Raw genomic sequence first — 115,343 nt, 5'->3', positions numbered from 1 at the left:
AAATCGCAATTGAGGCCTTTGGCTTGATGCACGAAGAAGCGGAAGAGGGCGAAGATTGGTTTGAACCTTACATAGACTTTGTCCACAACAATAATATTTTTTCCAAATACAGTTATTTCCCCGATCAATCAGCACAGCGGGATGAAATGGCCTTCACCATTCACCAGATGCTCCGGATTTTTAGCGGGGTACAAGAGGTGTCCACCGAACGCAGTGCTGGCTCCGCGGGCTGCGGAAGCACTCCACCGGCGGAGGCCCCCACTTCCTTCACGGTAAACGGAGTGGAACGGTCTGCCATTGTGGTGATTCCGGAAAATTACAACAAAGACGAGCCCCTGCCTCTCCTCTTTGCTTTTCACGGACGAACGAACCCAAACACACAAGTAAGAAGTTATTACCGCTTGGAAAAAGCGGGCGAAGGCGAGGCTATTTTTGTCTACCCCGCGGGACTCAGCAACGGCTCCAGTTTCACTTGGTCCGATTCCGGAGACAGCGCGGATGAGCTGAGGGATTTTGAGTTTTTTGATCTTATGTATGAGGAGCTCACCAGCACTTATTGCGTGAACACAGATGAAGTCTATGCGGCGGGACACTCCCTGGGCGCCTGGTTCACCAACAGCCTGGCTTGCGCGCGCGGGGATGTTTTGCGCGGAGTCGTTACTTTGGGCGGCGCGCGCAGCACCGGAACTTGCAGCGGCCCTGTGGCCGTGATGCAGTGGCACAATCCCGCCGACAACTTAGCCCCTTTTTCCACCGGCGAAACCGCGCGCGACGATTACCTGGCCCAAAACCAATGTTCGGCGGCAAGCACCCCCGTGGAACCCACCTGGGGAAACTGCGTGGAATACCAAAACTGCTTGGAAGACGCCCCCACTCTCTGGTGTCCACACACCATCGATTACGACGAATACTCCGGCGAATACTACCCCCACACTTGGCCCAAAGAAGCCGGCTCCGAAATGTGGGACTTCTTACGGGGTTTGTAAGGAAGCAACTTACAAGAGAGTCCAACGCTATTGACTAAATATGAGATTTGTTTTAAAATAAATCTACTTATTTAAAATAAAATGGCCCCTACCCCCCTTGATGTTTCGCCAGAAAATGCAGGCCTCTTTGCTGAATTGGAAACGAATTTAGCTGAATTAGACCGAATTCTTCAAGAGCGCACTACAAATGTGATCCGTCAAAGCCCAGTAGGAGAAGCCGACAAAATGGCCACCGTACTCAAACGAATGTCCGATACTTTTATCCAATTACTGCGGGACGAAGCATTCCCCAAAGGATTGGATGCGGTAATACAAGTACGAAGGGCTGTCGAAAAATATTTGCGTGACATGCTTGAAACACAGGAAAAAAGACTGAACAGAGCTCGCTTGGGAGATACCCAGCTAGAGGAAGACATTATGCACATCCCTGCCCCTATGCCTCAGCGAGCCTTCGCAATCAAGATGCTCGCAGCCCTAAGTAAAGGTCAGGCCGTAGAGCAAGTGTTCCAAGGTTTATCGGCCACTCAATTCATTCAAGAAGTCTACCTTTCCCTCCTCTTCCCAGAATCTGAAGCTCCTGGAACAGAAATCGCTTATTCCAGAGATGATTTAGACCCTGAAGTTGATGCCTCCGCCAAAAGACTCACTGCTCTCATTCGAGAGCAGGACGAACGAGTCCATGCAGCTTATACTGAATATTCTCAGAGCCAAGGAGGGCAGGACTCTGACGTGGAACCCTCAACCCCTACAGTAAAGTATAGCATTGCAAGAGAGGACTACGATTTGGTGATACGAGAGGCAAAAAAACTGATTTTAACACGCATGCAGGAAGAGTTGGCTGGATTAAAAAATGCCGGTCAAGCCCGACAATTTCTCGGACTCTTGAGAGAACATGGGGTTCTTGCTCAAGAACTCCGAATCGGAAAAAACTCCCCGGTGAGTTTTTTTAGTTTTGATACAGAGATCCCGATCCTAGAGAATCTCGTCGTCGAACATTTTTCCCCTGCGCCAGAAGACAGCTTGATCCTTGAGATAGACGAAAAAACGGGGAAACTTCGAGAGGTTCTGGAGGCACCTACTGAACGACTAAAGAAGGGTATAGATGCAAGAGACATTTTCCCTTCCCTGGAAGCTTTTCTCGATTTTATGAAAACCGACCTCTATCCAAAACCCCTATTCCTTCAGGCTTGCGCCTTAACGCTTCCTGCGGCCGGAGAAAAATATCGGGGTTATATGGGTTCAAGCTACTGCGCCATTCGGGACATCGTCTTCCAAGCTTTGAAAGAAAACCAGACCCTCCAAGCCTGGTTCAACAATCGCCAAGGAAATGCCGGAGTCCCTTTGACGGTTCACATCGAAGAAGAAGTCGAAAGCTTACTGGAGGAGGATGAACGAGTAAAAGATTATAAAGCTCAGTTCGAAAGAACTTATAGGTATCTAAATGGCATAGGACGCCAAGCCGACTTCGTGAGGGAAATCGCCTCAATGGAGGAGAAGATCAAAGAAATAACCTTGAGCATCACCAGTGTAGTCGTTCATTTCCTTTCGGATCAGGCAAAGGGGGACAAAGGACTCGCTTTATTGTCTAATCCTTTTGCCATACAAGAACAGCGACAAAAAGATCCAAAGATAGAAGATGACCCAGAAAAAAATCCAGATTGGCCTGTATTCGATGTACGCAATCTTGCTCAAGATGAGAGGGACCAGATAGCTGCAGAGCGACAAGCGGAACATTTAAAAAACTCGTAGAATCCACCCTCACAAAGCCTTCACCACGCGGTATGCAAAGGAAAACGCCACGAGCACACCGGTGACCCAGTATGTGATTTGCATTGCTAAACTGCCTGTGTCAGAACCAAGAAAAACGCCATGAATAAAGAGTGCGACAAAAACGGGGAAAGTTAAGTAGTGCAAAAAGCGCCACGCCTTGTATTTGGTGACGATCATGAAGATGGAACTCAGCACGATGATCGCCAAAAGATAAAAACCAATGATGCCCAAACTCATGTATGTGGGGCTGAATTCAGAATAAAAAGGTACGAACAGATCGAGAATCGAAAAGTTCATGAAGTCATCGAGAAACAAGGCCACCAAGTGGATGAATACAAAAGCCATAAGCGTGATCCCCGTTGCCCTGTGAATGCGCCATGCAACAATGGGACCGACCAGCCGAAAGATGTAACCCGAAGATATGCCCACTCCTAAAATCATCAGAACAAAAAGGAGCAAGTAACTGGTGATTCCAGAAACTCGAGCAAGAACCCAAGACCATGCAATATCTTGATCCGGAAGTTCCGTTGTCGCCTGAGCAGGATCATTGGCATCTAAAGGATTTGTTTCATACAAAACCTCCGTCCCATCCCAATACCCATCCCCATCGGAATCAGTATTATTGGGATCCGTAAAAAAAAGCATAAGCTCGCCTTGATCGGTGAGGCCGTCTAAATCGGTATCTACAGGTGATGAATTTTGGTAGAGTGAACTGCTCATAATGTGGAGTGAATGTTTAAATTCTGATCGATGATCAAACCTTTTATGCTCGGGTCCGCAGCCAAGTATTCCATTCCCTTTTCAACGCCCAGGACAAGAACGACTTTCGCCATCACATCCGCCTGCATGGTGGAGTTTGCGAGAACAGTAACCGCCAGAATGGAGTTTTGAGTCGGTAAACCAGTTCTCGGATCTATGAGGTGATGCCAAGGTATTCCGTTTCTTATTCCCTGCCTTTTCGCGATACCGGAAGTGGCGATACCCTGACCTTCTTCCCGAATTTTCAAGCGGAGCAAATCTTCTTCCAAGCTCCTAGGATTTTGTACACCTATTTCCCAAAGATTGCCATCCTCCTGTTTCCCCTTCATATACATGTCCCCCCCTGCAGATATCCAAAAGTTTTGATGGGACTTCGCCAAGACTTTTGCCATCTTATCGACCCAATAGCCCTTTGCGATGCCGCCCAAATCAAGGCAAAAACCTTCAGGGGCTTGCAAGGTATTCTTGCCAATTTTCAGCGATTCCAGTCGAGGCCTTTCATTGAAATCTTGCTCGCCGTCCGAGCTATCATCGGGCTCCACACTAAAACTTTTATTGTAACCAATCAACTTGAGGGCGTTTAAAATCGTGGGATCAAAGAGACCCTTGCTCAGTTCATAAGCTTTTTTTGCTTGAGTGACAAGTTCGATCATTTCATCACTCACTTCAAGCTCTGCACCCATGGCAGTGTTCAACTGACTCACTTCACTTGTTGGGATAAAACGACTGAACTTTGCCTCAAACTTTTCCGCCTCTTTTTCACAATAGTGAATGAGTTTTTGCGCTTCGCTTTCGTCGGCACTAAACCCTAACACAACTGTGGTATCGAAAGCCTTGAATGAATGTGTGCGAAACATTTTTTTACTGATAAAAGAGCTCTTCCACCGCATCAACAATTCCATTTTCATTGTCATCGGTGACAACAATATCCGGAATAATAACTTGTTTGATGATCGTGGTTTGAGTGGGGACGGTTTCTTCAACTTGAACTTGCTCATCCTCCCCTTCTTCCTCGTCTTCATCTTCCTCCTCTTCCTCTTCATACTCATCTTCGTCCTCATCATCTTCAGCACTCACATTTTGCGAAACAAAAACACCACCCGTAAGCGTGAGCAAAAAAATCAAAAGTAAGCATAAAGTTTTTTTCATAAAATTGGATTAAGAAACAGTCGTTCGAGGAGGAACCGTGACTGGAGGTGTGGCGGGCGGTGTGGTCGGGGTTGTAACCGGAGGAGTGGTGGGCTCTATCACGGAAGGAGTTGTTTGAGTGGTGGTCGTGTAAATAGTTCGAGTATTCGCTTTTTGTTCAGTCAGCAAAGCATTTTTATTCTCTATGATTTCTTCATTCATCGAAGTCATTTCTTCAATTTGCATCTGAGTCAAAGCCTGGGTCTCTTGGTAGGCCAGTTGCTTTTCTGTCTCATAATCATAAACCGCATACAGGCTCGCCAGTATTACAACGGCAGAAGCTCCCGCCACCATTGGAAAGGCCCAAGTCCCTCGTTCAAAAAAAGACCGCGGTGAAAGCGTGAATCCTTCCGTTTTAATGTTCCGTTCTTTCACTCCCATTGCCCTCAAAATATCCACCATTGAATCGTGAAACAGCTGCGGCCCACAAATGAAAAATGTCTTTCCAGAAATATCGCCACTGATGGCTTTCGTAATTTCCTCTTGGTTGATCCGTCCAGCGGTAAATCCTTGAGGAGCGATTTCATCTTTGCTGGTAACATAAAAATCAGTTTTCAAATTGGGATTTGTGGCTTCAAGAGCTTTGAGCTCAGCATAGAATGGCGTCTCTTTGCTGGCCTTATTGCTGTAGAGAAGTCGCAATTTGTTAGGGAGTTTTTTCGCGCTTGCATAGCGGAAAATACTGACGAAGGGAGTGATGCCAATCCCCGCACTGAGAAACAGGGTGTCACTGTATTTGTTCTCATCAAAAGTGAAGGATCCAAAGGGCCCACGCACAAAAACGCGGTCCCCCTTCTTTAGATCTGCAAATTGCGATGTAAATTCTCCAAAAACCTTGAAGCCAAACTCTAGGGTTCCATCCTCAAGAGGTGAACTTAAAAAAGAAAACGGCCTTTCTTTAGACACCGAATCTCCATTAAAAAAAGAGATGAGGCCATACTGACCCGGCCGATAGAAAATTCTTTGAGCAGGATTTCTAGGAACCAGTTTTATATGCACCACATTAGCCCCAATGGGCTGAATCGAATCGATCTGGAATTCAATTTTTTTCATTTTTAAATTAAGTTTTTCTCGCAGAGCGCGCAGGGAGCATAGCACAAAAAACCTGCGGCGTAACTAATATCGTGCCTCCAACTCCTGAACTCTTTGTTGAATAAGAGGATAGTTTTGAGTGATCACGCTCCCGCTGATTCCACTGGCCACAAAAAAGAGCAACAAAAGGAAGATGAACAGATTCATCGAAATCAAGTTTTTATTCCTCACCAAGCTCAGCCCCCCCAAGAAAAAGAACAGCATGGGCACCAGTGTCACCACATAAGTTGCCGCGAGGAAAATCCAATACAAGACCCCCTCAACCGCAAGAAAATCATGGACCGTCAGGCCCGTTTGAGGAATCATGCCTCCGGAAAGTTGCCAGGTAAGTCCAAAACTGAGGCTGCAAACACCCGCAACTCCAATCAGGATAAACAAAAGACCAATGAGTCTTTGCAAAAAGGCCCCAAAGCTTTGCAAAAACTTCCCACTCCCACCAAAGACTTGTTCAAGAAAAACTTTAAGCTCACTGCCTGCTTTTTTTACGCCACTTAAGTCTTTTTTTTTAAGCATCTCCACTTCTCGTTTCACAGACTTTTCAATTTCATGCAAAGTGAGGCGCTCTCCACGCATTTCCATTTTTTGCGCCGTGCTCTCCGCCACCGGCATAACAGCCCAAAGCACTAAATAAATAAGAATTCCAAATCCGCCAAAGAAAATAGTGACGACAAAAATCAGCCTCATGAGCACCGTTTCAATCCCAAAATAAGCAGCCAGCCCACTGCACACTCCGGCAATAGTGGAATCATCGGGATCTCTATAAAGTTTTTTCTCACCGGAGCTTTTCACCTCCTCATTTTCATCCAAATCTTCCTCTTCCTCACTCATTTTTTTAAAGTCTTTCAGCGTACCGATTTCCTTCATAATATCCGCCACATCCTTCTCCATTATTGGCGCGGTTTTAACTTTTCTTTTTAAGAATTTTTCTGCAATGCTGGCCTCCAAATCCTCCACAATTTCATCCCCATCCTTGTCTTTGGAAAAATAGTTTTTAATGGAATTAAGGTAGTCAAAAAGCTGTTCGTAAGCGTCTTCCTCCACGCTCCAAACCATGCCACCTATGGTGATGTTAATAACTTTTTTCATGAATTGAGTGAGTTAATGGACATATAAAGGGATTTCCAAGTTCCTTTGAGGCTTTCCAAGGCCGTGCGCCCTTTTTGGGTTAGCTTGTAGTACTTTCTGGGCGGACCGCTCTTGGATTCTTTCCACGCATACTCCACCAACTCTTGACGCTTCAATCGACTCAGCAAAGGATACAGTGTTCCCTCCACCACAATAAGTTCCGTGCCCCGCAATTTTTTTAAAATATCCGAAGCATAAATTTCCGCCTCCTCAATCACAGCCAAAATGGCAAACTCCAAAATCCCCTTCCTCATTTGCGCCTGAATGTTTTCCAAGTAATCCATGCCTCCATGGTATCACTCAGTACTAGGCTATGCAAGGGCTAAGTGGCAGTCTCAACGGTTTAATCTATCTCCTCCTCAAGCTGCAGTCTGTCACTTTCCGAAGGATAATTGTAGAATTTTATTTCATCCCCCGTTATCACAAAGACTCCTTGCGGATGAAAGAGCCGGTGGTCTCCTTTTGGTGCAAACTGAAGTTCATCACGCCACAAAGATGTCCTATCCATAGACACAGGTCCGTCAGCCAAAGGCTTCGCCAGCTCAAAGGAAAACGATTTTGAGTCATAAAGCGATCGGTTCAGATACCAAGCTGCACCCCGGGACGGATACCCGGGAGCTAGGGGGAGTTGGACCATTACTCCCTCCGGCACAGGATACCATTCTAGTATCTGACCAAAAGTTTGGCCCTGAATACTGTCAGATCCATTCAGTAAAAAGTGTCCGCCATCATAGACAACAAAACCTTGAGGAGCGGGCATCCAATCCCGGTCCCTGGGTGCCCTAGACTGAAAGGTATACACATCCTTAACTTTGCCAGAGCGAGGCTCCACCCGTTTAAGCGTTCTATTCCTTAGCACATAAACTCCATCTACTCCAATTTTCCACCCACCACTATCTCCAGGCCCACGCCGGCTACATACATCTTTATCAACCTGAACTCCGGAGAAAAAAGGCCGCTCAGCGCCATCGAGATGCAAATCGGCCCCACGCCGTTCAACAATTCCAATAGGGCCCGCATCTTGTTCATCCGGCATTTTCCATGTAGTGGGAGTGATTCCATTCATAACCCACTCCGAAACGAGATCTCTTAAGGTCCTTCCATCTAAAATTCCCGTCCTACGGCGGGAAAGTACTCCTCTACCACCCGGCTCTAAAAAGAAGGGGCTGCGCCTTCCTTGTTTTAAATCATCATGCACTTCAAAACCCGCAACATTCCCCACCACTTCACCATCTTTCCACTGTCGAGGTTTTTGAAGTGCAACTTGAGCATCACCTAATTGTTGATGTAATTGCGCTAATTCCCCTATCAATGCTTGTACCCGTTGTCCTAATCCAGGATCAGCTTGACTCGCCCCAAGAACCCGTTCCACGAAGTCTGATAGTGATTGATACCCCATACGGCTTTGCTATGAAATAAATGTATTCCTTTTTAACAGCAATATTTGGCTTTGTCTAGCCCTATACCACGAAAGGACCCATAACTATGGGATACGAAAATACATTAATAAATCTCCTTCAAATAGCACTCTTCACAGTAAATCACCTCAAGCCGTGTGGGCGCGTAGGGAGTCTGAATGGATTTAGAACATTTTGCACAATTGCGTTGCCACAGCTGATAGGGCAACCGGATAGCAAGCCGTGCTTTATGTCGACAGTCGGGACACTTCCGAGGGATGGGGAAAGAAATCTTTTTATAGAATTCGAATTCGAGAGGAATCACTTTATAGTTTTTACCACACTCGATGCAGGCCAGAACTTCTTTGCTAAGAACATCAGTCGCCTCCAAAATAGAATCGGGAATCACACAAGTTTGCGTCCGGTACTCTTTGGGGTCAGGATCTTTCCACTTCCAAGCTTGTGCCAAAACCTCTTCTTTTTTCAAAGGAAAATATTCTTGAGCGATGCTCTCGTTGTAATCGAAGTAAGAAATGCGAGCTGGTGGAAATTCACCCCACTCACCACCTTTTTTCATGTGTTCAATGATCTTCGGAACCAAAGCCTCATACTCTTCCTTTGAGTACTGTTTATTGAGAATGCTGTATTTAGCTCGGTGAAGAGAAACACATCCAAAAAGATGTTCACTGCTGTGACAATTGATCCCATAAAGTACGAATTTATTTTTCCAAGAGAACCACGAAAAATGAGTCATAAACGAGTTGTCTGGGGTCATGCCTTCGTAACACCAGTTGGGCTGTCCACTATTAAAAATGTCGTAGCTGAACATGTTATTATCCCCTTGATGGCAGTACTTACAATTTTCCGCATCCAGAAGACTGAATCCCTGAGTGTTTTTACAATTGAACAAATCATTTCCCTCACAGTTCTCACAATTTTGTTGGCTCGTGCTTTTATGTGGGAACTGCACAATCCAGCCCAAAAACTGTTTCTTAATAAGTTCTAAATTTTTATAGGAGTCTAAAGCAAAAGCAGTGAGTTTTTTCTTGTACTCTGCTTCACTCAAGGGTTCATTAAAAAAATAAAACTCCTTCTGCCTCAGACCAAAACACCCAAAACAATTTCTGCATCCTTTGAGATCAAACCCGAAGATGCAGTCACTGCAATTTTGGGAATTTTGTAGAAAAGCACAGTTGTAGAGCGCTTGGGAATCCAGGCTTTCATACACGAGCTCCGATTTGGAAACATTGATGCAATCACAAATAGACCGATTGTGGGAAGCATTCACATTAGAGTAAAAAGAGTTTTCTGTATGCCACGAACCAACCACAAAATAACAATTTTTCCCATGAGCAAAATCCTGGCAGTATTGGCAATTTTCACTGCCATTTCCCTCATCATTTTGAATGGCCAACTGAGGCACCACTTCCATCACCTCTCTGAGTTGATCAAAAAACGGCCGTGAAAAATCGACCTCTCTTCCATAGTGGTGTCCATCCCATCCATCCCCCCACCAACACGCGTTGCAATAAACAGGATGAGGCTTACCCGGAGAGTAAACAGAGACAATATTTTTTTTGCACAAATCACAGGCTCGCATATAAAGTGCCCTTTCATTCCTCCAACTGATCCTCCTTTGCAAGCGACAGTCTGGACACAGCGCAGGTTCTGGAATCAGGTACCTCACATTATTAAAAACCGGTGAAATTTTGTGGAAAAATTCCAAATCTTCTTCAGGAATTTCGAATCTTATTTCGCAGTGATTACAGTTTTTTTCCATTTTAAAAAACAAATGCTTTCGAACTATATCACAAAGCCCTAAAAATGCTTATTGGCAGGCCAGCGTGGAACGAGTTCGACCTAATTATACGAGGGATCTAAATTTTCGTTTCGTACGATTAAAAGGGTTCCGGATTATGGGGATTTACGCGTAACTTCCATGCCATTTTGGCAAGTTCAGCACGAGTAATCGGATTATTAGGGAGAAATAGAGTAACTCCCTCAAAGTATCCATTCACCACACCATGAATGTCTGCAAAGTGAACATAGAAGCGCTGCCAATCCTCGGTGACATCGGCAAATCCAAGTGCAAGATTTTGTTCACTGGCCACACCGTATCCTTGTTCTAAGTAAGCCGCCCAAAACTCTCCATCATTTTCTACCGGATCACTCGAGTATCGATCATAGTTATCATACCAGTCATCAATGTCATAATAGTCACCACAGGCAAAGTAAGTTTCCAGAAGAATAGATAACGCTTCGGCACGGGTGACGGTTTGATCAGGCCTAAACGAACCATCGCCATAACCAGAAACCACACCAGCCTCGGTAGCTGCTTCAATATATGTAAACCCCCAGTGAGATGAATCAAGATCCGTGTAAGTGGCAGTGTAATCTTGTTCTAAGTCAAAATCATAAGCACAGGTGTCGTTTTCAGAAGAGGGATCAGCGATGGCTTTTAGCGCCATGACAAGCACCTCCGCACGAGAAGTCTGCTGATCCGGTTTATAGGTACCATCTGTATACCCTAAAACAACTTCATCAGTAGCCAAGGCATTGATGTAGTTCTCCGCCCAATGTCCATTCACATCAGTAAAAGGCTCGTCGAGTTCATCAAATTCGATGGTAAAATCTCCAACAACAGTCTCAAAATCCACGACTGCGGCCACCTCATCAATAGTGTAGAGGGTGAACTGATACCAATAATGAGCTCCGTCTTGAATGAAATCCTGCCCACCGAGTGAAATACCACCATTATAAGATTCCCCTTGGCTGATCAAGTAATCCCCTGATCCTAAGGACCTATCACATTCACTACCACCCTCATAAATCACTTCATAATCGTCGTTTTCTAAAGGATCTTCCTCGCTAAGAATAAGTTCGTAGCCACATGTGTAAGTCGCATTCCAATATACTTCATCTTCAGTATCAACGCTGATAATGTAAGTCCCCCTCAAAGAACCCGAGACACCCTCAGATAAATCTTCACTGTAAGACATGGAAAAGTTCATTTCGACATCGTAGTCAGCCAGAGAGTCAACATCTGCTGCCAAACTGATAGTGGGGAAAGCAAAAAAAAGGATGACGGAAAGCGCGAGGAAGCGAATCTTCATGGTAAAGTTTTTAAGCTAAAAACATAGTACTCCTAGAGGATGAAACTAAGAAACACTAAAATGGATACCACCAGAACCCCAACAGGAATCGAACTCTCACATCAGGTTACTTGGCAGGCCAGCGTGGAACCAGTCCGAACTAATTATAGAATCCATATGTCTAACTCTCGTACTCCTCAGGATCCCAAAATTTAGTCACAACCTGCTCTATACCTGGAGATGGATCTATCGGATTTAATTCAACTAACAGTAGTGGTCGGCACCCCTGTTGACCTATTTCTGTACTTCCTCTTAGTAGTGCAGCTTTGTCATCTGCATCAAAAACTCGCTCTAACGAGGCCAAACCTTCCTCTACAACACGGTACTCTTGACCAGCCTCAGACATAAAGAAGTATCCTCCATCTCGCTCAATAAGAATCCCTCTAGCTTCACCGATCTCAGCTTCTGGCGGAGTCGGAAATCTTCTCAATGCATCAGCTACTCGTATGCCAATGCTTGCAGGTAACCTGAAAGCCTGTGTTGGTAGAACAGTGGAGGGTTTAACCGATAAAGCATCAATCGCCAATCGAAATATTTCTTTAGTAACAGTAACACCAGCTGCAAACGCAATTTGACCTTGTGCATTTGGGTACGCGAGTGGGCTAAGTGGACGTGATACCCTTTGCCCTTCGACAGTTAACCTACTAACATCTAAACCATATTCATCTTCCAAACAGGAAAGAAAAGCCTCAACATCAGGGAATGTACGCCTACTAAGCTCCTCATAATCTATAGGTGTTTCTGGAGTGCTCATGTTTTGATTGTAGAGATTAAATTTGTTACTTCGTAAATATAGTACATATTTTTTACAATATGTCAAGAGGCCCTGCGGGAATCGACCCAAAGTCACAGGTTAATTTGGCAGGCCAGCATAGAACGAGTTCGAATGGATTTTTAACCTATAAAGAAATGACCTCTCCATCCGAAATAGTACCTGCAAACTCGACCATCCCTGAACCCTTATTCAAATAAATCTCGTGTTCATCCGTACCAGGAAGAGGTACCCCTGTAAAAATTCTTTCCACAGGGATATTCATCTCTGGGGTCTTTTTAGTTCAAACACCTTGACAAAACTGAGAAATACATATAAATTATACGACATGGGGGATACACCTTTATCTATAGAAGAACTAAGAACACTTGAACCAGGAACAAAAGTTCTGATTACTGATATGCGTTCAGGTTCAGCACACGAACGAGAAGCTGTTGTAAATTCAGGGCTCGGCATACCCGCAAATTTCTACGGTGCCGTCGAAGAGTATATGAAGCTGCAAACTAGTCTTGAAAGCGGCCGCAGCTTTGAGCAAGTGATCCAATTCTGTGACTTAAAACGAAAAGCTATTTGGCTGACCCTATTGGCTTAGCGACAGAGCCAACGGGAAACTAGTTCGAACATCCATTAAGCAAAAGCTAAGAAATGGCTCGCCGAGTCCTAATGTTCACTTCAATAGGTTTAACCAAGAACTCCACCACTCCCTTCACATCCAAAGGAAGACTCTTCGACTTCTCACGAAGAGCTGCGATGGTTTGAAGTCCATAGCGATCTTCTTCGGCAATCCACCTTTGAATGACTTCATTTTGCACGGCTGTTTCTGGATCGCCAGTCAACTCGTCCTGGCGCAGCCCACTCTCCTTCACCACCTCCAGCGGAATAAAAATAATCCCTTTGGAAAGTTCCGGAATCAAATCTCTAACGGCATACAAGCGCCCTTGAAGTTGAAAAAGATCAGCAATGGCCTCACCCGAACAACTTGACCCCAATGCTGCGAATGCGAGCATATGAGGTGGCCCAAAGGAGCCTCTATAAAGTGCCTCGAGCTTCTCACGAGTGAGAACCTCTCCCTCCACTCGTTTGTCATGTTCCACCTGCATGGCATCAAGAAAAAGGCCCATTTCTTTTCGTATATCGATAGTAGGCACCGGATGCTTGTCCAGTTTTTGAAGCGTGCGTTTTAACAAAAACTCTAGGTCGGTGTCTTCAGCAGACAGGGCAGAGCTTCCAGAAAGATGAACTTTAAGTGCGGCTACCAAAGCAGCAAAATCCTTATAAGACTCCGGCAATGGCAGATCCCCATCCGCAACATCATCCACCCAACGGCAAAGGTGGTAAGCCACTTCAATGGCTGGAGCATAACCCTCCGGCATAGTTCCTAAAAAGCGTGAAAGGGGGTTGAAAGTGGCCAGCACCTTAAAAACGGCCGTGATATTTTCATACTTTCCTGGAGCACGCGAATGCAACCGATCATTTTGTTCTTGAATCAAAAGATATTCTCTCATTTCAGGTCGAGCAGCCACCCACTCAGCCCACGCAGTGAATTCACCTCCCACCCACGCTCTCAACCGATTCACCATAAACAAATAAGAAGCGCCCAATCTATCAAAGAGGAGGCGGCTTGTCTAACTATTGCTTGGCAGGCCAACGGGGAACTGGTTCGAGCCATTAGATAGATAAAATCGGAGAAATAAGGTATAATTAACGGAACAAAAAACTCTTATGCCCAATGATCTCCTCAAGAACGCCGATAAACCCAAAGAGCCTCGCTTTGTAGCTATTGCGGGAGATCTGTATGAAATCGACGACATTATCGACGCTCTGCACGGACGGAGTTTCATGGCCACCTTGCATATATTTGATCTGCAAGAGCTGGGCCAAGGCGCGAGAGACCCTAATATAGTCAATATAGCTCAGCGACAAAAAACGGCAGCCCTGCAAAGAATCGTCGCGCAGTCCACGGATGGCCTAAGGGACAATCTCCCCAATCGCGCCGCTATTTTAATGGCTTTGGAAAAAAATAGCGCCTTGCGTTTTAACACCATCACCGAGTTCATTGCTCAATTTGCTCAGCTCACCCCGGCCGATGCAAGCAGTGTTGCCGCAGCCGCGAATGAGGTACATGGTGAAGGTCTGCGAGTACTGGATGGGACTCAACCCTTAGGAGGACGGTTTTCTCAGCCAACCGGCCACTCTTTCTTCAATGGTAGATTCATCCAAAGCGCTTTAGGAGAAGGATGGGTCGGAGGTGTCTGGGCCCAAGTGAACACTGCCATTGTTGAACGAGCACTGACCGGACAAAGTTTCACCGACGACGACTGGGTACAAATGTTTTCGGGAGATGACGCCCGTAATGAAATATCCCGTGGCAGTACTATGTCCTTAAAGGAGAGAACCAGCGAGTACGCTACAAGGGGATTCGTAGGAGGGGCGACTCTGACCGTGGCTTCACTTCCCGTCGTATTTGCAGTTGGTGAACCCATGGCAATAATCGCACCAGCCGGATTCATGGCTCTAACTGCTGTTAGTGCCGCTACGAGTGTAGTCATACAAGCCACTCCAGACTCTTGGCTCATGTGGATAGCGGATAAAGCGGCTGCGGTTAGGCGCTCTACGCGTTCCACCAGTGCAAGTTCTCGCCGTGCAGCAGAGTTTATACCTAGGTACAAAAAACTCTTTGAAATAACAAAAGCTCGTATAGAAGAGCTGAGGAAAACTCCGTCCGGACAAGTAAACCTCCTCCTCATACAAGAAATTCTGGGCCAGGAAGGGGGCGTGTTCACTAGAGATGAAGGGGTGCTGGAAATGCTGCGTAAGTGGGGCGACGCTCTACAAAGAAGCAAAGTACTTAGAGAGCGATTCGACGACTTATTTGAAGGGTACCCTCCCGAGGCTTTCAGTTCGGCTAAAGAAGCAAGACAGCGTTTTATAGAGTTCAACAGCGCTCAAAAGACTTCTTAATAAGTTGGCAGGCCAGCGTGGAACTAGTTCGAACTACTGCCCAAGGCTAAGGTGCGCACTGTAGACAAGCTCGTCCTCTTGAAAAAGCTGAGCAGTAAAACCTCCAAATATCCCCACAACTGAATTCTCAGTCCCTGAATCCAATGGGGAGGAAGCATACAAGTTCCCATCCGGACATTGCTTCACCTCAAGCTCTTCTTCGTACAAAAAAACATCCTCCTTCACCATCCCATGTTCGTTTCCTTTCACCACCCATTCCAAGCGAAGTGAGTCCCCTTCACTTGAGATGCCATCCACGCGTGCAAAAAAAACAGCTTGCTCACCCACATAGGAAAACCATCTATCAACATCAAAGTTCAAAACAGCGTTGGGCCTCCCACACTCGGACATGTCGGCTTCCAATGCAAAACCATAGTCAGGAATCTTGAGTCTCTCTGCCTCTTCCTGAACCTGAGTCGAACAGGTGCTCAGTAGGAATAAAAGAGGAAGAAAAAGAAATCTTATACGCATTGCAATCATTTTATCATGGCAGGCCCAGAAGGAATCGAACCCTCGCTAACGGTTTTGGAGACCGCTGTACTACCACTATACGATGGACCTATGGTAACGATGTGGCTTGCGCCACCTTGTTGCTTAGCCTCCGCTTCGCTTCGGCTTGGTGGGAGGATTGTAGCAAAAGCTCAGATTTTGGGAAGGGCTCGTCCAAAAAACTTTTTATAATACTTGAGGGCGTCCCACAAATGGATGCGGAGCGTGGGCTTGGTGAAAAAGGAAAGAAGTCCGCCGGAAGAGAGGCGGGCATCGTTGTGAAGGGCCTCAGTTTCCCCAACAAAATGGACTTCAAAGCCACGGGCCCACGCTTGTCTACAAATGTCCACATCAGACATAAAAAGGAAGTATCGTTCGTCGTTTGGCCCCACTTTGTTCCACGCCTTGCGTGTGAAAACCTGGAACGCGCCCGTGAGCCAATCCACCGCTTCAGACTTGCTAGGATCTTTGTTCCACATCAAGTAACGGCGCATGCGGGCCGTAAAAAAATGTCTCAAAAAAAGCCGCTTAATAAAATGGTCGATCAAACGAGGGAAAGACCGGTAATTATCTTGAATCGATCCATCCGGATAACGAAGCCGCGGGGCCGCGATGCCCACGCGGGGGTGAGCCTGCAGATACGAAAGCACGACTTCAAATGTATTTTTCTTAACCTCAATATCCGGATTCAAAATACAAAGGAATTTCCCTTTGGCCATGCGAAGCCCAAAGTTATTTCCCTGCGGATAACCCTGATTCTCAATCTCAAAATAACGGAGATCAAAAGAAAGATTGGAGTCAAAAGGAATCTTGGCATTGGCCCCCTTCTGCCCATTGTTGATCACAAAAACTTCGGTCTTCTTGGGGAGTCGCGCGGCCTTCAAAGCTTGCAAGTTGGCCGTGACCTCCTTGGGGCTTCCGTGATGCAAAATGACGATGGAAAGATCCATGAAAGAATATTAATCAAACAAACTGAGCACTGCTCTTGGACGAACGCGTCTTTTACTGCGGTCCGCGGGAACAAAAAACAAAGTCTTAAGTCCCTGCCATAAAATGCGTGGTGAGCGGAACAAAAGGTACACGGCTTTTAAAAATTCGTAAAAGAAAACGCGCGCAAAAACCACCGGCCCATAGCGCAAAGAAAAATTGTTTTTCAAAAGCAGAATATGATTTTTGTAGGAATGAAGTCGTCCATAGTCTCGCTTTTGAGCATCGGCTTTTCGGAGCGCGAGCAGGCTCCTCCCCTCTCTGTTGGCCACCGTGCGCGCGTGCCAAGCCCAAACTTCCGGAAATAAAGCGATTTTCTCTCCGAGCCAGCGGAGCCGATACGACAAATCAATATCCTCTTTATACATCCACATGCGTTCATCAAACAAAAGATGCGCCTTGCCATGCAGTTTGGGAATAACCGAAGTGCGCAGCAAAAAAACCGCGCCGGAAATCCCAAAAAACTGCCCAAGTTCATCATCATATTGGGCCCGGTCCACCTCCCCATGCCCACGGTCATAAAAATGATGCCGTTTTTCCGCCACAATTCCAAGCGAATCAATAATCGAAGTTTTTCGTCCAGCCTCAAGGTCCCAATGGTGATTTTTGCCGGCGCACAGGGCAATGGTGGAGTCTTCCTCCATCCGCTCAATAAATTCAAGAACCGTGGGGACGGAAAGCAAAACATCACTGGTGCTGAGCAAGAAAAATTCGTGACCGGGATGATTTTTTAAAATCGTATTGTAGCTCCGACCATATCCGGAATTTCCATCCGGATGCCGCTCATAAATAAAGTGTGGATATTCCTGGGCAAGAAAGTCTTTGAGTTCATCACTGCCCGCCGTATCCATCAAGACCACTTCCGCGGGAAGACTCAAGCGAAGCTCCTCCACCGCAGGCAAACTTTTTTGCAGCAACGGAAGGTCATTGTAAGAGGTGAGGCCAATGAGAACTTTCTTCATTTTTAGAAACGAACACTCAGTCCGCGAGCATTAAGAATCCGCCAAAACGACTCTCGTAAGCTTCTGTTTTGCTTTGAGCGATCATCCCCAAAAATCCTTCAAGGAAGTCTTCAAGCTGAGTCACTTCCTCCGTCAATTCACCGGTGAGCTCTTCCGTTTGAAGCGCACGGAAACCTCGAACCATTTCGGCAAGTTCCTGAGCGGAAACCAGAACCAATCCTTCATTTTGTTCCGTCACTTGTCCACTCAAATTTTTATAGAGTTCACTATCTTTCACAAACTCGCCGGTCTCATCCCAAGCAGTGAGCGTAGAGATAATAAGTCGCCCATCCGAAATTCCATAAACCAATTCCAAGGCCCCCGTGCCAAGAGCGGGCAACGGAGATTCCGCACTTTGTGGAAGGGCCGAAAGGTCTAAGTTGATGTGAGCAAATTCTTCTCCCGCCCAAGAAATGGTATCTTTGGTGATTGCTCCGGGAAGTGCTTGTTCCGCAATAAGCAGGAGCCCGCTGAGCTGCCCATCCAGCTTGTTCACAAAATCTTCAGCCTTGTCCGGATTGGAACTGATGTCCACAATGATACTCAAACCGGGTATCCAGGTGTTGGCATTTCGGTGTATTGCAAAAGAATAACCCTTATCCATAAAGCTCATGAGGTCTTCGAAATCCATTCCAAAATAATTGCGCGTAACTGTTTTGAGCTGCTCCAAACTTCCGGTGCTGTCTCCAAGCGCCTCCGCTTGAGCAAAAGTTTGTGCGAGTCCAAAAGATTCGAAGTAGCCCACAAGTCCGGCGGCAGGAATTTTTTCGAAAAGATAAGGTTCTGATCGAGGCACGCTATCAAAAGAAATTCCGGCCTCTTTCGCCTTCTCTTTATTGGCATCCATCCACGCTTCAAAACGAAGTCCTTCTTCCTCTGCCCTCACGACCACAACCTGTTGATCCACCACCGCGGGGATGCTGCCCACCGAGAATCCGGCAAGTGAAGACAGCTCCTCACCATAAGAAGCGGGAAACATCACTCCGTACAAAACAAAGTCACTGCCCACTCTTTCCACCGTATCTTGGTACAAATCACTTCCCCACAAACTTTCGGACTTTTTCTGCTCCGTCATTGCCACAAGATTTTCGCCCGTGTTGCTCACAAAAAGCAGATCCTCATGCACCGTCATAAAAAGCTTGTCTTCTTCTCGTACAAACGCATCGATTTCGCTGAGTTTTTTGTAAGAAAGCTCTTCAGTGGAAACAAAGGATTCCAGCAAGGCGGTCATTTTTTCTGAATCTTCCAGCGTCACCACGGTAAAGCTCTCCGCTTCCCCTCCTTCAACGGGACGAAGGCCATAAACCATATGAAATTGTTCTCCAAAAACCGGCTTCAAGTCTTCCTCAAAATCAAGACCCTCCCACCCGAGGCCCGTGTCCAAAGTCTGCGAAGCCGTTTCGGAAAGCCGTCCTTCATCTCCAAGCGCAACTTCTAAAGCTTGCACCGCCGCGTATTGCGCATCATCACGAGTCGAGTACGAAAGCAGCAAACCAATGTCCGCGGGAATATACGCTTCGGGGATAAAACCTTGTGTACTGAAATGAGCCTCTTGAGTGCCTCCCTTGGAGCAAGAAGCCAAAACGAGACTCAAGCTCAAAAGGACCAAAGAGAGACGGCGACGATTAATCATTGAGTGGAAGTTAAAAAGCCACCCCAACTTAGCACGAAAAGATCATCCGGTGAAGCCGTGTTTCGCCGGCAAGTTCAGGATGAAAGCTGCTGCCCCAAACCTGGCCATAACGAACCAAAACCGGACTCCCCTCATGAGTGACCAAAACTTCAAGCCCTTCACCCTGCTCCGTAATCTTTGGCGCTCGAATAAAATGCCCTTTAAGGGTTCCTCCTCCCTCCACTTTAAGCTCCGCCACAAAACTGGCGCTCTGCCGCCCATACGCATTGCGTGAAACCGTCGCCGGTAAAAGCCCATACCGCGCCAGCAAAATGAGCCCCGCGCAAGTTCCATAGATGGGAAAATCCGCCGGCCGGCCCAGGAGCCAGTCCTTAAGCCCATAGTTCGTCATAAACAAATCCATCACCGTGCTCTCTCCCCCGGGAATAATAAACCCCGTGAGCCCCTCAGTGTCTTCGAGCGAGCGAACCTCCTTCCACGCCAAACCAAGCTGATCCAAAACCTGCTCGTGTTCTGCTACGCCGCCTTGAAGTGCCAAAATTCCAATCATGTCAGCAGTGTAGTTTAGTTCCCCCTCTCCTGCATCCTCACTTCCAATCCCCCCACCTCCAGCCCCGGCATCGCTTCGCCAAGCCCCTTGGAAAGTTCCGCAATTTTCGCCGGATTTTCCCAGTGAATCACCGCCTCCACCACGGCTCGCGCCATCCGCGCAGGATCCGCCGCTTTAAAAATACCGCTGCCCACAAAAACCCCGTCACACCCCAAGTACATGCACAGCGCGGCATCCGCCGGAGTGGCCACCCCGCCCGCCGCGAAGTTCACCACGGGCAGTCGCCCCAAGTCTCGCACCCTTTCCACCAATTGCATCGAAACCCGCATCTCTTCCGCGGCGGCCATGAGTTCTGGAATCGTCATGCGTTTGAGGGCCGCAATTTCCGCCGCAATGGTTTTAATGTGCCGCACCGCCTCCACAATATTTCCGGTCCCCGCCTCACCCTTGGTTCGAATCATGCTTGCCCCCTCGGCAATGCGCCGGAGCGCTTCCCCAAGGTTCCGCGCCCCACACACAAAAGGCACTTTGAACTCACTTTTGTCCACATGCGCAAACGGATCTGCCTGAGTCAAAACCTCACTTTCATCAATAAAATCAACATCGAGGGCTTCCAAAACTTGCGCCTCCATCGTGTGCCCAATGCGAATTTTTGCCATCACCGGAATGGTCACCACCGCTTGAATTTCTTGAATCATGGCGGGGTCGCTCATGCGCGCCACACCCCCATCTCTTCGAATATCCGATGGCACGCGTTCAAGCGCCATCACCGCGCAGGCCCCCGCCGCTTCAGCAATTTTTGCTTGTTCGGCAGTGGTGACATCCATAATCACGCCGCCCTTAAGCATCTGAGCCAAATTTTGTCCCGTCTGATTCATTTTAGAAGCAAAGAAAGCGCCCACAGGGTAACGAAAAGCACCGGCGGATGCAACAAATAAATGGCCAAGGAATGCCGTCCCAAAGCCGCTAAACCGGGGATACCGGCCAAAGCTTCCAGCGCCGTGGGCTCGCGCTTCTTATAAACGGCCTCCCCAATCACAAGCCCCACCAAAGGAGCCGCAAGCCAGGGGAAAAGAGGGAAATAGTCGAGCGAAGTGAATCCGGAGTTCAAGAGTCCAAACGGGAACAGCCACTCGGATTCCACTCGAAAACTCAAAAAGAATTCTCCCAAAAGAAAACTCCCTGCCGCAGTCCACAGGGCCAAAGCAGGCCTCCCTTTAAACAAAGAAACCACTGGAATCGCCACCATCGCAAAGTGCAAAACGCCAAATCGTACAAATTCCTCCGGAAAAAACAGCGCTGTGCCCAAACTCACCAAAGCCGCCGCCCCCGCCAAAATTCCCGCCCGCTCAAGCTGCCCTCCAAATCCGCGTGAAGACAAATGCACCGAAACTCCCATCAGACCCAAAAACAAAAATTGCACCGCTCTCACCGGCACAATCAGTGGCCACCCATAAGGTTCAAACTCAATCAATCCAAAAATCAGCGCAATAAACGCCGCATGGAACAGCACCATCCCCACAATGGCCACTCCACGAAGCGCATCAATTTCCGGCAGCCGTTTAATCATCATTTTAAAAGAATCAGCGATTTAAAGCCTTCTGATACACGGCCCACATCTTCTGAAAAGGAGGATAGTGCTTGAGCAAGTCGTCAAAACTTCCCTCCGCCTTTAGTTCACCCTGTTCAAAGAGGTAGATTTTGTCGAATTCCGGAAGCAAGTGGAGCCGATGAATGGTGGAAATGATGCAGCGGTCTTTAAAATGCTCAAAGAGAGACTCGTAAATTTTCACCTCATTTTTGGTGTCCACACTGCTCGTGGGCTCGTCCAAGAGTACAAAACTGCTGTCTTTGGCGGCAAAAATCCCACGCGCCAAGGCGAGCCGCTGTTTCTCTCCTCCCGAAAGATTCACTCCTTTTTCTTTAATATTCGTGTCGAGACCACGCGGCAGGCGTTTCACCACCGTATCAAACCGCGCCAAACGAATCGCGTCCGAAATCTCGCTCGCTCGATGGGAGATGCCCGCCGTCACATTGTATTCAATGGTGTTTTCAAAAATCTCCGGGTCTTGCGGAATCAAAGTCATTTGGCCCGATAAAGCGCGCAGGCCAAGCTCCTTTCCGTCCACCACCACTTTGACATGATCCGGAACTTCCAGGCCACGAAGCAAGGCGAGCAAGGTGCTTTTCCCACTGCCACTCTCCCCCACCAAGGCGATTTTCTTGCCGCGCTCCAAAACCAAATGAACATCTTTTAAATTGTGGGTTCGATGCTTTTCATCCTCATAACGGAACGAAAGCTCGCGGATTTCCACTCGTTTCCACTTGGATGAAATGGGTTTCACTCCACTTCCACTGCCCAGCAGTTCCGCCGCCTCCCAAATGGGCCCCACCGATTTAAGATTTGTATTGTAACGAACCAACTGTTCGTACTTCCATGCCACATCAAAAAACACATTGGTGAATCGATGCGCGTATTCATAAAGCGCCACCGTAGTTCCAATCAAAATCACCGTCCCACTCGCCCACTGTTGGTACAAATAAATCAACATCACCAGCGAAGACAGGCCCGCCAAAACCATGCTGAGAAAAAACCACTTGAGCTCGTTCACCTTGGCGTTCTTTTTCCAGGTTGGGAAGAGCTGTAAAAACCGTTTAACCGTCTCCTTTTTCGCGAGTTTTTCCAGACGCAAAGTAATAACCGTTCTCATATTCACCACATAGTCATAGAAAGAAGCGTCATATTTATGCCAATCTTCGTTCATTTCCGTGTTGTAGCGAATCAGCTGTTTATCAAACCTAAAAATAACAAGCGCACAGACCAGGCCCAGAGCCAAAGCCACCAGGCCCGCATAAGTCGAAAGAAAAAAGAGAGCCACCGCCGAAGCAAAAAACCGCACCACGGTCTCGATGTACTGGAACCCTTCTTCCACAAAATTTCTCAGCGCTCCGGACCCCTTTTCAAGCCGACTCATGGTTCCCCCGGAATGGTTGTTTTTGTGCCACTTGAGGGGCAAGGATGAAAGCAAATCAAAAAGCTTTCTCCTGTAACTGTCCAGAATGTGGTACGCATTGATGCGCTCAATCACCCGCGCATTCCCATGGAAGAGCCAAAACAAAAGCTGAATGCCGGGGTACGCCAATAAATACAACAAAATCTTTTTCTCATTTTCAAGCCCATGCAGCTGCACTTCATTGAGGAACAAGCCCAAAATCAAAGGCTCCGCCATGGCCACAATGTTCGCCATCGTAAACATGCCATACGCCAACACAAACCACCCCCTTCGCCCCTCCGCAAAAGTCCACGCCGTCTTGATCAATTGAAAATACGCATTCTTCATGCCCCCATTAAAGCACAAAGAAAAACTCCCCACCATTTGACTAAAGTTTGGAATATGTCTAAACTATGCGCATGACTACGGACCGGCACCAAGAAGAGGAGAAGGAGGAGGAATTCCACCCTCGTAAAGGAGAGAGATTTGTTTCCGTCCAAAACCTCGCTGCCTTTCAACAATGGGCCGAAGAAAGCATGGGGAAAGAAGCGCTAAGCTTGTTCAGCAGAACGCTGAAACGAAGGATCCACGCTACAATGGCAAGTCAGGAAAATCGACAAAAAAACACGGCCGCCCACCAGTTCAGATTCATCCCAGAAAAAGAATTCTTTGAACTCGAAAGAAGAATGCAAGCCCTCGTCGATCAAATCAATAAAACCAGAGACCGGGGCACCACAAAATAGAACCTAGTGCTACACTCTAGCTGTGCCCAAGAAAATCCTCATCAACGATTCCTTCCAAAACGGCTACTACCTGCTGACTTGTCCAACGGGTAAAGATTTCGATCCTGAATTCAAACCGGAGCTCACCCCCAAAGAAATGCTCGAGCTCGGCGTCTTCAATGGAACTTACATCGCCGATGAACCCGACGAATTCCCCAAATCTTGGTTTCTTCATGTGAAAAAATCGAACTGCTTTGGCGTCGAAGCCTCCATGCCACTCGAATACTGGCAAAAGAAAGGCTGGATACACCCTCAAGATCCACGAGGCTGGTTCCAATGGTATTGTCGCTATTATCTCGGCCGTCGAACTCCCGAGGAAGACCAGAGGCAAATCAAGCGTTGGAAGGCCATGAAACGGCACATCGCACAAATTCAAAAGAACTGTGAACCTGGCCAGCAAAATTGCCGCCGCAAACAAAGACAAGCCCTCCTCCACTGGGCCTACGACTCACGGAAGATTTAGGAGCTTAACAGGTCTCTCTCATGTCCACAAAGCCACGAATCTAAAACTTGAGGAGAAAGCCCCGTCGGCATACCTGCCCGTTCTGTACCCTCAAGCTTCGACCATACGGACATAATATCACTCAACTCCTCTGGGGACTGAGCTCCCGACGGTGACTCCCCAACATAGTCCAATGCAGGCATTAAAAAGTCGAACAAAACCATCTTTGCCATGCCCCTTACCGCCTTGTTTGGATGATAGTGATTCAATCTATAAAACCGCATTAAAATGCCAGCCCGTTTATAGTGTTCCGCCAAGTCCAAAGCCACTTGAACTTTCGGGTAAAATTCCGCCAATAAATCAGCTCGATTCAAAGTAAGTTTATCGAATTCACTTAAAGCCTGAAAGATGCTGCGTTTTCGTTCAACCGTTTGAGGCTCTCCATTTGCGAGCAAGCTATCTGCCAATTGTTTCGAAAGACCAGCAACAGCCATACACACTGCCATTTCATCCTGATCAAACCCCCTGCGTGCATCCGAAGGGACACTCCTTATGACTAAATGTGCAAACCTCAACTGTTCCAACAAAACAAAGGCATCTCCATCGAGTCCTCGTTCAACACGGCCCAGCCTTGTATGGCTCAAAGCTATCTCTAAGTGACGATGCACAAACCCAATGTTTTCCGCATCACCTTGCACTGCGGGATCAAACACACGCCCTGCTTCCAATTCACTGTTAGTGATCATATCTAAAATACAAATCGACTGAAGTGACAATAGTACATGAGGTCTTCAGAAGCTACAAGCCTGGCACGCTAATACCGTTCCGGATACTTTTCCTTCAAGTCCCTTCGCTTTAAACCTCGAAGTTGATCATGAATTCTTTCTCCATAAAGTTTCGTGAGGTCGAGTGGACGAGAACCCCCAGACAACCTCCGTGCAAAATCTGCTTCAAGTACGGGCTTTCCCATTAACGACCCATCAACCGCACTTAGATATTCCTGATGCCATCTTTGAAAAAGACCATTTTCCCTCCTCGCAATATCGTCACCCATATCCACTCCATCTCCATACATACGGCTCACCTCAAAACGACCCACATCGCCCACAAAAAGCCGTTCAATCTCAAAGAGCGTGGGTATCTCCATAAAGCGACCCTCCGAAACACGAATATTCGCTTGAGACATCCCATCGTACCAAGACCCAACAAAACGGTTAACAACAGAGGTTTCAAACTGAACATCACCCAAATAAATATCACCACTAGAGGGGTCAAGCCCTCTTCCTCGATCGAGAACGCTCGGTTTATAGGCCTGCCCATCAAAAAGAAGAAATCCATCACGATACGCAAGCCCGTGCATACTCAAATCTCTCTCATCATCCAACGCGCCGGGCGCAAGTCGATCTTTCGTGAGAGTCGATGCGAGTTTTGCAGTCATAGCCATGCCCAGTGGATTTTATAGTTTGGCATTCAACCATGATTACTTATTTGATGCAACCTTATCCGCACATACGATGCCATCATCAGCCTTCAAGGTAAGCTCTCACACGCCAGGCCATCCTTATCATTGCCATCAAGGTCATGCACATCATAACCAGCTTGCATTAAGCAGCCCTCGTAAACGGTCTGTGCTTCGGCATGTGTGGAGAAATCGGAACAGTTATAAACATTCGAACTACAACTATACCATGAAGTAGGTGCAGGTGCGGGGGCAGGATCTGGCTCTTCATAAACCGGAGCAGGGGCCGCGCTCTCCGGTTCCACCACCGTGACAGATTCTTCTACATCTTCTCCGGAACTTGCTGTTTCTGGCTGCACCTCAACTTTTGTATTTTCTTCCAAGACTTTCCTCATGGCAGGCTCAGCTGCTTCAACCAATGGCACCTCCTCGGAAGACTCCACGCTTTGATCTTCAACTTCAAGATTTTTAACAGGAGTCGGAGCGGTTAAACCAATCCCAACAAAACTGACCAATGCGAGAGCAGAAAAACTCCCGGCAAGATTCTTACGAGTAGCGTCCTTCCCCAGTACTTTTTTAGTTACACCTTGAAACAAAGTCGGGTTTACTAAACCAACCGGCAGGGCTAAGAGCGAAATCAGCAGTACCAGTGCAAAGAAATTAGCCATGAGAATAAATTAGAAAACTTTCTTCAATTCAAGCACATCTATTCAGTCCTGGAAAGTTTTAACCACCAAAAATGGAGCCACGATCGGGAATCGAACCCGAGACCTCATCCTTACCATGAAATTGGTCTATAGAATGCACCACCTTTTTGGCTTAGCTTAGCCATCCGTAATAGAGCGGGCTCGATTTGTGAAGGAACTAAGTAAAGAGTACATTCAAGGACAAAGAGATTGCAGCAAGAGGCTCGAAAATGCCAGCTGATTAAGAAATGCAAGTGAGGTCAAATCGAAAGAATAAAAAACAAAACAAATGATTTAAACGAGTTATATTTGCAAAAAAACCTGGAACATGAAAATATCTTGATAAAACACAGCATGCGCAGAATCCTCAAAAAATGTTCCGACTGGGGTCTCACTACAATCACTTTCGTATTTAAAATACTTTTGAGGGTCTTAGAAGAGATTTCTACTATATCGCAACTGGCTCCTTTAGGGCTAAAAACTAATACCTATGGACAATGCTCTTGAAGTCGCCTTCCAGATTTTCATTTCAATAATACTGCCAGCAGTTGTTGCGTTTCTTACAGCAACTTATTTGAAAGAACATGAGGTAAAATTCACCAAACTCCATGAGTTACGGCTAGAAAAAATCTCACTGCTGTATTCCAAGATTTCGCGCGGACATAAAGCTATATATGGTGTCATACAGGCCCATAAACTCGACAAAGAGAACTATAATGAAATATCCACGAAGTTGGATAGTGCAATCGAAGCATTATTTGATTTGGATGACTTCTTTGACGAGAACGCAATTTTCTTTAGCGAGAAAATAGTTCAAAATATGTCTACGCTTTCCACTACCTTAACAGATATAGCTGCGGACTTTATCGTTTACACAGATCAGAAGGAAGCTACTGAAAATGAAAGTTATGCAAAAGAAGCATTAAAAGCCCTAAAAACAGCCGCAAAAACATTTAATAATGTAACCCCAAAAGTAGTTAAAATTTTGGAAGAAGAGTTCAGAGCTTTAATGGGTGTTGCGGCTTAGTTCAGACAGTGCATCTCTACTGCCTTCGTCATCTGCTGATTCGAACAAGAAAGATAAATCGCAGTAGTAGTGATTTTTGTATGTCCCATGGTTTTCGAGAGCGTATAAATGTCGCATCCACCCTCAAGCATCAAGCGAGCAGGGGCGTAGCATTTGCCACGCCCCTTTAAAACTAGCTCTTGAGAAAGTCCCAGCAAGGTTGCGGTAGCCATCCCCAACGATTGCGGTGAATTTCCATGACCAAAAGTTGGTCATTTTTGTCTATAAACTTTGCGAGTTTATTGTAAACAGTCTCAGCAGTAGGATCGCTGGTTTTTATAAACCACGCCGACTTCATCGGCTTGATGTGAGTATAGGTCTTGATCTGGTTAAGCAAACCAGTGTAATCCTGACCGACTTTATTCAGGTCGTAAGTAATAAGGTAATACATATTTTCAAAAAGAGTTATAGGGGATTGCCAAGTCTGGGAGAACCCACTAAAATCCTTGTGCAGAAAGATTTTTCTTGTGGGGAAGACGGATCAGCCTCGGCGAAGTTCGTCTTTTTCATTTTCGGAATGTCATGGACAAGGGGGTTGAAGTAAACGGAAAACACTTTACCATCTAGGTAATGTATTTTCAAGAAATTTTAAATAATCTACTTGAAAATGATTTACCGATCAGGTAAAGTGAACTTAGCCATTAGCCCCCTCCACCCATGACAAGCAATGCCCTGAACCTTCTCCCAATCAATCATGGAAATACACTTCCAAACAGAAAAACTTCGGAAAATAATTGAAGATGAGTCACTACTTACAAGAAAACACGGTGAGCTAGCGAGGAAAATCACTCAGCGCTATAAAGAGCTCCAAGCCGCTGATTGTTTGCAAGATATGCCGCCCGCAGCGGGAACGCACCCCCTCCATAATAACCGAGATGGACAGTACGGACTTACACTCAAACAACCCTATAGAATGATAATAAGGCCCGTCGGAGACTTCAACCCTCCAGACACGGCCAGCATAGTAGCCATAGAAATTATAGAAATAACTGATTATCACTAAAATGACCCCTCATACCACAATTCTCGTACACCCCGGAGAAACTCTAGCAGAGAACCTAGAGTTCCTAAAAATAAGCCAAAAAGATTTGGCTATACGGACAGATTTATCTGAGAAGCACATTAGTCAGATCATTAATGGATCGGCCTCAATTTCTCCAGAAACTGCCCTTCGCTTTGAAAGAGTCTTGGGGATCAAGGCAAGCTTTTGGAATAATTTAGAAAAGAACTACCAAGAATGTTTGGCAAGAATAGAACAAGAAAAACTTATAGATGCAGAAGAACAACATTTAAATCAGTTCCCCTGTTATAACGAACTTGTCTCATTAGGGTTCGTGAGAAAAACTCGAGTTAAACGCGAAAGAGTATTAGCTTTACTAGATTTTTTCAAAGTACAATCATTGTCCCTAGTTCCCTTGTCAACTGGGGTGAACTATCGAGAAACTGGCAAGAAATCGACAGAACAAAATATTTTCTGTTTGGCGGCATGGATAAGATGTGGCCAGATTACAGCAGAAAGAACACCTGTAAAAGAGTTTGATGAGAAGAAACTAAGAGTAAACCTTAGTAAGTTTAGAGAGCTTACCAAGGAGCCTAATTTTGAAGACAAGCTTAAAGAATTATGTGCAGAGATTGGTATAGTTACGGTGCTTATGCCAAAATTTGGGAAAACAAAAATAAATGGTGCTACTTTTTGGTTTAGAGATAACCCAATCGTGCAACTTAATGAAAAAGGTAAACGTAAAGATATAATTTGGTTCACTTTCTTTCATGAGCTTGGCCACATCCTCAAGCACGGAAAAAAGGATCTATTTATAGAGTTTGAGAAATCTTTAGATGAACGAGAGAAAGAAGCAGATGAATTCGCTGAAAATACACTGATACCTAAAGCTGACTACGAAAGTTGGGCCAAAGATATTAACTTTGAAGAGCTAAGTATGAGGGGTATAGCACAGGAAGTTACTAGTTTTGCAAAGAAAGTAGATATCGGGGTAGCAGTAGTAGCCGGGAGGTTAGCTCATACGGGAGACCTACATTGGTCTAAAGTAAATGGCCTGAGAGAACATATCTCTTTTTAAGGGAATCTAAAGTTCATTAATCTATGCCCACCCATCCCCCCCTCCACGGCCTCTTAATAAAGACTTCCTACGCAGTTGTAGGAGCATTGTTTTGAACGATGGACGGATAAAGTAAACCCTAGTTGCAATCTGTTGTTGGCATATTTAAAAAATGGAGCCACGATCGGGAATCGAACCCGAGACCTCATCCTTACCATGGATGCGCTCTACCAACTGAGCTACCGCGGCCCTTGGCGCAGCTAGTTAAGCAGATTCTATCCCTGCACGCCAGTCTTTTTTGGCTGCGGCAAAAATTTGGCCACAAATAACAAAGGGCGACTATATACCGTGGAGCCGGATGTATTTGGAGCGGTGGGACACACCGTGCGCCTTGCGGCGCCCAAAGTCCATCGTGATGGATCTCACAAGTTTTGTCGTCCTTTTGTCGTCAAGGAGTCTACCTACGAATTGTCTACTCGTCAAGACAAAGTGGACTCAAACCACAAGCAAAATAGCCGCTTTGAGCCAATAAGTGAGCTGGGAAACCGCAGTCCAAATGAAAGACATGCCAAAAATTCTTTCGAACAGGTACAAATCCACCAACATTAGAGCGATAAAATACGGTAAACCTTTGCTCAAAAACAGTTCGTATCCTCTATAAAATCGCTTGGGGATAAAGAGGCCGACAAATTTAGATCCGTCCAAAGGAGGGATGGGGAGCATATTGAAAAGAAAAAGCACCACGCTCAGATCCAAAACAGCACCTCCCAACTGGTAAAGAGGTGAAATGGAACTCAAGTAACTGTAAGGAATAGCACCAAAAAAGGCCAAAACGAGGTTGGCGAGTGGCCCCGCCAAGGCAGTGAGCGCTTGATCTCGCACAGGCTTTTCAAAGTGTTGAGGATTCACGGGAACCGGCTTCCCCCACCCAATTCCAACCAAAAAAAGCATCAGAGTCCCCAAAATGTCGATGTGCGCCAGTGGATTAAGCGTAAGCCGCCCTTCTCTTTTTGCAGTGGGATCGCCCAAACGGTTGGCCACCCAGGCATGACTGAATTCATGAAAGGTGAGAACCAAGACCAAGGCCACCAGATAATAGATGCTCAAAAACATAAATAGAGTGTAGCAGAAAAGAAATTCGCTTGCCAAACAGAGCTTCGCCCCTTAAAATGCCTTGGCTAAGAGCGTAAACCACATCAATCTTATGTCTAAAGTTTGTCAATTAACAGGTGCGAGACCCCGAAGTGGACACAAGGTGTCTCACTCCAACAAGAAGTCGAATCGACGATTTTTGCCCAACTTGGTGAAAAAAACCGTGATCGATGCTAAAACCGGAGAAAAGGTTTCTTTGAAGATTACAGCTCGCGCGCTCCGCACGCTCGCAAAGAATCCAAAGAAGTTTGCAGATCAAATTCATGCATTCGCAAAAAAAAGCTTGAAGAAAAAACTAAAATAAAATATAGTTTCGTTGCGTTCAGAATAAGCAACCAAAAAAAGCTCTCAAAACTTCGGGGCTTTTTTTGGTATTTGGCGCTTTCTCCTGCAGCTTTTTCCTCAAAAGGATTGCGCTTCTTCCTCTTTTCAGCTAAAAATATTGGGCTCTTGCAAAGGGCATCACGGAAGGGTCGCATAGTGGCCTAGTGCGCTCGCTTGGAAAGCGGGTAAACTCGAAAGGGTTTCGGGAGTTCGAATCTCCCCCCTTCCGCCAGTCATCATCTTTATGAACACTCTCGTCTTTTTAGGCGCACTGGTCTCCGTCTGTGCAACGCTGGCCTACACTCGGGACATGCTGCACGGCAAGACTCAACCCAATCGAGTGTCTTGGATCATGTGGGCCATTGGTCCACTCATTGGAACAGCAGCCGGTTTGGCAAATGGCGTGGGCTTAGCGGTTCTACCGGTATTCATGGCGGGCTTTACCTGCATTCTCGTCCTTTTAGTTTCCTTTACAAGTAAACAAGCTTCCTGGAAGCTCAGCTCCTTCGACTACGCTTGCGGCGCCCTCTCTGTTTTAGCGCTACTGTTATGGGCCATCACCGATCAGCCCGCCGTCGCCATTGTTTTTGCCATGATAAGTGACTCCATGGCCTACATCCCAACCATCATCAAAGCATGGAAAAATCCAGAAAGCGAATCGGGCCTCACCTATGCCGCCGGCACCTTCAGCGCACTGACCGCTTTCACCGTAATGGAGTTGTGGACTTTTTCAGAGCTGGCTTTTCCCATTTACTTAATAGTGGCAAACTCGATCCTCATCTTCTTCATCTGGAGGAAAAAGTTCTTGACCCTTCAGGTGTAAAGACATACTATTTAATAAATTATTAATTTATTAAATATGAATGTTGTCAAAGTCACCACCAGCGGACAAATCACCATCCCCATTCACTTGAGGAGAAAATTGAAGACCCAAATGTTTTTTTGCGATTTAACGGATGAGGGCTTACTTTTCCGCCCCATAGAAATACAGAAAACACATCAAAAGAAACCAAAATATACCTTAGAAGACTTCAAGAAATGGAAAATTAAAAAGAGCAAATGCCCCACCGAACACAACTTGGCTCAAAATATCGATAAAATTATCTACACTTTCTGATGGTTCTTCTGGATTCCAACATGATTATTGCCTATTTCCGCCCAGCGGAAGACCACCATGAATCTGCTTGCAAATTCATAGACCCCCTCGAGTCTTTTGCAATCCACGACTATGTTTTGTCTGAAGTGGCAACCGTGCTGCAACTGCGTGAGGGACATGCTGTCGCAAAGCAGGCCATAGACTTCCTCCAAAGCACAGAGGGCTTAAAGTTTCTCCGCCTCAGCCAAGAAGAACTCGAGATGACCTTAGATCTTTTTTTAAAACAAAACGAGAAAATCTCTTTTATAGATGCAAGTTTATTGATTTTAAGCAGAGAGCGGGATCTAACACTGGTAACCTTGGACCAAGATCTTGTGAAATGCGGGAAAAAACGCTTTCCTCCAAAGCACTAAAAAACCCCACCGAAGCAGGGCTCTCTAGTCTCAGGCGCGAGCCCGAGTGGGGGAGAAATTATTCCTCCTCAGCGCTGGTCGTATCCTCTTCTACCACTTCTCCTTCCTCTTCTACCACTTCTCCATCTTCTTCCGTGTCAACTTCTGTTGTGCTGCATCCTGCAAGCATCAAGGAGAGAACTCCGAAGCTAGCGAGAAGCATTTGCATGAAGCTTTTCATGTGCAAATTTGTTAAAGAATAAATACTGAGCAGCAGTGTAGGCCGCTCAAATCAACCTGTAAACAGATTAGCGTTGCCTAGAACTTAAAATTGACGGCTATTATACAATTCTTCTATGCTCTATTTATGGAAAAATCACTCATCAAAAATAAACGGGCATTCTTCGATTATGAAGTCCTGGAGCGCTTTACCGCGGGCATCGTGCTTTTGGGGCACGAAGTAAAGTCCCTCAAAAACGGCGGCGGTCATTTTACAGGCTCTTACATCACCGAAAAAGGCGGCGAACTCTTTTTGGAGCACTTCCACATTCCTCTCTACAAAAAAAGCACCCTGCTCCATTACGAGCCCGAAAGACCAAGAAAATTGCTGCTTCGTAAAGCGGAAATCACAAAAATAGCTAGTGAGCTGCACACGGCGGGTGTTACCATCGTGCCACTTGAATGCGGCCTCCAGAGCGGGAAAATCAAAATTGACTTCGCGCTGGCGAGAGGTAAAAAACAATACGACAAACGGGAGTCTCTAAAAAAGAAAGACACCACGCGACGCATCCAGAGTGCCCTGAAAGATTACTAATCCCCTTCCCATGCACGCCATCGCCTCCACGCTTATTCAAGAAGTACATGCTTTTGCTAAAAAATCCGGTTTCACTAAAGCCGTCATCGGGCTTTCCGGTGGCCTGGATAGCACCCTTGCACTCTGCATTGCCATTCGAGCTTTTGGTGCAAAAAATGTCACCGCCATCATCATGCCGGAGCTGGGAGTGAGCCCTTACGAAGAAACAGACCACGCCAAAATGATTGCGGAGCACTTTGAGTGCACTATGCATTACGAGCCCATCAACAACTTTTTGGTGGATTACCAATTTGTGGCTTGGGAAAGGGAGCCCGGAGCGCTGGAACACCTCAAAGCTCGTCTCCGTGCCATGCTTTTGCTCGATTATGCCGAGTGCACCGGAAGCATGATTATTGGAACCGCAAACAAAAGCGACCTGCAATTGGGCTTGGGCCTCAAAGACGGTGAATTCATCGGCTCCTTGCATATTTTGGGAGACCTCTATAAAACAGATCTCATTGAGCTGGCCCGGCACCTGAATCTGCCTTCCGAACTCATCACCGCTCCTTTCACCCGTGGCCTCTGGCCCAAACAAACGGACGAAGACGATTTGGGAAGCTCATGGGAAAACATCGATGGCATCCTTAGGCAAATGGCAGACAAAGTCGATCCCGACACCATGATTGAAAAAGGAATGGACGCCCTCCTGGTCCACAAAATCGTCCGCCTCACCCAAGAAAACGACTCTCTCGCCAAAAGCATCCCCGTCCTCCACATCGGCCGCATCCCCGAATCCATCAAAAAAGCCCAAAAAGCCGAAGCCGAAAGCATGCTTTAGGCCAGACCAAGGTAAGGAGTGGGGTCAACTTTTTCGCCATTCTTTTTAGCCTCAACATGCAAATGTGCAAATGTGGTTCGCTCACCAGTATTGCCAACTTTTGCGATAACGGCACCCACGGGAATGGTGTCACCATCCTTCCAAAGGAGAGATTCAATGTGTCGTAAAGGAAGGACGAGTGATCCTGTGGGACTGTTTGGATCCTCCACTTCAATAAAATTACCTCCCTTTGGCTCCGTCCCCGTACGAGAAACTCGTAAAGGACGCGTAGCAATAATAGGCCTTCCTATGTCTTCATTCCCAGCCGCCAAAGTGATATCTACCGCTGCATGATTCTGCCTCTCCCCCGAATCCTCCATAGGATCATCTCGATTCCCAAAAGGGGAAGTGATTTTGGGGGATTCTTCTTTAGAAAAGGTGAAAAATGGAGCATTGGGATTCAAAAGTTCCGGTAAGGAATAGATTTTCTCTCCAGCCGCAGCAACAGCTGGTTCGTCCTCTTTTTCAAGACCCAGTAAGCCTTTCAGCCAGTTCCCAAATTTTCCACCGGTTTCCATCAACCATTTGCTCACGGAGGTCCAGGTGGAAGAAAGTCCGCTCAACACACCGGTAATCCATTTGCCAAAACCTTCTCCACCCTCTTCTACCAGGTTTGTGGGAGTCGTGGATGGGGTTGATCCCATCGCAGCAATCGCAGCATCTGCATCAGCGTCCACTTGCCCCCCGGTAATCTCTGCACCAAGTTCAGTGAGCTCTTGTCTTTGCGCACTATGCGCTGCCGCTTCAACAGCTGCGGCCAGTTCTTCCGGGCTTGGCACATCCACCGCTTCAGGAGCAGTTCCAGGGGCCATACCGGCTTTTTCGGGACCGTTTATAGTAGACATCAGCTAAAGCTTAGACCATAAGGCTCAACGGCAGCAATGGCTCTGTTTATATAAGGGCCGCCAAGTGTGGCATACCCACCCTTAATCACTTCCTCCAAAAATCGTTTCGGCTGATCTTTAAATTTGAACGCTGCTTTGTAACGGCTAGTCGAAATCAAGCGAGCATACGCCCTAAAAGATTCACGAATATTGGAGTAGGAGCGGAACTTTGCGGGTCCTTTCACTGGAGCTCCATCTTTGATCTCCGTAGCTTCCATAGTGACAAAAGAGCCGGAGTAATGCTTGCCCGCTTTATACCCAAAACAGTTGAAGCCCTTGCGGCTCAGCCCACTTTTCCCAAAACCAGATTCCAAACAGGCTTGCGCAACCACCACTTGATACGGGATTCCAAATTCTTTCTCAATCTCCTTCCCAAACTCCACGGCCACCAAGAAAAAGTTCTTTTTTTCATCACCACTATCGGTGATGCCAAATTCTTGAAGCAGATTTTGAAGGTCTTCCAAAAAAGAGTTTTCAGGAATTTCTTCAGGTGCTTCTGCCACCGCAGGTGCTTCTACCTCGGCTTCCTCCTCTTCCCCACCAAAAACCCCCTTCACCCAATCCCAAATTTTGGTTTTACCGGAACTGAGGGCGAAACCGAGCGTGGAAAGAGCGGCCATAAAAGTACCCTTACCGCCCGTTTTAGCCTGCTCAAAATAAGTGGAAAGACTGGTCAAAAAGCCGGGTTCTTCTTGCGGAGCTTCTTCTTCCGGAGGAGTTTCGGCCGTTTCCGTTTCAGCGATCGCGACCGCAGGATCCGCTTGCTGATCACGCATTCGAGCATCCACATCAGCCAGTTTCAAATCGACAGCCCGGACTCCGCCTTCTTTAATATCCTCCGGGAGCACCTCTCCCACCAAGGGGTTGGTGCTCTCTCGAGGAGATTCCGGCAATTGGTCTAAAGCAGTCATTCGCGCATGTTAATCCTACTATTTTACCATTTTTGTGGTTTTTTTACCAGATCTTGAGCTAAGATGTGTCCATGGTGAATCCTCTCATTTTTCGGGCTTACGACATCCGCGGATTTGCACACAAACCTGTGAGCGAAAATCCACCCGACCTCACCCCGGAAACCATCCGGCTGATAGGAAAGGCCTCCGGCACTTATTTTAAGCGCCATTTTGGGACAAATTTAGCCGTGGGTTACGACTGCCGCATCAGCAACCCGGAGCTGGCGAATGCCTTTATTGATGGGGTGCTCAGTACAGGATGCACCGTCACGGTTTTGGGCATGGTCTTCACTCCCCTCCTTTATTTCAGCGTCTGCCATTTTGGCTTTGACGGAGGGGCCAGCATCACCGCAAGTCACAATCCCAAAGAATACAACGGAGTAAAGCTGGTGGGTAAAAACGCCCATTCCATTTGTGGAGACGAGTTGCAGGAAGTGCTCAAACTGATCCAAGCGGAAGATTTTGAAGTCGGCCAAGGGGAGCTCAAAACGCTCGATGCCTTCCCCGCTTACCTGGAAAAGCTGCAATCCATTGTAAAGATCGAACGACCACTCAAAGTGGTGGTGGACAGCGGAAACGGAGCCACGGGGCCTTTTGTAAAACAGTTTTTCGAAAGCTTGGGCTGTACGGTGATTCCACTCTTCACGGAACCGGACGGAAACTTTCCCAATCACGAGGCAAACCCGGAAGAAGTGGAAAACATGCAAGATTTAATCGCTGCCGTGAAGGCGGAGCATGCGGATTTGGGCTTGGGTTTTGATGGAGATGGAGACCGTGTGGGCGTGGTGGACGAAACCGGAAAGCACTACCAAGCGGACCTCTTGCTTTTACAGGTTGCCAGAGACCTGCTTTCTCGCAAACCGGGCTCAAAAGTTGTGTTTGATGTCAAAGTTTCCCAAGTGCTCATCGACGACATCAAAGCCCACGGAGGCATCCCGGTGATGGCTAAAACCGGACATTCTTTTATTGAAAAAACAATGTTGGAAGAGGGCGCGCCGCTCGGCGGCGAGATCAGCGGACACTTGTTTTTTGCTGAGAACTATTATGGTTTCGACGACGCCTTTCTTGGAGCGGCGCGCCTCCTGGAAATCCTTTCCCGCAGCCCAAATTCTTTCTCTTCACTATTTACAGAAGTCCCGCAAACCGCCTCCACTCCGGAGTTCAAATCTCCCTGCCCTGACGATAAAAAATTCGCCATCGTCGAAGAAATTGCCAAAAACCTCGGTGCCAAATATCCTTCCATCACCATCGATGGTATTCGCGTGAACTTCGATGCCCATTCTTGGGGCGCCGTGCGTTGCAGCAATACTTCGCCAAACCTCACTTTACGCTTTGAGGCCCCCACCCCGGAACACCTCAAAGAAATCATCCAAATCATGTTGGAAGAGCTCGAAAAATACCCGGAAATCGACCTCTGGTGGGCAAAACAATTTAAATAATCACATTATGCCTCAGCTTCTTGTCGGAATTGCCATCGCCATTTTCATTCTGGTTTATCTCTTTTATTCCAGCCTCACCATCAAACACGCGGCCCGATTCCGCTTTTTAAGCCAACGAACCGTTTACCTCACCATCTTTTTTGTGATATCCAGCGCAGTGCTCATTATCGCCCTGCTGTCGTTTTACGGAATGTTTTTGTTCTAGGCTCTACCGCACCGCTGTATCAATCAAAAAGGCCCGCTCCAACCTGAAACACCGGCAACTGATCCGCCGGTTCGTATTCTAAAATAAAGGAGTTGTAGACCACTTCCCCTCCATGCTCCGCCGCGTAATTGGAGAGCTGTTCGCCTTCTTCACACTCAAGCCATTCACCGGTATCCAAAACTCCATCCACCACCGGGTGACAACGGCGGAATTGACGGAGCAAATTGAGGTCATATTCTCGCGCAATGTCATAAGTCTCCGTGGTCGTGCCGTCTCCAAGCGTGTAGTACTCAATAGCGTCCACTCCACCAAGCACCCCAGTCGCAATGCTTCCGTTCACCGTGTTGAGCGAGACCAAAGATCCTCTCAAATAGAGCTGATGCATCAAGGCCTCCAATCGTTCTTCATCGCTATCCCAAGAGGGATACACTTGCCCCACGGGAGCCGTACCGGTGCTGCTGAAGAGGCTTCCATCCAAAAAGATATTGGCGTTCAAGTCCGTCACATCATTACGAATGTAGGCGTTGCCCCCCACTCCATCCTTTTTAAAAGCAATAATCCCCATTCTTCCATCCACAATATCTGAATTGATGAACACATCGCCTCCAATCACCACCAAAGTTTTGGGGTTTCCGTCAAAACCATTAATGCTCACATCTCCCTCGGCATAAACCAACCGTCCACCCATGAGCTGCTTGAGCCCGCCCGAAGCCCGGCCACTGGTATCAAAACTTCCCGAGCTGGCGCTTTGACCCAAAATATATCGCGCCACTTGCGCATACATTTGATTCCGCAAATCAATGGTTTCCGTGTTTCCCAAAACAGAAATCCCATCCCCGCCGGACATTTCTTCAAGCACCGCGTTGGCATCAATAGATGCATTGATGGCACCAATCACCAACATGCTTTCGGGATCCGCATGCCTGTCGATGTGAGGCAAGTAATCCGTGTAGTAACAGGAATCTGCTCCGTTTCCTCGCTGCGCCGCCGTGTCACACACCCACTGTTCAGCCGTGGGGTCGTCCACGGTATTCCGAGGTGCCACAACACAACGAATCATGGTTAACGCACAAGCCGCATCCGACTGCCCGTACTCAAGGACATAAGATCTAAAGTAATTGGTGTAGGCGGAATTTGGTGGCGTCAGGGTGTCCATTCGACGAGTCTCATCCGCATTGTCGGCATCAGCAGAACCCGGAGCGTCCACATCAATCAAAAGCCTCAAATCCCCAGCCACAAATTCAGCCGGATCCGAGTTCACATCCATTTGATAGTTCACAAAATAAGTGGGCTGTTCGCTGCCCGCCCCCCACTGAGCTTGGTACGCCGCTGAGGTATCAGAAACGGTGGCCCTCGTCCGCAACTGCATTTCTGCATCCTCATTTTCATTAAAAAGACTGCTGTACTCCACCCCATCCGAAACCATCACAAATTCGTTGAGCAAGAATCTCGGGCGATAAGAAAGTGTTCCCAAATCGGTGCCGGGGAAGTAATGCCAGGTGTTCTCATCCACCTGCACCAAAGAATCGCTCGTTCCAAGCACCACTTCTCGGTCAGCCCTAAATTCAAGGTCCAAGGCCAAGTGATCAATAATATATTGATTCCGGTCCACTTGTCGATTCTGAAAAACATCCGCCTTACTGAGACTCGTGTCTCCGGATCCATCCGGACAGTCAGCAACGCCTGGGCTAACAAGAGTTTCTTCTCCCTCTTCCTGGTCCGGGTAAATCCATCGGCATCCATCACGATCGGAATAATATTCAATCGCCGCATCCGTATCGTCATTGAGCCCAAGCATATTGGAGGTGGGCGAAGAGGAGTAAATAAAAGTATTGAAGCTCCAAGAATCGTCCTCAGTGTTCATAAGCCCATCGTCACCAGCCTCTTGAATGGTGCACACTGTGGAAGCCATCGCATCAAAAGCCGAAGAACAATCATAGGGATAAGTATTGCTATGGCTTTCCACAATGGCATCCCCGGTGTTCTCCACCTGATTGAGGTACACTCTGGAGTCATCGGTCTCCACCACTTCCATTCCAATGGAAGTGAGCTCATAAGGATCTATGAATTCCACTCGCGTGCTGTCCCAAAACTGCACTTGTACGCGCCAAAATTCCGCTCCATCCGCAAGAGGAGCATTCTCATAAGCCACGCTATCGGCATCCCAAGCACTGTCATTTGCATAAATGCTCACATAAGTTTCGATGTTCTGCGGAGCCAGTTCCTGTTGAAATCCATGGAAAGAAATAAATTTCTTAAGGTAAGGGCTCCAGGCGTATCCTCCAACTTCTCCCGTCGTAAGATTCGTGCGGACGAAATAGTTTGCAGGGTCCTCATTGCAGAGTGCACTGGGGTTCACGGGCGTACAGTTCCACTCAAATTCAATTCCACTTTGTGCAAAAGGAATTGTCGCCGTCGAGCTGAGCAACTTTGCCTTGCCGCTCCAAAGCCCCGTGACCGGGTCCACAAAAACGGAGGTGTTGGCGTCGTAATCAAAATCAAGCGTATACGAATTGGGGTCGGTCTCAGGATCCGCAGGATAGTAATACGCCAAAGATTCTCTACCGCTACCAGAATAAAAATATCCACTCTGCTCCACACATCCTTGATCCATATTGGAAACTTCGTCAAAAGAAAGGGTTCCATAGCCGGAAGCGGGCGTGGCGGCTCCATAAATAAATCCACACTCATCCCCCACGGCAAAACCATCACCCGGATTGTCATCAAATGAAAGTAAGCTTTGCGCCTGATTTACCAAAATAGGGCTCACCAACAAAGCAACAAGCAAGACATGGAACAGTTTTTTCATAGACGAGGTGTAGAGTGGCTCCACTTTAGCAAACCACAGGTCCCTTTCCAAGGCCTTTCCCTACTCCTCTTCTTTCTCCTTTTTCTTTTTCCCCTGCGCCGCTTTCAATTCAGCCGCGTGCTCGCTTGAGCTAGGCTTTTCCCAAACCGCGAACTTACATTTGGGGTATTTATTGCAACCGTAAAAAGGTTTGCCTCCCTTGCGAGTGTGCCTCTCCACCAAATCCCCCTTTCCACATTCCGGACACTTAATTCCAATGGTTTTCAAAATAGTTTCGCTGGTCTTACAAGCAGGATAATCCGTACACGCCAAGTACGAACCAAAGCGCCCGGTCTTCACCTCCATGGGCTTGCCGCACTTGGGACACTTTTTGCCTCCCAGTTTTTTCTGCAAATCCTCCATTTCCTTTTCCTTCACCTCGTCCACCCCTCCAGTCGCCTCATCCAGCGGCTTGGCATTTTTACATGCGGGGAAGTTGGTACAAGACAAGAATTTCCCATAGCGCCCAAATTTAATCATCATCGGTTTGCCACATTGGTCGCAAATTTCATCCGTCTTTTCGGTGATTACATCTTCCTTTTTAATGTTCTCCATTTTATCCTCCACCAATTTGTGGAAAGGCTCATAAAATTCGCGGATTTCCTCCTGCCATTGCTCTTTTCCGTCCTCCACCTCATCAAGCATTTCTTCCATTCGCGCCGTAAACTGGTAATCGAGCACTTTTGGAAAGTGTTCCACCAAAAAGTCATTCACCAAAAATCCAATGTCTGTGGGCTTGAGCTGCTTCGCATCCTTTTCTATGTACCCTCGCGTGAGCACCGTTGAAATGGTGGGCGCGTAAGTAGATGGTCGTCCAATGCCTTCCGCTTCCAACTTTTTAACCAAGCTCGCTTCCGTGTACCGTGCGGGTGGCTTGGTAAAATGCTGCTCGGGCAAAAGTTTTTTGAGTTTGGGGTGCTCGCCTTCGGTGAGTTCGGGCAAAATGCCCTCTTCTTCCTCATCCTCATCGTCCATGCCCTCCAAATACACCTGCATGAATCCTGCAAAACGAACGGTCTGTCCGGTGGCTCGAAAAGTATATCCGTTCGCCTCAATGTCCACGCCCACTTGATCCAAAATAGCCGGCGCCATTTGGCACGCCAGCGTTCGTTTCCAAATGAGTTCATAGAGTCGCAGTTCATCTTTTTCCAGATACTTTTTGATGGAATCCGGCGTCCGTGAAAGGTCCGAAGGTCGAATGGCCTCGTGCGCTTCCTGTGCACCCTTTTTACCTTTATAAAGCCGTGGTTCTTTGAGCCCATATTCTTTTCCAAATTCTTTAGCAATAACTTCCTGAGCTTGCTTGAGTGCAATTTGTGAAATATTCACGCTGTCGGTACGCATGTAGCTAATGAGACCTTCATGCCCCGTGTCCAGTTCCACACCTTCATACAATCGTTGCGCCACCATCATGGTTTTCTTCACGGAAAAGCCGAGTTTTCGCGCTGCTTCCTGTTGCAAAGTGGAAGTGGTGAAGGGCGGAGCCGGATTACGATTGCTTTCCTTTTTCTCCACGCTGGTGACTTCGTACGCCGCCCCGTCGAGATCCTTTAAAATGTCTGTGGATTGCTTTTCGTTCGTAACTTTTAAAGCCTCCCCTTTGAATTTTGTGAGCTTGGCGGTAAAGACATCCTTACTCTTTTCAGGAGTCATCTCCGCGGTAAGGCTCCAATATTCTTCCGGCTTAAAGGCCATGATTTCTCGTTCACGATCCGCCACCAATCGCACCGCCACACTTTGCACGCGTCCGGCACTAAGTCCGTATTTGATTTTTTTCCACAAAAGCGGCGAGAGTTCATATCCCACCAAACGGTCCAAAATGCGGCGCGCCTGCTGCGCGTCCACCAAATGTTTGTCGATGCTTCGTGGATTTGCAATCGCCTCCAAAATCGCGGGTTTGGTGATTTCATGGAACACAATGCGTTTCAAGTCTTTTTGCTTCGTGAGTTCCAGCGCCTCCACCAAATGCCATCCAATCGCCTCCCCTTCGCGGTCCTCGTCAGTCGCGATGTAAACGGTGGTGTCTTTCTTTATTTTGGCCTTCAGCCCACTGATGACTTTTTGCTTCTCTTTGGGAATAATGTACTTGGGCTCAAAATTGTGCTCGGTATCAATCCCCATTTTAGTCTTGGGAAGATCGCGAACATGGCCCATAGAAGCCATAACTAGATAATCGGACCCCAAATATTTGGAGATCGTTTTGATCTTTCCAGGCGATTCTACAATGACTAAATTTTTTGCTGGCATGCGGGCATACCATAGGGATGAAGCCGCATCTTTGTCAAATAAAGAAGATTTCTTTTTGCTTGTCTTAACGCGTTTGAGCTTTATAATAAGCCGTGATTTATCTCTAACTCCACCGCCATGACAAAAGGTGATCTTATCAACATTGCCGCACAAAGTGCAGGCATCACAAAGAAGGCAGCCACTCAAGCTCTTGAGTCTGTTCTCGAAGCTGTAACCAAGAGCCTTTCCAAAGGACAAAGCGTTACGCTGACCGGATTCGGAACTTTCCGAGTTTCAAAGCGCGCTTCTCGCACAGGTGTTAACCCTCGCAACCCAAGCCAAAAAATCAAGATCCCAGCAATGGTTCTTCCTGCTTTCAAGGCTGGAAAATCCCTCAAGGACGCCGTTCGATAGTCACTCGACTCTCACTTTGTGATTCAAAACCCCTCTTCGGAGGGGTTTTCTTGTAGTTTTTTCTCACACCAGCTAAACTCACGAACCATAATTTAACCAGCATCCGATGCCGCCCACTATAATTGGAACTACTGAGATACCTGTGGTCCTAAACTTGAATCCAGAGCGCGGCAGTACTCTAACCAAAGGGGTAATATTAGGCCCATCAGACTTCTTAATGTTGCTGGACGACGAATCGCGAGATAGCGTTCGTGCTTGGCTAGAAGCATACCTGCACAGCCCAGAAGAAAACTCCGCGGAGGTCATACGCTTCACTGAGACGCTCTTAACTCCACCCGAAGGACAGATTGCTGTAGCTTTAATCCGTCCATTTTACCCCGAATCGCTGGTCTATCTCACGATGGACCGAGAAACTCTTCCAGATCTAGCGGCCGGACAACGAGAATGGACATTCGAATGGGACGAAAATGGAAACACCGTGATTAGACCATGGACGCTTGAGGACCAAGAAAGGGCGGATGAGGAGCTGAGGGGCTTGGAAGAAAAATTCTTAGAAAGTGGGGGGCATTAGTACTCACCCAAACCGCGGGGTTTTTGTTAACTCGTTTCTATTTCGTAGCCCCCCAAGTTCACCTATCCTACACTCAATTTGCCATTAATGCAAATTTATGCTAAAATACAAACAATTAACCTTATCTTACTTAATATGCGAAATCAAGTACCAAAAGCTAGAGATACGGTAGAGGTCATCGGTGGCGAAACCCCAATGGGTGATATTGTTGACGAAGACCCACGTAGTGGCAAATTACAAGTAATAGTAGGCAATGTCCGTAAATGGTTCGATCCAGACCAGTTTACAGATCCACGTAGTGTTGCTAGCCGATCTGAAGCTGGCATAGACTTTTCCAGTTTGCCTCCTCGAATAACTCAACAAATAAAAAGTTCACGCAGTCAATGGGTTCTAATTTGGGATCAAGGAAAAGAAAATTTAGAAAGATAAGTGCATTTTGGGCTTTTTTCTTCATCACAGAACAGTGAATAACCGGCTCACTTCGTTCGCTCAAAGTTGCTAATGGTTCACCTTCGGCCTATTTTACCATTAGCAAACTTCAGTTATTCACAACCGTTAGCGGAAATGGCATTGCAATTATGATTTTTTTAAAGCTATGAAATTCATTCTTTTATTCGGTCCACCAGCTGTCGGAAAAATGAGTGTGGGCAGAGAATTAGAAAAGCTTACCGGACTTAAGTTATTTCATAATCACATGACGATCGAATTGGTAATCCCCTTTTTTGATTTCGGAACACAGGCTCACAATCGTTTGGTGGGTTTGTTTCGTAGATCAATTTTTAAAGAAGTGGCAAAGAGCAATTTAAAAGGCCTCATTTTTACATTCGTATGGGCTTTTGATCTTAAGTCGGAAGAAAAGTATGTTGATAAAATAGTAAAAATTTTCAAGGATGTCGGGGCAAAAATATATTATGTGGAACTTGAAGCAGATCTCAAAGAAAGGCTTCGACGAAATAAAACAGCAGAACGGTTAGAGCACAAACCCACCAAACGAGATATTGAAAGTTCTGAAAGAATCCTGCTCGAGCATGAAAGGGATTATCGTTTTAATACAAAAAAGAATGAATTTCATAGAAAGAACTATTTAAAAATCGATAACAACAACTTGAGTGCCAAGCAAGTAGCAGAGATAATTCAAAAGAAGTTTGGACTGTAAGGAATAAACTAATTATGAGATATATTGCACTGCTCAGGGGAATAAATGTTGGAGGAAATCGAAAGGTTGAAATGAAGAAGCTAAAGAGCCTTTTTGAATCTTTTGGATACACTAATGTTTCTACCTATATCAATTCAGGGAATGTTATTTTTGAGTCAGAAGATGGGCTGAAAAACGCTACTGAAAAAATCAATATCGGTTTGAAAAACTATTTCGGTTTTGAGATCCCCACTATTGTTAAGACAGAAAAAGAAATGAAAAAGATTGCAGAGGCCATACCTGAGAACTGGGTGAATGATTCAGAACAAAGAACCGACGTTGCGTACTTGTTCCCGGAAATAGATTCGATAAAAGTTATTGATGAACTGCCTGTCAAAAAAGAGTTCATTGATGTTCGTTATATCAAAGGCGCTATCTATTGGAACCTTAAAAGAGAAGATGTTTACAAAAGTCAGTTGGCCAAAATCATTAGCAATAAACTCTATAAGTCTATGACTGTAAGAAATATCAATACTGCAAGGCATTTAACTGCTCATCATTTTTTGCCCTGACCCCCGAGCATTTTCAACACATCTCTATTCAAGGCCTCGTGAGATGCTGCGGTCCAGGTTTTGGTGTTTCGTAAAAGCTCGTCGCAGAAACCAGCCACATCCTCACCCGTGATTTCCAGCACGCGCCTGCCGTCCGCAACGCCGGATTCAAACAGGTCAATCAATTCGTATTGAACCTTCAACATATCCATGCCATCACCTCCCGCACGACTAAACATATAATTCTGGATCTTTTTGAACACAAATTGATAATCCTTGGGCATAGCTTTGACCCGCGCCATCATCGATCTATATTCTTTCTTATCGCCGATTATTTTTCTGAAAAAATCTAACATATTAAGTTTTTTTAAGTTTATAAATCTTTGACGAAACGAAATCCCATTTTATCCAGAAGCTTTCCAATTCCTTACGGCCAGCTGCGTTGAGCGTGTAGAACTTGCGTGATGGGCCAATGGTGGACGGCCTTTTTTCGATGTTTACGAGACCATTTTTTTCGAGCCTCAGAAGAATGGTATAAATCGTACCTTCTACAACATCCGTGAAACCGAGCTGACGAAGCGACGAAGCAATTTCATATCCATAGGTTTCACCGCGGCTGATGATTTCAAGCACACAGCCTTCGAGAGCACCTTTCAACATTTCGGTAAGATTTTCCACTGCTATATCGTATCAACGAGTAGCCAGGCTGTCAATAGGCTTGGCATGAAAGGCGAGGGGTGGCCCTTGATCGCCATCAAAATCGTGTGTATAATGAGTGTGTAATAAACTTACACCAAACCATATGCCCACCGCAGTAGCTCAAAGAAAACGCGTAAACTTCATGCTCGATGTAAGTGTTCTGGAGCAATTAGAGGCACTCGTGCCCTCAGGTGACAGGAGTAGTCTTGTAAATACTCTTTTGGAAGAAAAAATGATCGACCTGAGCAGAGAAAAAGCTTTTGAGCTTATTGATACATTCAAAAAAACTCACCGTCACAAAAAAATGACTGATGAAGAATTATTAAAATCCATACATGAAGCAAGAAAAGATCTGCTCTAAATATGTTGCTGATGCTTCGGTGCTAATCAAATGGTTTGGCAAAGAAATCGAGGATTTGGAGCAAGCCCAGAAGTTCGAAGAGGATTTCAAGAAAAGGCACATAGAAATTCTGCTGCCTGCTTTTGCATTTTGGGAAGTGAGCAGTCACCTCGGGAGAAAGTACTCCGTATCGGAGGCGACTCACTTGTTTAGTGCCTTTAGTTTATACAGGTTCAAGCAGTTATTTCTCACACTAGGCTCAAACTTCCTAGCCTTTAAAATAATGAAAAAATATCCCAAAGTTTCTTTCTATGACGCCTCTTACCACTCTCTTGCAATGGAATACGGGGCTATTTTTCTAACGGCAGATCTAAAATACTACAATCAGGCGAAATCTTTCGGCAACATCATGCTCCTAAAAGACTACAAGTAGTTCACCTCTAGCCAGTCACGGCACTCCTTGCTAAACTACGCGCATGCAAGAAAAGCTTAAATCTCTTCGTACCGAGGCTTTAAAAGACCTCCAATCCGCCGAAACTCTCGAACAGCTCAAAGAAGTGGAGCGGAAAGTTTTGGGTAAAAATGGTGAGCTCACGGAGCTTCTTAAAGGAGTGAAGGATCTTTCTATTGAAGAGAAACAGAAAACCGGAAAGGCCATCAACGAGCTTAAAGTGGTGTTGGAAGCGGAGTTCAAGCAAGCCGCTCGCGTTCTTGAGCGAAAGCAAATCGACAAAGCGCTGGAAAGCGACTGGATAGATCTCAGTTTGCCGGGAGAAAAGTTCGCCATGGGCTCCGTGCATCCCGTTCCCCAGACGCAAGAAGAGGTGGAACGGATTTTTCAGCAAATGGGATTCACCGTGGTGGATGGACCTGAAATCGAAAGTGAATTTTATAATTTTGAGGGGCTCAATGTGCCCGCGCATCACCCCGCGCGCGATATGCAGGATACTTTCTTTTTGGACAAAGATACCGATCATGAAGAAGGAAAGCTGGTGCTGCGAACGCAAACATCGCCCAATCAAATCCGTGCCATGCGTAAATACGGCGCTCCGCTGCGAATCATCGTGCCGGGTCGCGTGTTCCGCAACGAAGCCACAGACGCTTCCCACGAGCACACTTTTGACCAAGTGGAGGGACTTCTGATTGATACCGATGTTTCCATTGCAAGTCTCAAGGCCGTGATGCGAGACTTCTTGAGTCGCCTCTTTAAAAAAGATATGAAAGTTCGGTTCCGCCCGGGGTACTTTCCTTTTGTGGAGCCCGGAATTGAGTTGGACATGTCCTGCGTGTTTTGTGACGGAAAAGGCTGCCGTGTGTGCAAAAGAACAGGTTGGATTGAGTTCATGGGCTGTGGAATGGTACACCCCAATGTACTCAAAGCCGGCGGCGTGGACAGCAAAAAATACCAGGGTTGGGCCTTTGGCTTTGGCCTCACCCGCCTCGTAATGATGCGTTACGGCATCGACGACATTCGCCATTTGCAAAGCGGCGATCTGCGTTTTAACAAACAGTTTTAATGAACATTTCACTCAATTGGATTCGGGAATTTGTGGACTTGCCCAAGCTGAGCGGCAAAGAGTTTGGCTGGGAACTCACCGTACACACGGCGGAAGTGGAAGGCGTGATTGACGAGGCCAAGAATTATGAAAACATGGTGATTGGGAAAGTGCTTTCCGTAAAAAAACATCCGGGGGCTGATCGTTTGAATTTGGCTCAAGTAGATATCGGCGACCGAACCGAACAAATTGTGTGTGGCGGGCAAAATTTATTTGAAGGAATGCTGGTGGCCGTGGCGAAACCGGGGGCTTGGGTCCGTTGGCATGGTGAAGGAGAACCTGCGGAGCTCACCGAAGCAAAAATTCGCGGCGAAAGCAGTTATGGAATGATTTGTGCAGGCGAAGAAATCGGCCTCGCGCCAGACAACACGGCAGAGACCAAGGAAGTGCGCATTCACGACCTCACAGCCACCAAAGCCAAGGTGGGCACGCCTCTGGCGGAAGCCTTGAATCGAAACGACACACTCCTGGAAGTGGACAACAAGTCCCTCACCCATCGTCCGGATTTATGGAGTCATTATGGTTTTGCACGAGAGTTCGGCGCCATCTTTGGAAAACCGCTTAAAAAACTCGACCCTTTCTTGAAAATAAAGCCTGCAAGCGGCAAAGAAAAAGTCTCCATTAAAATTGAAAACTCTACCCTGTGTCCGCGGTTTTCAGCGGCCATTATGACCGGAATTAAGATTGAAGAGTCACCCGAGTGGATGAAAGCCCGCCTACGAGCAGCCGGAATGAATCCCCACAACAACATAGTGGATGTCACCAACTTTGTGATGCTGGAACTTGGCCAACCCATGCACGCCTACGACCGCAAAGTGGTGGGCGATGATGGCTTCATCGTGCGCACTGCAAAAAAAGGTGAGAAATTAGTGACCCTGGATGAAACTGAGAAAAAACTACATGAGGAAGATCCACTGGTCTGCAATAAGTCTGGCGAAGCGCTGGGCTTGGCGGGAGTTCAGGGTGGACTAAAATCCGGGATCAGTGATGCGACGACCGAAATCATTTTGGAATCCGCCGCCTTCAACCCCGTGGTGGTCCGCAAAAGTTCCGCACGGCACGCCCTACGCACCGACGCCTCCCAACGATTTGAAAAAGGCCTGGACCCCGGTATGACAGAAGTGGCCATAAACCGCGCCATAAACTTGTTGCAAGAGCTTTGCCCATCGGCAAAACTGGCCGGTCCAATCGTAACAGAAGGCACTTGGAAGCCTAAGAAAATTGTGGTCACGGTGAGTCCGGAATCGGTGAATAGTAAGATCGGTGTAAAAATCCCGACCAAAGAGATGGTGAGCATTTTAAAGTCTCTCGAGTTTGAAGTGGCACTCATGGGAAAAAATCTAAAAGTCACCGTGCCGGCGCATCGCGCAACGGGAGATGTGAGCATTGAAGAAGATCTTGTGGAAGAAGTGGCGCGCATCTATGGCTACGACAATATCCCCGCCGTTCTCCCACACAAGCCCATGCAGCTCCCTCTCGAAAATCCGGAGCGGTTTTACAAACACGCCACCCGTAATATTTTTGCACTTGGGCTGGGCTTCACCGAGGTGGTGAATTATTCTTTCTACAGCAAGAATCATTTGGAAAACTGCGGACTTCAGGAAGAGGGGCACCTTAAGGTTTTGAATTACCTCTCCGAAGATCAAACTCACATGCGCCGCTCGCTCATCCCCAAAATGCTGGACAATATCGCCACGAACCAACGCAATTTTGAAAAGGTGCGAATCTTTGAACTTGGCCACACCTACGAGGAAGTCGGCGACTACATGCCTCGGGAAGAAAAACACTTGGCCGCCATGGTGGCGGAGCCCGGCGAACCTTTTTTCGTCATCAAAGGGGCCTTGGAAAACTACTTAAAAGCGTTTGGAGTCACTTCCTTCCAGCTGCACGAATCCAAAAAACCACTGGCCTATGCGCACCCCAAGAAATGCATGGACATCACCGTGCGAGGCAAAACCGTTGGGCACCTCTTCACGGTGCATCCGGGGGTGCTCAAGGCCTATGACTTGACTACAAACAGTGGCGCCTTCGAACTGAATTTCAGCGCTCTGGTCCAAAACGGCCGCGAAGAAAAACGGTTCAAGCCGCTGCCCAAATTCCCATCCATGAGCTTTGATATCTCCGTACTGGTTGATAAAAAAACAAAATCCTCAGAGCTGGAGAGGGCTATTCGCTCAGGAGATGAAGCTAAAATAATAGAGTCCGTCGAGCTTTTTGACTCCTACGAAGGCAAGAATATCCCGGAAGACAAAAAATCACTTTCTTATACGATTGTCCTCCGCCACCCCGAAAGGACTCTGACCGAAGAGGAGTTCCAAAAAATTCACGGCTCCGCCTTCCTTGCTATCGAGAGGTCCGGTGGTATAATCCGTGGGCGTCTATGAAAACCTGGACTAAAAAACACATTCGAGACGGCTGGGAAAAGCTAAAACCCCGCCCGCACATGTCTAAAAAAGAACGCGGTCTCCGTTTTGTGTTGATTGGAATACTCGGAGGAGGACTGTCCATCGCTTTTTTAACCTTCGTCTACGCCTTTTGGCTCCTCATCAGCTTCAATCCTAGTGAAGCACAGGCTAAAGATTCCACTCAAATCATGGATCGCGAGGGGAATCTCCTCTACACCATTCACGGTGAAGAAAACCGTGAGTCCCTCAAAACTCTTGAAGAGATTTCTCCTTACTTGATCGATGCCACACTGGCCATTGAAGACGATAAATTTTACAAACACATTGGGATTGATGTCCCCGCTCTTTTCAAAGCAGTTCTTTCACAATTTGGCATAGGCACCCCAAGAGGAGGTTCCACCATCACTCAACAGTTGGCAAGAAACGCCATGCTCAATTTGGAGCACAGCTACATTCGTAAATACCGTGAAATTCTCATCGCCTTGGTGATGGAAGTAAAATTCAGCAAAAATGAGATCCTTTTGATGTATCTCAATGAAATTCCATACGGAAACAACGCCTACGGAATTGAACTTGCTTCCAAGCGCTATTTTGAAAAAGATGCCAGTGAACTCACTTTAGGAGAGTCCGCTATTTTGGCGGGAATCCCGAACAAGCCCACGCGTTACTCCCCTTATGGAAACTACAAATATTCCGTCTTGGCCTTTGAGCTCACGGAAGAAAGTTTGAACGGACGAGTCATTAAGAGTGAAGAGGACTTGGGCTTGGACGAATTCACTCGAGGTCTTTTGGGGACGGCGTTCACCATGCCGGACGGAAGCACCTTTTATATAAGAGGCCGATCGGACTTGGTGCTGGAAAGAATGGTGGAACTGGACATGATTGCGCAGTCAGAAGCCGACGCCGCACTGGTAGAAATCGCAAGTATTGAGTTCAAAAATTACAACGAACTCGATACCGCCGAGCACTTTGTGCTGTGGGTGAAACAAGAATTGGAAGAGACCTATGGGGCGGATGTGGTGGAACAAGGAGGTTTACGCGTCTACACCACGCTCGATCCCGACTTCCAAAAAGCTGCGGAAGAAGCCATCGAAGAACGCAAAGACACGCTGCTGGACACTTATGGAGCGAGCAACGCCGCACTGGTCTCGGTGCAACCTCAAACCGGACAAATTCTTGCCATGGTGGGCTCCGTGGACTTCACAAATTCCGAAATAGATGGCCAAGTGAACATGGTCACCAGCGCTCGTCAACCGGGGTCTTCCTTCAAGCCCTTCGTGTACTCGCTGGCTCTGCTCAACCAATACACGGCCGCCACCGTATTTTATGATGTCAAAACTAATTTTGGAAACTGGAGTCCTAATAACTTTGATGGTGGTTTCAAAGGTCCAATGACCATGCGTTACGCCCTCGGCCAATCCAGAAATATCCCCGCCATCAAAGCCTACTTCCTTGCGGGAGAGGAGAAGGCCATCAAAGAATATGCTAAAAAATTCGGCCTCGACAGTCTGGTTTACGATCCGGAATATCCCTCCGGCCCAAGTTTGGCACTGGGAACTGCGGAAGTAACGCCGCTGGAAATGGCGGAGGCGTACAGTGTTTTTGCAAACAATGGCACCCACACCGAACTGAGCTCCATCTTAAAAATAGAAACCACGGATGGAAAAGTGCTGGACCAATGGGACGAAGCTAAAGTAGAAAAAACCAAAGTCGTGGACCCCCAGGTGGCCTACATCATCAATGATATTCTCTCAGACTCAAGCGCGGGCTTGGGCGCCAACATTTACCTCCCCGCCATCGACAATGCGGCAAAAACAGGGACCTCCAATGTACCCAACACTAATCTGCCCAACAACAACTGGATCGCCGCGTACACCCCAACGCTCGTCACCATTGGGTGGGCCGGGAATGCCGACGGAAGCGCCCTCAATTCCAATGGAGAGTCCTACAGCACCATTGCCCCCATTTGGAAAAGTTACATGGGCAAAGTTTTGAATCGTCTGGAGCCCACGGAATGGCAACGCCCCAGTGGAATTCGTGAAATAGCGGTGAGCAAGGCGAGCGGAAAACTGGCGGGAGAAAGCACTCCACCCGACATGGTGGGTACAGAAATTTTTGCGGACTTTGCGGTTCCCACCCAAGTGGATGATGCCTTCGTCACCGTTAAAGTGGAAACCATCACAAAGCGGCTTGCCACGGAATATTCCCCCGAAGATGCCGTGGAAGAACGAAGTTATCGCATCCATCGTGAGGCCTGGGGAAATTGGCAGGACGATATTGATGCCTGGGCCAAAACTCAGGAGGAAGATTCTCAGCCCCCCACCGAATACGCTTCCGATATTCACAACGCAGAGACCGCCTCCAATGTCCCTGAATTGGCCATCACAAGCCCTCAAAGCCTCTCTTCTGTTTCCAGAGAAGATCGACTCCACGATGTCACCGTAGAAATTTTAGATGAGGGAAATGGCATCGACCGCGTAGAGTATTTTGTCAACGAGGATCTTCGCTACACCTCTCTGGAATATCCTTACGACGGAATCATCGTGATCCCCATCACCTCCCGGTCGGGCAGCGTTTTGGAAATCACCGCAAAAGCGGTGGATCAGTATGGATACTCTTCAGAAAGCACCATTCAATTGCGAGTGAGCGACGACGGTGAGGACTCCAATAACTCCGGCAACTCCGCTGAGCCCAGCGACAACAGTACAAATATTTTAGACAGCATTCTTCCTAAACGACGCGGGCAATAAGCAGCCCATCTCCCACCGGAATCTCAACCACTTTGAGTCCGGCATGTTTGTGCGTGGCCTCAATAAAGCTCTGCATTTTTCCAAAACGATGAGACCGAACATTGTCCACCACAATCATGCCACCTGAAGGGATGCGTGGAAAAATAGCATCAAAATAAGACTGGTGCTCCTGCTTGGTGGCATCAAAAAAAGCAAGGTCGATGCGCTTTGGCAGGATGGGGTTTTCCGTAAAAATCTCCGGAGCATGTCCCCTCAATTGCAAAATGCGGTGCTCCAATCCCGCCGCTTCAATATTTCTTTGAGCCGTGTGGAACCGTTCCTCATGAGACTCAATGGTCCACAGCTGCCCCCTTTGATTTTTCTCGAGAGCGGAGGCCATCCATAGGGCGCTGTATCCAACCGAAGTACCAATTTCAAGCACCACTTCCGGCTCCAAAACGCGCACCAACCAGTGCAGCATTTTCCCGGTGGCAGGGCCAACAATCCATTGGTCTTGCGCCTCATTTTCGGTCTCTATTCTTTTCAAAACATCTTCAAGCATGAGAGCAGTTTGTTAAAGGCTTTTCCGCGGTGACTCACCGCATTTTTTTCGTCCAAAGAAAGTTCCGCATACACTTTACGGTATCCTTCGGGGTAAAAAATCGAAGAGAGCGGTATCCCCTGGCGAACCGGAACTTGTGGTGCCATTGCAAGGGTTCCCTTTGTGTCCCCCACAAAAACTCGCTCCCCTTCGGGCCCGGCATAAGCCGCCGCGCACACAAATTCGGCGTTCCGATTTTCTTCCGACTCCATTCGCTTTAAAAATTGTTCGAGCCACTCTTCATCACTCGCTCGTTCTCCCGCCCCCCATCGACGCGTCTTTACCCCAAGCTCACTTTCAAGCGCTTCCACAAAAATACCACTGTCGTCGGCCACGGCGGGTATCCCGGATTTCTCAAAATAAAACCTCGCCTTTCCAAGTGCATTTTCTTCAAAGCCATCCCCGCCCTCAAAAAAATCGTCACTAATCCCCACTTCCGCCAAAGACAAAAGCTCGGCACCAAGTGGAAGCAACATTTCTCGAATTTCCTCAAATTTTCCTGGATTTTTTGTGGCGACAAGCAGCTTCATAAAATCGAGTTGAAAAGGCCTGGTATAATGTACAATATCCCCAATGATTAAAAAAGCCTTCCCTTTCGGTTCCATTGGCATTGGACTTGCCCTCCTCCTCTCTTTGGTGGGTGAACTGAGTCGCTTCCACGGGTTTTTATGGATCGACCTCTTCGTCCCGCTGTTTGTTCTCACCTGGACCACAATCCAAGCCATACAAAAGCGCCCCATTCGCCTTCCCAAAACGGCCCTCCCCGTTCTTATCTTTCTCTTCTTTGGATTCGCTTCCCTGCTCCTTCATTCCGGCGACATGTCCGGGCAAGAAGTGCTGGAATCCACTTTTTACGGGGTCCGTTTCGCGGCCTTCTTTTTACTTTCCGTGGTCGTTTGGAATCAAAGTGCGGCTGAAAAAAAACACTCCCTCCTCGCCCTGCTCTTTTTCATTTTCCTTTTGTGCGTGGCGGGCTTCATCCAACTCAAAATCATGCCGGATTTCACCACCATGGAGCTCTTGGGCTGGGACCCACACCAAAACCGCCTGCTCTCCACTTGGTTTGACCCCAACTTCGTGGGCGGCTTCCTGGCTTTCATGCTCCCCATTGTGGTGGGGGTGGCCTGGGATGCTAAAAAACACCGCGCCGTGCTCGCCGCCCTGGCTCTCGTGATGCTTCTGGCTCTTGTACTCACCCTTTCTCGCAGCGCCTACCTGGCGCTCATGGCGGGACTTTTTGTTTTTGGACTGCTTCGCTCCATCAAATTGCTCTTTGTTTTTATGGCCATTCTTCTTGTGACCCTAAGTTTTTTACCCCCCGTTCAATCTCGATTTTTGAGCCTTGTGGAAAGCATCGAGTCCGCCTTTGTGGAAGATTATTTTCTCCCCGACGCCTCCGCCCGACTTCGTTATGATTCTTGGGGAGAGGCCTGGCAACTCTTTTTGAAGGAGCCCTGGATTGGGCATGGCTACAATCGATACAAACACGCCGCTCTGGAACTGGGAACGCTCAAAGATCTTGAAATTCACTCCGCCAGCGGTTCCGATTCCAGTCTACTCAACATTTTGGCCACCACCGGACTCCTCGGCTTCATTCCTTTTCTGGCGGCCTATCTCCTCCTCGCCAAACAAGCCTGGGTTCACAAAAAATCCGGCTTCGCCGCGGGCTTCCTGGCCGGTCTCTGCGGCCTCTTCATCCACGCCATTTTTGTAAACAGTCTCCTCTTCCCCCTTTTCATGGCTCCTTTTTGGATCACTGCGGGTCTCTTGCCTCATTCAAAGGAAGCCGAATAGTCCACTCCGCCCCAGCTGTCCACCCGGACTCTCCCCTAAGCGACCCACGGCTCAGGCTTCCTCCGGCCTTTTCACAAAGCGTCTTGCACTCATCAAGGCCATACCCATGCCCCGTCGCTGCATTGGGCCTACTGGCAAAAGGCTCGGCAGGAAACCCGGGTCCATTGTCGAGCAGGTGGATGACAAGGCTGTTCCCTTCAACATCAAAGCTAAACTGAACCTCAGTAGCTCCTGCCTTCTTAGCATTATCAATAAGGTTGATGAGAAGTCTGCTGAGGTTCATGGTGCTGAGCGGAATCTCCTTCCCCGTGAAATAAAAAGGGATCTTCGTGGGATCCCCGTACCGCAAATGCATGTCATCAAAGATCTGTGACAATTCTTCAAAGTGCATAAAGAGTGCGGCGGGAGCCCCCTCTTGACCGTCCAAAACACTTAAAATTTTCTGGACAATAACCCGCGAATGCTCCAAATCTGTACCGGTAGGATTTGGCCGTTCCAAGAGGCTTAAAAGTACAATAGTAAGGTTTCGAACATCATGGATGCGTCGTGCCAAATCAAGACGAGATCTTCTTTTCACCACCACCGGATCCGGCCGAAAAGTGGCTGCCAAAAATTCAAAAACTGCTTGGTCGGCGAAGCTCAAGTCTCCACCCGGCATCATCATGCTCAAAGACGCCTGCAATTCAGAAAGGCTTGTACGAACATTTAAAGGAATAAAAGGATCAAGCACCAAGTCCTTACAGGCTAAGTTCACCTCGTCCGCCACACGAGTCCACGCGGCAGGATCTAAGCGCGTAGGACTAAGTTCTTCTTCTACTCGAGCCTCACCGGACTCTAAAGAGTGTGACATAGAAGAAATTATACAACTCTTAATAGGGTTGTCAATATCTCTAGTGCCCGCTTCTGCTCAATAAAAAAGGGACTGGTGGCCACCGTGATGAGTGAAGCATTTTGGGCGTGCTTCAAAATAAAGCGCCGGGCCTTTTGAAAATCGATGTAATTCATTTCCGGCGCAAAAAAATCGAGATCGATATTGAGGATTTTGTTATCTCGAGCACAAAAGGACTCATCCTCAAGCGCTTGTTCGCTGGTCACAAACTGCACCTCCCCCACAAGCCCACCCCGCTGCGCCGGCACAATATAATTGCCCACATTCAAAACTTCGTTCGTGTAGGCAAAAACTTCCTCAAGGCTTGCTCCCGTAAAAGGCACACCGGGATCTCGCGCATCCTTGTGTTGATCAATATGAATCAGTGTCGCGCCCTCTCGTAAAAACCCACGGGCCCGCGCCTCATGCCAAAAGTAAAAAACATGATTGTGATTGTCCACAACAATAACGGGGATCCCATTAAAAGAAGTCCTCACAAAGTGCAAAAGTCCAACACAATTCTGCAAAACCCCGTACTCATCCCGATCGGAAAAAACAACTTCTGTACCCTCCCGAATATCCTCCAAAGATCCTTCCACAATGGCGGGTATAAAAAGTTGCGGCGCCTCCCCGCGGTCTTCATAAGAAAACACATTGTTCCCTCGCTTACCGGTTAAATAAAAAGCTTTTTCGTACATCATTCAACGGAAGGAGATTTATTAAAATTGAGGGGTTCGGCGATTTTCTTTGAGCTCGCCTCGGTGCTTTTTTTCATCCAAAACTTTTTCTTTCGCCTTGCGGCTTCGGCGTTTTTTTTGCTTGCGCAGCTTAAAAGCTTTTTGCATCAACTCGGATTTCTTCCCCAGTATCTTTTCTTCAATTTTTAGGATCAAAACCCTGTACGCCGCCATGCGATTAGCCTCCCGCTCCCTCTGATCCTGAACTTTCACTTCCATTGCGGTGGGTAAATGTTTGAGCCAAACCGTACTGGCGGTTTTATTCATTTTTTGTCCTCCGCTGCCGCTTCCTCTCACAAATTTCTCCTCAATATCTTCAGGGAAAATCCGCAGCCTCTCGGCCTTTTCAAGAAATTTCTGCTTCAGCGGAACGGGGAAATCACCCATAAGTACGGCTCGCGCCAATTTAATAGCCCTTATTCTCCACGAATTTCTCCAAAAGTTCCAGAGGATAAACCGATGGGCTTTCCGCAATGCCTTGGTGAAAGAGCACCGTGGAAGGAGTAAGCCCGGGAAGCGTATTCACTTCAATCAAAATCAGGTCCCCGGTGTCTACTTGAATAAAGGCATCGATCCGAGAGTACCCTTCGATTTTTAAAACTTGGGCCACTTTTTCTATGGATTTTTTAACTCGAGCCAAAACAGCAGGCTTCACATATTTCTCCGGAGGCGGGGTGAGATTGATTCCCGTCCCTCCTTGAAATTTTTCTTCCACCGAAAGCACCTCCCCTTCCGCAATGGTAAGGCTGGGGCTGAGCGCATGAATTTTACCCTCCATTTGAAGCACCCCAACCGTCACTTCAATCCACCCCCCTTTACGGTGCCATTTGAGACGATTCCCTTTTACCCGAACCGTGTCGGTTTCAATAAATTTTTCAAAAAGGAGGTGCGCAATGGGCTGCAGAGGCATTTCAATAGGGTCCTTTTGTTTACTAAAAGACCCGGCGGGAATTTGGGTTTCTCCACTCAAAACGAAGTGGATGTACTGCTGCAAATCATGCCAAGTGAAGAGGCGCACAATGCCGGAAGAGCACCCCTCATCACGAGGCTTAACAATGAGCGTTTTAGAGCCAAGATTCTTTTGGAGTTCCGTGAAGTATTTTTCAAAATCTTTATCATCCCATCCGTCAAAACCACTTGAAAGAGCGGTTTGCTTGGGCGCCACAAAAATCCCAGACTTCTCCAGGCCCATGAGCCGGTGTCCCGTTTCAGCCTTATCCGCGCACACCCTGGAAGTTTCCGCGCTGGGTCCATTGAATTTCACTCCGCTGTCCGCAAGCATCGCTTGAAGTGTCCCGTTCTCTCCAATTCCACCATGAAGGCCCAAAAACACAAATGAACTCTGCTCAATAAATTTCTGTAAGCTCATTTTTCGCGGGATGAAGAAGGGCTCGCTGGCCTCCCCCTCTCTAAGCGCTAAACGAAGCCTCACTTTTTCCTCCAAAAATCGGAGCCGTTTTTCCCCTTCCTCCGCTTTCTCGCAATTCTCTAAAATCTCTTCCACCGTGTGGTTGAGCGCGAAGGCATAAGGGATCTCCCACACCTCTCCATTGAGATCCAAGAGATAAGGCCTGGGGGTATATTTTTCGCTGCGCCGTAGTTTAAGCCATGCATTTGTCCCACTCATCAAAGACACCTGCCGCTCGGAAGTGCTGCCCCCAAAAAGGACATTCACCGGTTTCTTTTGCACCGCAGCGGAAACTTTTTTGGGCGGCATCGTCAAGCCGTAACGATCCGCGGCATGCTGCACAATGCTGTACAAAAGATCTCTGTGACTGAATCCAATGCGGGCCGTTTGTTGGAAAAGAAAACTATTTTGCTCCATTCCACTGATGGTATTGAAATCGGAAAACCAGATTTTCCCGTCCGGAAGCAGCCACCCATCGAAACGAGCAAAGTCACGATGTCCCATGATCTTAAAAATCTGTTCCGCTTGAAGTTGAATGCGCTCAATGGTCTCGTTATCAAATCGTGGTGGACAGTGGTATCGAACCTGGTGCGTGGGCAGGTACTTTTTCCGAAAATCAAAAATCTGATTCTTCGTGTAATCCGTCTCAATTTCCGTGGGCAAAATGGCCACCGGCATATTGAATCGATTTTCCAAAATAATCACCGTAAATTCCGTCCCCTCACAAAAAGGCTCCAAAACAAGCCGCGTGTCCATCCTTCGCCCAAAAAGCAATTTAGCCTTCTCCAGGGCTTCCTCCGGGCTGCTCACCGAGTAAACCCCAATGCTGGAGCCCCCGCTCGCGGGTTTCACCACCGCTCGCTTTATTTTATTTTTCCTAAAAAACTCCTCAATAATTTTCTTGTGATCCGTGTGATGAATTTTAAGCAAGGCCGAGGGCAGCGTAAAAAATCCATTTTTCCTCAAAAAGCCATTGGCCTCAAATTTGTCCCACAGTTTACACGCCTGGAGTCCCGCGCCCACAAAAGGAACCTTGAATCGCTCCAAAATTCGCTGAATTCCACCATCCTCCCCAAACTGTCCATGCATCACAGGAAAGGCCAAATCACAGGATTTTAAAAGATTTTTCAGGGCAGTGGCGCTCAAAAATTTGGCTGTTTCCCCTAATTTAAAATCAAAGTCGGAGGGCGTGTTGGAATACAATTGCGCCGGCGACAAATGATAGGCTCGTTTTTTGTGGTCAAAATAAACAGGGACGATTTCTACTCCATCTCCCTCAAGGTGGTTGAGCACACTCCGCGCGGAGTTGAGAGAAATTCCTCTTTCGAGCGAAGGCCCCCCACAAATCAGTGCAATTTTCATATATTTTTACAGTAAAATTTTATCACAAAGTAACCTTAAAATACAGACATTGCAAGCAAAATCTATATTTTAGGTACATTTTTTTACAAATTTTGCCAGCCTACGCCTTCTTCCCCCTCAAAAGTCGCAACCCCACATATAAAAGCGGTGAATAGAGGGCCCCCATTGCAACCTTATAAAGCCACCATGTCACAATAAGACTAATCATCATCTTGAGCTCATAAATTCCGTAGAAGGCGATGAACATAAAAATAACGGTGTCCAAAAGTTGAGACCATAAGTTGGAAAGCATAGATCGAAGCCAAAACAACTTCTTCCCAAACCGTTCTTTAAGAAAGAAAAAGGAGAATACATCCTGGTATTCCGCGATCAAAAAGGCGGCTAAAGAGGCCACGGCAATTCGAGTGGAGACCCCGAACATGAGTTCATATCCTTCCCTTGCCCAAAGGCCGTCATCAGACCACGGCATCCAAAGGGAGAGCAGGGAGTACGCCACAAAAAGTGCGGTGCTCACAAACCCTGCCAAAACAAAAGACCGCGCTACTTTTTTACCATACACTTCTCCAATAAGATCCGTCATCAAGAATACAATGGGGAACGAAAACACGCTCACGGAAAGGTGCCCTCCAAACAAAAAAGGCATCACTTTGAGGCCCAATGTATTTGCAGCAAACAAAGAAGTAAGGTAAATACTGAGCGCCAAAATGAGCTTTTTAAAAGCCCCATCGGCCAAACGGATTTCTTGCGTTTCAGACATGGTATAATGGTTAAGACCTCGGGGATTTTACCCTAAATCCCAAAATAAAATCTATAAGAAAATATGCTCGTCACCAAAGACCTCTCTTACGAAACTTCTGCCGGCCCCCTTTTCGAGGGAATCAGCGTGTCTTTGGACGGAGTTTCCAAAAAACGCGTGGCCATTGTGGGGAAAAACGGTTGTGGAAAGTCCACCCTCCTCAAGCTCCTCACGGGAGAGTTGGAGCCGGAGCAAGGGAGCGTCAATCGATCTCAGGAAGTCATTGCTTACCTCAAGCAGGACATCCTTTTCCCAAACGAAGAGGAGCTGGTGGGCACTTATTTGGAAAGCAAATTGGAAGAAGAATGGATGTCGTATCAAATCGACATGGTCCTGGAAGAAGTGGGCCTTGCGCAAGAAATTCTCCTTCAGCCCCTCAAAAGCCTGAGCGGGGGCCAACGCGTGCGCATCGCGCTCGCGGAGCTTCTACTCCTGGAACCCACCATCCTTCTTTTGGATGAACCCACCAATCACCTGGATCACGCGAGCATCGAGTGGCTCAAAACTTTTGTGAACGCTTTTCGTGGAACGGTGGCCTTTGTCTCGCACGATCGCAGTTTCATCAACGCCGTGGCGGACCAAATTTGGGAGATCACCGCGGAGCATGGAGTGGAAGTGTACAGCGGAACCTACGACCGATTTTTGGTGGAACGATTTGAACGCTACCAAAAACGACTCCAACTGCATGAGTTCAGTCAGCGAGAAGTCAATGAGCTCGAGGCCTGGCTCGCGGAAAATGCGAACCACCCCAAATACAAATTCACCGCCACGGTGGCTCAAAAAAAGAAAGCCCTGGAACGGATGGAGAAAAAAGCCCCACCCGCTCCCGTCCCCGACCCCCGCGTCAAAATGAAATCCTTGGTGGCTGGACAAGAGGGCTTGGTTTTAAACCTCCGCGTCAACAGCAAACACTTTGGGGACCACGAACTTTTAAAAGACACCGTGCTCAAAGTGGAGCAGGGCGACCGCGTGCTCATCGAAGGCCCCAACGGCTCCGGCAAAAGCACTTTGCTTGGCATTTTAAGTGGAACGGATGGAGATTTTGACGGCACCCTCAAGCTCCGCGCCAACCTCAAAATTGGTCACTTGGGGCAGTTTTCAAAGCTCGACCCCAACAAAACCGTGCTCGACGAATTTGGAGCCAACACGCACATTGAATACACTTCCGGCCGTAGCGTTCTCGCCAATTTTCTTTTCCCGGCGGAACTTGTGGACAGCAAAATTAAAACCCTGAGTTACGGCCAACAACGCCGTCTGGAGTTCGCCATTCTGCTCACCAATAAGCCCGACCTTCTTCTTTTGGATGAGCCCACCAACCACCTCGATATTTTCCTGCGTGAAGATTTGGAACGCTTTCTTTTGGATCAAGAAATCGCCATGGTGCTCATTTCCCACGACCAATATTTCATCAAAAAGGTGGGCATCACAAAAACGCTCAAGCTCCGTTAAACCCTAGCGATTGATCTGAATGATTCGCATCGGGCACGCCTCCGCCGCTCGCTCATTGGCCTCCAAGTCACAATCAAAAACTTCAGCCACAAAAACAGCCTTCTTCTTTTTTCCTCCCACCAGCACCGCCTTCCCCTCTTTTTCGTCCATCATCCAAGACTGGGGTGCAATATTCACACAAGAGTTGCATCCAATGCAGTCGTTCTGGAAATGGACAATCTTAAAGGGCATTGAGCGCTCGTTTTTTTAGAAGATAAATCTTGTCGTTCTTTCGCACCGTTTCGACCAAAGGGATGGTCGCCAAACCCTGTCTACCACACTCCTCCACCTCCGCCCCATCCTTCATCATGGACTCCACCCGACCAAAAACCGCTCCCGTTGTTTTTCCAATAACCACAAATTCATCTCCTTTTTTCAGTTCATGGGCGAGCAAGTTCAGCTCCGCAATTTTTGCTTTTGCAAAATAGTGGCTCACCTCTCCCGCATAGATTTTTTCATCCGTGGCCTTGCTGCCGGAAGATCCGCTCCACTCGGGGAGTTTTCGGCCCAAATAATACCCTTCGGAGAACCCGCGGTTGTATACACTTTTGAGTTCCGTCATCCATGCTTCAATCCTTTCTTTTGTGAAAGTCCCTTCCAAAATCGCATCTCGCGCTTCACGGTACACCTGCACCACCTTGCTCACATAATCCGCGCTTTTTCCCCGCCCTTCAATCTTAAAAACAGACACCCCTGTCTCCGCCAGTTTATCCAAAAAAGGAAGGCAACAGAGGTCCGTTGGGCTGAGCACAAATCCATCTTCAATCACCATTTCCGTGCCGGTCTCCTCGTCCGTCACCCGGTACTTTTTCCGGCATTCTTGCAAACACGCGCCTCGTTGCGCAGAAGTATTATTGGTGATCAAACTCATCTGGCAGCGTCCACTTTGGGCAATGCAAAGTGCCCCATGCACAAACACTTCAATACGAACCAAGGCTCCACCCGGACCTTTAAGCCATTCCTCTTCAATCTTTTTACAGATTTCTCTCATCATTTCCATATCCACTTCTCGTGCCAAAACAAGGGTGTCCGCAAACTGCGCATAAAACTTCACCGCTTCGTAATTGGAAATGGAAAGTTGCGTGGAGGCATGCAAGGAAAGTCCAATGGATCGTGCGTACTGAATGGCCGCGATGTCTTGAACAATAACCGCGGAAATCCCCGCCGCCTTTGCCGCATCCAAAATTTTACGCATCAAAACAAGGTCATGCTGATACAAAAGCGTATTCATGGTGAGGTAGGACCGAACCCCACTCTCCTCACAAAGCTTCACCACCTCCTTAAGTTCTTCCAAGGTGAAATTATGGGCCGCTCTCGCCCGCATATTGAGCTGCTCCACGCCAAAATAAATACTGTCGCAGCCGGCATTTATCGCAGCCGAAAGCGCTTCAAAGGAACCCACCGGGGCCATGATTTCAATTTTTTGCATAAATCTATTTTTAACGAAGCAGACCCGTTTTAATGAAAAATCACCTCTCTGTAAAGGCACAGACTCGAATTCAATCTCTTGCTATCTAAATGAAGTGTTGTATAATTCGCACCTAAACCCTTCCCCCAAATGAGCCTCGACTCCCATACCGACACATATGAACCCGATACTCCTCCCAACCTCGCTCGCATAGACGAGCTGCGGGGGGAAATTGAAGCGGTGGATGAGAGCCTCCTCGCACACTTGGCTCAGCTCCACAGCTACAGAAACGAGATGAAGGTCCTGGAGGCCAGGCTCAGCCCCTTGCGCGCCAGAAATGCTGCTGCCTTAGGCGTGCCCCTCCCCCTCGTTGAAGGGCTCTTTGCGCTTCTTGCAAAAGAATCTGTCGAGGAAGTTCCTGAGCCCAGCACCACAGAGATCCGTCAAAAAATGATCGAGGACGCAAGCTTCAGTCTCATTGCCCTGCTGGCTCAACGCCTGAATTGCATCAACCGAATCGGCGCAGTAAAAGCAGTTCTCGGTCTTTCGGTCTGCGACTCCACTCGTGAAGCAGAGCTCAAATCCTTACATGCCAGAACCGCAGTACCCCTAAACCTGCCCCTCCCCCTCGTTGAAACGGTTTTCACCCTCATCCTGGAAGACTCGAAGGCGTGTCAGAGGCGTTCCCGCTAAACTCTCGCCACCCCACGGAATCCCCTGGCGGCATAATAGGACTCCGCACCATTGTGGTACACAAAAACTTTGTCGTAGCGACGATCACAAAAGAGCGCCCCGCCCAGTTTCCGGACGGCCGCAGGTGTTTTAATCCAGCTTGATGTTTTTAAATCAAAATCTCCAAGTTCCTGCAACCCTCGGTACTCCTCCTCAGATAAGAGCTCAACGCCCATCTCCCCCGCCATATCCATGGCACTGTTTGCCGGCTTGTGTTCCTTCCTTCCATCCAAAGCTTCGCGATCATAACAAACACTTCTCCGCTCTTTTGGGCTTTCCTCGCTGCAATCATAAAAAAGATATTCTCCCGTTTTTTCATCCTGACCCACAAGGTCCGGCTCTCCACCCGTTCTTTCCATTTCATAAAGCGCCCCCACCTTTTCGCCATTACCCTCCAGCCTGGCCTGCACCTTAGCCCACTCAAAACCTTTATGCCGATTCATGTTTTTTTCAAAACGCGCCTTCAGTGCCCCAAGAAACTCTTTTTGTTCTGCTGTATTCATACAAATATCTTAGCTCATCACACCATGAAAAGCTCCTCTTTTTTCTTCCGCGTAAGCTTTTTAATCTCCACCTCTCTTTTCCGCGCCGCACTCAAGCTCTCACACTCTTCGCTGTACACCAATTCCACCGGCCTCCGCGCCCGCGTATATTTCGCCCCACTTTTTAAGTTATTGTGTTTATGCAGCCGCCCCTCAAGATCCCCGGTACTCCCCGTGTAAAGCGTCCCATCACTGCACCGCAGAATGTAAGTAAAAAATGGCATAATTGAATGGAAATCAATAGCACACACGCCTACATGGGTTTCGCCATCGCCCAGCAGAGTTCAAAAATCACATTCTGGTAAAAGTACGCGATGTCCTTGTTTTCGATGATCGTATTGGTGAGCTTGCCTTCCGTGTAAGACATGAGAGACATGGAGTCGTTCCAAGAAAAAATTCCGGATTTCCACTGGAGTTCCGGTGGCAAAAGTCTCACCTCAATATTGTACTCCTTGGCCTTTTTGTTCACTCGCGTGGCGAATGCGCAGGGTGGAAAAATCAGACGGGTATAAATGCCTTTCTTAGCACGGCGAACAAAATAATCTTCTAAATACTCGGGCCCAAGCAACTTAGAGAACAGGTCAACATAAGTGAAAACAAAGACCTTACCCCTCGCCGTCAAAGTCTCTTCGAGCATTTTCTTGAACCCGTCCAATCCTTCATAAAACTTCACCGTCGGAATACTTTTATCGACCGCCTGCACCGAATTCAATAGACCCGTTACATAGTCCAAATTCGACTTCAGTAGCTTCATTTCATTCTCGCGTTTTTGAAGCAAACGATGCAAAATGTCCGGCTCTTCCGCCCCAATCAACCGTCGATTTTCTTTTCGAGTTTCATACAGCAAGCCCTTTTCAACAAGTTGTTCCACCGCGCTGTGCACGGTGACGCGATTCCGCTTCATTTTCTTTGCCAACTCTTGCACGGTCGTGGGCCCCGTCTTAAGCGACTCCACATAAATTTTCGCCTCGCTTTCATTGCACTCAAACTGCTTGAGCAAGGCCACAATTCGACTTAAATCGGTAGCAGTAAGCATACTGTAGATTAACTTTCTACATCAATTATACCCTGTAATTAAACAAAATGACAGCTTGTTGTCGACATGATACCAAAAATGAGTCATAATACTCTCTTGGCTCTAAACAAATTAACCCACATCACCATGTCTGGAAAACACACCCCGATCGCACTTGTCTACAGAGACAATGACCTATATGCGACCAAACTCCCAGAGATAAGAGCCAGGCTTGAAGCTGAAGGCCATCCTACAACATTGGTGGCATTCCCGGTGGAAGCCACTAATGAGGAAATCCAAAATAAAATACTAGATGTACTAGGGAAAGATCTTTCAACACATGTGCATATACTTGACCGTACAACTTCAATTGCACTAGGAGAGGCTACTCCTAAAGGTCAGGAAAGGCTCATAGCCGGTGAGACTCTAGATATGGTGTTTGACGATGCTTTGAAATACGCTGACCAATTACCTGATGACGAAGGAAAACGTAGGCAAATGCTTTACTCAATCGATGGATTCTCAGACGAATTTTACAAACAAAAAATGGATGCATTTGGGGAAAGGTTGAAAGAGCTTATAGCGCCCCACATGGAAGCGAAAGGCCTCACAAAAGTTTGTATAGTAGGAAGCAACCTCGGCGATCATCCACCATTTTCAAGTATTAGAAACTCATTTTTTAACGGAAAAACACGAGCAGAACACATTAAGACATGGATGACCGAGCTAGGCATAGCGGAAGAAAATATCACAATAGTAAGTAATCTTCATGAATTACGGTCCCTTCATGGCTGTAATGTTGGAGGAGATACTGACACTTTATATATCTTGGATCGCCACGTATTAGGAGTTCATGGTGAAGCAAGGGGGGGAGGGGCGGACGGAAGAATAGCATTACTTCCTATGGAGAACCTGGTGGCTAGCGTAATTCCTCTTGAGGATTCACCGGAAAGAGAAGCCCTCAAGAAAAGAAAAGAATTAGATAATATTATCGCACGCATTAACCGGTTGGCGACATGGGCGTTAGACCCCCAAGAAGACCGCGAATAGAAAAAGGGTATATAACACTCCCTTGTGCTCTAACAACAACCATTATGCCTTTCATACAAGAATTCCAAAATCTTTTGCGGACGCAGCCCCGTTACAACCTCAAGCTCGTCATGGCCGAAAATTGTGGCTATTCGGACACCGCGGTGAAGTCTAAAAACTGCTATTACTGCTTCGGCGTTTTCTACTGCGAAGATGTGTACTACGGTCGTTATTCCCGCAAATGCAGTGACTGTAGCGGCGTGTCGTTTTGCGTGAATTGTCAGTGGTGCACCGAATGCGTCGATTGCGTCAATTGCTACAGCTGCGACTTCTGCCAGGACTGCCAAAACTGCGCCGAATGCCAATACAGCCAAGACTGTTACGGCTGCAAAAATTGTTTCGGCTGTGTGGGGCTCTATCAAAAACAATATCACCTCTTCAACCAGCCTCTCAGCAAAGAAGAATATGTGCAAAAAATCGCCCAATTCGATCTCTCCAATCCCGATCACCTCGCCTTCATCCAAACACAAGTGGAAGCGTTGAAACGCAAAACCCCTCTCCCCGCCTTCCATCAAACTATGACCGAAAATTGCACCGGCGATCACATTACGGAAAGTAAAAACTGCTTCAACTGCTACGACATTTTTGCCTCCGAAGACTGCCTCTACACCGTGGAAGCCAATGCCAACAAAGACTGTGTGGACCTCACCGTTTGTTTCGAAGCCGAGGCCCTCTACAGCTGTGTGCAGTCCCCACTCTGCTTCAACTGCAACTTCTGTCTCCACACCGACCGCTCCAGCGATTCCGAATTCTGCGCCTACTCCCGCAACCTCAAAAACTGCTTCGGCTGCGTCTACCTGGAAAACAAGGAATACCACATTTTAAATCAGCCCTACTCACCCGAAGACTACGCCAAAAAAGTCGCCGAAATCCACCAAGAGCTCATTGCAGGCGGCCACTACAATCTCACGCCCTACTTCATCTCCGACTACGAACACAACCGCCTCCAAACCGAAACCGATTCACCCTTAATCCTCTAAACACTATGAACGCCTCTCCTTCCCTTCAATGCAGCACTCCCAACTGCGGAAGAAACTTCCTGGTCATCAGCGCCGAAGCCGACTTTTATAAGCGCAAAAATTTGCCACCCCCCACTCATTGTCCAACTTGTCGTCACCGCCATCGCATGGCACTTCGAAGCGAACGGCAAATGTACAAACGCACCTGCGCCAAATGCCAACAAGACATGCTCTCCGTCTACCCGCCCGAAGCCCCCTACACTATTTACTGCCAAAAATGCTTCTGGGAGAACATTGGGTGAAGCTTTGGCCCCCACAAGATATTGACACAAGCAGCGTTTTGTGGCATCCTACCCACTTTAGCTTACTCTCCAAAGTATATGCGAGCACCGTCTTTATACACAGGGGCACGCCCAGCCCAAGGGTCTGGTCCTGTAGATGCACTTGATCGCTACAACGAGCGCATGAGGCCCATAGCAGATTTCTTAAAACTAGAGGAAGAGGCGGGCCTATTACTATCTCAAACGAGGCGAGCGCTCAGAGAGAAGCCACCATTGGGGATACCTACGGTAGAGGATTTTGGCTTGCGTTCACTCGTTGCTATCGATCCTCGCGATCTAAGGCCGGGCAATGTTATTTTAGTAGGGACTGTCGAAGAAAGAGACGTACAAACCCAGGTAGGATTTGCTTTTCATGTTTTGCGCACAGATGTCTACACCGGCAGCCCTATTAAGGGAGATCTTGATGTAGAGGTGGAGTGCCTCCGTCTCGGCCCCCTTATGAACTTGCTTGAGTACTGCCCCGACGGGATAGCTTACATTCAAGATCCTTTGATTTCCGTAGGCAGGTGTGCACATTTTTCCAACCGCAACAATACTCCTGCCACTGCTACGGTGAGGGCTTTGTACTGTGTGAGATCCGTCGAAAGCTTTGGCTCTACATATCCTCACCTAAATAGGCTGCTTGTTGGTTAGGCTTCCACATTTTTTACCCTCTCTTCATCATGACTACACTTCAAACTACAGAAACACCTTGGGGTCGACTCGAAAGTTTTTTACAGGAAACGCAGGGAGACCTGTCGGTGTCCGCTGCAATTGCAGCGCTTACAGTTTTCTTGGGGGAAAGTGATGGGGAGCTTACTTCACTACTTAAAGTGCTTTCGGAAAAGGGCAAACTAGTGACACCCAATAAAATAAGAATACTTGTTAGTAACTGGGGGCCTATGAGAGGAATATCGGTCATGTGTATTGAATCTGGAATGGCTGTTGCCCACCTTGGTGCACATGGGAACCCTACGGTGACCGCTAAAGACACCCTCATCCTTCTTGAGGATGGTGTGGTCAAACATCTTGACGATATGGAGTGACAAAGATTAGCGCTTGGAGTAATATTTGCGCTTAAGCCTCCTGCATTTGTTTTTTGCATTCAGGTATGCTTCAGTAAATTCATCCTATCCAATTTATGAAAAAACTTTTTCTCCTTTCATTGCTGACCCTTGGACTCACCGCTTGTGCAACAAGCCCTAACCCGGAACCTATTGTCGAAGACAGCCTGACTCTCACCGAAGACCTTCTGGTCTCGGGAGACTGGGGTCCTGTGGGGGTTCTCGGCGCTTATATCGAGTTCAACGAGGATGGCACTTACCTCGACTCCTTTGCGGGTGAAGGCGGTGCCCCCGTCGAAGGGGCCTATCAAATTGAAGGAGAAAAAATGATGCTGACCCCAAGAAACGGTGAAGCGCCTTGGAGCATGACCTTGGGCGAATCCGCAGACAGCCTCTACTACACCGTCTATCTGACCGCGGACGGGTCGCCAAAGTACTGGGACAGAAATACACCTGTCCCTGCAGGCAGCAAACGAATTGTGGACTCTTATTCCGTCATCATCGTGGACTCCGATGCCCAGGTGACCCCGGAGGCTACGCCAAAAGCAAAGCCAGAAATCGGCTCTCCGGTCTACGAATTCCGATTTTGTGCTGAAGGCTGCGAAGTGGGAGAAATCGAAAGCTTCGCCGGAAGTTTCACCGGCGTACTTGCACGGACAGAAACTAAAGAGACAGTGGCTGGCCTTGAAGATTATTGGTATCTCGTGGGCGTTGAACTCGGCTGGTATTCCGGTGCTCTCATCGACGGAGAGCCCGCCTATGGCACCAAAATTTCTTACGCCTGGGTCCACGGATCAGAGCTTCAGTAGAGTCCCGCCTTCCAACTTGTTTACTTGTTGGAGCGTTGAACTAACTTAAACGGTGAGATAATATCTGCACATGGGAACAGAGGTCTTAACGATCATCGGACTTAGTCTTACGGCAAGTGTGGTCTGTTTTTTCACAGCCATGACGGGGTCGGGCTCCGGTCTCATTCTGGTTCCACTCTTAATCCTTGCGGGGCTCAGCCCCGTTCAAGCCATTGCGGTGCACAAGTTTAAAGCGCTCTGGACGGTCGTAAGCGGGCTCCGTTATTGGAAAAACAGACAAGTCCTCACCTTAGATTTCCCTTGATACCTAGCCTTAGGTTCAATGGGCACCGATGAAGTTAACAGGTCGGTGCAGAGGGACCGTTTTGGATTTAATCTTGATTCTCCCCAACGACACCATTGTCTGCGTCTGTGGGAAGTCCTGCACCAAGAATAGTCCAGGCAGTCCAGTAGGCCTCCGTGGGAGAGACGGTCAAACCAGGGATAGCTGTATATCTAATGACATCGCCTCCGGGGTTTGCGGTTGAGCCTACCTTGGTTACAACAGTAGCTAATCCAAGCATTTCTGCTGCGTCTATAAACCGGAAGTATTTTGTCCATCTCTCAGGGGATGACTCCTTTGATGTTTCAATTGACACGCCACTTTCTCCTTCTTTTAAAACCCCTGCCTCTGCGAGAGCAGCCCGTACTTTCTCGACACCAAACCGCTCAACTAAATTCACTAAATTAGCGTAGGATACTTCTTCAACTTCACCCTCAACATCTCCTCTATCCACGGCCCCCGCTTCTAAGCCGTCAACCGGTACCGAATCACCCTCCTCAACAAGGCCATCGCAGTCGTCATTTGGTCTAGAAGTGCTCATATGCAAGGAAGGTTTAAAGAGTTAGAGTATGAACCTTATTTCTACTTTTGTCAAGTCCATTGCGCACGCAAAATCAATGGTGGAGATGGCGGGAAGACGCTCACTGCGTTCGCTAAACGGTCGCTTCGCTCCCTCACGAACCCATCCTTCGGAGGTTCTCCCTCGCCAGTCTGCTACGCAGACATCGTAAAAAGCGCCAGCCACAAGGGCCGTCGTTTTTCCGAATTCTCTGGTGGAGATGGCGGGAATCGAACCCGCGTCCAAAAAGGAAGTGCGAAACCGTTTACTTTCATAGTCCACTTTGTCTACGGCAGCGGTATAAAAGGTGGACAAAAGCACCGCTGTCGTGTCTTCAAAGTTTCAGTACGCCCCCGGAACACAAGCAGGAGTTTCCCTAAGCCTCGATTATTACACCCATTTCATCCACAAGGCGTCGATGAGTGAGCGGAACCGTACTTAATGACGGTTCAAGATCAACTACGCAGCGAGTGCCAAAGCACGGGCTGGTTGAAACGCAGAACGAGCAAGTCGTAGAGCGTCTTCGCGGATGATCTCTGCAGTGGTTTTAGCACTTAATTTGCTTGGACGGGTTAAGGTGGGACCAAGCAACCACCTGAAAGCAGGCAACGGACTTCTAATCTTTCTGTCAAAGCCTGTACATCCCCACAATTTCAAAGAGCTGGGTTATTATAACAGATTCCTTGCCCTGAACAAGCCCTTGCTGGGCACAAACTTTTGTGTTAAAATGTAAAGATTTCATAACACAAAAACACATGTCTATTGAATCCTCCCGCGACAACGGCCCCGAACAAAGCACTCCCGATAAAGCCAAAGCGCTCCTCGGTCGTCTTGAAAAAGGCGAGGCCGTCCAACTCTACAATGCTATGTCAAAACTAGGAGACGATCCTAGCTTTGTGGGGCGTATTAACTTCATAAAACGAAATCCTTCCTTCATTGATGGCTTTAATAAGAACAAGCCTGCGAACATGGCTGCGCTCAGCACTACTAAAGATGCCTACGGCTACAAAGGAACGGCTGAACAAAATGCAATTTTTTTCAAGACCTATCTGGAGCTTAAGGCTGCCGGGCTAGACAAAAAAGGTGAGGTAAAAGAAACTCAGCCAGCAGAAACCGAGACAGACCCGCATATGCCAGGGACTGACCCCGCAGATTTGGATGCTTACTTAGCCTTCCTACCTAAACCAGAGGACTTGAACACCGGTGAAGTATATTTTGGTGGGGCCCATCCCAACCAAAGCACACCCAAAAGCCCTGGTTTCTTCAGAACAGGCGGAAGAAGGGATGTGATCCAGAATGTGCGCAACGAATTTGGGACCAACACACAGGTTGAATACACTTCCGAACGAAGCGCACCCGATGCCAAAACTGTGTCTCAAGAGCTTCCTACGTCAGACGCCCCCAGGGGCGCCGTTGATCTTGCCTCAGTAGCCCCCAATGAAAGAGCCGCGACCGTCGCAAAAGAATTGGCTAGGGAGGCGGGTGACTTGAATTACCTTCTCGAGGCTTACCCTATGGCCCTGAGCGCTGCTTCCACAACTATCCTGGAAGGATTGGGCTCCAACCCCTACGACAAGCTGGCCCAAACTAAATCGGCAAGGCTGGAGAATGGAGCTGTCATCTTAACACAAGCAGACGGAACCCATCTCACCACCTCTCTCTTCACCGACGACGCCTTCCACCCCAAAGACATCCGTGGAACCGCGGAAGAAATTGCCGCCAAGGAAGAGGCCACGGCAAATGGTCTTATTGCCAGCGCGAACCGTCCCAAGGATGAGCTCAATCCCGACCTCTTCAACGATGACGAGGAATTCTTATTTGACGACTCAAAAAAGGCGTCCTAAGTCCATGCTTTTCACTGCTCGCCCTTTACCTCGTCACCACCTTGAAAGAAAGGCCGTTTTGTGGTAGAATTACGAGATAAAACAAACCCGTATGGCAACCTCCACCGACCGTGTCGAAGCGCTTGTGGTGAAAAACCTTCTCCTGAGCAAAGCACAAAAGGATCTGCTTCTGAGCGAGCTCAAAGGCATGGACGACTTTGAGAAAACGGCGCTGATTTTAGTTTTAGAAAAAAATGAGGCCTCACTTAAAGCCCATCTGAAAGAAGCGGCCAGCCCCTCTTCCATGAAAAGTGTGCTGAAAAAGTGGGGTGTTTTGAAACGAAAAACAACTCGTACCGTCCACGAGTCTTTACACAAACAAGAAGTCAACGAAGCAGAGTCAGATCTAACGAAAAGCCTCTCATGATAAATTCGGAAAACTCCATCAACAAGCAGCAGGAGCGGGTCCAAAAAACCATTGAGGCCTCAGACAAACCCATCCTGGATGATGCTCAAGAAAAAGACCGGGCTCTGACCCTATTTATTGAGGGGGTGGACCGTTTCCAAGAAACTCTCAAAAACCAAGTGGCAGAGCCTGCCCTACAAGAGGCGTTTTCACAAAACATTCTTGGTCTGCTCAAAGAGGCCTCCTCGCCAGAAGAGATTAGCCGGCTGCAAGCGGACCTCAGCCAAACCCTCGAAACCCTCTCTACCTCCATCGCCGCTTACCGTGAATGGAAAAAGGGAAAGTACCCTGTCGAAAATGGGGACAACCTGTCTCTGATTGTTGAACGAGAGCTTGGCATACCATGGAAAGAAGATCCAAGAAAACACTTCGCCATCATTCAGAAACTTCAGGCCGAGCGCACTCAAACGGGAACCACCCCTTTTATTGATGAAAATGGTGAGTTTTCTTTAAAAACAACCCAAGCACGGCCTGATCAACTGGAAATCGGCGAACACTTAAACCTCGCAGCGGCAGAAACTACCGCCATCCCAAGCGTAGAGGCAATCCGTTGGTATGCCGCGGTCGAACCTAAGTACGCAAAAGCCCTTAACGCTGTTGCCGAGGAGCTGGACACAGAGGTCGCCATGCAGACTGACGATCAGATCAAAGAAGATTTAAGCGATGCCTCTATTGCCAATGGAGAGCTAAGGGCAAGCTATATTCAGACCCTGGTTGAAAAAAGGCTCGCCACCGAACAAAACGAGGAGGCCGGCCGTAAGCTCGCCCTGGACGAAGACTTTGAAGACGGTTTTGTTCTGGATCCCACCGCCCACGGGACCGTCGCTTTTCTGGAAAAAGCGCTCACCGCGGCAAATGCAATGGATATGTGGGACGACCGAGAAAAAGAACAGCAAGCCTTGTCTCAAATCAGCGCAGCCTGCCAAGAAAACTTAGAGGGCCTATCCGCGAGCCTCACGGAGGCTCTGCCAAAAGAAAAAGCCACCGAAGAGTACAAAAAAACGCGCGACAGCTACCTCACAAACAGCAAGCGCTTTGTAGAGCTGAGCGCGAACATCGATGAAACCCTTGAGAATTCCGCCGCGAGAAATATTGAAGCCGCCATGCAAGTGACCCAAACCACTATGCCTCTCATGTCCATCGACGAAGCAATCGGGTGGACACTGGAACTCCATGAAAAAGTAGACAACAACGAGTTCCAAAGTGACGAGCTCAAGCTGGATTATCAAAAGCTCTTCACGGTAATCAAGCAACAACTGGCCGAGAAGCTCACCACCGAAAAAACCGGTGGGGACTACGCTTCCTACGCAAAAAGCTGTGTCGCCGTTGCCAAACTATTCAGTGGAAGGCTGGGCTCTATTGATGATGATCTCCGCGACCCAGGATGGGCGTCTGATTTGGCTCGTGAAGCCGCCAACAGCGAAAAAATCCTGCTGGAGCTCATCAACGAATCCGGCGAGCTGCTTCCTGATAAAGTGGATATCGCCCAAGTGCTTAGCGAAGAAAAAACGGCAGCTCTTACCTGGATTGAAGAGCAAAACAACCCAGACTTAAGCGCAGCAAAAGGGATCCTAACCGCTCCGGTGAACAGCATTGAAGAGCTAGGGGCTTCCACCGCCATTATTTTCCAAATTCAACATTTGCGGGATGGCCAAGCCCTTCCCTCGGATGAAGCCCTCACAAAAACCGTTCAGATTTTTCTCGGTCCATGTCTAGAGGGCGCTCAATCCCAGTTTGAAGAATACCTCGAAAAAAATGCTTCTTCTCCCGAAGAAATTCAAAACAACTTGGGCATTTCCCTGGAACCTTACCAGGTGGAAGGCGTCAACTTGCTCACGGACATCCAAGGCTTCGGTTCCTGGAATGCCAGTGACAAAAGTTGGGCCTACGCAAAAATGGGCACAAAAATAGCAGCGTCTATTGGTGTGGGCGTGGCGGTGGCCATTGGAACGGGTGGGCTGGGCGTAGTGGGTGCCGCCTTGGTGGGCGGAGCCGCCATGACGGCCTCCAACGCGGTGATCAATCAAAAGGGGTTTGAGGATGGCCCTGAAGGTTTCGTGGATGCTTATGGGAAAGAGATGGCCGTAAACACGGTGACCATGGGTGCAGCCCGATACATGGCTGCCGGTCGCGCCGTTTACCAACTTCAACGCTCCGGAGCCATTGGATCCGCAGTCGTACGAAATGGGCGCCTCATGGCCCTCTCTCCCGAAGCCAAACAAATCGTCCGCCTCGCCACGGAAAAAGGTGGCATGCGCGTGCTCTCCTCTCTGGATGACGGCATGGCCCTTGGAAACCGCTTGATTGGCGCAACCATGGAAGGGGGCGCAGATGTTGCCCTGGGCACCACTCTGGACACCATTTTCACCGGAGGAAGTTTTGCGGAAAATCTACAAAACAACGCCATGTTTTTCGGCCTTGGAGTCGGCTTTGAATTCGGAGGCCCAGCCCTTCGTCGTTTCACAAAAGGAGCCGTCGAAGCGGATGATGTCACTCTCAATAATGTCAGCCGCGTAAACAAGCGCGGTGTCCAGCTCCAAAAAGAAATGGCCGCCTTCTGTAAAGAAAACGGCCTAAAGCAAGAGGATTTCCTAAAAATGGTCCGAAATGAAATTCCTCTTCCCGATCATGTAGACGCAAACCGAGCGAAAGCCCTTGTCGACGAGTACGCCAAGCTCCAAGACGAGCTTAAAAAAACTGTAGGTACACTCCTGGAACGGGGCAAAACCGCCGAAGAAAAGGCGCCAACCGAAACAGAAACTCCCCCACTGGTCCTCCGCCCGAAAGAAATCTTGAAAGCCGTCGGTCAAGTTTGTGAAGGCGTCGCAACATGGTTAACAACCGTCGACGAGACCATGGAAAAGATCGTACAAAATTCCTACATTCTCCGCGTCCTGGGCGGGGGAGACATCCTAAGCGAAAAATGGGTTCTGGAGCTTCGTAGTCATATGGATAGTATCGCTTCCCAGCGGCGTCTTCTGCCAAGTATCTCCGACTTAGCTCTTCGTGCTGACCTTAGTGGCCGATTAGAATCAGCCTCCAAAGCGCTCTCAGAGCGCATCCGCAAAGATCACCAACTTTTTCTTCAAAATCAAGACCAGTGTGGACTCCGCTACCCCTGAGTCCGTGCAAAAAAAAGCAGCCGACTTAGACCTCCTCCATTTAAGGACAAAAATCAACGCGGAGGCGGCCCTCTTCAAAAAGCTCTATCCCCTCGGCATAGACTCTAACATTCGACAGGGTCAAATCGGCGTTTGCTACCTCTTGACCGCCATAAATGCCATTCGTAAAACATCGCCTGAAGTGTTCAAACAAATGGTCGCCCAAAATATCAAAGAAGTGGGTCCGGACTTGTGGGAAGTCACCATCCCGGGAGCCAAGCACCCAGGCCCCTATCGAGTAAAACGAACGGGGAGCGACGAATGGACCCCGGCGGGCGTGGTTAGAAGCGCTGAAGCATGGGAGAAATATCATTCAAAAACAAACGCTCCTTTGGGGGACATTATTTTGGAACTCGCTTACGCTTCCTCAAGAAGTATGGAAATACATGACGCACGAGGGGGCACCATATTGAAAGACAAGCAAGGGGGCTACCCTGTGGAAGGGGGCTATGGGGAAGAGGCTGTGGCACATCTACTTGGGAAAGGGCTTGCCTTAAAGCCCATAAGCATTTCGGCTAAGAGCGCTCTGAGTTCCCTGGAATATTCTGCCGACAACCCGGGAAGGCGTATATTGACCGCAGGTACTCCTAGAATACGCGGCGAAATTGTTGTTGAAGGTCACAAATTGGTTGGCCCTCACGCCTATGCGATAATTGCTTACGACAAGGTGCGCCAGTTGGTCACCCTGGAGAACCCCCATGACACATCAAAACCTTTTCAACTTTCAGTGGAGGCCTTTCAAAATAATTTTGAGGTACTCTCCTTTGTCATATTAGCCCCACAGGCCTCACCCCTAAGCCAAACCATTGCGCGTTTAAGAGAGATTCAAAGTGAAATCGTTATGAAGCAGGTTTTGACGGAAAGGCTTTCTGGCGGAGACCTTTTCGCCTTACTTGGGGTAAGAAACGGAGATGTGGCTGGGCTGGGAATGGCCATGCGTTCGCTCGTAGACCTAGAGACAAATCCAACCTTAAGTGCAGTGCTTCTTGATGAATTGCAGCGTTTAGCCCCTGGTTTCAATAGCCTGCTCCCGGCCAGTTTAGAGGCGCATGCTTCCCCTCTCGGCAAAGCGTTGGAAGGCTGGAGAAGTTTGTCCAATGAAACCGCAATAACGGATGCCATTCATCGCGAATTCGCCAATGCAAATGTTTATGACTTATTGGGCGTACAAAGAGGGGATAACCAACAATTAATAGTAGCGATGAGAACTCTCATTCGGTCGGAGGCCAACGATCGCATTAGAGCCGCTCTCTCCGAAGAATTTACCGCAATGGAGAAAAGCGTGGGACTAGTCCTCCGCCCAGCCGCATAACCCTCTTTTATGGATGCTACCTTACCCGAAGTACCGCAAATACTAGACCTCGACCCGTTGGTCTGTTTGTATCTTGACCTCCCTACTCATAACAACATGTCCACGAAAGATGTTTTGACACAAGCCGCAGCTCGTCTCTCGGGGTTCAGCCCTGAAGAAGTCTGGGAACTCCTCAAATACTTGTCAGAATCCGCACCAGCCATTCCGGAGCCGCTTCAAGAAGAGCTCTTAAAACTTCTGCGTACGCCAGACCACAAGATTCGTAGAACGCTGTATCGCATTATAGGGCGGGGGGGTCTCCAATTCAACGGGCTCATTTTAGCGGAGCAGCTGGATTGGGAGTCGGATCCTGTCGCAAAATCTTTGCTGATCGATGCCATTGCTTCCCTTGGACTTAAGGAGGTCCTGCCGCTTTTAAAGCACCATCTAGCTCAAACGCCCTCCCCAGAAGGCTCGGAGCCCTCCGCGATTGCAGTCGTCAGAGGCAGTCTTAAAAATGCCGTCGCCGCGCTCACTTCTCCACCTCGCTTCCGGGCACATTCTTAGCTTTTTTGCCCAGTGCGGCGAGGCTCTTTTTGAGTTCTTCCACCCAGCCCACGCCGAGGTCTTTGAAGCTGATTTTGAGTTTGGTGCCGGAGATGATCCACTTGGAGTTGCATTCCAGCATGGACAAAATGTTTTCCGGCTTCACAAAAGAAGACATGTGCAAAATGATTTGGCGGTCCTCGCTGCTGTGCACATTTTCGGCTTTCACATTAATAACGCGGGCTTTTTTGGCGAGCATCTTGATTTCAAGCACGCGGAACAAGTTGCCCACTTCTTCCGGCATTCTTCCATAATCTTCGGTAAGCTCCGTGCGCAGTTCCGTGAGGTATTCCAAAGTATCGGCGCCCGCCAACTTTTGGTAAACGGAAATCTTTTCTTTGGAGCTCACAATGTATTCATCCGGCACATAGGCGGGCAGCGGAATTTCTATGGTCACCTCGGGGATGCCATTTTCTTCGGCGACCTTTCGTCCCTTCTTGAGGTCATCCACGGCTTGATTGAGCATGCGAATAAAATGCGAAACTCCCACCACCTGAATGGCGCCGCTTTGATTTGCGCCCAAAATATCTCCCGCTCCACGGATCTCCAAATCTTTCATCGCAATTTGGAATCCGGCGCCGAGTTCATTGGCCTCCACAATGGCGCGGAGCCGTTTTTTTGCGTCCAGCGGTAGGCGCTTCATGTGGTACAAAAAGTACGCGTAGGCTTGTTTTCGGCTGCGCCCAACGCGCCCGCGGAGCTGGTACAATTGCGCCAGTCCAAAGCGCTCGGCACTGTTCACAATGAGGGTGTTGGCGTTGGGCAAGTCAATTCCATTTTCAATAATCGTGGAGCTCACTAAAATATCGTACTCCCCATTCTTAAATGCCAAAATTCGCTGCTCCAGGTCGTCTGGGCGGAGTTTTCCGTGCGTAACCACAATCCGAGCCTTTGGGAGCAAGGATCGCAGCTTAGCGGCCATGTCATCGATGGTTTGCACGCGGTTGTGCAAAAAGTAAATTTGCCCGCCCCGTTCAATTTCTTTTTCCACCGTACTTTTAATAAGCCCGAGTGAAAACCGCCGCACCTCGGTAACAATGGGGAGCCGTCCGGGAGGCGGCGTGGTGATGGTGGAAATGTCCCTCAGCCCATGCAAAGAAATGTTGAGCGTTCGTGGAATCGGCGTAGCGGTCATCGTGAGAATGTGCACCTCCTTGCGCAAGTCTTTAAGCGCCTCTTTTTGCTTCACTCCAAAGCGCTGTTCCTCATCAATAATCACGAGCCCGAGGTCTTTAAATTTGATGTCGCCTTGAAGCAATCGATGCGTCCCAATAATAATATCAATCTCTCCCTTCTCCAGCGCGCGGAGAATTTTCTTTTGTTCGGCGGGCGAGCGAAAGCGGCTCAACATCTCGATGCGGACATCAAATCCCTCCATTCGTTTCTTAAAGTTTTTGTAGTGCTGGTCCACAAGAATGGTGATCGGCGCCAAAACCGCAACCTGCTTCCCCCCTTCAACCGCCTTAAACGCGGCCCGCATAGAAACTTCCGTTTTCCCAAACCCAACATCCCCACACACCAGTCGATCCATGGGCTTCTTCCCTTCCATGTCTCGCTTCACATCCAAAATGGCACGCGTCTGTCCGGGCGTTTCCTCATACTCAAAATTCTTCTCGAACTGAATCATCCGTTGAGTGTCCCCACTAAAAACAAAGCCGCGAGCGCTTTCCCGTTCGGCGTAAAGTTCCAGCAGTTCTTGTGCGATTTTCTCGGTTTCTTTGCGTACTCGATTTTGGAGCGTACTCCATTCCGCGCTGCCAAGTCGTGTGAGTTTTGGCGGCCGGTCTCCGGACCCGATGAATTTGGAAACCTTGTCCGCCTGATCAATCGGCACAAAAAGCTTGTCGTTTTCGGCGTAGCCAATCTTCAAATACTCACGAGTCACTTGCTCAATGGTGCGCTTATCCAAGCCCAAAAACAGCCCAATTCCATGATCACTGTGCACCACAAAATCTCCGGTTTTGAGTCCGGTTAGAAAGTCGGTGTACACTTTTTGCCGCTCCGGCGCGCGCTTCTCCGTCTCCACAAAATTCCCAATATTTCGATCCGTAATCAGCGTGAGCTTGAGCGCCGGGTTTTGAAAAGCCTCGGGGAAAACATCCTCCTGGCCAATGGGGAAAAGCACCACTTCCGCCCCACCGCGGTAATCTCCATTACTGTAATTCCTGCACGCTATCCCCTTTTCTTCAAACAGCTTGTGGTACTGCTCGGGATGTTTGGTGAACAAAAAGACCGTCCACTCTTGCATGATTTTTTCTCGCAGATCGGCGATGAAGTCGAGCGGATTATAATATTTAAGAACCGAAAGATAATGAAGGTGGTGGTGGTACGGGGTCTCCTCCATAAAGGATCGGAACTCGATGTATCTGGATTCCGAATTCCTTTCCGCCATCGCCGCTTCAAAGGCCTCCGTTTCACTGTCCGGAAATTCCACTTCGTCGTCCAAAACCAAAGACCCCCGTCCAAAAGTGCTGAGCAGCTTGCTGCTGCCGTCCGGAATGTCGATGGGGTAAATTTCCACCGAAGAAATCTCAGAAATGGCTTCTTTTTTATTCTGGTCGAAGAGGGTTATTTTCTCCACCTCATCAAAGGCGAGCTCAATGCGCAGCGGCAGCTCACTGTTCACCGGCCAAATGGTGAGCAAATCTCCGTGCCGAAAATACTCCCCTTTTTCCACAAAAGAGTCATCGGCAACCTCATAACCAAGTTCTATCAAAGATTCAAAAAAGTCCATGCTGTCGATTTCATCTCGCTGAGAAAGTTTTAAAACGCTTTTCTCTATTTCATTAAGGTTGGGGTATGTGGGGAAAAGGTCCTTGTATTGAATGATGTAAAATCGGGCCGCCTCTTTTTGAAGAGTAAAACTCAAAAACTCCATTTTCTTGACCTTGTTCTTCCGTTCCACCTCTCTATTTCTTGTTGGATTTTCTTCGAGATTAAGGTCATAAACCGGAACCTCACTCCACAAAGAAAGGGCACGAATAATATTCTCTTTGTGGTTTTGATCACTGCAAATCCAAAGCACTTTATTGATGTCTTTGAGCTCTCTTAAAACATCCGAAACTAAAAAAGCCTTTGAGGAATAATTCCCGCTCCCTGAAAGTGAGGAATAACCCTGGTCTTTAAATTGCTCAATGACCTTCAGGTTTTGACCGGAAGGAAAAAGCTTGATCAAATGTCTACATTCTTTCACTGGACTCAAAAAGGTTGGCACCCGTTAAATTTTGAGGGGCATAATGATATGCAAATACCCGCTCGCTTGGGCAGGCGTCACCATAACAGGAGAAAGTCCGTCGTTCAAGCTGAAATGAACTTTTTCATCTTTTATGTGAGCCAAAACATCCAAGAGGTATTGAACATTGAGTGCGGTTTCAACGGTTTCTACGCTCCCACCCTGTACTGGAATTTCACAGGCCCCTTGTCCAACTTGAGTTTCATCACTAAACACGAGTAATTTATCTTTTTCGGTACGAATTTTAACATTGTTGTTGTTTTCTCGTACAATCACGGAAAGTTTTTTGAGGGCTAGAATAAAGTCTTCCTTGGAGAGTGTGAGTTCCGTTTTAATTTCTTTTGGAATGATTCGCTCATAATCTGGAAAAGTACCGTCGATCAACCTGGAAATGATTTCCACACCGCCCACTTTAAATAAAATCTGCCCCTTTCCTATTCGAACTTCAAAACTCTTTTCATTCGTGCTTTCCAAAATCTTTAAGAGTTCTTGCGCGGTCTTTGAGGGGATTATAAAAGAAAGTTCTTCGTCATTTTCAGGAACTTCCACTGTTTTTTCACCCAGTCGATAACTGTCTGTGGCCACTAGTTTTAAAACTTTTGCCTCGAGTTTCCAGTAAAGTCCGGTGAGTACGGGCCGAGAAACATTTGTGGATGCTGCGAAAACAACCTGTTCAATCGCTTCTTTAAGGGGTTCCACTAAAAGTGTAAATACTTTTGGGTTTTCGAGTTTGGGTAGTAAAGGAAATTCTTCGCTCGAGATTCCCTTCATCTTACTTTCGGATCCATCGGTACGAATAACCAGCGTATTTCCATTTAAAACGCCCATTTCCACGGTATTTTCCTCAAGTAAACTCGCGTACGCACTAAAAACTTTCGCAGGAACAGTCAGCGTTCCTTCGTTTTGAACATCTGCATCAAAAGATGCACTGATTGCAATTTCCAAATTGGTGGCACAAAGAAAAAGTTTTCGCCCCTCCGCTTTAATTAAAATATTATTAAGCACGGGAAGGGTGTTGTTTGGGCTCACCGCTCTATTCACCAAAGAAAGAGCAAGAGCAAGGTCGGCTTGGGAACAAGTGAGTTTCATATAGATTGGGAAATCGAACTCATACAATCAAATTTTATCCACTCTGTCCATAAGCAATTTTCTAAACAAAAGTAATATATATAAAATTGTAGTTATAAATAGTAAGGTATTGCCAAAACACCCAAAATTAAGGCCCAATACGCATATTTCTTGTCGTTTAGACAAAAAACCCTGAGGTTAAAAAAACAAGAAAGTGCAAAACTTTAACCTCAAAAGTAGTAAATTTGTGCAAAACTCGTGTAAAAAGAGTGGAAACAGTGGACAAGTTCGGCATAAAACAAGAAAAAGAACAAAAACACGAAAACAAAAAACCAAAACCCGCAAGCAAAAAACAATGTTTTGAACAACGGTTCGTTCAAAACCGCTCAAGCGGTATCAAACCACTTTTGAACAATTGCACAGTCTTTTACACAAAGACCACGACAGGGAGAATCAGGGGCCGCTTGTTGAACTTTTGCACAACAAACCCGGCCAAGTCACTCCGGATCACATTTTCATAGTCCCGGAGGCCAGGATTTTTATTCCTTTTCTGCAGTTTTAAAATACTGTCCCGCACCTTTTTATCCATTTCTTTGAGACTTTTATCCATATCTTTCCCGGCCAAAAACCCTCGTAGCAAGAGGAGTGGCGAACCCAGCACTCGTCCATGGCTCATCTTAACCGTAACGCTCACAACGCCATTTTCCGCCATGGTTTCCCGTTCTTTAAGAACCTGAGACCCCAGGTCTCCACGGCCAAGGCCGTCCACCACAACATAACGCACCTTAATATCTTCTTTTTTGAAGTCCACCTTGCCATCCTTAATTTCAATCACATTCCCGTTGTCGAGCATGTGGGTGTTGCCAATAGGGATACCCACCGCGGGGGCTAAATCTCCGTGAGCACGGCGCATGTAAAAGTTCCCATGGATCGGCACCAAATGTTCGGGCCTCGCAAGGCTCATCATCAGCTTCAAATCCTCCTGCTGGCCGTGTCCGGAGGCATGCACATCCGCAATTTGATTGTGAATCACCTTGGCCCCGAGTCGGGCCAAACGATCGATCAAAAACTGGATCTGGCGCTCATTCCCGGGGATGGGAGAAGAAGACATCACAACCGTATCTCCATCATGAATTTTCACCTGAGCGTGGGCATTGGTGGCCATGCGGGAGAGCGCGGCCATCGGCTCGCCCTGCCCACCGGTACTGAGGATCAAAACTTCGCGATCCCCGTAATGGGTCACCTCGCGAATACTGTGCACCAGTTTGTCATCAAACTTCAAAAAGCCGAGCTTCTTGGCAATCTCAAAGTTGGCCTCCAAACTTCCCCCGGACAAAAACACTTTTCGTCCATGCCGTTGGGCAAACTGCAAAATTTGTTGAATACGACCGATGAGGGAAGCAAAAGACGCGATCACAATGCGGCCCTTGGCGTTGACAATGGCGTGCTCCAAGCCCTCGGCAATCATCCGTTCCGAAATCGTGTGCCCCGGCTTCAAAGCCGCCGTGCTGTCGGAGAACAAAATATTCACGCCGCGCCGCCCAATTTCACCAATCTTTTTAATGTCCGCCTCAAGCCCGTCGGCAGGAGTGAAGTCAAACTTAAAGTCGCCCGTGTGCACAATATTCCCCGCCGGACTCTTAAGGTAAATCCCCATGGCATCTGGAATGGAGTGGTTCACGCGGAAAAACTCCGCCTGCATTTGGCCCAGTTGGTAGCTTTGCTTGTTGTCCACCACCTTAAAACGAGTGTGTTTGAGCAGCTTGTGCTCCTCCAGTTGTTTCTGCACCAAGCCCAAAGAGAGCGGAGACCCGTAAACCGTCGGAAAGCCCAGTTCAGGCAAAACATACGGCAGCGCCCCAATGTGATCCAAATGTCCGTGAGTGATCAAAATGCCGCGGATCCGGTCCTTCCTTTGCACCAAGTACTCGATGTCCGGAATAATGTAATCCACCCCAAAAAGTTCATCTTCGGGGAACTGAAAACCCATGTCCACCACCACAATGTCGTGCTCGTATTCAAAAATCATGGCATTTTTCCCCACCTCTTCCAGCCCCCCAATGGGGATGGCCCGCAGGACCTTGGGATGAGTCGAAGGACCGCGAGTCTTTTTAAGAACCGCCGGCGCAGGAGCTTGAGCGCTTGGCACATGCGAAACCAGCGGAGCTTTGGTCCCGCCTTGTACGGCATCCTTCAGCCATTCAGACAATTTGTCGAGTTTATTCATTCGGATTTTTTCAACAGAGATATTCTAGCAAGCCCACCCCCCAAAGTCCAAATGCAGCCCCTTGACATCTGCATGAAAGAGTGTTAAAGTAAACCCCAGTCTTAACATTGATACCATGAACAATCTCTTAAAAATTGGTCTGCCGGTGGCGGCACTGGGGCTCGGCGCCCTTACCCTCGAAGGCTGTGGACATGTCGATGTGACAGCGGAGAGAGGTGAAAACGCCGTTAGGGCAAAGGAACTTTATGAGGACGGTTTTGTGGATATCACCACTCCGTCCGGGAAAGCTCGTGCAACAGTCGACGAGTGTACAGATCGAGAAAAAAACGCAATTGAGCAAGCACTTCAGCTGGGGCGGGAGATGGGCTTTGTTGCCACCGATTCAGAGCAGGAGTTCCGCTGCGCGCGAGAAGCGGTAGGTACGGCCGGGAAGCCGGTTCTGGGCTACACGGACATTGGGACGCCGGAATCCAGCTGGTGGAAGTTTTGGGAGGAGCCCGAAGCGCCCGGGGACGCCGCCGTCGTGGCCCCAGCCTTTTTCCGGGAGGACCCCTGTGAGCAGGCCGCCGGCGCTTTCATCCTCACTGAATGTGCAAGGGGAATAAATGCCACCTGCTCCACCTACACCGGAAAAGATACAAGACCGAGCGGAGTCGTAGGCCTAGGCGCCAAGGACATCAAATCCGAATGCGAAGACAGGAGATAATCCAAATCTAAGCCAATTTCTCTGAAGCCTTCTTCTTAAACTCTTCAGGGATAGCCCCAAAGAGATAAAGGAGGCCGCCGTAGAGGGCGGCGCCGCCCACGGCGAGCACCAAAACATTGAGATTCTGAAGGCCCCACAGATTGTAAGTGGGGTCTTTGAGTGCATATACGGCGCCGCCCATAAGCAGCCCGGCGAGCGCAATTTTGAAGAGCCCCACAAGGTCGAAGCGGTAATGGATGTACCTTCGCGCCACCAGATACGAAAGCGCCAAAATAAAGAGCTCCACCCCCACGCTCGAAAGTGCCGCACCGCGGAAGCCAAGCCGCGGAATAAGGTAAAGATTCACCACAATGTTCAGGGCCGCGGCGCTCCCGTTGATCCACAACAAGTGGTTTTGCTTCCCCAACGAAATCAGGGAGTAGTTAAAGGTGCTGTTCAAAAAGGAAAAGAACATGGCCAGCGCCAAAATCCGCAGCGCGTAGTCGGACCCATAAATCCCCTTATCCAGCTGGCTCAAAAATTCCGGCTGAGTGATGAGAAAAATAATGGGATACGCCAACAGGTAAAGCCCCACAGCCATGGGAAATCCCGTCATAAATAAAAAGTTAAACGCCAGCTGCACAATCCGTTCCACCTTCGTGCCCCCTTCCCGCACCGCCTTGGAGAGCACCGGCAAAACACTGTTCATAAAGTAAACCGGAATCACATTCAAAATCTCCAAAATCCGCATGGCAGGCCCCAAGTACCCAAGCTCCTTTGGCCCTTCCATAAATAAAAGCATCAAACTGCTCACGCGAAAATACACCATGTTTAAAATAAGAGCGGTTCCGTACGGGGCCGCCGTAATGGCCACTTCTTTCCAGTATTCCCGCGTAAACTGCGGACGAATCCGCTGCACCTTGAGCGCAAAATAAAAAGTATATAAAAACGAAAGCAAATTCCCCACCACCCCCGCAATCATCAGTTGATTAAAAGCTGCTTGGCTTGGCTCATCTGCAAAAAAGTAAAAGATCACCGCCGCCATCCAAGCCAAAGAAACCGCCTTCCCCAACACCAGACCCCAAGTGGCGTGTTGCATGCGGAGCTCCACCTGCAGCACGCTGGAAACCGTACCGTGCATGATCGCCAGAAAAACCGACAAAGACGCCACAGCCACGCCCACCGGAATAAAAGTGTCCTGGTAGGCCGGAATCAGAAACGCCGCCACCGTCGCCAAGGACATCATCACCACGCCCAGCGTCATACGCATGCCCAAAATATTGTTGGCAATAAAGGTTTTGTCCCGCTCCCCCTTGCTCATCTCCCGCACCGCAATCGTGAACAACCCCAAATCCGCCGCAACCCCAAAAAACGCCAAAAACTCATAAACCGCCGTGTACTGCCCATACCCCTCCACACTCAAAAAGTGCGAAATAATCTTCAAAATCACAATGCTCAGCCCCGCCATAATAGCCCGTCCAAACACCTGAATCGCCGTATTGCTGAGAATTTTCTTTGCGGTAGACATCCCCGCCATTCTAATGCGCAAGCTTCGGTAAAACAACTAGCGCAGCACTAAGAAGCAGGCAGCGCTTGTGCGGAGGACTGGCCAGGTGCTAAAGTGCAGCACTATAAAAAATTTTTATGGAGATTCCCCACACCAAAGAATCACTCGAGAGCCCCAGAGCCAGATTGATAAAGGAAATAATGAAAGCTGAAGAGAATTGCCAAAGAGAAGGAAGTCATTACATATTCAGTCTTCCGTCTGGAGAAAGCTTAACGGCAGCTCAACTCAAGGCCGAGGTTGGAGGGGCCACTGACCTGGGAAACCAGGTTCTCCAGATGTTCTTGGACGCCGAGCAGCGACCAGGCTGTACTAACCTACGAGCCCAAGCCAACACCGTAAGACACGCCATTGCAGAGTCCATCGAACGAATCCGCGAAATATTGAAGGGGGTAGTACAGGGTGATCCAGAGTTCCCGCGCTGGGGAGGGTGCGACAATTGACGCATTTTGTACAAATTGTTACAATTGTACCAACCTACAATAAATCATGAGACATTACACGACCACAGAAGCGCGAAAGCATTTGAGCGAAATCGTCAGCCAGGTGAGATACCAAAAAATCATCATCTCCATCGGTCGCCGTGAAGAAGAAGAGGTGCTCGTGGTTCCGCGAATCACCCTCAACGAAGCACTCCCAATAACAGAGATGAACGCTCAGTCCACAAGCTTTCAGTTCCTTGAAGACGAGCCCGACATTTATTCCATGAAAGATCTCAAAAAACGATATGTTTAAATTCGGAGCCATCGTTCTGGTGCCATTCCCTTTTACAGATTTAACTTCGACCAAGGTTCGCCCCGCCCTAATCCTTTCCGATGCGGAAGCGGGGGCAAAAGATATCATTGTGGCCTTCGTCACTTCTCGAGGGAGTGAAGCGGACGCCAAGGGGCATTGGACGCTCAAAACCAACGAGAAATATTTTAAGGAAACAGGGCTGAAAGTGGACTCGACCATTCGTTTCGATAAGCTCGCAACCCTGAGCAAAGGAATTGTTTTGGGCGAATTAGGTCTTCTAAAAAAGGAGGTCCTAAAAAAAGCAAAACCAAAATTTCTTCAAGTATTCGGCTTCTAACTCCCCCATGCAAGAAATCAAAGATAGACTGCTACTGCTCCAAGATGAGGTGAAGAAATCCCTCAAACATTTGGATTTGCCTGCAAAGAAATCCGCGCTCTCCACTCTGGAAGCGGAAATGGCCGCACCCGATTTTTGGAGCGATCAAGCTCATGCGCAAAAAATATCCAAAGAGGCAGGGCTGATCCGTGAAACCATCGGGTCCTGGGAAAAATTGGAGCACGACGCTCAGAATCTTTTGGACCTCACCAGTATGGTGGAGGAGTCCGACAAAGAAACCGTGAATCAGATTGAAAAAGACACCGCTGAAGCCGAAAAGCTGCACGGACACCTGAGCATTGAGCTCTACCTCAGCGGCCCATACGATGCGGAAAACGCCATCCTCTCTTTTCACGCGGGAACCGGGGGCGTGGACGCGCAAGATTTTGCCGAAATGCTCATGCGAATGTATTTACGGTACTGCGAAGCCCGTGGCTGGAAAGCCACTCAACTGGACCTCTCTCCCGCCGAAGAAGCGGGAATCAAAAGCGCCTCTTTTCGAGTAGACGGCGCCTACGCCTACGGCTACCTCAAGCACGAACACGGGGTGCATCGCCTAGTTCGCCTCTCCCCTTTCAACGCCAAGCAAAGCCGCGAAACTTCTTTCGCCATGGTGGAAGTGGTGCCGGATCTGGATGAAGTGGAACTGGAAATAAAGGAAGACGACTTGGAATGGGACTTTTTCCGTGCCGGTGGCGCCGGAGGGCAGAATGTGAACAAAACCAGCACCGCCGCCCGCGTCACCCACCTTCCTTCAGGCCTCAGCGTAGCCTGCCAAACCGAACGCAGTCAGGTTCAAAACCGCGAAAACGCACTCAAAGTGCTCAAAACCAAACTGCTCGCACTGCAAGAACAAAACCATTTGAGCACCATTCAAGAAATCCGCGGCGATCATGTGCAGCATTCCTGGGGCAACCAAATCCGCTCCTATGTTTTGCAGCCGTACCAAATGGTAAAAGACCACCGTACCGATCACGAGACCAGCCAGGTGGACAAAGTTTTGAACGGAGAGCTGGACGAATTCATTGAAGCCAGTCTAAAATCACAGTAATCATGGCTATCCCCGTAGAAAAAGGAACAGACAATACCATTCTTCGCACGGTTTCCACCCCCATCCGCCAGATCACAGCGGACATCCGCAAGTTCGCGGATGAAATGACCAAAACCATGTGGAAAGAAAACGGAGTGGGCATCGCCGCGCCTCAATGCGGGCGCAACATTCGCATGGCCATCGTGCGCCTCAACCCCGGAGAGAAAAACGAAATCATCTTCCCCATCATCAATCCGGAAATTCTTGAGCGATCGGAGGAAACCGAAGAAGGGGAAGAGGGCTGCCTGAGCCTCCCCGGAGTGTGGGGCAAGGTGCTCCGCGCCTCCCGCCTGACCGTTTCCTACAAAAACCTCAAAAACCAAGAACAAACCCTGGTGCTCGAACACTTCAACGCTCGCATCATCCAACATGAGGTGGACCACCTCGACGGCGTCCTCTTCATCGACCGCGCCTTCGAGATTGAAGAGAAAAAACGCGGCAAAAAAAGCACAACAGAACAGATTTAGCGGCGCAAGGCCTTCGCCACACGATAAATCCACCACCAAAGCCGCCGATACACAAAGACCCTGGCCTCGGTGTACTGCACTCGCACCCCGCCAAAGCGAGTTTTAAATTGTGTGACGCCCGAAAGCACATGGCGCTCATCGCCCTCCGGCGCCACCCCCAGAAAATCATAAAGTTTAAGCTCCGCTTTTTTAGCCTCCCGCATCGCGAACCACTGCAACAAGTAGGGCGCCTTTTTTTCTCGATGCGTAGCCCCGGAAGCCCCATAATAATAAGTTGCCACCGAGCCAAAGTGCGTCACCAGCATCCCCGCAACAGCCTCCCCCTCTGCAAAGGCGAGGTAAAAATGAGCACGATCCCCCAAAACCCGTAAAAAATCGGCATAAAAAGCCTCTTCGTGCACAAAAAAAGCATCGCGTTCGGCCGTGCTCATCAACAACGCATAAAAAACAGAAACCTCTTCGGGCCGCCCCCGTCGCACCGTTACCCCCCGTTTCTCCGCCAACTTGATGTTGTAGCGCCCCTTCGGAGTCATTTGAGCGAGTAAATCCGCCTCAGACAGGCTCAAATCCAAAAGCAAAGAATCTTGGGGCAAATAATGCTCAGCAGAAGTCTTTCCCCCAAAAAAAGGCGCTCGCTCGGCGGGATACCCGGGCTCGATCCGCAAAAACACATCCCCATCGGCGCGGGCCAGCGCCTCGGCCGCCCCCTGCAGCAGTTCCCACGCCTCCTCGCTCCCCTCGGCAGGCAGCAAGGGCCCGCGCGGACACCACAGCCAAGTCTTCCCCATGCCCATCACCTGCCGCACCACCATCATGCCGCCGCGCAAATCGTCCCCTTCAAAAACTCCAAAAACAAAAAAAGCCGGGCGACCGGGGATTCGAGTCTGCAGCTCCCCCCACTCAAAGCTCTGCTCAACGGAGCCGTAAGGATGCGCCGCCACCATGGCATTGAACCGCTCTTTGTCCCCAATCTGGAGTTGCCTGATATTCATCCACATTAGTCTAGCAGAAAAAAACAAAGAACGGTAAGCTTGTCTCATTCTTAACTTCCACCCCATGAACGCAAAAATCTTATTTAGCTCATTGGCCGCCCTCTCCATCCTAACAACAGCCTGCTCAGGGCAAGACCTTCAGGGCCGTTGGGGAACAGATTTTTGGGGCATGACGCTCGGAAGTGGAAGCCCCAGTGGAGCTCACGCAGTCTCCACTCTGGATACCGTGATGGAGTTCACCATGGAATTTGAAGAAGACAGCACCATAGCCACAGGAGCGGTGTTTCGTGTGGACTTCATTACAGACGAAAGTTTGGATAGCGCAGGCGTGGGAACTCCGGTAACGCTAAACATGAAAGGACTGAGCGCCTCAGTTGGGACCGCAAAATTCGGCTTAATCGACACCACCCGTTTGAGCGAAGGAGTCGCCCTCATAAAGACAACCACACCACTATCTTTTGAGGCGGGGACCACCGAAATCTTCACAATCGTAGCCGACACAGCAGCGCTTTTGGACGAAGAGGCCGGCGTAGAAGACGCCCTTGTGGTGACTGTGGAGCACAACGGAAGAAAGATCACCGGAAGCACACTCACCTACTAAGCCGCACAAACTCCAAAAGATATTTTGTAATGAATGGTCGCCTCCCTCCGTTCTATACCGCGGAGTAAGCAACCGTAAAGAGAACCCCTAAACGCGGGTTCTTTTTATTTGCCCCCCCGTGGGGCTTGCCAAAGTAGGCTCAGTATGTTATAATAACACGAAGATTTTCATTTTTACCCTTAACAAAAACAAAAATGAAGTCAAAAACAAAAGTTTTCTCCATTGCCGCCCTCGGTCTCCTCGTGGTACTGGGGCTAAGCCTTTATGCATCGGGAGGGCTCGACAGCCTACAAGGTAAGTTCAGCACTGCTTCATCAGCGCTTGGTACCGTGAACTACGCACTGTCCACTTCAAGTCCAAGTGGATCCAGGACAGTGAGCAGTTCCGATGATGTTTTGGTGATGACGGCATCCACCACAAGGTCAGCCTCTATCCCAGCGGGAAGCACCTTCACGGTCTACTTTTGGACCACTATTCCAGCCTACATCGACGCTGCCGCTGATGGAAGTACGGTCTATTTGAAAAATGGAAGCACGACCATTGGTACAGGAGTAGTGGACCGTACAGATCTCGGAACGGCCTACGCTACAGTGACGACCACATCCAGAGTGAGTCTCACCAGAACTATGCCCGCTACCTTGACGGTCAATATCGACTCCGCCACAGTCTTGGATGAAACCCCTGGAGAGGACGACCCCTTTAATGTTGCCTTCAAGTACGGGTCCACCTGGACGGAAATGGTTGAAGGGAATGTTCTAAACTACTAGTCCCCTTAAAATCCCATTAAAAAGACCCCCGCAAGGCACTAAAGTTCATCTGTGCCGGAGCGGGGGTCTTTTTAATCAATTTACTTCTGCATCTTCTGTCGAATGAATGCCGGAATATCGTATTCGTTTCCGGTGTCTTCACCCATGGGCATAGAAGGAGTGCTGGGACGGTTGTCCTGCATGCTCAAAGGCTTTTGCATGGGAGTGTTCATGCCACTGCTCGCGGGGCGATATTCCCCAAGAGGTCGTGCAATTTGAACGCCGCGTTTGATGTCGTCGAATCCTGTAGCCACCACGGTGATCTTAATTTCACCGGTGTAAGAATCGTTGATAACGGCTCCAAAGATAATATTAGCCTCAGGATCAGCCGCTTCGGTGATGATGCGAGCCGCTTCGTCCACTTCAAACATGGAGAGATCGCTTCCTCCGGTGATATTGAACAGAATTCCCTTCGCTCCTTGAATGTCGAGCTCGAGCAATGGGCTTTCCACGGCGGCACGGGCCGCTTCGGTTGCACGGTTTTCTCCTGTTCCGTATCCAATCCCCATGAGGGCGGATCCGGCATTTTCCATGATGGCTTTCACATCGGCAAAGTCCACATTGATCATTCCATGTACGGTGATCAAATCGGAAATACCTTGCACGCCTTGTCGGAGCACATCATCTACCACTTGGAAGGCTTCGGTGAGCGGTGTCTTTTTGTCGATGAGGGACAAAATCTTGTCGTTCGGAATCGTGATCAGCGTATCCACCTTGTTCTTCAAGTTCTCAAGACCTTCTTCCGCTTGCGTTCGACGGCGGTGTCCTTCGAATGAGAACGGCTTCGTTACCACGGCAACGGTCAAAATACCAAGGTCGCGGGCAATTTCAGCAATCACAGGCGCGGCTCCGGTTCCGGTTCCTCCTCCAAGTCCACAAGTGATGAACACCATCTCAGCTCCATCAATCGCCTGTTTGATTTCTTCGGAAGACTCTTCGGCGGCCTGTCGTCCAACATCGGGGTGACTTCCGGCGCCAAGTCCACGAGTCGTGGCCTTACCAATATTGATCTTGGTGGCCGCTTCACTGTGGTAGAGCGCTTGAGCATCCGTGTTGATCGCAATAAAATCAATTCCTTTGATGTTGGAACGAATCATGCGGTTGAGGGCGTTTCCTCCTCCCCCTCCAACACCGATCACTTTAATGCGCGCCACCGGAGTCACATCTGGAGTGACTTCAAAGTTGCGTCGTTTTGAGCTGGTGCTGGAAAAGAGATTTTTCAAGCTGTCGTCTTGTTGGCCTTGTTGAGAAGCTGCCATAGCTTAAGGGGGTTAAGGGAGTAAGCCGCGGAACCAAGTCTTTAAACTTTGTCCGGCCTTTTCAAAAGAAATATTCTTAAGATTGAATCGATTGGCGTACCCATCTCCCTGAAAACGAGAGCCCCAAATAACAAGCCCGATCACGCTGGCATAAGCGGGATCCTCAATTTTATCCACAACTCCTTCGTAATTGGTGGGGAATCCGATCTGCACAGGCAGATTGAGCACCTCTCTCGCAAGATCAATCACGCCCGGCATTTTAACCGCCGCACCCGCCAAAATGGCTCCGGCCGGCAGCATCCCATCTCTTTGAACTTTAGAAAGTTCGTCTTTCACCATCATAAAGATCTCGTGGTATCGCGCTTGAATGATTTCAGCCAGCTGCTTCTTAGAAACCGTTTGCGTGTCGATTTTTGAAAGCAAAGAAAGATCGATGGTTTCACGGTCATGAATATCTTCAGGGATGCAGGAACCGTACTCAATTTTAATTTTTTCAGCCGTATCGATGGAAGTACGGAGGCCAATGGCAATATCGTTGGTCACATTATCTCCCCCAACGGGAAGAGAAGCGCTGTGCAACACGGTCCCCTCTTCATACACGGCCACATTCGTGCCTCCGGATCCAATATCAATCACAACCGTACCCAATTCTTTCTGTCGTTTGGTGAGCACAGATTCCGCAGCGGCAAGGCCACAAGGAATAATATCGTTGATATCCACACCCGCTTGATGCACGCATTTTTCAATATTCTTAACCGCAGGCACGAGGCCGGTCACCAAGTGAGCCAAAACCTCCAAACGGATTCCGGTCATTCCCACGGGATATTTGATTCCGGTCTGTTCATCCACGGTAAAACTCTTTGGGATGATACGCAAAATTCTTCGATTGTTTGGAATCGCCACCGCTTGGGCCGCCTCCAAAACTCGGTCCACATCGTCTTCAATAATTTCATTTCCGCTGTGAGAAATGGCAATAACCCCCTTGCTGTCCATGGAGGAAATATGGTCACCGGAAATTCCCAAAAACACGGTGTGCACCGGTTCTCCAGCCATTCGTTCGGCGTCCTCCAGGGCGCTGGCGATATTCGAAACCGTTTCTCCAACATCAATAATATTTCCCTTTCGAAGTCCACCGGAAGGAGACACTCCTACTCCAATCACATTGGGAGTGGTGCTTTCTTCATCCATCACGGCGATGGCAACACGAATTTTTGAGTTTCCAATATCGAGGCCGGCGATGATTCGGTGCTTGGGCATGAACCGACTTTAGACCAAGAGTTCCGCCCCCGCAAGCCTTTGTAAGCAAAATAAGGGCTTTTCTAAGCCAAAAAACGCCCATCGAACTCAATTTTTACTCAAAAAATAGGGCTAAAATAAGCCAACACTCGCACACTCGCCACCGCGAAATTTTTGGCTTGCTTTAGCCAAAAAATGTGCGCAAGAGCATCCTGTGCCGCCGCAGGGCTTGAGCAAGCCTTTTGTCCGCGCCCACACTGATGAACAAAAAAGAAGTTCAATAAACCTCATTACAGGCATAAGCTAGCCACAAAACAAACTAAACCAGCCAAAAGTCAACCGCTTTCCGGACACTTCTATTCAAGTCCCGCGTTAAAGCAAGTAGCGTATCTAAGCGGCACGCACCTAACCCCTCTCTATGTTTAAAAAAGCCCTACCCTTCTTGTTGGCCCTTACCCTAGTAGGATGCCAGCTCATCCCCACAGAGCCCGATCCTGAAGCAGAACCCGAAGAGCCAGAGGCACCTCAAGAAGAGGAAGAGGAGCCGACCGTGGATACCAGTGGTCTAGTGGCCTGGGAAGACAGCATTTCCGCAGAAGTTGACTTCTATGAACCTGTGGAACTTCCTCTTTCAGAAATCATGGACGCCAACGAAAGCTATTACGCAGAAAACCCACTGGATGACAGCGACAAGGGAAGAAAAGCTTGGAAAATAGGAACCATTCTTAAGGCCCCCTATGCGGGACAAACCTTAGTATTAGCAAGCCCGCCCTACGATGGGGGTGGAATGGGCGGAGACACGGCTTTCCGGTTTGCAGTTGATGAAAGCACTCAAGAGTGGACCGTTTTACTGAATGCATCTGAGAATGCATACGATGGAGCGTGGGAAGATGCGAGGTCAGAGATTTTCCCAGTGGTAGAGGAAGACACGGAGACAAGAATCCAAGATCTTGAAGTGCCCGATACCCTCGATCTCTACGAAGACACGGAGGTGAGTCTAACAAATGATTTATATATGCTTGCGGCACAAAGCTTCGAAAATCCCAGATCGCCAATCACGCCACTGGAGCTCAATAGTTCCGAGTTTTCACACTTTTACATGATCGATAATTGCCTATACGCTCTCAATAAAGATGGCACCTTGGCGAGGTACAAGCTCACGCCAAAGATATTCAATCAGCTTGAAGTAGACGAGTACCTAGTGGGACAGGCCGAACTTTCATTCACTCCAAATGAAAATGCGCCAAAGCTTAACCCAGAGACCAAGAATTACGCCTTGAGCGTCAACAGCGGTTGCGGATTTGCAAGCGGTTGCATTGTCCAACACTTTCCTACGGCTGAGCAAGAAGCAGAATTGGAGCTTGCGGGGGACTTGGACGGAGAGCCCGTATTCTGGCTCGCTGAGCCTGGAGATTTAGACGAAGAGTCCCCATTTGCCATCGCATTAAGTAGCGCTTATTACGCTTACAAGGCTCGACTTCAATACGACGAAGGGAAAAGTACAGAAGAGCCAATGGCGATCGAATCTTTTGCTCACAGCGGAGACTTCTTTTTCATAAAGCTAGACACGGGAACTTATACCAATGTTGCCAACGCCGCTTACGCCCCCATGGCGGAATGTGGAAAGCCGGTGATCTACTTGTATCCGGAGGAGGAAACCCTAGTGAGCGTTCGTGTAGACATCCCCGTCTTCACCAAAGTGGAACCTTTTTACGGTCCTCGAGGGTGGTTTGTAAAAGCCAAGCCGACGGGAGAACTCTGGAATATTTTTGACGGGAAAACCTACCCTTACTTATTTTGGGAAGGTCAGTCGGATGAAGAAATAATCTTGCAGGACGCAGGATTCACCCTCGCCGTGAGCGAAGTGGCTAAAGCTCTGCCGTCCCTCTTGGTGGACATGGGCCTAAACGCACAAGAAACTGCGGACTTTATGGAATTCTGGCTGCCGGAACTTCAAAAAGTAGAGACTCCTTACATTGAATTCCACTTTGTGGGCAATGCGCTCATGGATCAAGTGGCTCCTTTGCACATTTATCCTCAGCCCGATCAAGTGATTAGGCTCTTCATGTTCTATGAGCCCGCTGCCGAGCCGGGCTTGCCCGCTCCCGAATACCGCGCGCCGGATCGTTATGGCTTTACCGTTGTAGAATGGGGAGGAAGTTTATACTAGGCTTAGTGGCCCTCACGGCCCTAAGCGCCTGCCAACCCGTGGAGAAGAGCTCGTTCCAAGAGAGCTTTTCTTCATGCACGGTTTCCGACATCATCCTGCTCCCTCACCACGCTCTGGTGGAGGACTGGATTTTGGCGCTCTACGCCAGCGTAGACCGAGCGAGTTTCGATAAAATCATTGTGCTCAGCCCCAACCATTTTAGTACCGGACCGGAAGCCATTGCCCGCCCTTCCGAGCAAGAGCACGGCTATTCTCTCCACGAAAAATGGAGCACAGACATGTTTCCGGGCGTAGAAGTGGAGGGCTGGATGCTCAAAACGCCCGGCTCGCCCGAGGCGCTTGAAGCCTTTGCCCAGGAGCTCTCAAGAGCCATCGATGAAGACAATGCCCTCTTGGTTTTTAGCATCGACTTTTCACATTACCTGCCTGGAGAAATCGCCCTACTGCACGACCTTCGCTCCGCGGATATTGTGGAATCCCGCAGCATCGAAGAAGCCGCATCACTGGAAATAGACAGCCCCGCCACCGCCGAACTTTTGCTCCGGGTGCTGGAAGAGCAGGAACTCAGTCTGGAGGTCCTCAAAAACACCAATCCCTCCCTGGACATCGGCCATGACTCATTTGAAAACACCACCCATCTTTTTGGGTGCAGCAGCCCCGCCACGCCGCTCGCCCGCCAAGTCTTCACGCAATCGTTCTTTGCTCACCCTCGTGAATGGTATGAAGGGAAAACAGGGGAAGACCGCTACCTCTACGGCACCGACGAAGCCTTTTTTGACCAAGGCGGCCAAGACCACGCCATTGTAAAAAACGCCGCCGGCGAAATCCTCCAAGAATTCACCTTCGACTATTTCGATTAAAACAAACTGGTCTGAGTCTCTCCGGCCCGCAATTTTTCCCAATCCTTGTTGAGCTTTTCCACTCGCCCCAAGTGTCCACGGAACCCAAGTTCCGCAAACAGCGTTCGCACCTTTTCCACCGCTAAATTGTGGACCTTGGCCGCGTGCAAATCCACCGTAATGCCATCCTCTCTTATTATAGTGGCCAGTTTTTTACACAGATGAGCCTCCGCCTCATGCGCTCGCATCAGTTCACGAATGCGTACGGGCTCCACTTTTTCGATATTCTCATAAATGCCCTCCACGCTGCCCCACTGCTCCAGCAATTTAACCGCCGTCTTTTCCCCAATTCCCGGCACCCCGGGAATATTGTCGCTGGTGTCGCCCGAAAGCCCCTTAAAGTCCGGGACCTGCTCCGGCCACACACCCATTTTTGCCCGCACCGCCTCTCGATCATAACGAATCACCTTGGTGTAACCACTCACCGGAGCCACCACCGTGATGCCCTCTCCCACGAGCTGCAGGGCGTCTTTATCCGCCGTCACAATCAAAACCTCAATGTCCGGATGTTTTTTTCTCAGTTCCGTGGTCACAATTCCCAGGTAGTCGTCCGCCTCCAAGCCCTCTTTTTCAAAACAAGGCACCGAAAGCGCGTCCAGAACCTGCCTCACTCGAGGGAATTGGCCAATCAACTCATCGTCCGTTTTGGCCCGCGTCCCTTTGTAATCCGCAAACAGGGCATCGCGAAAGGTGGGCCCCTTCATATCCCAAGCCACGGCCAAATAATCGGGGTGTTCGTATTCCAAAATCCCCAAAAGAATCCCGGTGAAGCCAAAAACCGCATTGGTGAGCTCACCTGATGGAGCTCGCAAAGTCTGGGGAACCGCGTGGTAGCAGCGGTGGATCAAGGCATTCCCATCAATAATCACGAATTTCTTCACCATAGAAGAATAGCTAAGAAGCCCTTTTAAATCCACCCGTTATCTGCTATAATGTCTTAATGTCATCAACAACCACAAAGCTCAAGGTCCGGATTCCTCACATCGTACTCGATGTGCGCGGCGCTGACCCCGCTCTGGTGGACAGCCTAACGCCGGGCTTGGAAGAACTCCCCGCCCGCTTCCATATTTTGGGAGGATCAGGGAAATCCATTCCTCATGTCTTTTCTCTCGAAGAGGCCCTGGAGGAAGCCCACATTTGGGTGGTGCTCAGCCCAAAACTCCCCCCCCAGTTTTCCATGATCGTGGATCACGGCATTGTGCCGGTCATGCTTCAAGGCTTGCATAAAGATGCCGAAAATTACAACCCGGTAGAAGAGAGTGGCAACGCCATTCTTTTTCAAAAGCTTGGGGTGTGGAATATTCACGCCGCCCTCGTCCGAGTCATTGAAAACTTCGCCTTCGTCTACGATTGGGAAAACCTCCGCAGCCAAGGCAAGGCCCTGATGAAGATTTAGTCAGCCGTTCAGTCCAAAGACCCCCCGTTGGGCCCCCCGGAATCTGCTCCAGAGGTGATGTTTGCGATGAGATCAAAAATCTCACCCAGGTTGATGTATTGAATCACATTCAGCCCCATGGCGCGGCCGATGATGGCAACAATCGCCACGGAAAACATCGTCACCACAAGCCCGACAATAGCATAACGGATCGTGGAAACGGCCTGTTTGATTTTATCATCCTGTCCACCGGAAAGAATAAAGGAAATTCCGCCAAAGAAGATGAAAACCACGCTCAGAAAACCCGCCACAATAATGGCGTACGCAATAACTCGATTGATCACCTCAATGGCATCGTACTGCTGAGCAACATCCAAAACGGACCCTTCGGTAACAGCGGCAATAACAAGTGTGGAAAGATTCATAGCCCAGCTATACTACACGGACTGTCCTTCCGGTTCAATGATTTTCAAATTGTATCGCGCATCCAGCTTGGCGCCCATCATACGGAGCAACACGCGGAGCGATTTTGCCGTTTGGCCCGCTTTTCCAATAATCTTTCCCATATCTTCCTTATTCACCTTCAAGGTGATGAGAACGCCAAGGTCATCCACCGTTTGAGTCACCTCCACTTCTTCGGGGTGGTCCACAATCGCTTTCACTACAAATTCAATAAAATCTCGAGCGTTGTCGTGCAAGTCAGAAGCCATAAAAATGGGAGTTAGGGATTAAGCAGCAGGAGTCTCCTCGGCTGGAGCCTCGGCCACAACGGGCTCTTCGGCTACAGCGGCGGGCTCTTCAGCTACAGGTGCCGCTTCAACCGCGGCGGGCGCAGGAGCACTGGCTTCAGGAGCGGCCTTTGGGGCAGCCACTTCAGCGGGCGCACTCTTGCTTCGGTGCTTTTTATTACGAAGTTCCATGAACTTTTCCATTCCGGACATCCCATTGGTCTTTAAGAGAGACGCAACGGAGTCGCTGGGCTGAGCGCCCTTGGAAATCCAAAATTCAATCCGTTCTTTATTGAACTCGATCTTCTTCCCCTCTGCAGGGTTGTAGAACCCAAGAATCTCTTGGTTGAGTCCTTTTACAGCGTTAGATTTTTCAGCCAATACAATGCGGAATGCCGCTTGGTTTTGCTTACCGATTCGAGTCAGACGGATAACCTGCACAAGTTCAGGGGTTAAAATTATTGCCTACCGATTGTAGTTACGAAGCAAGAATTGTCAAGCAGAAAGCGGAAAAATGGCAGGGAAAGGCCAAATAGTCACCCTCCCCGCCCACCACACCCTAGACAAAACCACCAAAACCCTCCCCATTCACTCTTAAGAGTATGGTTTACAACAAATTTGGACGGGTCAAGCCAGTGGCCTTTCAGGCTCGGGGTTCTCTAATTTGTAGTCCGCCAGTACCTGGAGGATATCATCGGTGCTGCTTGCGGAGTTCAGCCTGCCAAAGACGCTGGAAAATAAGGCTTGAGGAATCCAAAATAAAACGAGCGTGCGGTAGATTAAAAACGCTTGAGAGGGCATATCTTTTTCATCCGGCCAAGAAAATACACCCGTGCGGATTTGTTGAAGTTGGTCTTCTGGCAGAAAGGCAGAGAGGGTGTTTGCTACTTCATCACGCCAAATCGATTCTTTTCTGAGGCGGTCAAACAAATCCCCGTAAATTTTTCGCAAAAAGCCCTGATCGGAAGGAACTCCTTTTATCCACTCTTGAAGCTGAACCTCGGCACCACCCGAAAAACCACTTACAGAGAGATAAAGAAAAGAGAGTGCACGATTGATAGCCGTAGGATAATCAGGAGCGGTACCCACAAAATACATCAAACCAGGCCGAAGCCTGTCCGCCACCAAGCGGCCAAGAGCAAACGCAACAGATTCTGGGCGTTCCGACCCTTCCTTCAAAATATCCTGTCGAATGCCGAGAGTGACCTCCAAAATTGAAAGATGACTCTGGGTGACTGATTTAGCCGGCAAAGCATCTACCCGGCCTGCCAAACGGATAAAAAAAAGGTCTACAGTCAGGCCTGACTCTTGCAAGAGCTCATCAACAATAGGCTCACTAAAAAAAGAAGCAGCAAGAGACAAACAGTCTTCGGCATCATAACCTTCATCTAAACCAGCAATCATCACCTCTAGGTTCCTCATCAAAGGGTCATGAACTAGAGGATAGCTCGATAAAAAATCCTCACAAAAAGCCCTCAACCCCTGTAAAATGAGTTCGTGCGGAGGAGGAACCGTTTCTAGTTTTTTCTTCTTAGTCATAACTATTCAACCACCGTCCTTAAATCCTTAACCCAGTCCTTTCCAAGGTGCAGGTTGAGTTTGAGCAAGAGCTCATGACGATGAACAAAGACCCGTTGGGCCCAGATGCTGCTGGGGACGGCCACAAATAAGATGCCGGCTTTTAAAAATTTGGGATGCACGGCTTCGGGCAAGTCGTCGCCCACAATGGTGGGAAGAATGGTGCGGAAGCGCGCGCACACCAAACCGGCCCGGGCCTCGCGGGTCAATTTATATTTTTTGAGGGCGTTGGGGACGAATTGGGAAAAGTGGACAAAGTCGTTCATAGCGAGGCCTCATTAAAGGGCTTCATTGTACACCGCCAGGGTTCTTTCCGCCATCTTTTCCCAAGAGAACTTGAGGCTGTGCTTGAGTCCACATTCGCGCAACTCTTTTTGCAGAGTCTCATCGAGCAGCAGTTTTTGGATGGCATTGCAGATGTCTTGAGGGTCGTAAGGGTCAAAATAGAGAGCACTGGCTTCCCCACAAATTTCCGGAATGCAGGAGCTTTTGGAGGCCACCACCGGAGTTCCGCAGCGCATGGCTTCAAGCGGAGGAAGGCCAAACCCTTCGTAAAGTGAAGGGAAAACATAAGCGGTTGCACTCTGATACAAGGCCACCAACTCTTTTTCGGGAACCATGCCGGTGTAAACCGTGTGATGTTCAAGACCAAGTTCTTTCACGGTGCGCTTCACCTCGGGGTAGTAAGGATCCTCCTCACCCGTGATGACCAATTGAAAATCAAAAGCCTCGGGCCCCTCACGGAGCAGCGCAAAAGCCCGGATCAAATTCACCAAATTCTTGTGCCCGCGCCAAACTCCGGTGTAGAGCAAAAAGTCCCTCGCAACACCATATTTTTGAAGAATCTGCTCCTGAAATTCCTTATCGCCGCGCGGCCCAAACTCTTCTCCAACCCCCTCGTAAATCACTTCCACTTTGGCGGGCGCCGTGTGGGCGATTTCGATCAAATCCGCCTTGGTATTCTCAGAAACCGCAATCACTTTTTTAGCATTTTTAACAGCCGATTTGAGCACAAGATTATAGGCGGCCCGGTAAAAGGCTGAGTTCATTTTTTTGCCCGGGAAAAAAGACAAAGTCAGGTCATGAATGGTCACCACGCTGGGTGCGCGGTAAAAAATCGGTGCATTGAAATGAGTGAAATGCATCAAGTCCAACTTGGCGCGTTTCAGCGTCCACAAATAACCCAGCTGTTCTCGCAAGGAGTAATGCTTGGCTTTTACGAGAACTTTTTTGACGCGGCGCGTTTCCTCAAATTTTTCGTATTCCGGCGAATTCATGAAAAGGACGAACTCGTTTTTATCATCCAGTTCCTTCAGCTGTTTAACCAATTCATACACATATCTTCCAATTCCCGTAAACTCCGTGCTGTACATTCGAGCATCGATGCCGATTCGCATGGGAATATTTTAAAGCGAAACTGTTTTACCCGAACTCAGCCCCCCGCGCAAGCGGCACCCAGGCACTTCAGTGCCTAAGCAATAACGCCGCGCAAGAGGCACCCCCCGCTTTCGCTTGCATAGCAGTTCTTGCTTTGCTACAGTGCGCAAGCCCTTAAGTGGGATGGTAGCTCAGTTGGTTAGAGCGCTGCCCTGTCACGGCAGAGGTCGCGGGTTCGAGTCCCGTTCATCCCGCCACTTTTTGAGTTCATTGAACTTCTTGAACTGAAAATCTGGCTGAGGCACCAAAGAGATTTCAATGGGCTCCCCCCCCGAAAGCTCCAAACGCAAAGTGCCAAACTTGAACAGATGCTGAAAGGCCCCAATCTGTTTTTTTTGAATGTCCTGAATTTTACCCAAGTCAACGGCGGTCTTGCTGTCCCTAAAAAATACAGATTTATCCAAAATCACCACGCGCATATTGGTGGCGATCACCGTGCTGAGGTAGTAACGAAACACACAAAGAAATTGATGATGAATCAACCCCGTGATGAAAAGAAGGCCCAAAACAATGAGGCCCACCATCAAATTCGTGGGATTTTGAGCCCCAAAAGTGTAAATGAGGAGAAAGATGAAAGCAAAGAAAGAGAGGGGCAGCGTGGTCAAAGGAAGTGCGATGTGAATCCAGTGTCGACGAAAGTAGGAGAGCACCACCTCATCATCCATCTGGCCTTTAAAATTCTTGCGCGGAGAAGTCATGATTGAGGAGTGAAAAGGCAAAAATGAACCCGGCGATGGTGGCCAAAAAGACAATGGTGAGGTAGGCATAAACAAAATATCTCAACCGCACAAACCCAAAAAGAAGCGTGTACACCGATTCAGCAAAACAGTACGCGCGGATGTATTTGTAGAGCCTATAAACACTCCAAAAACACAACGAAACAGAGATCAGTTCCGCCGAAACCAGAAGCCAAAAAATCCAGTTCATAGGCAGTGGTTACGAGAGTCTTAAATGCTACCCTTTTTGTGAGTGGAGTCAACGACTTGGTCTTGCTATAATCAAAGAGATGAAATTCTTCAGTGAACTCAATACGCCGTTTGAAGGGAAACTTATTTTTTTAGATATAGATGGGACCCTCACGGAGGAGGGTTCAGACAAAATAAAGGCGCCGGTGCTGCGGAAAATAAAAGAGCTTAAAGCCAAGAATGAACTGCATTTGTGCACCAATAGCAAAGACATAAGCCGGAACAGAAGAGTCGCAAAAACTTGTGGGGTCCCCTACTTGGAGACCAAGCTTCGCAAGCCGAATAAAAAGCTACTGGATCTAGTGGGGAATGAGGGCGGGAAGCCGCTCCTTGTGATTGGGAACTTGGCCATCATCGATGGGCGCCTGGCCCGTAATAGTGGAGGCGATTTTATACAAGTTAAAACCCTCGTGGGTCGGGATGAATCGTGGATCGACAAAGTGCTTTACCTCCTGGACGCAAAAATCTTTTCCCGGCTAATATGAAGAAAGCACTCGTCATTTTCAACCCCGTTTCAGGGCACAAGAAATGGGGCGACACAAGCGCCCTATTTCAAGGTATTTTAGAAAAACACGGTTACGACTACACATGGTACGAAACAAGGCCAAACCAAGATCTTTTGCCGCTTTTTAAGAACCCATACGATCGAGTGGTAGTGAGCGGCGGCGACGGCACCGTGGCGGAAGTGGTGCGCGCCATGATGGAGACCAAGGCGGAAATGCCACTCGTGGTGGTGCCGCAAGGCAGCGGGAATTTACTCGCCCTCTCGTTGGGCATTCCACTGCTCCAGCCCGGTCGCGCCCTCAAAATGGGACTCACCGGCAAACCTCGTTCGTTGGACATCATGCGCATCAACCGCACGCACTACGGAACCATTGCGGTTGGCCGCGGCTACGACGCCTTTCTCATGCAAGAAACTCCGCGCGAACTCAAGCGGAAACTGGGCCTGCTCGCTTATGCTTGGGTCTTTTTAAAAACAGCTCTGTTTTACCGGCCGGAGCCTTATAAACTCACCATAGACGGGCAGCGAAGTGCCGTGTTTGCCCGCAGCATCATGGTGTTCAACGCCTTCCCCTTTCCCCTCGTGCCCATCCGGCCTGACGATGGAGTGCTCAATATACTCGTGCTTACTTCCAAGGGCTTACTGCAGCACCACAAGGGTAAAACGATTTCTATCAAAAGCCCCAAAGAGTTCAAATTCCAATTGGATGGGGAGGTGTTGAAAGGAAAAGTGGTGACCGTGGAAACACTCCCCGCCGCACTTAAGATCATTTGTAAAAAATAATGGAAACTTTTCAAACCATCCGCAAACTGCTCCGCATTGAACAATGGTACAAAAACCTCATCATTTTTGCTCCGGTGTTGTTTGCCACAAGCGTCCAGCCTTGGTCGAATCTCCTCCTTGGGTTCATCGGCCTCTGTGCAATTTCTTCCGTGACCTACATTGCAAACGACTGGCTCGACCGGAGCAAAGACCGCCTCCACCCCACCAAAAAAAACCGCCCCCTCGCCAGCGGAAAAGTCACCGGGAAGGAAGCACTCGCGGTTACCACCGTTCTCTTGCTCATCGTCGTGGCCGTTATAAGCCAAGTCGGCATTTTTTATGGACTGCTGATTGGGCTCTACTTTCTGTTCACCACGGCCTACTCTCTTGGGCTCAAAAATCTACCAATACTCGATCTTTTACTCATTGGAGCCAACTTCATGCTCCGCATGGCAGCAGGCCTAAAAGAGCCCCCCGAAGCACTTCAAATTCCCTACTTTGTTTTTTTATTTTCACTCATTCTCCTCTTCCTTACACACAAACGCCGTAGTGATATCAAACTGCTCGGCAGCACTCGTGCCGCAGAGCACAAACCCGTGCTCCGCTACTACACTCCATTTGTCTGCCATCCCATCCGCATCGCCGCCTACTTACTGATTGTCGGTTCTTCCTATCAACTGTATAAAGCGGGCTGGCCTCTCCCCCAACTCATCCTACCCCTGGCACTGATCATGTACACCAGCGCGCTTTTCATTAAAGATCCGGCTCTGGTGATCAAGCCCCACTACCTTTTGAAGAATAAAGCCTGGGTCGCCTTACTTTTGCTGTGCGTCATTGCGGCTTTAGTGTAGCTTCCAGATGGTGTCACCGCAGCGCCTCCACCCTTACTTCTCAAACAACTCCCCCTGGAACCCAGCGCTCAAAAAAATCTTTCCATCAGGCCCGATCAACATGGCTTCCACCAGACCGCAAAGCGACCCATCCGCCCCCAACAGAGCCTTGGCTTTTTCATAGCCCATCACAAAAAGTGCTGTGGAGTACGCATCCGCCAAAAGGGCCGCGCTTGACTGTGTGTAGACCGCCAGCATATCGGAGGCTGGCTGGCCGTTACGGGCATCCACCAGGTGGTGCTTGTCTCGCCAGCTTCGGCGCGAAGGACTGCTGCACGCCAAAGCCAAATCACTCGCGTCCACAAAGCCAATGCCCTTGGTGATATCCGTGGGATGCTCAAAAACGATCCGCCATCCTCGGCGGAGCTCTGAATCATCCCCTCGCACACGCAAATCGCCGCCGGCATTGATGCACACATTTTCAAAGTCCTGCAAAAAGCTATCCATGCGGTCGATGGCGTAGCCCTTTCCAAGCCCGCCGAGTTCCATCGCTGCTCTCAGTCGCACTTTTCCCTCCAGCAGGTCAATTCGCCCCGTGTGCCCGGGCACGCTTTCTTTTAAGGAATAGTTCGCATCGTACCCCCAGCCCTCCAAAATGGTTTTCACAGTAAGATCAAAAGCGCCGCCTGTTTTTTGTTTCACCCGCTCCCCGAACTCAATCAACTTGTAGAACTCTTCACTCACCGCTGTCCACTGCCCCACCCGAGCGTTGAGTCGGCTCAGTTCGTTGCCTTCCAAGAATCGCGAATAAGTCTGCTCAATTCGGTCCGCCTCTGCAAAAGCCAGTGCCACGGCCGCCCGTGCCCGCTCTTCATCCTCTTCTGCACCCAAAACCACCGTCACCAAAATGGGCGTTCCTAGCGCACGATGCTGGAGCTCAATTCTCACAGAGCCGCTTCCATTTTAATGCTGGCCAAGGCCTGATCAAAACCATTGGGAGTGAGTGAGCTGCCATTCACGGAGCTGTATCCCCCGATTTCGTCCAAAGATTTACCGATCACTTGAGCGGAAATCCCCTCCGTAAAAAGCTGCTGATAAATGACGCTGTTTGCATCGGTGGCTTTATTCTGAATGCTCACGCTTGTGACGATGTCGTTCTCAACGATCAAAGAAACCCCAATGCTCTCGGCGCCGGCGGGGCTGGTGTAGCTGCCATCAGCGGAATAAGTGCCATCTTCATACACACTGCTTTCTTCGGCAGACGCAGAGTCACTGCCGGTGGATCCGTTTCTAGTGGAGCTGGTGTCCTCGGGGTCGTCCTCTACTTGAGGCACTGGATTTCCATCCTCATCCGTCGCTTCATCCATTTCGAGAGTGTCTATCCCGGTCGCCTCCTCAACTTCTTCAGCAGTTGGGATCTCCAAATCAGGGTCCACCACTTCACGATCACAGGCTGTAAAAAGAAGTCCGCTGACGATGAACAAAAAGAGTGCGTAACGAATGGTATTTTGCATGGAGAGTGTTAGAATACTGTGGAAAATACTTTCTCACACACGCCTATGAAATTCAAGCTCGATCCCATCAAACGGTTTGCACTCTTCCTTTCGGTTTTTGCAGCAGTGGCCTTGGGTTACAATTGGGGAAGCGCAAGCGTACTCCACTTGGGGCTCACGCTGGGTTTTGGCCTCTTGCTCTACGCGTTTTACACGCGGTTTTCGAGCAAGCGTAAGAACATTTGGGACACCGTGGTCACTTGTTTATTGATCTTCCTCGTCTTGCATCCGGCAGGCGGACTCCCCGCGCTTGTTTACCCCGTGCTCGCCACGGTCACGGCCATCACCCTCAAGTTTTTTGTAGAATGGAAGAACTCTCCCATCATCAACCCCGCCGCAACGGGAATTTTAATCAGCGCGGGACTGGGTGCCATCGTGGGCTGGGACCTCCCCTTCGCCTCTTGGTGGGGCGCTTCCTTTTGGGTTGTGAATTTTTGGGGCGTCGAACTGCCCATTTCCCTGCTCTTGATGGCGGTATGGATTTTTGGAGGATTTGCCGTGTGGCGTAAATTTCCTCTGGTGGTCAGCTTTCTTGCGGTCTTTGCGGTGCTCCATTATCTCCGCACGGACGCCGAGGCCCTTCGCTTCACCTTTATGGATTCTTTCATCTATTTCTTTGCCTGCATCATGCTTGCGGAACCCAAAACCTCCCCATTCCTTCCATGGAAGCAGGTGGCGTACGGAGCCATGGCCGCTGGGATTTTCGGAATCTTTGCGCAGTTCAGCCTTCCGTATCCAGAACTCTTTGCTTTGATCGGTGCCAATTTGGTGAGCGCAGGATTCAAGTGGGAGCCCGCATTCAAGCAAACGGCAACTACTTGATCACTTTCCCGTTGAGGTAAACGGCCACTTCCTTTTGAGTTTGCAAACGGAAAGGAGCACCATCCACCACCACCGTTTGGTCCAAATCCCCATGTTCTCGGGTTTGGTTCGCCGCAATGGTGAAGATTTCCAATTTTGCTTGTGCGATTTCTTCCTTTGCCGCCTGCACGCGTTCGCGGTATTCGCTGTATTCCAAATTGTCCGTAAGAATCTGCTTCAAGTGTTCATCTTTACGATCCTTGGCCTGTTTTTTGAGGTCCTTGAGTTGAAGCATAAGATCTTCCAGCTCCATGGGGATATCGTCTTCAATATCCTTCATCAGACTTTTGAGCTCTTTGAGTTCTTGAAGTTTCTCTTGAAGAAGCTTGATCTTTTCTTGCATAACAGCGTCTGCCATGGGTGCTTGAGTTAAAGTGCCGCCAGCTTAGCAAAGGGCTTGAGACGGAAGCAATACATTTGTATGCTTTACTCATGAGCATCGTCACCAAGTCCGGAGATCAAGGGGAAACCAGTCTGTATTCGGGAGAAAGAGTCAAGAAAACAGACCCAAGAGTGGAAGCCGTGGGCGTTTTGGATGAGCTCAATTCCAACCTCACCGGGCTGGAGCTCGAAGACATTCAGGAAAACATTTTTTTGATTGGATCTTTGGTGGCGGATACGCGTGTGGATGCCGGCCGCGTGGTGCTTGAAGAAGAGCTCAAGCGCTTGGAAAAAAGCATTTATGAATTGGAGAACGAACTGCCTCCGCTCAAGAATTTCATCCTGCCTGGCGGTCATCCGCTGGCTTGCCAAGTGCACCGTGCCCGCGCCATTTGCCGCCGTGCTGAACGCCGAGTGTGTGAAGTTTCCGGTCTCCCAAAAAACATCACCCCCTACCTCAATCGCCTTTCCGATTTTCTTTTTGTCTTGGCCCGCAAAATAAATATGGATACAAAAACGGATGAAATTATTTGGAAGGTATGATACAGTGATCTTCCGTTTAGCTCTTAACCCCGCCACCATGAGAATTCACAAAAGGGTCCGCAATCTTACAGAGCCGGAACAGGAACAATTCGAAACTTATCTGGCCAAAAAGTTGGAGGCATTGATGCCAGTGATTGAAGCGCATTACCCGGACTCGGATGCCGTACATTTCTTTCCCGAAATTCAAAAACACCACAAGCACACCGCCTTCGCGTTCACCTGTATTTTGGAGATTCCACGAAAACGCCTCATGACCAGCGAAACCAAACACACCATCACCGAAGCCCTGGATTTTGCCATAGAAAAATTGGAGCAAAGACTGACCAAACATTTAAAACGCTTGCGCGAACCTCCTCGAAGACAAAGATCCATTCGTACGATGAAATCTTTGGCTCCGGAGCTGAGCTCTGAAATGGCGGAAGAAGCCTTTGTATGATTTATTTAGACTATGCCGCCACTACCCCCCTCGACCCGCGAGTGCTCGAGGCGATGATGCCGTATTTGACGGAGCATTTCGCCAACGCCTCCTCCATCCACCAAATGGGTCAGACGGCTCGGGGCGCCATCGACAGCGCGCGAAACACCTGCATGGAACTTTTGGGAGCCTTTTCTCCACACGAAATCATTTTTATGGGAAGCGGAACGGAATCCTGCAACACCGCCATTTATGGCGCAGCCTTTGGAAGACAAGAGAGAGGCAAGCATCTGGTGGTTTCCGCCATCGAACACCCCGCTGTTTTGGAGCCCGCCCGTTACTTGCGCGACAATTTTGGCTTTGAACTCACTGAAGTGGCGCCGGACAGCGAAGGGCTTATTCACCCCAAAGAAATTGAAGCCGCTCTGCGCAAAGACACCGTACTGGTTTCTGTGATGCTGGCCAACAATGAGGTGGGCACACTGCAGCCGATCAAAAAAAGCGCAAAAATATGTAGAGACCGTGGGATTTTGTTCCACACCGATGCCTGCCAAGCTCCAGGATTTTCAGACATCAATGTGGATCACTTGGGGGTGGATCTGCTGAGCCTCAATGGCGGTAAAATTCATGGCCCCAAGGGGATTGGGCTCTTGTATATTCGCGAAGGGCTGCAAATCACGCCGCTCATTTTAGGGGGCGGACAAGAGTTTCGCATGCGAGGGGGAACCGAGAACACGGCGGCGATTGTGGGTTTTGCCAAAGCCTTGGAACTCACCCTCAAGGACAGCAAAAAAGAAGCCGCACGAATTGGAGCTTTGCGAGATGAACTTTTAGAAGGCCTCCTCACCATTCCGGGCCTCTCGCTCAACGGTTCACAAGAACATCGTTTAGAAAACAACATCAACATCCATGTTCCCGGTCAACTCGGCGAAACTCTTGTCATGCGCCTGGATCTGGAAGGCCTCGCCGCCTCCAGCGGCTCGGCCTGTTCTTCCGGAAAAACCGAACCCTCCTCCGTGCTCCTCGCCATGGGTCAATCCCCCAAAAAAGCCGGCGAGTCCTTGCGCCTCACTCTGGGCCGCGAAACCTCGTCCGCCCAAATCAGCTCTGCGCTCAAAATTCTGAAGAAGGTTCTTAAATGAGTAAGCTTAGGGCCGCAGTCACTACTTTTCGAACTTCTTGGAATGTTTGTATAAATGTCGGGGGGAAGCTTAGAGCTTGGTCTTCCGCCAACACTTCTTCGCGGTAGAGGCATTCCTCCCTATGTCTTTTGCAGTATTGCGCATAAACAGCCTCAAGCCCTTTTCGTCCATAACCGGCCCAGCTCCCCCACTTCGCTTTGGGATGGGGCTGGTCTTGCCACTCCTCCGAAGCCAGTTCCACAGCAGGGTCCAGTTTATATTTATCACAAAAAAACCACACAAACTCACTAAAATCCAGCAAGCGCTTCTCGGAGGAGCATAAAAAACTGTCCGGCAAAACAAAAACCCTATCGGGCCGCGGACCTTTAGCTTCTTCTAGTGAATGCATATGCTTTACGATTGGCCGCATCTTAAGCTAAAATGCGGGTAAATTCAATTCTATGTCACTTCTCAGCCTTTTTGTCGCCCTCATCGCCGCCGGAATTTCGGGTGCCGCAGCCTACTTTTTAATTCATCCACAAGAAACGGGAGACCTAAAAGACGCGGAGCAGAAGCTCAAGGAAGCGGAGGCGGAGGCAAAGCAAATCGCTCATGAGAATAAAGAACGCATCTTGGCCATGCAGAAAGCCTTTGCAGCGGAGGAAGCCAGCATGGAAGAAACACTGGAGAAAAGCGAAAAACTCATCAATCAAAAAGAGGAAATTCTAAAACGGAGAGAAGACCGAAACAAAGGGGTGGAAGAGCAAGTACAGCGCCTCAAGGCGGACTTGGAACAACTTTCAAAGGCTGAGGAAGAGCTCGGCAAAAAGACGGTGGAGGAACTGGGCAAACGCAGCAAACTCACGCCAGAAAAAGCCCTGGAAGAAGCCCGGGCCAACCTGGACGAGCTCATCCAAACCAACGCGGAAGCACGCAAAAAACAAGCGCTTGAAGACTTGGAAGAAGACGCATCCCGACATGCCAAATCCATTTTGCAAATTGTGATCCAACGCTTGGGCGTGGGCAGTTCGGTGGATAAAAACAACACCTCCATCACAGTAAAAGACGACAAGTTCAAGGGACTCTTGGTTGGAAAAAATGGAATCAATGTGGAATATTTCGAATCCCTGCTGCCAGTATCCATCATCTTCAACCTTGGAAACCCTCAAACCATTCATGTGGGTGGAGTGAATTTAATTCGAAGAAATATCGCCAAACGAGCCATCGAAAAACTTCAGACGCTGGCAAAAAAGAAAGGGTCCATCGATCACGAACTCATTAAGCAAGCGGTGGATGAGGCGGACAAGGAAATCATGGCACTTTGCGATCAGAAAGGAGCAGAATCCCTCAAACTCTTGGGTCTGGACCCCAAAACCACCCCCGCCGAGTTGGTGAACTACACCGGACGACTCTACCTGCGAACCAGTTACGGACAAAATGTTACGGGCCACTCCAACGAGATGGCCTTTGCCGCTCGCATGATCGCGGATGCGATTGGAGCGGACACGCAAGTGGCGATGCAAGCAGCCTTTTATCACGACATTGGCAAAGCCATCGATCATGATGTGGGAGGCGCGCACGACGACCTTTCCAAAGAGATTTTAGAAAAACACGGCTACGACCCCCGCATTGTTCACGCGGCCTTTGCGCATCACGACAAAGTGCCCTGCGTGGCACCGGAAGATTTTATTGTGAAAGCAGTGGATGCCATATCGGGAGGCCGCCCGGGTGCGCGCCAAGAGTCGGTGACCAACTATTTTGAGCGCATCCAAAAACTGGAAGAAGCGGCCATGTCCTTTAAGGGCGTGAACCGAGTCTTCGCCATGTCGGCGGGGCGTGAACTTCGCGTGATGGTGGACCGCGACCGCATCCAAGATTCAGACATGCAAGCCCTGGCGGAGAGCATGGCGGACAAAATCGAAGAGGAAGTTGCCTTCCCGGGAGTGATCAAGGTAAACTTGATCCGCACCACCAAATCTGTGGACTATGCCCGTGAACTGCATAAGCCTCGCAAGTAGGCACTTCAGTGCCTAAGCAATAAAGTTGCGCAAGCAACATCAATAAGCTCCACAAATAACCCCCGACTTATGTCTGAAGAAAATGGAAAGAAGAAATCCAGCATGGATGACATCATCATGGGTGCCATTTTGGGCACGGCCATCGGATCCGCCATCGGAATGGGATTGGCGCCAAAGAAAGGAAGTGAAACGCGTGAAGTGGCCAAAGAAACCGGCACGGGACTTTTAAAACTGGGTAAAAAACTGCTAAAAAAGGCGATCCACAAACTCAAATCCAGCCCAAAGGCTGCGGTGGACATGAAGGAAATTCCAAACGAAATGGAAATTTTGCCTCCAAGCGGACCCACATCCAAATCCCTAGATCATGACTAGAAGTCAGACTCAAGTGCTTGCCGGAGCTTTGCTCTCCGTGGGGCTGCTTTCTTTTGTTGCGGCGGCTTACCACATCACAAAGCTCCCCGATGCCCACTTTTTAAGCAGAATACACGCCGACCAAGTGGATTTTTCCGCATACTCTTCGTTTGAAGAGGCCGCGCTCGCCCTACAAATTGAAGAAGAAAACTTCCTCACCGCTCCCCTCACTCTCGTCTCCGAGCGCGGCCAAATCACCACTTCTCTCGGAGCCCTCGGCGTGGATGCACAAAGCGAAGACAGCGTTCAATATCTGCTCAATTTCCCAACGGATGCCAACGCCCTCGACAAAATCACCCTCTATCTTTTTGGGCAAAATTTGAGCCCCACCCTCACCATCTCGGAGCAAGCACTCAAAACCGCTTTCGCCGAGACCGGAATTGAGCAGGGAAATAAAGATGCAAGCTTTGGTGTGGAGAATGGACAAGTCGTGATTCTGGAAGAGCAAATAGGATATGGAATAGATCTCAAAACCCTCACCAAACAAATCGAAGGATATTGGGAGAATGGAGCCACCGTTCCCGCCTCCGACACCCTCCCCTTGCTCACCAGCGAACCCGCCATCCGCACGGCGGAACTCGAATCCCTTCTCCCTCTCGCGGAAAAATTTGCAAAGCGCAGCTTCACTCTCACCGATGAATACGGGGACTCTTGGGATTTGGCGATGATCGATCACATCGATTGGATCAAGCCCGTCACGGAATTCAGCAGCACGGGAGCGGAATGGGAAATCAACGAAGCGCCCTTCATCACATTTGTAGAAAACACCCTCGTGCCGGAAGTGGAACAAGACCCGCTTCCTGTTGTGATCACAGAAAAAGAAGACGGATCTTATGAATTCACCGGCAGCGCCCGATTTGGCCGAGAAATCGATAAAACCGAGCTGCGAACCGCACTTTTTAATGCGCTCCAAACAGAACCCACGGAAGAGGAGCCCGCTTCTTCCATTGCCCTCCCCCTCATTCAAACTAAACCGGAAATCACCGTCCCCGATTCCCTCAAAGAGCGCGGCATCACGGAGCTTGTGGGCGTGGGCTATTCCACTTACAAAACCTCACCCACCAATCGAATCGCCAATGTGAATCGCGGCTTTCAGCAATTCAACAGCATCATTATTGAACAAGGGGCGGAATTTTCTTTCACCGGTCTCATGGGCCCCATCGATGCCGCCCACGGCTGGCTCCCCGAACTCGTGATCAAAGGCGATGAAACCATCCCCGAATACGGCGGCGGCCTTTGCCAAGTGTCTTCCACCATGTTCCGCGCCGCCCTCTACAGCGGCCTCCCCATCACCGCGCGCAAAAATCACTCCTATGCGGTTTCCTACTACGCCTACCCGTACGGTTACGGCCTGGACGCCACCGTCTACGATCCCAATCCGGATCTCCGCTTCATGAACGACACCCCCGCCGATCTCCTCATTCAAGGCTACACCGATGGCTTCGACGCCTACTTCGTATTTTATGGAACCAACGACGGCCGCACCGTGACCATGGAAGGTCCTTACAGTTACGACTACACTTCCATCAGCACGCCCCAAATCACCATAACCGACGAACTCGCCCCCGGCGAGCGCGTGCTGGACTCCTACGCCCACACCGGCTTCAAAACCGACTGGTACCGCACCGTGCTTTACCCCACTTACACCGAAGACCAGCTCACCGACCCCAACTTCATCATCAGCCCCTACGCCGCCACCGCCAGTGGCGTGCGCGAAAACATCCACTCCGCCTACGAAGCCCGCCCCGCCAAGTATTTAGAGGGTGCCAGCGAGTAGTTAAAACCCGCCAAGGTTCAGCCATTGATGGTCACCACTGGATGTCCAGCCATCACAAACATTCACACCGTTACTATTCGTGTGGATTTCATCCAGACTTAGGACATCATCTCCTTGCATGGTAAACACTTTCGCAGACGCTGACCCCGATTTTGCACTTACAAATCTATAATTTACCCCCGCGGCATCAAAAGCGGACTTCGCACTGAGGGCGTGCGCCGCACCCGCATAAACAACCACAAAATCTTCACCAAAACCAAGAGCCGTTTGAGCTTCACCTTCGGCAACGACCGTTCTTCTAAGTTGAGACCCCCTATTATTATCCTCCTCAATCTGATTCAAGAGTCCACAAAAACAATCCTGTCCCTCGGGACTCAGTGTGTCAGCCTCCGTCGCCCGTATGAGTTGTGAGAGAGTATAAAGCTCACCCCCTGAGGCACAAAAAGATTGGCCAGGGGTATCGAACATAGCCAGGCCCTCATCAGCG

General features: G+C 48.7%; 119 protein-coding genes, 4 tRNA genes, 1 other RNA gene and 2 pseudogenes (2 of these 126 only partly in view). 62 read left to right on the top strand and 64 right to left on the bottom strand.

Annotated features, from left to right (window positions below):
• Both WC777_02715 and WC777_02710 read left to right on the top strand, forming a co-directional pair.
• Positions 1-986, top strand: partial view of an S-layer homology domain-containing protein gene (locus WC777_02715; GenBank protein ID MFA6024102.1) — the 3' portion only. The gene continues 385 nt to the left of window position 1, outside the view; 986 of the gene's 1,371 nt are visible here — the last part of the coding sequence; its start codon lies beyond the left edge, outside the window; the stop codon is at positions 984-986.
• Between the two features lie 81 nt (positions 987-1,067).
• Complete coding sequence (locus tag WC777_02710) at positions 1,068-2,735, top strand: hypothetical protein (protein MFA6024101.1); 1,668 nt, start codon at positions 1,068-1,070, stop codon at positions 2,733-2,735.
• Here the strand turns inward: WC777_02710 and WC777_02705 are convergent.
• From WC777_02705 to WC777_02660, 10 genes are all read right to left on the bottom strand, one after another.
• On the bottom strand, positions 2,721-3,476 hold the full coding sequence (locus WC777_02705; GenBank protein ID MFA6024100.1) for a ferric reductase-like transmembrane domain-containing protein: 756 nt from the start codon (positions 3,474-3,476) through the stop codon (positions 2,721-2,723). The genes WC777_02710 and WC777_02705 overlap by 15 nt on opposite strands.
• Positions 3,440-4,372, bottom strand: a complete 933-nt coding sequence (locus WC777_02700) for an FAD:protein FMN transferase (protein ID MFA6024099.1) — start codon at positions 4,370-4,372, stop codon at positions 3,440-3,442. Before WC777_02700 ends, WC777_02705 begins: the two co-directional genes overlap by 37 nt.
• Before the next feature lie 4 nt (positions 4,373-4,376).
• A complete protein-coding gene (locus tag WC777_02695) occupies positions 4,377-4,664 on the bottom strand; it encodes a hypothetical protein (protein MFA6024098.1) in 288 nt (95 codons plus the stop codon).
• Between the two features lie 9 nt (positions 4,665-4,673).
• Positions 4,674-5,756: an FAD-dependent oxidoreductase gene (locus tag WC777_02690; protein ID MFA6024097.1), complete on the bottom strand. Its 1,083-nt coding sequence runs from the start codon at positions 5,754-5,756 to the stop codon at positions 4,674-4,676.
• 63 nt (positions 5,757-5,819) lie between these two features.
• Positions 5,820-6,881 (bottom strand): PspC domain-containing protein, encoded by a 1,062-nt coding sequence (locus WC777_02685; protein ID MFA6024096.1) that lies wholly within the window; start codon positions 6,879-6,881, stop codon positions 5,820-5,822.
• Positions 6,854-7,204 (bottom strand): PadR family transcriptional regulator, encoded by a 351-nt coding sequence (locus WC777_02680; GenBank protein MFA6024095.1) that lies wholly within the window; start codon positions 7,202-7,204, stop codon positions 6,854-6,856. The genes WC777_02685 and WC777_02680 overlap by 28 nt, the downstream gene beginning before the upstream one ends.
• A 59-nt stretch (positions 7,205-7,263) precedes the next feature.
• Complete coding sequence (locus WC777_02675; GenBank protein ID MFA6024094.1) at positions 7,264-8,319, bottom strand: hypothetical protein; 1,056 nt, start codon at positions 8,317-8,319, stop codon at positions 7,264-7,266.
• 104 nt (positions 8,320-8,423) lie between these two features.
• On the bottom strand, positions 8,424-10,097 hold the full coding sequence (locus tag WC777_02670) for a hypothetical protein (GenBank protein MFA6024093.1): 1,674 nt from the start codon (positions 10,095-10,097) through the stop codon (positions 8,424-8,426).
• A 118-nt stretch (positions 10,098-10,215) separates the two neighbouring features.
• The gene (locus WC777_02665; protein MFA6024092.1) at positions 10,216-11,430 is read right to left on the bottom strand and encodes an S-layer homology domain-containing protein; all 1,215 of its coding nucleotides are present in this window, start codon (positions 11,428-11,430) and stop codon (positions 10,216-10,218) included.
• Between the two features lie 160 nt (positions 11,431-11,590).
• Positions 11,591-12,223 carry a hypothetical protein gene (locus WC777_02660; protein MFA6024091.1) on the bottom strand — a complete coding sequence of 211 codons (633 nt, stop codon included), beginning with the start codon at positions 12,221-12,223 and terminating at the stop codon, positions 11,591-11,593.
• 346 nt (positions 12,224-12,569) lie between these two features.
• On the opposite strand from WC777_02660, the gene WC777_02655 reads away from it, so the two are divergent.
• Positions 12,570-12,833, top strand: a complete 264-nt coding sequence (locus WC777_02655) for a hypothetical protein (protein MFA6024090.1) — start codon at positions 12,570-12,572, stop codon at positions 12,831-12,833.
• A 46-nt stretch (positions 12,834-12,879) separates the two neighbouring features.
• On the opposite strand, the gene WC777_02650 is transcribed toward WC777_02655, so the two are convergent.
• Positions 12,880-13,821 carry a hypothetical protein gene (locus WC777_02650; protein ID MFA6024089.1) on the bottom strand — a complete coding sequence of 314 codons (942 nt, stop codon included), beginning with the start codon at positions 13,819-13,821 and terminating at the stop codon, positions 12,880-12,882.
• 142 nt (positions 13,822-13,963) lie between these two features.
• Here WC777_02650 and WC777_02645 point away from each other — a divergent pair, with 142 nt between their 5' ends.
• Complete coding sequence (locus WC777_02645; GenBank protein MFA6024088.1) at positions 13,964-15,202, top strand: hypothetical protein; 1,239 nt, start codon at positions 13,964-13,966, stop codon at positions 15,200-15,202.
• A 33-nt stretch (positions 15,203-15,235) separates the two neighbouring features.
• Here WC777_02645 and WC777_02640 read toward each other — a convergent pair whose 3' ends face one another.
• From WC777_02640 to pdxS, 6 genes are all read right to left on the bottom strand, one after another.
• Positions 15,236-15,712 carry a hypothetical protein gene (locus tag WC777_02640; GenBank protein ID MFA6024087.1) on the bottom strand — a complete coding sequence of 159 codons (477 nt, stop codon included), beginning with the start codon at positions 15,710-15,712 and terminating at the stop codon, positions 15,236-15,238.
• Between the two features lie 16 nt (positions 15,713-15,728).
• A tRNA-Trp gene (locus WC777_02635) sits at positions 15,729-15,802 on the bottom strand.
• Between the two features lie 887 nt (positions 15,803-16,689).
• A complete protein-coding gene (locus WC777_02630; protein ID MFA6024086.1) occupies positions 16,690-17,091 on the bottom strand; it encodes a hypothetical protein in 402 nt (133 codons plus the stop codon).
• Entirely contained in the window at positions 17,078-19,351 is a 2,274-nt protein-coding gene (locus WC777_02625) for a hypothetical protein (GenBank protein MFA6024085.1), read from the bottom strand. Before WC777_02625 ends, WC777_02630 begins: the two co-directional genes overlap by 14 nt.
• Before the next feature lie 28 nt (positions 19,352-19,379).
• Positions 19,380-19,901 carry a pyridoxal 5'-phosphate synthase glutaminase subunit PdxT gene (gene pdxT / locus WC777_02620; GenBank protein ID MFA6024084.1) on the bottom strand — a complete coding sequence of 174 codons (522 nt, stop codon included), beginning with the start codon at positions 19,899-19,901 and terminating at the stop codon, positions 19,380-19,382.
• Positions 19,902-19,915: 14 nt separating this feature from the next.
• Positions 19,916-20,779 (bottom strand): pyridoxal 5'-phosphate synthase lyase subunit PdxS, encoded by an 864-nt coding sequence (pdxS, locus tag WC777_02615; GenBank protein MFA6024083.1) that lies wholly within the window; start codon positions 20,777-20,779, stop codon positions 19,916-19,918.
• Between the two features lie 216 nt (positions 20,780-20,995).
• Between pdxS and WC777_02610 the strand changes: the two genes are divergently transcribed.
• The gene (locus tag WC777_02610; protein MFA6024082.1) at positions 20,996-21,358 is read left to right on the top strand and encodes a hypothetical protein; all 363 of its coding nucleotides are present in this window, start codon (positions 20,996-20,998) and stop codon (positions 21,356-21,358) included.
• A 117-nt stretch (positions 21,359-21,475) separates the two neighbouring features.
• On the opposite strand, the gene WC777_02605 is transcribed toward WC777_02610, so the two are convergent.
• Complete coding sequence (locus tag WC777_02605) at positions 21,476-23,242, bottom strand: ABC transporter ATP-binding protein (protein ID MFA6024081.1); 1,767 nt, start codon at positions 23,240-23,242, stop codon at positions 21,476-21,478.
• Positions 23,243-23,313: 71 nt separating this feature from the next.
• Here WC777_02605 and WC777_02600 point away from each other — a divergent pair, with 71 nt between their 5' ends.
• Both WC777_02600 and WC777_02595 read left to right on the top strand, forming a co-directional pair.
• The gene (locus WC777_02600) at positions 23,314-23,637 is read left to right on the top strand and encodes a hypothetical protein (GenBank protein MFA6024080.1); all 324 of its coding nucleotides are present in this window, start codon (positions 23,314-23,316) and stop codon (positions 23,635-23,637) included.
• Between the two features lie 22 nt (positions 23,638-23,659).
• Positions 23,660-24,139 (top strand): hypothetical protein, encoded by a 480-nt coding sequence (locus WC777_02595; protein ID MFA6024079.1) that lies wholly within the window; start codon positions 23,660-23,662, stop codon positions 24,137-24,139.
• Here the strand turns inward: WC777_02595 and WC777_02590 are convergent.
• Together WC777_02590 and WC777_02585 are read right to left on the bottom strand one after the other, a co-directional pair.
• Positions 24,136-24,864, bottom strand: a complete 729-nt coding sequence (locus WC777_02590; GenBank protein ID MFA6024078.1) for a hypothetical protein — start codon at positions 24,862-24,864, stop codon at positions 24,136-24,138. The two genes, WC777_02595 and WC777_02590, sit on opposite strands and share 4 nt — an antisense overlap.
• A 68-nt stretch (positions 24,865-24,932) precedes the next feature.
• Positions 24,933-25,562: a hypothetical protein gene (locus WC777_02585; protein MFA6024077.1), complete on the bottom strand. Its 630-nt coding sequence runs from the start codon at positions 25,560-25,562 to the stop codon at positions 24,933-24,935.
• 324 nt (positions 25,563-25,886) lie between these two features.
• On the opposite strand from WC777_02585, the gene WC777_02580 reads away from it, so the two are divergent.
• A complete protein-coding gene (locus WC777_02580) occupies positions 25,887-26,258 on the top strand; it encodes a hypothetical protein (GenBank protein MFA6024076.1) in 372 nt (123 codons plus the stop codon).
• 495 nt (positions 26,259-26,753) lie between these two features.
• On the top strand, positions 26,754-27,290 hold the full coding sequence (locus tag WC777_02575; protein MFA6024075.1) for a hypothetical protein: 537 nt from the start codon (positions 26,754-26,756) through the stop codon (positions 27,288-27,290).
• A 172-nt stretch (positions 27,291-27,462) separates the two neighbouring features.
• Here WC777_02575 and WC777_02570 read toward each other — a convergent pair whose 3' ends face one another.
• Complete coding sequence (locus tag WC777_02570) at positions 27,463-27,720, bottom strand: hypothetical protein (protein ID MFA6024074.1); 258 nt, start codon at positions 27,718-27,720, stop codon at positions 27,463-27,465.
• A gap of 303 nt (positions 27,721-28,023) precedes the next feature.
• On the opposite strand from WC777_02570, the gene WC777_02565 reads away from it, so the two are divergent.
• Both WC777_02565 and WC777_02560 read left to right on the top strand, forming a co-directional pair.
• Complete coding sequence (locus WC777_02565; GenBank protein ID MFA6024073.1) at positions 28,024-28,332, top strand: killer suppression protein HigA; 309 nt, start codon at positions 28,024-28,026, stop codon at positions 28,330-28,332.
• Between the two features lies 1 nt (position 28,333).
• Positions 28,334-29,407 (top strand): HigA family addiction module antitoxin, encoded by a 1,074-nt coding sequence (locus WC777_02560; GenBank protein MFA6024072.1) that lies wholly within the window; start codon positions 28,334-28,336, stop codon positions 29,405-29,407.
• 152 nt (positions 29,408-29,559) lie between these two features.
• Here WC777_02560 and WC777_02555 read toward each other — a convergent pair.
• Together WC777_02555 and WC777_02550 are read right to left on the bottom strand one after the other, a co-directional pair.
• Positions 29,560-29,635 (bottom strand) — tRNA-Thr (locus WC777_02555).
• Between the two features lie 90 nt (positions 29,636-29,725).
• Positions 29,726-30,499 carry a site-2 protease family protein gene (locus WC777_02550; GenBank protein ID MFA6024071.1) on the bottom strand — a complete coding sequence of 258 codons (774 nt, stop codon included), beginning with the start codon at positions 30,497-30,499 and terminating at the stop codon, positions 29,726-29,728.
• Between the two features lie 91 nt (positions 30,500-30,590).
• Between WC777_02550 and rpmB the strand changes: the two genes are divergently transcribed.
• The 5 genes from rpmB to WC777_02525 all read left to right on the top strand — a co-directional run bounded on the left by rpmB (position 30,591) and on the right by WC777_02525 (position 32,371).
• Entirely contained in the window at positions 30,591-30,842 is a 252-nt protein-coding gene (gene rpmB / locus WC777_02545) for a 50S ribosomal protein L28 (GenBank protein ID MFA6024070.1), read from the top strand.
• Between the two features lie 162 nt (positions 30,843-31,004).
• Positions 31,005-31,094, top strand: a tRNA-Ser gene (locus WC777_02540).
• A 12-nt stretch (positions 31,095-31,106) separates the two neighbouring features.
• Positions 31,107-31,685 carry a hypothetical protein gene (locus WC777_02535; protein MFA6024069.1) on the top strand — a complete coding sequence of 193 codons (579 nt, stop codon included), beginning with the start codon at positions 31,107-31,109 and terminating at the stop codon, positions 31,683-31,685.
• A gap of 36 nt (positions 31,686-31,721) precedes the next feature.
• A complete protein-coding gene (locus WC777_02530) occupies positions 31,722-32,060 on the top strand; it encodes an AbrB/MazE/SpoVT family DNA-binding domain-containing protein (protein MFA6024068.1) in 339 nt (112 codons plus the stop codon).
• Positions 32,000-32,371, top strand: a complete 372-nt coding sequence (locus tag WC777_02525) for a PIN domain-containing protein (protein ID MFA6024067.1) — start codon at positions 32,000-32,002, stop codon at positions 32,369-32,371. Before WC777_02530 ends, WC777_02525 begins: the two co-directional genes overlap by 61 nt.
• Positions 32,372-32,429: 58 nt before the next feature.
• Here the strand turns inward: WC777_02525 and WC777_02520 are convergent, their stop codons facing one another.
• A complete protein-coding gene (locus WC777_02520; protein MFA6024066.1) occupies positions 32,430-32,591 on the bottom strand; it encodes a hypothetical protein in 162 nt (53 codons plus the stop codon).
• Positions 32,592-32,717: 126 nt separating this feature from the next.
• Here WC777_02520 and smpB point away from each other — a divergent pair, with 126 nt between their 5' ends.
• Together smpB and nadE are read left to right on the top strand one after the other, a co-directional pair.
• Positions 32,718-33,164, top strand: coding sequence for an SsrA-binding protein SmpB (gene smpB / locus WC777_02515; protein MFA6024065.1), 447 nt, complete (start codon positions 32,718-32,720; stop codon positions 33,162-33,164).
• Positions 33,165-33,174: 10 nt separating this feature from the next.
• Entirely contained in the window at positions 33,175-33,981 is an 807-nt protein-coding gene (nadE, locus tag WC777_02510) for an NAD(+) synthase (GenBank protein ID MFA6024064.1), read from the top strand.
• Here nadE and WC777_02505 read toward each other — a convergent pair.
• Both WC777_02505 and WC777_02500 read right to left on the bottom strand, forming a co-directional pair.
• Positions 33,978-34,865 carry a M23 family metallopeptidase gene (locus WC777_02505; GenBank protein ID MFA6024063.1) on the bottom strand — a complete coding sequence of 296 codons (888 nt, stop codon included), beginning with the start codon at positions 34,863-34,865 and terminating at the stop codon, positions 33,978-33,980. The two genes, nadE and WC777_02505, sit on opposite strands and share 4 nt — an antisense overlap.
• Positions 34,853-35,815: a glucosaminidase domain-containing protein gene (locus WC777_02500; protein ID MFA6024062.1), complete on the bottom strand. Its 963-nt coding sequence runs from the start codon at positions 35,813-35,815 to the stop codon at positions 34,853-34,855. Before WC777_02500 ends, WC777_02505 begins: the two co-directional genes overlap by 13 nt.
• Positions 35,816-35,886: 71 nt before the next feature.
• Here WC777_02500 and WC777_02495 point away from each other — a divergent pair, with 71 nt between their 5' ends.
• A complete protein-coding gene (locus tag WC777_02495) occupies positions 35,887-37,293 on the top strand; it encodes a phosphomannomutase/phosphoglucomutase (GenBank protein MFA6024061.1) in 1,407 nt (468 codons plus the stop codon).
• Between the two features lie 7 nt (positions 37,294-37,300).
• The gene (locus tag WC777_02490) at positions 37,301-37,498 is read left to right on the top strand and encodes a hypothetical protein (GenBank protein ID MFA6024060.1); all 198 of its coding nucleotides are present in this window, start codon (positions 37,301-37,303) and stop codon (positions 37,496-37,498) included.
• On the opposite strand, the gene WC777_02485 is transcribed toward WC777_02490, so the two are convergent.
• The gene (locus WC777_02485; GenBank protein ID MFA6024059.1) at positions 37,458-40,307 is read right to left on the bottom strand and encodes a hypothetical protein; all 2,850 of its coding nucleotides are present in this window, start codon (positions 40,305-40,307) and stop codon (positions 37,458-37,460) included. The genes WC777_02490 and WC777_02485 overlap by 41 nt on opposite strands.
• A 60-nt stretch (positions 40,308-40,367) precedes the next feature.
• Positions 40,368-42,593: a type I DNA topoisomerase gene (gene topA, locus WC777_02480; protein ID MFA6024058.1), complete on the bottom strand. Its 2,226-nt coding sequence runs from the start codon at positions 42,591-42,593 to the stop codon at positions 40,368-40,370.
• 117 nt (positions 42,594-42,710) lie between these two features.
• On the opposite strand from topA, the gene WC777_02475 reads away from it, so the two are divergent.
• From WC777_02475 to WC777_02455, 5 genes and pseudogenes are all read left to right on the top strand, one after another.
• Positions 42,711-42,986 (top strand): HU family DNA-binding protein, encoded by a 276-nt coding sequence (locus tag WC777_02475; GenBank protein ID MFA6024057.1) that lies wholly within the window; start codon positions 42,711-42,713, stop codon positions 42,984-42,986.
• A 106-nt stretch (positions 42,987-43,092) separates the two neighbouring features.
• Entirely contained in the window at positions 43,093-43,557 is a 465-nt protein-coding gene (locus WC777_02470) for a hypothetical protein (GenBank protein MFA6024056.1), read from the top strand.
• Positions 43,558-43,644: 87 nt separating this feature from the next.
• Positions 43,645-43,986, top strand: a complete 342-nt coding sequence (locus WC777_02465) for a hypothetical protein (GenBank protein MFA6024055.1) — start codon at positions 43,645-43,647, stop codon at positions 43,984-43,986.
• A 166-nt stretch (positions 43,987-44,152) separates the two neighbouring features.
• On the top strand, positions 44,153-44,713 hold the full coding sequence (locus WC777_02460; GenBank protein MFA6024054.1) for an AAA family ATPase: 561 nt from the start codon (positions 44,153-44,155) through the stop codon (positions 44,711-44,713).
• Positions 44,714-44,727: 14 nt separating this feature from the next.
• Positions 44,728-45,240: pseudogene (locus WC777_02455) on the top strand (DUF1697 domain-containing protein).
• Here WC777_02455 and WC777_02450 read toward each other — a convergent pair.
• Together WC777_02450 and WC777_02445 are read right to left on the bottom strand one after the other, a co-directional pair.
• On the bottom strand, positions 45,195-45,599 hold the full coding sequence (locus tag WC777_02450) for a DUF1048 domain-containing protein (GenBank protein ID MFA6024053.1): 405 nt from the start codon (positions 45,597-45,599) through the stop codon (positions 45,195-45,197). The pseudogene WC777_02455 and the gene WC777_02450 overlap by 46 nt on opposite strands.
• 1 nt (position 45,600) lies before the next feature.
• Positions 45,601-45,921 carry a PadR family transcriptional regulator gene (locus tag WC777_02445; GenBank protein ID MFA6024052.1) on the bottom strand — a complete coding sequence of 107 codons (321 nt, stop codon included), beginning with the start codon at positions 45,919-45,921 and terminating at the stop codon, positions 45,601-45,603.
• A 124-nt stretch (positions 45,922-46,045) separates the two neighbouring features.
• Between WC777_02445 and WC777_02440 the strand changes: the two genes are divergently transcribed.
• Genes WC777_02440 through WC777_02420 form a run of 5 tightly spaced genes read left to right on the top strand, consistent with a single transcriptional unit; the run spans position 46,046 to position 52,993 of the window.
• On the top strand, positions 46,046-46,303 hold the full coding sequence (locus WC777_02440; GenBank protein ID MFA6024051.1) for a hypothetical protein: 258 nt from the start codon (positions 46,046-46,048) through the stop codon (positions 46,301-46,303).
• A complete protein-coding gene (locus tag WC777_02435) occupies positions 46,278-46,715 on the top strand; it encodes a type II toxin-antitoxin system VapC family toxin (GenBank protein MFA6024050.1) in 438 nt (145 codons plus the stop codon). Before WC777_02440 ends, WC777_02435 begins: the two co-directional genes overlap by 26 nt.
• Positions 46,716-46,758: 43 nt before the next feature.
• The gene (pheS, locus tag WC777_02430) at positions 46,759-47,799 is read left to right on the top strand and encodes a phenylalanine--tRNA ligase subunit alpha (protein MFA6024049.1); all 1,041 of its coding nucleotides are present in this window, start codon (positions 46,759-46,761) and stop codon (positions 47,797-47,799) included.
• Positions 47,799-50,267: a phenylalanine--tRNA ligase subunit beta gene (gene pheT, locus WC777_02425; protein MFA6024048.1), complete on the top strand. Its 2,469-nt coding sequence runs from the start codon at positions 47,799-47,801 to the stop codon at positions 50,265-50,267. Before pheS ends, pheT begins: the two co-directional genes overlap by 1 nt.
• A 14-nt stretch (positions 50,268-50,281) precedes the next feature.
• A complete protein-coding gene (locus WC777_02420; GenBank protein ID MFA6024047.1) occupies positions 50,282-52,993 on the top strand; it encodes a transglycosylase domain-containing protein in 2,712 nt (903 codons plus the stop codon).
• Here WC777_02420 and WC777_02415 read toward each other — a convergent pair.
• Positions 52,974-53,534 carry a class I SAM-dependent methyltransferase gene (locus tag WC777_02415; protein MFA6024046.1) on the bottom strand — a complete coding sequence of 187 codons (561 nt, stop codon included), beginning with the start codon at positions 53,532-53,534 and terminating at the stop codon, positions 52,974-52,976. The two genes, WC777_02420 and WC777_02415, sit on opposite strands and share 20 nt — an antisense overlap.
• Positions 53,507-54,103: a non-canonical purine NTP pyrophosphatase gene (locus WC777_02410; GenBank protein ID MFA6024045.1), complete on the bottom strand. Its 597-nt coding sequence runs from the start codon at positions 54,101-54,103 to the stop codon at positions 53,507-53,509. Before WC777_02410 ends, WC777_02415 begins: the two co-directional genes overlap by 28 nt.
• Before the next feature lie 43 nt (positions 54,104-54,146).
• On the opposite strand from WC777_02410, the gene WC777_02405 reads away from it, so the two are divergent.
• Positions 54,147-55,367 carry an O-antigen ligase family protein gene (locus WC777_02405; GenBank protein MFA6024044.1) on the top strand — a complete coding sequence of 407 codons (1,221 nt, stop codon included), beginning with the start codon at positions 54,147-54,149 and terminating at the stop codon, positions 55,365-55,367.
• Between the two features lie 858 nt (positions 55,368-56,225).
• Here WC777_02405 and WC777_02400 read toward each other — a convergent pair.
• From WC777_02400 to WC777_02385, 4 genes are all read right to left on the bottom strand, one after another.
• Complete coding sequence (locus WC777_02400; GenBank protein ID MFA6024043.1) at positions 56,226-56,936, bottom strand: UPF0489 family protein; 711 nt, start codon at positions 56,934-56,936, stop codon at positions 56,226-56,228.
• An 18-nt stretch (positions 56,937-56,954) separates the two neighbouring features.
• The gene (locus WC777_02395) at positions 56,955-57,359 is read right to left on the bottom strand and encodes a peptide chain release factor-like protein (protein MFA6024042.1); all 405 of its coding nucleotides are present in this window, start codon (positions 57,357-57,359) and stop codon (positions 56,955-56,957) included.
• Positions 57,360-57,378: 19 nt separating this feature from the next.
• Entirely contained in the window at positions 57,379-59,742 is a 2,364-nt protein-coding gene (locus WC777_02390; GenBank protein ID MFA6024041.1) for a hypothetical protein, read from the bottom strand.
• A 100-nt stretch (positions 59,743-59,842) separates the two neighbouring features.
• Entirely contained in the window at positions 59,843-60,499 is a 657-nt protein-coding gene (locus tag WC777_02385; GenBank protein ID MFA6024040.1) for a queuosine precursor transporter, read from the bottom strand.
• 63 nt (positions 60,500-60,562) lie between these two features.
• Between WC777_02385 and WC777_02380 the strand changes: the two genes are divergently transcribed.
• Positions 60,563-61,987 carry an ABC-F family ATP-binding cassette domain-containing protein gene (locus tag WC777_02380; GenBank protein ID MFA6024039.1) on the top strand — a complete coding sequence of 475 codons (1,425 nt, stop codon included), beginning with the start codon at positions 60,563-60,565 and terminating at the stop codon, positions 61,985-61,987.
• A gap of 3 nt (positions 61,988-61,990) precedes the next feature.
• Here the strand turns inward: WC777_02380 and WC777_02375 are convergent, their stop codons facing one another.
• Together WC777_02375 and WC777_02370 are read right to left on the bottom strand one after the other, a co-directional pair.
• Entirely contained in the window at positions 61,991-62,218 is a 228-nt protein-coding gene (locus WC777_02375; GenBank protein ID MFA6024038.1) for a ferredoxin, read from the bottom strand.
• On the bottom strand, positions 62,208-63,455 hold the full coding sequence (locus WC777_02370) for a peptidase U32 family protein (GenBank protein ID MFA6024037.1): 1,248 nt from the start codon (positions 63,453-63,455) through the stop codon (positions 62,208-62,210). Before WC777_02370 ends, WC777_02375 begins: the two co-directional genes overlap by 11 nt.
• Positions 63,456-63,584: 129 nt before the next feature.
• On the opposite strand from WC777_02370, the gene WC777_02365 reads away from it, so the two are divergent.
• Positions 63,585-64,127 carry a chorismate mutase gene (locus WC777_02365; GenBank protein ID MFA6024036.1) on the top strand — a complete coding sequence of 181 codons (543 nt, stop codon included), beginning with the start codon at positions 63,585-63,587 and terminating at the stop codon, positions 64,125-64,127.
• On the opposite strand, the gene WC777_02360 is transcribed toward WC777_02365, so the two are convergent.
• The 3 genes and pseudogenes from WC777_02360 to WC777_02350 all read right to left on the bottom strand — a co-directional run bounded on the left by WC777_02360 (position 64,124) and on the right by WC777_02350 (position 65,744).
• The gene (locus WC777_02360; GenBank protein MFA6024035.1) at positions 64,124-64,669 is read right to left on the bottom strand and encodes a DUF4256 domain-containing protein; all 546 of its coding nucleotides are present in this window, start codon (positions 64,667-64,669) and stop codon (positions 64,124-64,126) included. The two genes, WC777_02365 and WC777_02360, sit on opposite strands and share 4 nt — an antisense overlap.
• Before the next feature lie 50 nt (positions 64,670-64,719).
• Positions 64,720-64,932: pseudogene (locus WC777_02355) on the bottom strand (GIY-YIG nuclease family protein).
• A gap of 29 nt (positions 64,933-64,961) precedes the next feature.
• The gene (locus WC777_02350; protein ID MFA6024034.1) at positions 64,962-65,744 is read right to left on the bottom strand and encodes a helix-turn-helix domain-containing protein; all 783 of its coding nucleotides are present in this window, start codon (positions 65,742-65,744) and stop codon (positions 64,962-64,964) included.
• Positions 65,745-65,870: 126 nt separating this feature from the next.
• On the opposite strand from WC777_02350, the gene WC777_02345 reads away from it, so the two are divergent.
• From WC777_02345 to WC777_02330, 4 genes are all read left to right on the top strand, one after another.
• Positions 65,871-66,773, top strand: a complete 903-nt coding sequence (locus WC777_02345) for a hypothetical protein (GenBank protein ID MFA6024033.1) — start codon at positions 65,871-65,873, stop codon at positions 66,771-66,773.
• 44 nt (positions 66,774-66,817) lie between these two features.
• Positions 66,818-67,792: a hypothetical protein gene (locus WC777_02340; protein ID MFA6024032.1), complete on the top strand. Its 975-nt coding sequence runs from the start codon at positions 66,818-66,820 to the stop codon at positions 67,790-67,792.
• 443 nt (positions 67,793-68,235) lie between these two features.
• Positions 68,236-68,745: a hypothetical protein gene (locus WC777_02335; GenBank protein ID MFA6024031.1), complete on the top strand. Its 510-nt coding sequence runs from the start codon at positions 68,236-68,238 to the stop codon at positions 68,743-68,745.
• 487 nt (positions 68,746-69,232) lie between these two features.
• On the top strand, positions 69,233-69,964 hold the full coding sequence (locus tag WC777_02330; GenBank protein MFA6024030.1) for a hypothetical protein: 732 nt from the start codon (positions 69,233-69,235) through the stop codon (positions 69,962-69,964).
• A 371-nt stretch (positions 69,965-70,335) separates the two neighbouring features.
• Here WC777_02330 and WC777_02325 read toward each other — a convergent pair whose 3' ends face one another.
• Both WC777_02325 and ssrA read right to left on the bottom strand, forming a co-directional pair.
• Positions 70,336-70,827, bottom strand: a complete 492-nt coding sequence (locus WC777_02325; protein ID MFA6024029.1) for a hypothetical protein — start codon at positions 70,825-70,827, stop codon at positions 70,336-70,338.
• 230 nt (positions 70,828-71,057) lie between these two features.
• Positions 71,058-71,492, bottom strand: a transfer-messenger RNA (tmRNA) gene (gene ssrA / locus WC777_02320).
• 108 nt (positions 71,493-71,600) lie between these two features.
• On the opposite strand from ssrA, the gene WC777_02315 reads away from it, so the two are divergent.
• The 5 genes from WC777_02315 (at position 71,601) to WC777_02295 (ending at position 78,153) form a co-directional block, all read left to right on the top strand.
• Positions 71,601-72,689: a hypothetical protein gene (locus WC777_02315; protein MFA6024028.1), complete on the top strand. Its 1,089-nt coding sequence runs from the start codon at positions 71,601-71,603 to the stop codon at positions 72,687-72,689.
• A 91-nt stretch (positions 72,690-72,780) separates the two neighbouring features.
• On the top strand, positions 72,781-73,098 hold the full coding sequence (locus WC777_02310; protein ID MFA6024027.1) for a hypothetical protein: 318 nt from the start codon (positions 72,781-72,783) through the stop codon (positions 73,096-73,098).
• Positions 73,092-76,364: a hypothetical protein gene (locus WC777_02305; GenBank protein MFA6024026.1), complete on the top strand. Its 3,273-nt coding sequence runs from the start codon at positions 73,092-73,094 to the stop codon at positions 76,362-76,364. The genes WC777_02310 and WC777_02305 overlap by 7 nt, the downstream gene beginning before the upstream one ends.
• On the top strand, positions 76,261-77,607 hold the full coding sequence (locus tag WC777_02300) for a hypothetical protein (GenBank protein MFA6024025.1): 1,347 nt from the start codon (positions 76,261-76,263) through the stop codon (positions 77,605-77,607). The genes WC777_02305 and WC777_02300 overlap by 104 nt, the downstream gene beginning before the upstream one ends.
• Positions 77,608-77,616: 9 nt before the next feature.
• Positions 77,617-78,153: a hypothetical protein gene (locus WC777_02295; GenBank protein MFA6024024.1), complete on the top strand. Its 537-nt coding sequence runs from the start codon at positions 77,617-77,619 to the stop codon at positions 78,151-78,153.
• On the opposite strand, the gene mfd is transcribed toward WC777_02295, so the two are convergent.
• The 3 genes from mfd to WC777_02280 all read right to left on the bottom strand — a co-directional run bounded on the left by mfd (position 78,098) and on the right by WC777_02280 (position 84,719).
• Complete coding sequence (mfd, locus tag WC777_02290; protein ID MFA6024023.1) at positions 78,098-81,385, bottom strand: transcription-repair coupling factor; 3,288 nt, start codon at positions 81,383-81,385, stop codon at positions 78,098-78,100. The two genes, WC777_02295 and mfd, sit on opposite strands and share 56 nt — an antisense overlap.
• Before the next feature lie 24 nt (positions 81,386-81,409).
• The gene (gene dnaN / locus WC777_02285; protein MFA6024022.1) at positions 81,410-82,513 is read right to left on the bottom strand and encodes a DNA polymerase III subunit beta; all 1,104 of its coding nucleotides are present in this window, start codon (positions 82,511-82,513) and stop codon (positions 81,410-81,412) included.
• 406 nt (positions 82,514-82,919) lie between these two features.
• On the bottom strand, positions 82,920-84,719 hold the full coding sequence (locus tag WC777_02280) for a ribonuclease J (GenBank protein MFA6024021.1): 1,800 nt from the start codon (positions 84,717-84,719) through the stop codon (positions 82,920-82,922).
• A gap of 115 nt (positions 84,720-84,834) precedes the next feature.
• On the opposite strand from WC777_02280, the gene WC777_02275 reads away from it, so the two are divergent.
• Complete coding sequence (locus tag WC777_02275; GenBank protein MFA6024020.1) at positions 84,835-85,425, top strand: hypothetical protein; 591 nt, start codon at positions 84,835-84,837, stop codon at positions 85,423-85,425.
• Between the two features lie 7 nt (positions 85,426-85,432).
• Here WC777_02275 and WC777_02270 read toward each other — a convergent pair whose 3' ends face one another.
• Positions 85,433-86,932 carry a flippase gene (locus WC777_02270; protein MFA6024019.1) on the bottom strand — a complete coding sequence of 500 codons (1,500 nt, stop codon included), beginning with the start codon at positions 86,930-86,932 and terminating at the stop codon, positions 85,433-85,435.
• A gap of 525 nt (positions 86,933-87,457) precedes the next feature.
• Here WC777_02270 and WC777_02265 point away from each other — a divergent pair.
• From WC777_02265 to def, 4 genes are read left to right on the top strand one after another with little or no spacing between them, the layout of a single operon-like run.
• Positions 87,458-87,703: a hypothetical protein gene (locus WC777_02265; GenBank protein MFA6024018.1), complete on the top strand. Its 246-nt coding sequence runs from the start codon at positions 87,458-87,460 to the stop codon at positions 87,701-87,703.
• On the top strand, positions 87,696-88,040 hold the full coding sequence (locus WC777_02260) for a type II toxin-antitoxin system PemK/MazF family toxin (GenBank protein ID MFA6024017.1): 345 nt from the start codon (positions 87,696-87,698) through the stop codon (positions 88,038-88,040). The genes WC777_02265 and WC777_02260 overlap by 8 nt, the downstream gene beginning before the upstream one ends.
• A 7-nt stretch (positions 88,041-88,047) precedes the next feature.
• Positions 88,048-89,130, top strand: coding sequence for a peptide chain release factor 2 (prfB, locus tag WC777_02255; GenBank protein ID MFA6024016.1), 1,083 nt, complete (start codon positions 88,048-88,050; stop codon positions 89,128-89,130).
• A gap of 2 nt (positions 89,131-89,132) precedes the next feature.
• On the top strand, positions 89,133-89,636 hold the full coding sequence (gene def, locus WC777_02250; protein ID MFA6024015.1) for a peptide deformylase: 504 nt from the start codon (positions 89,133-89,135) through the stop codon (positions 89,634-89,636).
• Here def and WC777_02245 read toward each other — a convergent pair.
• Entirely contained in the window at positions 89,633-90,628 is a 996-nt protein-coding gene (locus tag WC777_02245) for a peptidoglycan bridge formation glycyltransferase FemA/FemB family protein (GenBank protein MFA6024014.1), read from the bottom strand. The genes def and WC777_02245 overlap by 4 nt on opposite strands.
• A gap of 64 nt (positions 90,629-90,692) precedes the next feature.
• Between WC777_02245 and WC777_02240 the strand changes: the two genes are divergently transcribed.
• Together WC777_02240 and WC777_02235 are read left to right on the top strand one after the other, a co-directional pair.
• Positions 90,693-91,229: a hypothetical protein gene (locus WC777_02240; GenBank protein MFA6024013.1), complete on the top strand. Its 537-nt coding sequence runs from the start codon at positions 90,693-90,695 to the stop codon at positions 91,227-91,229.
• 194 nt (positions 91,230-91,423) lie between these two features.
• Positions 91,424-91,996 carry a hypothetical protein gene (locus WC777_02235; GenBank protein MFA6024012.1) on the top strand — a complete coding sequence of 191 codons (573 nt, stop codon included), beginning with the start codon at positions 91,424-91,426 and terminating at the stop codon, positions 91,994-91,996.
• Positions 91,997-92,076: 80 nt separating this feature from the next.
• On the opposite strand, the gene ftsZ is transcribed toward WC777_02235, so the two are convergent.
• Both ftsZ and ftsA read right to left on the bottom strand, forming a co-directional pair.
• On the bottom strand, positions 92,077-93,294 hold the full coding sequence (gene ftsZ, locus WC777_02230) for a cell division protein FtsZ (protein MFA6024011.1): 1,218 nt from the start codon (positions 93,292-93,294) through the stop codon (positions 92,077-92,079).
• Between the two features lie 12 nt (positions 93,295-93,306).
• The gene (ftsA, locus tag WC777_02225; GenBank protein ID MFA6024010.1) at positions 93,307-94,551 is read right to left on the bottom strand and encodes a cell division protein FtsA; all 1,245 of its coding nucleotides are present in this window, start codon (positions 94,549-94,551) and stop codon (positions 93,307-93,309) included.
• A 397-nt stretch (positions 94,552-94,948) separates the two neighbouring features.
• Between ftsA and WC777_02220 the strand changes: the two genes are divergently transcribed.
• Both WC777_02220 and WC777_02215 read left to right on the top strand, forming a co-directional pair.
• The gene (locus WC777_02220; GenBank protein MFA6024009.1) at positions 94,949-96,700 is read left to right on the top strand and encodes a hypothetical protein; all 1,752 of its coding nucleotides are present in this window, start codon (positions 94,949-94,951) and stop codon (positions 96,698-96,700) included.
• Between the two features lie 5 nt (positions 96,701-96,705).
• Positions 96,706-97,560: a hypothetical protein gene (locus tag WC777_02215; protein MFA6024008.1), complete on the top strand. Its 855-nt coding sequence runs from the start codon at positions 96,706-96,708 to the stop codon at positions 97,558-97,560.
• Here the strand turns inward: WC777_02215 and WC777_02210 are convergent.
• On the bottom strand, positions 97,557-98,483 hold the full coding sequence (locus WC777_02210) for a 5'-3' exonuclease H3TH domain-containing protein (protein ID MFA6024007.1): 927 nt from the start codon (positions 98,481-98,483) through the stop codon (positions 97,557-97,559). The genes WC777_02215 and WC777_02210 overlap by 4 nt on opposite strands.
• A 56-nt stretch (positions 98,484-98,539) precedes the next feature.
• Here WC777_02210 and WC777_02205 point away from each other — a divergent pair, with 56 nt between their 5' ends.
• Positions 98,540-98,995 (top strand): hypothetical protein, encoded by a 456-nt coding sequence (locus WC777_02205; GenBank protein MFA6024006.1) that lies wholly within the window; start codon positions 98,540-98,542, stop codon positions 98,993-98,995.
• On the opposite strand, the gene WC777_02200 is transcribed toward WC777_02205, so the two are convergent.
• The 6 genes from WC777_02200 to WC777_02175 form a co-directional block, all read right to left on the bottom strand.
• Complete coding sequence (locus tag WC777_02200; protein MFA6024005.1) at positions 98,992-99,399, bottom strand: hypothetical protein; 408 nt, start codon at positions 99,397-99,399, stop codon at positions 98,992-98,994. The genes WC777_02205 and WC777_02200 overlap by 4 nt on opposite strands.
• Positions 99,400-99,411: 12 nt before the next feature.
• Complete coding sequence (locus WC777_02195; protein MFA6024004.1) at positions 99,412-99,684, bottom strand: KH domain-containing protein; 273 nt, start codon at positions 99,682-99,684, stop codon at positions 99,412-99,414.
• An 18-nt stretch (positions 99,685-99,702) separates the two neighbouring features.
• Positions 99,703-100,143, bottom strand: a complete 441-nt coding sequence (rpsP, locus tag WC777_02190; protein MFA6024003.1) for a 30S ribosomal protein S16 — start codon at positions 100,141-100,143, stop codon at positions 99,703-99,705.
• Between the two features lie 153 nt (positions 100,144-100,296).
• Positions 100,297-101,241, bottom strand: coding sequence for a hypothetical protein (locus tag WC777_02185; protein ID MFA6024002.1), 945 nt, complete (start codon positions 101,239-101,241; stop codon positions 100,297-100,299).
• Positions 101,242-101,243: 2 nt separating this feature from the next.
• The gene (locus tag WC777_02180) at positions 101,244-101,546 is read right to left on the bottom strand and encodes a DciA family protein (protein MFA6024001.1); all 303 of its coding nucleotides are present in this window, start codon (positions 101,544-101,546) and stop codon (positions 101,244-101,246) included.
• Between the two features lie 12 nt (positions 101,547-101,558).
• Positions 101,559-102,677, bottom strand: a complete 1,119-nt coding sequence (locus WC777_02175) for a glycosyltransferase family 1 protein (protein MFA6024000.1) — start codon at positions 102,675-102,677, stop codon at positions 101,559-101,561.
• 160 nt (positions 102,678-102,837) lie between these two features.
• Here WC777_02175 and WC777_02170 point away from each other — a divergent pair.
• Positions 102,838-102,914: transfer RNA gene (locus tag WC777_02170), tRNA-Asp, on the top strand.
• A 475-nt stretch (positions 102,915-103,389) separates the two neighbouring features.
• On the opposite strand, the gene WC777_02165 is transcribed toward WC777_02170, so the two are convergent.
• Positions 103,390-103,644: a hypothetical protein gene (locus WC777_02165; GenBank protein MFA6023999.1), complete on the bottom strand. Its 255-nt coding sequence runs from the start codon at positions 103,642-103,644 to the stop codon at positions 103,390-103,392.
• Positions 103,645-103,723: 79 nt separating this feature from the next.
• Here WC777_02165 and WC777_02160 point away from each other — a divergent pair, with 79 nt between their 5' ends.
• From WC777_02160 to WC777_02150, 3 genes are read left to right on the top strand one after another with little or no spacing between them, the layout of a single operon-like run.
• The gene (locus WC777_02160; protein MFA6023998.1) at positions 103,724-104,248 is read left to right on the top strand and encodes a hypothetical protein; all 525 of its coding nucleotides are present in this window, start codon (positions 103,724-103,726) and stop codon (positions 104,246-104,248) included.
• A complete protein-coding gene (locus WC777_02155) occupies positions 104,164-104,967 on the top strand; it encodes a diacylglycerol kinase family protein (GenBank protein MFA6023997.1) in 804 nt (267 codons plus the stop codon). The genes WC777_02160 and WC777_02155 overlap by 85 nt, the downstream gene beginning before the upstream one ends.
• Positions 104,967-105,797, top strand: coding sequence for a UbiA family prenyltransferase (locus WC777_02150; GenBank protein ID MFA6023996.1), 831 nt, complete (start codon positions 104,967-104,969; stop codon positions 105,795-105,797). The genes WC777_02155 and WC777_02150 overlap by 1 nt, the downstream gene beginning before the upstream one ends.
• A 33-nt stretch (positions 105,798-105,830) precedes the next feature.
• Here the strand turns inward: WC777_02150 and WC777_02145 are convergent, their stop codons facing one another.
• The 4 genes from WC777_02145 to WC777_02130 form a co-directional block, all read right to left on the bottom strand.
• Complete coding sequence (locus tag WC777_02145; GenBank protein MFA6023995.1) at positions 105,831-106,724, bottom strand: FAD:protein FMN transferase; 894 nt, start codon at positions 106,722-106,724, stop codon at positions 105,831-105,833.
• Entirely contained in the window at positions 106,694-107,290 is a 597-nt protein-coding gene (locus tag WC777_02140; GenBank protein ID MFA6023994.1) for a hypothetical protein, read from the bottom strand. The genes WC777_02145 and WC777_02140 overlap by 31 nt, the downstream gene beginning before the upstream one ends.
• Positions 107,291-107,677: 387 nt before the next feature.
• On the bottom strand, positions 107,678-108,136 hold the full coding sequence (locus tag WC777_02135; protein ID MFA6023993.1) for a hypothetical protein: 459 nt from the start codon (positions 108,134-108,136) through the stop codon (positions 107,678-107,680).
• A 7-nt stretch (positions 108,137-108,143) separates the two neighbouring features.
• Positions 108,144-108,548, bottom strand: a complete 405-nt coding sequence (locus WC777_02130; GenBank protein ID MFA6023992.1) for a hypothetical protein — start codon at positions 108,546-108,548, stop codon at positions 108,144-108,146.
• A 74-nt stretch (positions 108,549-108,622) separates the two neighbouring features.
• On the opposite strand from WC777_02130, the gene WC777_02125 reads away from it, so the two are divergent.
• The 3 genes from WC777_02125 to WC777_02115 are packed head-to-tail and all read left to right on the top strand — an operon-like array spanning position 108,623 to position 110,725.
• Positions 108,623-109,141: a cob(I)yrinic acid a,c-diamide adenosyltransferase gene (locus WC777_02125; protein MFA6023991.1), complete on the top strand. Its 519-nt coding sequence runs from the start codon at positions 108,623-108,625 to the stop codon at positions 109,139-109,141.
• 10 nt (positions 109,142-109,151) lie between these two features.
• A complete protein-coding gene (locus tag WC777_02120; protein MFA6023990.1) occupies positions 109,152-109,559 on the top strand; it encodes an HPF/RaiA family ribosome-associated protein in 408 nt (135 codons plus the stop codon).
• Positions 109,547-110,725 (top strand): cysteine desulfurase family protein, encoded by a 1,179-nt coding sequence (locus WC777_02115; GenBank protein ID MFA6023989.1) that lies wholly within the window; start codon positions 109,547-109,549, stop codon positions 110,723-110,725. The genes WC777_02120 and WC777_02115 overlap by 13 nt, the downstream gene beginning before the upstream one ends.
• Here the strand turns inward: WC777_02115 and WC777_02110 are convergent.
• Positions 110,664-111,059: a hypothetical protein gene (locus WC777_02110; GenBank protein ID MFA6023988.1), complete on the bottom strand. Its 396-nt coding sequence runs from the start codon at positions 111,057-111,059 to the stop codon at positions 110,664-110,666. The genes WC777_02115 and WC777_02110 overlap by 62 nt on opposite strands.
• A 52-nt stretch (positions 111,060-111,111) precedes the next feature.
• Between WC777_02110 and WC777_02105 the strand changes: the two genes are divergently transcribed.
• The 3 genes from WC777_02105 (at position 111,112) to WC777_02095 (ending at position 114,856) form a co-directional block, all read left to right on the top strand.
• The gene (locus WC777_02105) at positions 111,112-112,668 is read left to right on the top strand and encodes an Rnase Y domain-containing protein (protein ID MFA6023987.1); all 1,557 of its coding nucleotides are present in this window, start codon (positions 111,112-111,114) and stop codon (positions 112,666-112,668) included.
• 69 nt (positions 112,669-112,737) lie between these two features.
• Positions 112,738-113,040: a YtxH domain-containing protein gene (locus WC777_02100; GenBank protein ID MFA6023986.1), complete on the top strand. Its 303-nt coding sequence runs from the start codon at positions 112,738-112,740 to the stop codon at positions 113,038-113,040.
• Complete coding sequence (locus WC777_02095) at positions 113,033-114,856, top strand: VanW family protein (GenBank protein MFA6023985.1); 1,824 nt, start codon at positions 113,033-113,035, stop codon at positions 114,854-114,856. The genes WC777_02100 and WC777_02095 overlap by 8 nt, the downstream gene beginning before the upstream one ends.
• Here WC777_02095 and WC777_02090 read toward each other — a convergent pair whose 3' ends face one another.
• Positions 114,857-115,343: the final stretch of a hypothetical protein gene (locus tag WC777_02090; GenBank protein MFA6023984.1), read on the bottom strand. It continues 545 nt past the right edge of the window; only the last 487 of its 1,032 coding nucleotides appear in the window; its start codon lies beyond the right edge, outside the window; the stop codon is at positions 114,857-114,859.

This window comes from Candidatus Gracilibacteria bacterium (genome assembly GCA_041661045.1).
In the GTDB taxonomy this organism is placed as follows: Bacteria; Patescibacteriota; Gracilibacteria; order UBA1369; family 2-02-FULL-48-14; genus 2-02-FULL-48-14.
This window is presented reverse-complemented; position numbering and strand designations above follow the sequence as displayed.